Below are 114,002 nucleotides of genomic sequence, written 5' to 3' on the forward strand. Positions count from 1 at the left end.
CGGCGTGGTCAGCGAGATCATCCCGACCTTCAGCCGCAAGCCGCTGTTCGGCTACCAGGCGATGGTGTACGCGATCGCCGCGATCGCGTTCCTGAGCTTCATCGTCTGGGCGCACCACATGTTCACCGTGGGCATGCCGCTGGGCGGCGAGATCTACTTCATGTTCGCCACCATGCTGATCTCCATCCCCACCGGGGTGAAGGTGTTCAACTGGGTCAGCACCATGTGGCAGGGCTCGCTGACCTTCGAGGCGCCGATGCTGTGGGCGGTGTCGTTCGTCATCCTGTTCACCATCGGCGGCTTCTCCGGGCTGATGCTGGCGATCGTGCCGGCCGACTTCCAGTACCACGACACCTATTTCGTGGTCGCGCACTTCCACTACGTGCTGGTCACCGGCGCGGTGTTCGGGCTGATCGCCGCGGTCTATTACTGGTGGCCGAAATGGACCGGGCGCATGTACAGCGAGGCCTGGGGCAAGTTCCACTTCTGGTGGACGATGCTGTTCGTCAACCTGCTGTTCTTCCCGCAGCACTTCCTCGGCCTGGCCGGCATGCCGCGGCGCATTCCCGACTACAACGTGGTGTTCGCCGACTGGAACCTGGTCAGCTCGATCGGCGCGTTCGGCATGTTCGTCACCCCGTTCCTGATGGCCGGCATCCTGCTGGCGTCGCTGCGCAACGGCGCGCGCGCCGAGGCGCGGGCGTGGGAAGGCGCGCGCGGCCTGGAATGGACCGTGCCGTCGCCGGCACCGGCGCATACCTTCACCCTGCCGCCGGTGCTCAAGCCCGGCGACCTGGCCCACGACGACATCAGCCACTGATGACCGCGCAGACGCCGCTCGACGAAATGGCCCTGCGCCGCAAGCGCGCCGTGCGCACCGCGCTGGTGGTGGGCGCGGTCGCGGTGCTGATCTATGCCGGCTTCATCCTGTCCGGGGTGATCGGCCGATGAGCGCGCCGGCGCCGCGCGTGCACAGCAGCGCCGGGCTGTTCAAGCTGGTCGGCGTGGCGCTGGCGGTGTTCGTGCTGACCTTCTCGCTGGTGCCGCTGTACCGCATCGCCTGCGAAAAGGTGTTCGGCGTGCGCCTGGAGCGCGGCCCGGGCGAAGGCCCGCAGGCGGGCAAGCCGCTGCTCGGCAAGCGTACGGTCAAGGTCGAGTTCGACGGCGGGGTGAATTCCAAGCTGCCGTGGTCGTTCCATCCCGAGCAGCTGACCATGCAGGTGGTGCCCGGCGAACTCAACGAAGCGTTGTACTACGCGCACAACGACGGCGAACGCGCCATCGTCGGCAGCGCGGTGCCGTCGGTGGCGCCGGCGCGCGCCTCCGGCTACTTCACCAAGACCGAGTGCTTCTGCTTCACCGCGCAGACCCTGCAGGCCGGCGAGAAGCGCGACATGCCGGTGCGCTTCATCGTCGACCCGAACCTGCCCGGCGACATCACCACCATCACCCTGTCGTACACCTTCTACAAGAACGATGCGCTGAGCGCGGAACTGGGATCGCCGAAACTGGCCGGTTCCGTGCGCGCGGCCCCTTGACCTCACCCGGAACGCCCGCCATGGCCCAGCCCAGCACCGACGCCACTGCCTATTACGTGCCCAGCCACAGCCGCTGGCCGTTCATCGGCTCGATCGCGATGTTCGTGACCATGATCGGCGTGGCCAGTTGGCTCAACGACGCGGACTGGGGCAAGTGGACCTTCTTCATCGGCATCGCGATGCTGGTGGCGACCTTGTTCATGTGGTTCGGCGACGTGATCCGCGAATCGATCGCCGGCCACTACAACCGCCAGGTCGACGTGTCGTTCCGCATGGGCATGGTCTGGTTCATCTTTTCCGAAGTGATGTTCTTCGGCGCGTTCTTCGGCGCGCTGTTCTACACCCGCACCTTCATCCTGCCGTGGCTGGGCGGCTCCGGCGACGGGGTGATGACCAACGCGCTGCTGTGGGACGGCTATTCGGCGGCCTGGCCGACCAACGGCCCGGGCGCGATCGGCGGCCAGTTCCAGACCATCCCGGCGTGGGGCCTGCCGCTGATCAACACGCTGATCCTGCTCAGCTCCGGCGTGACCCTGACCATCGCCCATCACGCGCTGAAAGCCGGCCATCGCACGCGCCTGCTGGTGTTCCAGGGGCTGACCGTGCTGCTGGGCTGCGCCTTCCTGTACTTCCAGGCCGAGGAATACATCCACGCCTACAAGGAGCTCAACCTGACCCTGGGCTCGGGTATCTACGGCTCGACCTTCTTCATGCTCACCGGCTTCCACGGCGTGCACGTGCTGCTGGGCACGGTCATGCTGCTGGTGATGTGGCTGCGCTCGGCGCGCGGCCATTTCAGCCGCGACAACCACTTCGCCTTCGAAGCGGCGGCGTGGTACTGGCACTTCGTCGACGTGGTGTGGCTGGCGTTGTTCCTGTTCGTCTATGTACTTTGACGGCTGGGATTAGGGATTCGGGATTGGGGATTCGGCAAAGCAGGGCGCTGCTCTTGCGATTCCCTATTCCCGATTCTCCATTCCCGGCTAGGCCGCGTCAGCGGCCTAGCCCATGCGGCTTGATCACGCCGGTGTAGATGCCCAGGATCACCAGCAGGATCAGGCACACCGATAGGCCGATGCGCCAGGTCAGTGCGTTCACCGTGCGCTTGCTCTGGCCGCGGTCCACCAACAGGTAGTACAGGCCGGCGCCGAGGTTCCACAGAATGACCAGCAGGAACGCGACGATCAGCAGGGTTTTCAGCGAGTCGTTCATGGGCGTCTCGGTGCACGGTATCGCCGCATTATGACCCTCGCCGCGTCTTCGCGTGTCGCCGCGCGCGCGCGCATGCCGCTGTGGCTGGGCTGGAGCATCGCCTTGGCGGTGGCGCTGGGATTCTGCGCGCTGGGCCGCTGGCAATTGCTGCGCATGCACGAGAAACAGGCGCTGCTCGCGCAGGCCGCGCACATCCGCGACCGTCCGCAGGCCTTGGCCGCTGCGCTGCGCATGGCGTCGCCGACACAGCTGGCCTGGGTGCACGGCGCAGGCCGTTTCCTGCCCGGGCAGATCCTGCTCGACAACCAGCTGCGCGAGGGCCGCAGCGGGGTCAAGGTCTACCAGCCGTTCCTCGCCGATGACGCATCGGCGCCACTGTTGGTCGAACTGGGGTGGCTGCCGCTGCCGGCCGACCGCGCGTTGCCGAAGCCGGTGCCGTTGCAAGGGCGCTACACGCTGGTCGGCCTGCTCGGCCCGGCGCCTTCGCACGGACTGACCCTGGGGCCGGCGCTGGTCGCCGCACCGGCGCCGCAACTGTGGCTGGCGATGCGCATCGAGCCGACAGCGATCGGCCAGGCGCTCGGCCGCCGCGACATTTTGTCGCAGGTGCTGCGCCTGGATCCGGCCCTGCCGCTGGGCTACCCACGCGACCTGGACATGCTGCCGAACACGCTGCCACCCGAGCGCCACTTGGGTTACGCGGTGCAATGGTTCGGCCTGGCGCTGGCCGTGCTGATCACCGCGGGCCTGCTCAGCTGGCGCGCGCGCAAGGGGCGAGGCGGGCGCTGAGCACGCGCGCATGAGAAAATCCCCGGCATGAATGCTTCCCCCCCGGCTCCACGCCAGGCGACCGCGCGCGGCCGCTGGACGTTGATTGCGCTGTTCGCCCTGTTCTTCGGCTCGATGCTGGTCGCCGGCGCGCTGCGTTTTTCCGGCTGGCAACCGCCCGGTAGCCGCAACCACGGCGAGTTGCTGAAGCCGCCGGCCGACCTGCGCGCGCTGCAACCGCGGCTCGACGACGGCAGCGTCTACGCCTGGCAGCCGCAGCAGCGGCTGTGGCGCATCGCGCTGGCCCCGCCGCGCGACTGCACTACCGCCTGCGAGGCGCTGGCGCGCGATCTGGACAAGGTCTGGCAGCTGTTCGGCCACGACGCCGACCACGTGCAGATCCTGTGGATCGGCACGCCGCCGCCAGCGGTACGCGCGCTGCCGCAGGTGCGCGTGCTGCGTGCCGACGCGGCGTTGCTGGACGGTCTGCCGCGCGTGCACGATGCGGCCGGGGTGCCGGTCTACGTGATCGATCCGAACGGCTTCGTGGTGCTGCGCTACGCGCCGGGCTTCGACCCGGCCGGGCTGCGCGCGGACCTGGCGAAGCTGCTGAAACTCCTGTGAGCCGTCCCTCTATGAACCTGTTCGCGCCACCGGCGCTGTTTCGGCACTTCCACCGCATGGCCTGGCTGGCGGCGCTGTTCACCGCCAGCACGATCATGTTCGGTTCGTTCGTGCGCCTGTCCGATGCGGGCATGAGCTGCCCGGACTGGCCGACCTGCTATGGCCGGGTGACCTGGCCGCAGACCAGCGACGAGGCCAACACGCATGCGGCCAGCAAGATCCGCCCGCTGGAGACGCACAAGGCCTGGCGCGAGCAGGTGCACCGCTTCCTGGCCGGGGCGCTGGGCGTGGAAGTGCTGGTGCTGTCGCTGCTGGCCGCGCGCCGGCGGCGCCTGGGCATCGCCCAGATCGTCGGCGCCGCGCTGCTGGTGGCGTTGTCGATCCCGCTGTACATGTCCGGCTGGCCGTCGCTGGCGATGGCGCTGGCCGCTGCCGGCGAAGCGATCCTGTTGCTGGCGGCGCTGCGTTGGTCCAATAGCGACCTGGCGCGCGCGGCGGTGCTGACCCTGGCGGTGGTGATCTTCCAGGCGCTGCTCGGCATGTGGACGGTGACCCTGCTGCTCAAGCCGATCGTGGTGATGGGGCATCTGCTCGGCGGCCTGCTGATGTTCTCGCTGCTGGTGTGGATGGCCTGGCGCGCTACCCACCTGCCGATCACCCTGGCCGACGCGTCGCGGCTGAAGTGGCTGCTGCGCCTGGGCGTGATGCTGCTGGCGCTGCAGATCGCGCTCGGCGGCTGGGTCAGCGCCAACTACGCGGCGCTGGCCTGCGGCGGCGGCAGCTGGTCGGCCGACAACTTCCCGCGCTGCGTCAGTCAGTGGTGGCCGCCGCACGATTTCCGCGAAGGCTTCACCCTATGGCGCGGCATCGGCGTGGACTACGAAGGCGGCGTGCTCGACGGCGCGGCGCGCATCGCGATCCAGATGGCGCACCGGATGATGGCGCTGCTGGTGGCGGCCTACCTGCTGTGGCTGGGTTGGCGGCTGAGTCGCTCGCCGGGCATGCGCGGCTGGGCGGCAGCGTTGGCGCTGCTGCTGGTGGCGCAGGTCAGCCTGGGCATCCTCAACGTCAAGCTGGCGCTGCCGCTGCCGGTGGCGGTGCTGCACAACGCCGGCGCGGTGGCGCTGCTGTTCGTGCTGGTGTCGCTGCTGGCGCGGCTGCGGGCGCCGCAATGAGCGCGAAGGGCATCCACTGGCGCGACTACTGGGACCTGACCAAGCCCAAGGTGGTGGCGCTGATCGTGTTCACCGCACTGGTCGGCATGTGCCTGGCGGTTCCCGGCGTGCCGACCTGGGCGCAGGTGCGCACCGGCTTGATCGGCTTCTTCGGCATCTGGCTGGCGGCATCGGCCGCGGCGGCGATCAACCAGTTGCTGGACGCGCGCATCGACGCGCAGATGGCGCGCACCTCGTGGCGGCCGCTGGTGGTGGGCAAGGTGCTGCCGTGGCAGGTGCTGCTGTTCGCCACGGCGCTGACTGCGCTGTCGATGGCGATCCTGGTGATCTGGGTCAACACCATCACCGCGGTGCTGACCTTCGCCTCGCTGATCGGCTACGCGGTGATCTACACCGTGTTCCTCAAGCGCACCACGCCGCAGAACATCGTCATCGGCGGCCTGGCCGGCGCGGCGCCGCCGCTGCTGGGCTGGGCCGCGATCACCGGCATGCAGGGGCAGTGGGACTGGGCCTACGCCTCGCTGCTGGTGCTGATCATCTTCGTGTGGACGCCGCCGCACTTCTGGGCGCTGGCGATCTTCCGCCGCGCCGACTACGCCAAGGCATCGGTGCCGATGCTGCCGGTCACCCACGGCGTGGCGCACACGCGCAAGCAGATCCTGGTGTACACGCTGCTGCTGGTGGTGGCGACGCTGCTGCCGGCGGCGGTGGGCATGAGCGGTGTGTTCTACCTCGGCGGCGCGCTGGTGCTGAACGCGGTGTTCGTCTGGTACGCCTGGCGCATGCTCGACCCGCCGGACGAGATGTTCTCGATGCGCATGTTCGGCTATTCGATCGTGTACCTGATGGCGCTGTTCGCGTTCCTGCTGGTCGATCACTGGCTGCTGCCAGCACTGACGATGCCGATGCCGACGCCGACCAGCGCGTGAGCCGGCTGCGCCACGCCGGGCTGCTGGCGCTGACGCTGGCGGCGCTGCCGTTGCCGGCGTTGGCGTGGGACACGCCGGAACAGGCGATCGACGCCTACTTGGCCTTCGAGCTGGACGGCGGGCGGCTGCAGGCCTGGCCGTTCGCGCGCTACATCGTGGCCCCGCGCGGCTACGACGAACCGGGCTGGGACGTGTTGCACGCGGTGCGCGGCTGGCAGCGCGGCGCGGTGCGCTGCGACGACCCCGCGCGTTGCGAGGTCGTGGTGCTGTTCGAATACGCCGACACGCTGGCCCTGCCGGCGGCATGGCAACTGATGCCGCATCCGCACGGCGGCAGCGAGCGGGTGCCCTATACGCTGCAGCGGCAGCCCGCGCCGGACGGCTGGCGCGTGGCCTCCACGCTCGGCCCGCCGCGGGTCAGGCTGAAGGTGGTGGCGACGCTGTGGCCGGACGCTGCCGCCGACTGAGCCGCGCCGATCGACCGCGGCGCGCGGGCGCTGCCGCCGCAGCCGGTGCGGGCCGAAGCGGCATCCGATGATGCGATGCCTTCGTTCGATGGCGCCCGGCGCGGCGCGCACCGACTGGCAGGCGCGCGCGCCAGCTCGGACGCGTGCCGCGATGACCCGCGCGCTCAGCTCAGCCAGTGCTGGCAGCTGTCGCGGTCCTGGCTGCCGCAGCTTTGCTGCATCTTGTGCTGCAGGCGTGCGAGCACGGCGCTGCCGTCATGGCCCTTGCTCCAGCCTTGCAGGGCCTTGGCCAGGGTGTCGAAGCGCTGCCTGGTGCGCTGATGATAGCCGCCGGGCTGCCCGGCCAGTTCGCCGATGACCTGGCCGGCGGTGGCCTCGATCGCGGCCGCGTTGTCCGGCTGCAGCCGGATCAGGCCATCGACATAGAGCACGCCCCACTGCACCCGGGTGGCGGGGCCTTCGGCGCTCTCGTAGGCCTTCTTCAGCCAGTACAGCGCGGTCTGCTTGTCGCCGCGCGCCTCGGCCAGGCCGGCCAGTTCCGGCATGTAGTAGTACGGCGTCTTGCTGCGCCCCAACTCGGCCAGCAGCAGTTGTTCGGCGCCGGCGCTGTCGCCGGCATCGTCGAGCAGGCCGGCGGCATTGCTGATCGTGGACTGGCGTTCGTAGTCGGTCTTGGCCGCCTGTTCGGCCCACTGCACGCGCTGTTGCACCTTGGCGACCACCGCGGCCGGCAGCGGCGGATGCGGCGCGTCGCCGGTGTTGGCGGGCTGGCCCTGCGCCAGCCGCGCCAGCTGGATGTCGGCGTACGCGGTATCCAGGCGATCGCTGATCGGCAGGCTGCTGTCGGCGTAGACCTTGTCCAGCGCTCCGGTCAGCGCGTTGGACAGCGTGGCCCGTTCGCCGGCATCGGCGGCCGCGGCCTGGACCAGTTCGCGCGCCGAGTAGGTCAGGGTGCTGCGGTTGGCGCGGACCTCGGCCGGATCGGCCAGCACCGCCTGCAGTAGGCTGCGATCGGCGGCGCGGCGCTTGGCGTCCGTGGTGCCGGCCTTGTCCGGATCCCGTGCGGCCAGCGCCAGCAGCGCGAAGCGGCGCTGCAGCGCCGGCTGCGGCGCGGCGGCGGCCAGCTGCGCGAGCACGCCGGCGGCCTGCTCCGGCTTGACCAGCTGGCTCGCATCCACTGCCCAGCCGTATTCGCCGAGCAGGGTCCAATCGTCGGCGCTGAGCGTGGCCGGCGCGTGCAGCGCCTTCTGCAGCAACTGCGCCGACGTGGTGGTGCGGGTCGCGGCCACGCGCAAGGCCTCGGCCAGGCGCCCGGTGTCGCTGTCGCCGGCCAGGCGGGTGACCTCGCTGCGATCCGGGCGCAGCACGATGATGGTGGGGTAGCCCTTGATGCCGAAGCGTTCGCCCCAGGCCTGCGCGCCTTCCGAATCGCCGTCCAGATGCACCGCGACGAAGGCGCGGGTGCGGGCGATGAAGGCGGGGTCCTTGAACAGCGTGGCCTTGAGCCGGTTGCACGGCGGGCACCAGGCCGCGCCCCAGTACAGCAGCACCGGCTTGTTCTGCTCGCGCGCTTCGGCGAAGGCGTCGTCGACATCGCCCTCGCGCCAGGCGATGCCGGCGCTGTCGGGCGCCTTGGCCGGCGCGGCGGCCTGCGGCTTGGCGGGAGCGGGTGGCTTGTCGCAGCCGCCCAGCGCCAGCAGCGCGGCAAGGCTGGCGGACGTCATGACGGAAAGGCGGAGCATACGGCGCATATGTCGGTCACCGGGCGAAGAGGGGAGGGGCGGCAACAGCGCATGCCGTGCAGGCCATGGCGCCAATCTTGCACTCTACCTAGCCGATCGGGCCGCGGGTACCCGGCGGACATGCCGGTTGCGCATGTGCATATCCCGCGATTCAGCGGCGGCAGCCGCCGCGCGCTTGCGACACGGTACTGACGACGGCGCGTGGCGGGGCCGCCATCGCCCAGCGTTCCGGTTTCGCCACAGCGGATCGCCTCGATCGGCGTGCTGCGCATGCACGCAGGCGGCGGCCGCGCCTGCTCGGACAGGCAGCGCCGATCCATCGCTGTCGCGGGGTCGCTAGTCCCGTGTCGCCGTCTGCGTCTCGCGCGCATAGCGCTGCGCGACGAAGGCGCAGACGATCAGCTGGATCTGGTGATAGATCATCACCGGCAACACGATCGCGCCCAGGCTGCCGCTGGCGAACAGCACCTTGGCCATCGGCACGCCGGTGGCCAGGCTCTTCTTCGAGCCGCAGAACACGATCGGGATTTCGTCGCGGCGGCTGAAGCCCAGCCGCCGCGCGGCGAAGGTGATCAGCCCCATCGCCAGCGCCAGCAGCAGCGCGGCGACCAGCGCAACGCCGAGCAGCGCCGGCAGCGGGGTCTTGCGCCACAGGCCCTCGATCACCGCGGCGCTGAAGGCGGTGTACACCACCAGCAGGATCACCCCCTGGTCGGTGTAGCGCAGCACCGCGCGGCGCCGCTCGACCCAGGCGCCGATCCAGGGCCGTAGCAGGTGGCCGGCCACGAACGGCACCAGCAGCTGCAGCATGATCTTGCCCATCGCCTCCAGCGGGTTGGTCATCGCGCTCTGCGCGCCGGCGAGCAGGCCCATCAGTAGCGGGGTCAGGAACACCCCGAGCAGGCTCGACAGCGAGGCGCTGCACACCGCCGCCGGCACGTTGCCGCCGGCCATCGAGGTGAACGCGATCGACGACTGCACGGTGGACGGCAGCGCGCACAGGAACAGCACGCCGATGTACAGCTCCGGGGTCAGCAGCCAGTGCGACAGCGGCTTGAGCAGCAGTCCCAGCAGCGGGAACAGCAAGAAGGTGGCGGCGAGAATGGTCAGGTGCAGGCGCCAGTGCAGCGCGCCGGCGACGATCGCCTCGCGCGACAGGCGCGCGCCGTGCAGGAAGAACAACGCGGCGATGGCGATGTCGGTGACGTCGTCCATGATCGCCGCGGCCTGCCCGCGCACCGGCAACAGCGAGGCCAGCAGCACGGTGCCGAGCAGGGCCAGGGTGAACGGTTCGATGCGGAGTTTTTTCAGCAGGCTCATCGGCGGTGGAATCTCGGCGAAGGGTGCCGTCGGCAGGGGCGGCACGGGAAGCGCGATCGCGATACTGCGTGCGCAATTGCGCCGTGGTGCGGATGGCGCGCGATCCCGGCGGCAACGCAGGACGCGGTTGCGCCGTCTGTGGACCATCGTAGACCACGGTCGGCAGCGAGGGCCGCGTGCGAGCGCGCTGCGGATCGAATGCGCCGCGCCTGGTGCCGGTTGTCCACACGCGCAAGTTGCGCCAGCACGGCACGCATCCTTGTCGCTGGCAGACGCATCAGGTCAGCGCGCACCGGGCCGCAGCCTCAGCAGCTCGCGCAGTTCGTACTTGTCGGTCTCGTCCAGACCTTGCGCGCGCTGCTTGGCCTGCAGTTCCTCCAGCCGCTGCTGCAGGGTCTGCCGTTCCAGCTGTACCACCACGTCGTGCAGTTCCTGGCGCCAGCTGGCGGTCTCGCCGGGAATCTCCTGCACCGCCAGTTTCTGCAGCGCGGGCAGTTCCTCGCGTTCGTGGAAATGCTCGAGCAGGGCGCCGGTGGAGATGTCCGGGCGCGTGTGCACGATCTCCAGCAGTTCGATCATCAGTTCGATGCCGGGCAGGCGCAGGCCGGCGAACGGGTAGGGCGGGGGCAGGTCCAGCGCCAGCGCCGGCGTGTGCAGCAGGCGCACGATCGCCTCGCGCACCAGGCTGCGCTTTTGCGTCGGCCGTACCGATGCGCGCGGCGGCGGCTTGGCCAGCTGCGCGGCGGCGGGCGCGGGGCCGCCGATGCCGGTGATCTCGGCCAGGCGCTGGCGCATCAGGTCGCCGAACGCGCCATCGGGAATCTGCGCCAGCATCGGCCGCGCGCGCTCGGCCAGCCGCGCCTTGCCGTCGAGCGTGGCCAGGTTGACCTCGCGCGAGAGTTCGTCGAAGAAGAACTGCGACAGCGGCGTGGCCTGCTGCAGGCGCGCGGCGAAGCCGTCGGCGCCTTCCTTGCGCACGATGCTGTCCGGGTCCTCGCCGTCGGGCAGGAACAGGAAGAACGCCTGGCGCCCGTCCTTCATCCGCGGCAGCACCGATTCCAGCGCCTTCCAGCCGGCGCGGCGGCCGGCGGCGTCGCCGTCGAAGCAGAAGAACACGTCCGGCGCGTTGCGGAACAGCAGCTCGGCGTGGTCGGAGGTGGTCGCGGTGCCCAGCGTCGCCACCGCCTGGGTGACGCCGAACTGGAACAGCGAGACCACGTCCATGTAGCCCTCGACCACGATCAGCCGCTCGATCTTCTGGTTGGCCTGGCGCACCTGCCACAGGCCGTACAGCTCGCGGCCCTTGTGGAACAGCGCGGTCTCCGGCGAGTTCAGGTACTTGGGGCCGTCGTCCTTGTCCATGACCCGGCCGCCGAAGGCGATGACCCGGCCGCGGCGGTCGAAGATCGGGAACATGACCCGGTCGCGGAACTTGTCGTAGACGTGGCCGCGCTCGTTCTTGGAGAACAGCCCGGCGCGCTCGAGCAGCTTGTGGCGGCGCTCGTCGGTGCCCAGCGCGTCCTTCAGTGCGCTGTAGCCATCCGGCGCGTAGCCGATCTGGAAGCGCGCGCGGTTGTCGGCGTCCACGCCGCGGCCGTCGAGGTAGCTGCGCGCCTTGTCGCTGCTGTCGAGCTGGCGCTGGAAGAACTTGGTCGCCGCGTCCAGCGCCGAGTACAGGTCGCGATGGTCGTCGCCGGCGGCCTGCGCGGCGCCGCGCTGCTGCGCGTCGCGCGGCACTTCCATGCCGGCGCGCTTGGCCAGTTCGTCGACCGCGTCGAGGAATTCGAGGCGGTCGTAGTTCATCAGGAAGCTGATCGCGGTGCCGTGCGCGCCGCAGCCGAAGCAGTGGTAGAACTGCTTGGTCGGCGAGACCGTGAACGAAGCCGAGCGCTCGTCGTGGAACGGGCAGCGCGCCGCGTACTCCTTGCCCTGGCGCTTCAGCGGCACGCGCGTGCCGACCACCTCGACGATGTCGGTGCGGGCGAGCAGGTCGTCGATGAACGCGTCGGGGATGCGGGCCATGGGCGATAGGATGCCATGCGTCCGCGCCGCGGCCACGGATCGGGCCGCAAACCCTGGCGTTACGGTGCTACAGCTGCGGCGGAATCGCGGTGATCGCGCTGGCGTCGATCCCGGCCGCGGCAAGCTTGCGCCGCGAGCGCAGGCGTTCGTCGATCACCGCGGTGATCAGCGCGCCGATGAAGAACACCACGGTGGCGTAGTAGATCCACACCAGCAGGATCACCAGCGCACCCATCGAGCCGTAGGCGCTGCCCGGCGCGGCGGTGGCGATGTACACGCCGATCGCATAGCGGCCGGCCACGAACAGGCAGGCGGTGATGGCGCCGCCGATGAACGCCTGGCGCCATTCCACGCGCCGGTCCGGCAGGTAGTGGTAGAGCACGGCGAAGGCCAGGATGTAGATCGCCAGCGTGGAGGCGTAGCCCACCGCCGGCAGCAGCGAGGGCATGCGCGCGAACAGCACCTGCACCACGGTGGTCAGGATCATCGAGATCAGCAGCAGAAAGCCCAGCCCCAGCACCACGCCGAAGGAGAACACGCGCTTCTTCAGCCACGCCACGACGCCTTCCAGGCGCTGCTTGTCGGTGCGGAAGATCAGGTTCAGCGCGTTCTGCAGCTGCGCGAACACCGCGGTGGCGCCGACGAACAGCAGCAGCGTGCTCCACAGCCCGGCCAGCGAGCCGATGTTGGGCTGGTTCTTGGCGTTGTCGATGATGGTTTGCGCCACTTCGCGCGCGCCGTGCCCGGCCAGCTGCCCGATCTGTTCGATGAAGGCCTGCTGCGCCTGCGGGTACAGCGAGGCGGTCAGCCACAGCAGCAACACCAGCAGCGGCGCCAGCGACAGCAGCGCGTAGAACGACAGCGAGGCGGCCTGGGTCATCACGTCGATCTCGACGAAACGCCGCAGCAATGCCGCCGGCAGGCTCTGCTGCAGGCGTTCCAGGTGTTTTTGCAGGCGGGCGGGCGACAGCGACAGGGACATGGGAGCGGCGATCAGCCTTGCGACGGGCGCGGCATCGTGCGATGCCGGGCCCGCGTATGCGCGAAAGGTGTCGCAGGCTCGCCGGCGTTGTAGCAGCCGGCGGCCGAAAGGCGGGTGAAACCCGCCGCAGCGATCAGCCGGCCAGTTGCTGCTTGACCAGCACCGAGACCAGGCTCATGTCGGCCTTGCCGGCCAGCGCCGGCTTCAGCACGGCCATCAGCTTGCCCATGTCGGCCGCGCTGCTGGCGCCGGTCTGCGCGATCGCGGCCTGGATCGCGGCGACGATCTCCGCCTCGCCGAGCTTGGCCGGCAGGTAGCGCTCGATCACCACGATCTCCTCGCGCTCGATCGACGCCAGGTCCTCGCGGCCGGCCGCGGCGTACTGGCTCACCGAGTCCTTGCGCTGCTTGACCATCTTGTCCATCAGCGCCAGCACCGCGGCGTCGTCCACGTCCTTGCGCTCGTCCACTTCCTTCTGCTTGATCGCGGCGTTGATCAGCCGGATCACGCCCAGGCTGTGCGTGTCGCGGGCCTTCATCGCGGCCTTCATGTCGTCGATGAGCTGCTGCTTGAGGGTCATGAGGGGCTCCAGGGGAAAGGGAAGAAGGGATGGGCATTCTAGGCGCTGCGCCGTGCCAGTCCCGGCTTGGGCAGGGCGGGTACGGGGCAAGCGCAGGAGGGCGCGGGAATCGGTCCCGGTGCGGGGCAGACCGGCGGGTTGGGCCTCGGCGGGGCCTCACGGGGCACTGGCCGCAGATCTGGACCTTAATCCACGGCCACACAAAAAGCCGGCGACGCTTGCGCGTGCCGGCTTCGTGGGCTTACCGTAGCGGATGCCGAAACCGGCACAACCCGCTACCGCAAACCGCGATCCTCAGTACAGACGCTGGCGCTTGGTGACGTCGCGAGACGTACGGCGCAGCTGGCGCTTCACCGCGGCTGCGGCCTTGCGCTTGCGTTCCTGGGTCGGCTTTTCGTAGAACTCGCGCTTGCGGGTTTCGGCCAGCACGCCGGCCTTTTCGCAGGTGCGCTTGAAGCGACGGAGCGCAAACTCGAAGGGCTCGTTCTCGCGGACTTTGACGCTGGGCATGGAATCTCCGGGGACACAATGGTGACCGGGTCACGCCCGGCGAGCCGCACATTATAGCGACTGATTTCCTGGCTGCAAGCGGGACGTTTGCCTGCCGCCGATTCGGCCCCACAATGGCAGCCATGAGAGTCCTCGGCATCGAATCCAGCTGCGACGAAACCGGCGTCGCCGTTTACGACACCGCCCTGTCCGGCGCGGCCGCGCTGCGTGCGCACGGGCTGTACAGCCAGATCGCGCTGCACGCCGAATACGGCGGCGTGGTGCCGGAACTGGCCAGCCGCGACCACGTGCGCAAGCTGCTGCCGCTGATCCGCCAGACCCTGGCCGAGGCCGGGCTGCAGGTGCGCGACATCGACGGGGTCGCCTATACCGCCGGCCCGGGCCTGGTCGGCGCCCTGCTGGTCGGCGCCGGCGTCGCCCGCGCGCTGGCCTGGGCGCTGGAGGTGCCGGCGATCGGCGTCCACCATATGGAAGGCCATCTGCTGGCGCCGCTGATGGAGGATCCCGATCCGGTGCACGGCGTGCCGGCGCCGCCGTTCGTGGCGTTGCTGGTGTCCGGCGGGCATACCCAGCTGATCGCGGTGGAGGCGATCGGCCAGTACCGGCTGCTCGGCGAGACCCTGGACGACGCCGCCGGCGAGGCCTTCGACAAGACCGCCAAGATGATGGGCCTGCCGTATCCGGGCGGCCCGCAGCTGGCCGCGCTGGCTGCGCAGGGCACGCCGGGCCGTTATCGCTTCGCGCGGCCGATGACCGACCGGCCCGGGCTGGATTTCAGTTTCTCCGGACTCAAGACCCAGGTGCTGCTGGCCTGGCGCGGCAGCGACCAGAGCGAGAGCACCCTCGCCGACATCGCCCGCGGCTTCGAGGATGCGGTGGTGGACACGCTGGCGATCAAGTGCGAGCGCGCGCTGCAGGCGGCGGGCAGCGACACCATCGTGGTCGCCGGCGGAGTCGGCGCCAATGTGCGCCTGCGCGCCAGGCTGCAGGCGATGGCGCAGGCACGCGGCGGCCGCGCCTGCTTCCCGCGCCCGGCGCTGTGCACCGACAACGGCGCGATGATCGCCTTCGCCGGTGCGCTGCGCCTGCAGGCCGGCCAGTCCAGCGACGCGGCGGTGCGGGTGACGCCGCGCTGGGACATGGCGGCGCTGCCGCCGTTGGCGGCAGCGCGGGATTCGGGATTGGGGATTGGGGATTCGTAGAAGCGGCGCCGTGCGGCTCCGGCCTCTGCTTTCGCCTGTGCTTTTGCCTTTGCTCTTACCATTCCCGAATCCCCAATCTCGAATCCCGGCCCCCAATGGATAAAGTTTTCATCGAAGGTCTAGAAATCGACGCGCTGATCGGCATCTACGATTGGGAGCGGCGGATCCGCCAGACCTTGCGCTTCGATCTGGAGATGGGCTTCGACAACCGGGTGCCGGCGGCCAGCGACGACATCGCCGATACGCTCAACTACAAGGCGGTCAGCAAGCGCCTGGTGGAACTGGTCGAGCAGTCCGACTACGGCCTGGTGGAGACGCTGGCCGAGCGCTGCGCAGCGGCGGTGTTGGCCGAGTTCGACGTGCGCTGGCTGCGGCTGAAGTTGAGCAAGCCGGGGGCGGTGCGCGGCGCGCAGGCGGTGGGCGTGATCATCGAACGCAGCCGCGACGCCGGCTGAGCGCGCGCCGGCGCGGCATCGCCGCGGGCGCTTGACGCTCATTCCGGTTCCGGGCATGTTGCTGTGCAACGCAACACTCGGCCGATCGCGCCCGGTGGCGTAGACCGACGGGGCACGATGGACTGGAGCAAGTACCGCACGGCCACCTACGACGAGCTGATCCAGGCAGATGGTCAGCCGCGTCCCGCCGCCCGCCGGGTCATCGAATACCTGTCCAGCCTGTCCGGCCGCGAACTGTCCGAGCGCCAGCTCGCCGCCGATGTCGCCGCACGGGTCATGGGCATCACCTTCACCGTCTATTCCGATGGCCGCAACGTCGATCGCACGCTGCCGTTCGACCTGATCCCGCGGGTGATCCCGCTGCGCGAGTGGCAACGCACCGAGGCCGGGCTGAAGCAGCGCATGCGTGCGCTCAACCTGTTCATCGGCGATGTCTACGGCGCGCAGCGCATCGTCAAGGACAAGGTGTTCCCGGCGATGCTGCTGGAGCATTCGGTGAACTTCCGTCCGCAGTGCGTGGGCATCACCCCGGCGCTGGGGGTGTGGGCGCATATCTGCGGCTCGGACCTGGTGCGCGACGCCGACGGCACACTGTACGCGCTGGAAGACAACCTGCGCATTCCCAGCGGCGTGTCGTACATGCTGGAAAACCGCATGGTCGCCAAGCGCGTGTTTCCCGAACTGTTCGAGACCAGCGCGATCCTGCCGGTGGACGAATATCCGGCGCAGCTGTACGACACCCTGGCCGCGCTGTCGCCGCGTCCCGGCGACCAACCGGTGATCGCGCTGCTGACCCCGGGCATCTTCAACAGCGCCTATTTCGAGCACGCCTACCTGGCGCAGGCGATGGGCATCGAGCTGGTCGAGGGCGACGACCTGTTCGTCGCCGACGACGATTGCACCTACATGCGCACCATCTACGGGCCGCGCCGGGTCGATGTGATCTATCGCCGGGTCGACGACCTGTTCATCGATCCGGAAGTGTTCCACCCCGATTCGGTACTCGGCGTGCCCGGGCTGATCCGCAGCTGGCGCGCCGGCAAGGTGGCGCTGGCCAACGCGCCCGGCGCCGGCGTGGCCGACGACAAGGTGGTGTTCGCCTACGTGCCGAAGATGATCCGCTACTACCTGGACGAAGAGCCGATCCTGCCCAACGTGCCCAGTTACCTGTGCCACGACGACAAGGACCGCAAGTACGTGCTCGAGCACCTCGACGAACTGGTGGTGAAGCCAGCCAACGAATCCGGCGGCTACGGCATGCTGATCGGGCCACGCTCGACCAAGCGCCAGCGCGACGAGTTCCGCAAGCTGATCCAGGCCGATCCGCGCAACTACATGGCGCAGCCGACGCTGGGCCTGTCCACCGCGCCGATCGTGACCGAGGTCGGTCCGTCGGCGCGGCATCTGGACCTGCGCCCGTTCATCCTGTCGCGCGAGGACGTCTACGTCACCACCGGCGGGCTGACCCGGGTGGCGATGGAAGAGGGCTCGCTGGTGGTCAATTCCTCGCAGGGCGGCGGCGCCAAGGACACCTGGGTGGTGGACCTGGACGAGGAGACGGACTGATGCTGTCGCGGGTCGCCGACAACCTCTACTGGTTCAGCCGCTACGTGCGCCGCGCCGAGACTACCGCGCGGCTGGTCGGCGTGGGCAGCCTGCTGCAGCTGGACCTGCCGCGCTCGGTGCGTTTCGCCTGGCGGCCGATGATCGACACGGTCGGTGCCGGCGAGATCTTCAACGTCTGGTTCCCGAACGCCGGCGACGACGTCGGCGATGCCGACGTGGTGCGCTTCCTGCTGCTGGACGAGCGCAATCCGTCCTCGCTGCGCAGTTCGGCGCGGCAGGCGCGCGAACTGCTGCGCGGCATCCGCGACACGCTGCCGCAGGAAGTGTGGGAGGCGGTCAACGACCTGCACCTGTACATCGATGCCAACGGTGAGCGTAGCGTCGGCCGCCGCTACCGGATGGAATTCCTCGGCCACGTCACCGACGCCTGCCTGAAGGTGTCCGGCCTGCTCACCGCCAACGTCAGCCGCGACATCGGCTTCCAGTTCCTGCGCCTGGGCACGGCGATCGAACAGGCCGACATGACCACGCGTATCATCGATGCCGGCGCCTCGGGCCTGATCACCCCGCGCAAGGCCGACGATCTGGAGGCCTACCAGAACATGCAGTGGATGAGCGTGCTGCGCTCGCTGGCCGCCTACCAGATGTACCGGCGCCACGTGCGCCAGCGCGTCACCGGCGAGCATGCGCTGCGCTTCCTGCTGCAGAACAACGATTTCCCGCGCAGCGTGCATTTCTGCCTGACCCGCGCCCAGCACATCCTGCCGACCATGCCGCCGCGGCCGAACGTGGAGCGCGCGCTGATGCGGATCAACGGGCTGGTGCGCAATGCCGACCCGTCCTATCTGGCGCGGCACAATCCGGCCGAGTTCATGGACGAGATCCAGACCCACCTCGGCTACCTGCACAGCGCGATCGCAGAGGCCTACTTCAGCTCGTGAGCGGTGGGTGGCCGGCGCGGTGCCGGTCGCGTCGCGTTGCCGCCCGGGCTGCGCGTCGCAAGGTGGTTGAGACGCAATCCGGCATGGGCCGAGGGGGCTGAGCCGCTACGATCGCAGCCGCGCCCGCCGGGCGCGAGGCGCCTGTATCGGCCAGTGCGGATTGCGACGCGCGCGCCGCAAAACGGTTCAGCAGCGGGATGCGGGGGCGTATGGCGGCGTTGGCTGCCGGCGGCGGGGCAACCGTAGACAGTTCCCTGAATAGGCGGATCCGGCGCCGGGATTTGCTCTTTCGTCTGGCCGGAGAGCTAGAATTGACGGCTATGTAAACGTTTTCTCAAAGGACCCCATGGCTTCGGATCGTATCGAATCGCTCATCGCCCGCATGACCGTCGAAGAGAAGGTCGGCCAGCTCGGCGTCTTCGCCGACATGGTGCGCCCGTTCGCGCCGGACGTGAATCCGGAAGCGAACGTCAGCAATGCCGACGAGGTGCTGCAGCAGGTGCGCGCGGGCCTGGTCGGCTCGCTGTTCAACGGCGTGGGCGCCGAACTGGGGCGGCGGATCCAGCAGACCGCGCTGGAAGAGAGCCGCCTGGGCATTCCGGTGATCCTGGCCGCGGACGTGATCCATGGCATGCGTACCGTGTTCCCGATCCCGCTGGGCGAGGCCGCCAGCTTCGAGCCGGAGCTGGCCGAGCGCACCGCGCGCGCCACCGCGATCGAGGCCACCGCCGCCGGCATCCACTGGACCTATGCGCCGGCGGTGGACATCGCCCGCGACCAGCGCTGGGGCCGCGGCGCCGAGGGCGCCGGCGAGGACGTGGTGCTGGGCTGCGCGTTCGCCGCCGCGCGCGTGCGCGGCTTCCAGGGCCCGGACCTGCGCGCGCACGACGCGCTGCTGGCCACGCCCAAGCATTTCGCCGCCTACGGCGCGGTCGCCGCAGGCATGGAATACAACAGCGTGGACATCGCTCCGCAGACCCTGCGCGATGTGCACCTGCCGCCGTTCCAGGCCGCGTTCGGCGCCGGCGCGCTGAGCGTGATGACCTCGTTCAACGACATCAACGGCGTGCCGGCCAGCGCCAACCACGAACTGCTGACAGAGATCCTGCGCGGCGAATGGAAGTTCCCCGGCGTGGTGATCTCCGACTACACCGCCGACATGGAACTGATCGCGCACGGCTATGCGGCCGACGAGCGCGACGCGACCAAGAAGGCGTTCCTGGCCGGCATGGACATGAGCATGCAGAGCGGTTTCTACGCCGCGCACCTGCCGTCGCTGGTGGCCGACGGCGAAGTGCCGATGGCCGCGCTGGACGAAGCGGTGCGGCGGGTACTGGCGCTGAAGGAAACGATCGGCCTGTTCGACGATCCGTACCGCTCGCTGGATCCGCAGCGCGAGGCCGACCAGTCGCACATCGCCGCGCACGATGCGCTGTCGCGCGAGGCGGCGCGGCGCTCGATCGTGCTGCTGAAGAACGATGGCGACGTGCTGCCGCTGCGCAAGCGCGGACAGAGCATCGCGCTGATCGGGCCGTTCGTGCAGGACCGCGAGAACATCGAGGGCTGCTGGACCCTGTTCGGCGACAAGACCCGCTACGTGACCCTGGAAGCCGGCGTGCGCGCCGCGCTGGACGACGCCGACGCGCTGAACGTGGTGCCGGGCTGCGAACTGGAAGCGCCGCTGGACGGCGGCATCGACGCGGCGGTGGCCGCGGCGCGCGCCGCCGACGTGGTGGTGCTGGCGCTGGGCGAGCCGCAGCGCTACAGCGGCGAGGCGCAGTCGCGCACGCAGATCGTGTTGCCGCCGGCGCAGCAGGCGCTGGCCGAAGCGGTCGCCGCCACCGGCACGCCGCTGGTGGTGCTGCTGCGCAACGGCCGCGCGCTGGCGCTGCAGGGCGCGGTGCGCGACGCGGCGGCGATCGCGGTGACCTGGTACCTGGGCACGCAGACCGGCCCGGCCGTGGCCGACGTGCTGTTCGGCGACTACAACCCCTCGGCGCGATTGCCGGTCAGCTTCCCGCTCGACCCGGGCCAGCAGCCGTACTTCTACAACCACGCGCGCACCGGCCGGCCGGAACTGCCGACGATGAGCGAGTTCAAGGCGCGCTGGCGCGAGATCTCGAACGCGCCGCTGTATCCGTTCGGCCACGGCATCGGCTACACCCGCTTCGCTTACGGCGCGCCTCAGCTGGATCGCGTGCAGCTGGGCTGGGACGACACCCTGACCGTGACCACCCGCATCGACAACGTCGGCGAACGCGACGGCGAGGAAGTGGTGCAGCTGTACGTGCACGACCGCGTCGCCAGCCGGGTGCGCCCGGTGCGCGAACTGAAGGGCTTCCGCAAGGTGCGGCTGGCGCCGGGGCAGGGCATGGACGTGGTGTTCACCCTGGATCGCCGCAGCCTGGCCTTCAGCGGCCGCGATGGCCGGTTCGAAGCCGAGCCGGGGCTGTTCGACCTGTGGGTCTGCGCATCGTCGGCCAGCGGCGAGCCGGTCGGTTTCGAGCTGCTGCCGCAGGCCTGACAGCTGCGCGCAGGCGGCCGCGTCACGGTCGTCTGCGCGCACGTTTACTTTGCCCACCGTTGCGTCGCGCGCAGGCCGCTGTCTACGTCGCGCGAACGCCGCGCGTGACCGCGGCCACGGCTTGGCCATTGCATGCTTGCCGTCCACATCTGCTTTGCTAGGTTCGGCCTTCGACCCCATTCGATAGGTGCGCGGCATGCAACGTTCCCCCTTGGGTTTGGCCTGTGCGTTGGTGATGAGTCTGGCCGTGTCCGCCGCACATGCGGCGCCGGCCGCCAACAGCGCCGAACGGCGCAGCGACTGGCCGTTCTCGGCGACGCCGTTGGCCACCTTCAACGAACCGTGGGCGATGAGCTTCCTGCCCGATGGCAGCGCCCTGATCAGCGAGAAGCGCGGCACGCTCAAGCGCTTCGACCCGGCCAGCGGCCGCACCGGCACGGTCAGCGGCGTACCCTCGGTCGCCTACGGCGGCCAGGGCGGTTTCGGCGACGTGCTGCCGCATCCGGGCTTCGCGCAGAATGGCTGGGTGTATCTGAGCTATGCCGAGGCCGGCAGCGGCGACACCCGCGGCGCCGCGGTGGCGCGCGCCAAGCTGACCCTGGACGACACTGGCGGCGGCGCGCTGTCGGAGGTGAAGGTGATCTGGCGCCAGCAGCCCAAGGTGTCCGGCGAGGGCCATTACGGCCACCGCCTGGCGTTCGGGCCGGACGGCAAGCTGTGGATCAGTTCCAGCGAGCGGCAGAAGTTCGATCCGGCGCAGGACATGAGCGGCAACCTGGGCAAGATCGTGCGCCTCAACGACGACGGCAGCGTGCCGGCCGACAACCCGTTCGCGCGCCGCGGCGGCGTCGCCGCGCAGGTGTGGTCGCTGGGCCATCGCAATGTGCTCGGCCTGGCCTTCGACGCCAACGGCCAGCTGTGGGAACACGAGATGGGCCCGTCCGGCGGCGACGAACTGAACCTGATCCAGCTCGGCGCCAACTACGGCTATCCGATCGTCTCCAACGGCGACCATTACGACGGCCGGCCGATCCCCGACCATTCCACGCGCCCGGAATTCGCCGCGCCCAAGGTCAGCTGGACACCGGTGATCTCGCCGGCCGGTTTCGTGATCTACAGCGGCAGCACCTTCCCGCAGTGGCGCGGCAACGGCTTCATCGGCGGGCTGTCGTCGAAGTCGCTGGTACGGATCGAGTTCAACGGCGAAAACGCCCGCGAAGCGGCGCGCTACGACATGGGCAAGCGCATCCGCGAAGTGGAGCAGGGCCCGGACGGCGCGCTGTGGCTGCTGGAAGACGGCAGTGGCGGACGTTTGTTGAAGCTGCAGCCAGTGGAGAGCTGATGCACCAGAGCTGATGCAACGAGCCGAGCCTACGGGTGATACGTTGCAAGCGCCATTGAAATCGGCGCGGGGACGTGGCGCAACGCCGTGTCGGCGGGATGTGGCCGATATGCGCGGGAAATGGTTTGCGTTGCCACCGTCATCGGCGTTCTGTCGCGGCTGAAGCCGCTCCTACAAGATGGGCTGGCGGCCTCTGTAGGAGCGGCTTCAGCCGCGACCAAAACCGTCCTCACGAGGCGCTTGCCAAACGCCAAGGCCTACTGAAATCGCGCGCGGACCAAACCTGCGCCCATCAATGGCAGCGCAGCGATTCGGGAAGGTCCACCGAGTGATCGAAACGGCGATCCTTCCCGTCGCGACCACAAACTCAATCCTGACCCGCCCGCTCCCAGGCACGGCGCACCGCGTGGCGGGCCTTGCTCCAGCTCAGGGTCTGCGAACCCTTGGTACTGTCCCAGTTGCGGTGCAGTTCGGCCTCGACCTGTTCGTAGGCCAGATTGAAATTGCGTATGCGCGCCTCGTGTCCGGCGTGGTAGGCCGCCTCGTAGTCCTCGAAGCGTTCGCCGTCGCTGTAGTACGGCTCCTCGGCGAAACGCTCGCGCCAGTATTGCGACACCAGGCTGCGATCGTCGTCGTTGGGCGCGCGGCCGGGAATCTGATACGGAACGCTCATCGTCGTCTCCTGTGCAGTGTGGCTTCCGACGTTAGCGACGGCGCCGTTAATGCCATTCCAGCATCGCGTGATCGAGGCATGAAGCGTGCGGGCGCGGTCGATTCCGCTCGCCGCGCTGGCGCCGGCTACGCGGCGGGCCGCGGATGGATTACGATCCGGCAACTCCGCCTTGCCTGCCGCAGGATTCCATGGCCGCCACCGGTATCGCCTTGCTCACCCCGTACCTGGCCACCGCCGGCATCGGCTGGATGTACTACCGGCGCATCCGCCGCTATTTCGGCCGCCAGCCATGGCAACCGCGGCGGACCGTGGCGCGGATGCTGCTGCTGTCGCTGGCGGCGGCAGGATTGACCTATCTGGCGACGGTAGTGCCGCCGGTCCGTCTGGGCATGGCGCTGGGAGTCCTGGCCGGCGCGGCGCTTGGGGCCTTCGCCCTGCATCACACCCGCATCGACGTGGTCGAAGGCAGGCGCTATTACACGCCGAACCCCTGGATCGGCGCCGGACTCAGCGTGCTGCTGATCGGACGCCTGGCGTGGCGTTGGGCCAGCGGTGCGTTTTCCGGCGGCAGCGCGCAGTCGCTGCAGAACGCCAGCCCGCTGACCCTGGCGATCGCCTCGGTGCTGATCGCGTATTCGTTAGTGCACACCGGCGGCTTGCTGCTGCGCATGCGCGCGCTGGCGCCGACGCAAGCATCCTAGCGACGCGAATCCTGTGCCGCCTGCAACGCGCATGACGGCGTCATTGCGCGGCAGCGGCGGACTCGTAGGGCAGCGCGATCGTGCCGGCGCCACGCAGGGCGGCATCGGCGGCATCGAGTTGCGACGCTTCGCCCTCGACCACCACCAGGATGCGGCCGGCCTCGATTTCCTCTTCGAAGTTGCGCCGCACCGGATCCGGTACGGTGGCGCCGACCAGCGCCGATGACCAGCTGCCGACCAGTGCGCCGGCGATCGCCATCACCCCGGCGCCGGCCAGGGTGATGCCCAGCGGCGGCACCGCGATCGCCACCAGTCCGGCGAGCAGCCCGGCCGCGCCGCCGCCCAACGCACCGCGTGCGGCCGCGGGCAAGGTGTCGGTCTTGACGTCCTTGCGTTCGTCGGGGATCGCGTCCAGTTCGATGTCGCTACGCGCGATCAACGACAGGTCGTCGTTGTCGATGCCGGCGCCGCGCGCCGCCTGCAGGGCACGGGTGGCGGTGGCCAGATCGGGGGCGCTGTAGACGTGGCGTAGTTTCATCGCGGACTCCATCGCTGAGGCTGGCGCCCAGAGTCGAAGCGATGCGGTTACCCGCATGTGACAGCGGCGCAAGGCCGCGTGAAGGCCCTACGCCGCCACCTTGCGCGGGAAGCGGTAGAACAGCGCGCCGACCAGCAGCGCCACGCCGGCCGAGGCCAGGTTCTGCCAGCTGGCGCTGAGCAGCAGCGCCAGCGCCAGCAGCAACGCGGCCAGCGGGATCAGCGGGCCGCCCGGCAGGTGCAGCGCACCTGGCCGGTCGCGGTAGCGCCGTGCCAGCACCAGCACCGCCGCGGCCGTGCCGATGTAGGCGAACAGGCGGGTGACCATCGACAGCAGCGCCAACTGCACGAACGAACCGGACAACGCCAGCGCCAGCGACAGCACGCCCTGCAGCAGGATCGCCGCGGCCGGCGTGCGGAAGCGCGGATGCACCCGCGCCAGGAACGCCGGGCCGTAGCCGTCCTGGGCCAGCGCGAACAGGAAGCGCGGCCCCAGCATCACCGTGTTGCTGGTGGTGCCGAGGATGGAGATGGTGGCGCCGACGGTGAGGATCAGCGCCAGCGCCTCGCCGCCGAAGCCGCTGGCGGCATCGGCCAACGGCGTCGCCGACTGCGCCACGTTCGCCAGCGTGCCCTGCGCGACGGCCTGCACCGCGGCGTAGATCAGGGTGACGGTGACGATCATCGTGATCAGCGCGAACGGCACGTCTCGGCGCGGATTGCGGTATTCGCCAGCGGCGGCGGGGATGTTCTCGAAACCGGCGTAGGCGAACAGCAACAGCAGTGCCGCTTCGCCCATGTTGCCGAAGTCGCGCGGATCAGGCGCCTTGCCGGAGAACGCCCACGACCAGTCCACGTAGAACAGGCCGATCGCTACGAACAGCAGCAGCGGCACCAGCTTGCCGATCACCAGCGCCACGCCGGTGCGCGCGGCCGATTTCACCCCGATCACGTTGATCGCGGTGAGCAGGCCGAGCGAGCCGACCACGATCGCCAGGCGCGCGCCGCCGCCGGCCGCGGCCGGCCAGAAGCGCACCACCGCATCGGCCAGGCCGTTGCCGAGCGCGGCGGCGGAACTGATCCGGGTCAGCCAGATCATCCAGCCGATCTCGAAGCCGGCGAAGCGGCCGAACGCCTCGCGCGCATACAGGTAGCTGCCGCCGGGTTCGTCGAAATAGCTGGCCGCCTGCGCGTAGCACAGCACCAGCAATCCCACCGCCAGCCCGGCCAGCAGCACCGCCCACAGGCTCATCGGCCCGAGCAGCGCGGCGGTGGCGGCGGGCAGCAGATAGATGCCGCTGCCGATGACGTCGTTGATCGACAGGCCGACGATCTGCCAGCGGCTGACCGCGCGGACCAGGCTCGGTTCGGGTGCGTTGCTCATGGTGCCGGCTCCACGGCCGGCAGTGCCCAGGCGCCGCGCAGGCGTTCGTAGTCGTTGCGCGGCAGCAGCACGAACAGCGGCGCGGCATCCGGCCGCAGCCAGACCAGCAGGCGTTGCATGTCGGCCGGCTCCATCGCGGTGCAGCCGGCGGTAGCCTCGCCTGCGGCACGCCACAGGTGGGCGAAGATGCAGCTGCCGGCGCCGGGCCGCGCCTGCGGGTTGTGGCCGATCACGAAGCCTTCTTCGTAGCGGCGATCGCCGTCGTGGTGCAGGTCCAGGCGCATCGGCTCGGTCGAGCCGGCCACGGCGTCGGCGCCGACCCGCTCGGCGTCGACGATGCGGTTGTACAGCGGCGAATCGGGCACGTCGATGCAATAGCTGCTCTGCTGCATCGGCTGGTACGGCAGCGCGCTTTCGATACGTTGCGCATAACCGAACGCCTCGCCGATGGTGAAGATGCCGGCCGGGCTGCGGCCGTCGCCTTCGCGCTTCTGCGGGCCGTCGGCCTGCGCCGGATGCAGGCCCAGCCCCCAGGCGCTGCCGTTGCGGCCGAGCGCGACGTCGAAGCGCTGGCCTTGCGCGCGCCAGCCCTGCGCGGTGCGTTCGAACGCCTGCAGTTGCCCGCGCGGGCTGTCCCAGTCCGGCGCCACCACCAGCACCAGCTGGCGCGCCTGCTGCAGTGCCGGCGGCATGGTGTCGCCGGTGGCGGCCAGGCAGGTGCCGGTCACGGCGATGCACAGCAGTGCCATGGCGGCCAGACAGCTGCGGCGGACGCTGCCGGTCTGCGTCAGGGCGGACAACCATGGGAATTTCGGCATGCGCATCTCCGGTCGCGATTTGGCATCGAGCAGGGGCTTGGCCTGCTGCAGGTTCACCGCCAGCTGCCGCCTGCGGTCGGGGTTGGTTTGGTGCGTCGGCCCGACCGTGAAGTCGGGCAGATGCCGCAATGCTGCAAGGTACAACAGTTGTTCGATGTGCGGCGCGGGATCATGCACTTAGACCGTCCGTGCGGTGTCGGTAGACGCGGTGGATCGGTGCGCCGATGGTGTGGTGCGTTGGAAGTGCATCACGCAGCAGGCTTGGCCGGCTTGCTGCATAGCTTGATCGTGTGTCGTGGAGTGGAGTGGCGTGGCGTGGTGCGGCTGCCGTTGCTGTTGCCGTCGCTGTTGCTTTTTTGCTTTTGATCTTGATTTACCGGGTCCCTTACGCAGCGGCGAATAGGGCGGGAAAAACCCCGAAGGGGCGGCGCACAGGGATGTGCGCCGTTCGCGGCAGGGGCAGGATGCCCCTTCCGCGAATCCCGTCCTATTCGCGGACCCGGAGCGCGCAGCGCGGAGGGCGCGGAGGAGGGTGTGCTTTCTTTTGGTTACTTTTCTTTGCACAAGCAAAGAAAAGTAACTCGCCGCAGGCGAAAGCTTTTGCCTTTGCCTTTGCTTACGCGATGGCGATGGTGATGGTGATGGAGGAATCATTGTAGGAGCGGCTTCAGCCGCGACTGATCCTGTCAGGAAGGTGTCGCGGCTGAAGCCGCTCCTACAAAAGCAAATGCCCAAGCAAACAGAAAAGCAAAGGCTTCCGCCCTTGGCGGGTCACTTTTCTTTGCTCGTGCAAAGAAAAGTAACCAAAAGAAAGCACGCCCTGCCTTGCGCCCTCCGCGCTGCGCGCTACGGGTCCGCGGATGCACCGGGGATTCGCGGAAGGGGCATCCTGCCCCTGCCGCGAACGGCGCACATCCTTGTGCGCCGCCCTTCGGGTTTTTCCCCGGTCCATCCGCCGCTGCGGAAGGGAACCCGGTAAAAGCAACAGCAGAAGCAACAGCAGAGCAGAAGCACAGCAGAGCCAAGCCCAACCCCAAGCTCAAGCTCTAGCCAAGAGGAGCAGGGCAAAGCAGAAGCAGGGCAAAGCAGAACAAGGTGGCAACTGGGGTCGGCTTGGCGTTCCAGGTGACGCGTGCAGACGTCACGGTGGTCGTCAGCACCGATGCACACCGGCGTCGACCGCCGTATGTAGCGATGACAAGCGCGTTCGCGATGGAAGCAGTCGCATGCGCCAACCATGCGCATTGCAGCGCAGGCGCCAACGCGCTCAGATCACCCGCGCGGCGGCAGCAGTTCCAGACCGTGGATCTCGCGGATGCCCAGGCCCGGCGCGTCGCTGATCGTGATCTGCGATTCGTTGAAAATCACCCCGCCCTGTACCGGGTCGAACAGGCCCAGCGATGGGCCGTCCAGGTCCACCTTGGTGATGATGTCGGCCTTGGCTACTGCAAGGTGCACCGCCGCCGCCACGCTGATGCTCGACTCCAGCATGCAGCCGATCATGCACTCCACCCCGTACAGCGCCGCGATGTCGGCGATGCGGATCGCGTTGGACAGCCCGCCGGTCTTCATCAGCTTGATGTTGACGATGTCCGCGGCGCGGCGCTGGATCAGGTCGAACACCTGCGCCGGCCCGAACACGCTCTCGTCCGCCATCACCGGCGTGTTGACGCGCTCGGTCACGTACTTCAGCCCATCGATGTCCCAGGCCTTGACCGGCTGCTCCAGCAGCTCCAGCGCCACGCCGGCGTCTTCCAGCGTGCGCATCGCGTACACCGCCTGCTTCGGCGTCCAGCCCTGGTTGGCGTCCAGGCGCAGCGAGGCGCGGCCTTCGACCGCGGCGTGGATCGCCTTGACCCGCGCGATGTCCACGTCGATGTCCTTGCCGACCTTGATCTTCAGCGCCGCGAAGCCGCGCGCGAGCGCCGACAGCGCATCGGCCACCATCTTGTCGATGGCGTCCACGCTGATGGTGATGTCGGTGGTGATGGCCGGCTTGCCGCCGCCGAGCATCTTGTACAGCGGCGCGCCGTACAGCTGCGCCCACAGATCGTAGACCGCGATCTCCACCGCGGCCTTGGCGCTGCTGTTGCGCTCCAGCGCGCCCTGGATCCGCCCGGTGATCCGGTTGAGGTCGGCCACGTCCTCGCCGATCAGGCGCGGTGCGATGAAGCGGTCGATCGCCGCGATGATCGAACCATGGGTGTCGCCGGTGATCGGCGCCGTGGCCGGCGCTTCGCCATAGCCGATGTGGCCGCTGTCGGTATGCACAAGCACCACCACGTCTTCGACCGTCTCCACGGTCCGCAACGCGGTTTTGAACGGGGTCTTCAGCGGCACGCGCAGCATGCCCAGTTGGATGTCGGTGATCTTCATTCGGGGGCGATCGGGCGAACGCGTTGGATGCGGGTGATGCGGTCGATGAAGGGCGTGCCGTCGCCCAGCAGCATCGGCTCCAGCGGCGTCACCGAGACGCCGTTGAGGCGCACGCGCTGCAGTTGTCCGGACGCGTCGCGGTAGCCGGCGCCGGCCACGTCGTGGATCACCCAGGTGTGGCCGCGGTCGTGGCCGATCACCATCATCACGTGGCCGGGGATGTAGACCAGATCGCCGACCTGCAGCCGCGCCAGCGTTCGCTGCCGTTGCGCCAGCGGCGCGGCAGCGACGTAGGACACGCTGGCGAGACTGGGGCTGCGCGCCTGGTCGCCGGTATTGCGCGGCAAGGCGATGCCCAGGCTGCGGTAGACGTCGGAGACGAAGCCGCTGCAGTCGCGCGCGTCGTAGTCGTTGCCCCAGCCGTAGCGTTCGCCGAGGAACTTGAAGGCCTGCCGCAGCAGGTGGCGTTGCGTCGCCGCCAGCGGCGCGGCGGCGACGTCGGCACCGCGCGGCATCAGCGCGGGCGCCAGCCGCAGTCGGCCATCGTCGTCGCGCAAGGGCAGTTGCACCACGTAGGCCGCCAGCGGCGACTGGCCGTTGACCGCCTGTTGCGCCGGCCAATCCTGCAGCAGCGGCAAGCTGCTGCCCATGTCCAGCGACAGGTGCGACGCCGCGGGCAGTTCCGGGGTGAACGCGGTCAGCGCGCGCGTGCCGGTTACCACCAGCCGCGGCGTGCGCTGCGCGTAGTCCAGCACAGTGGCGCGATCGCCTTCGGCCACGCGTGCGCGTTCGATCCACGCCGCGTAGTTCGGCGCCAGCACGAACAGCCACTCGCCGTCGCGGCTGGCGTGCAGGATCGCCACCGCGGTGCCGGGATACAGCGCCGATTCCTGGAAACGATCGATGTCGTGGTCGTCGCGGGTGCTGAAAACGCGCTGCGGAGTCGGGAAGGTACGCAGATCGGCGCGGCGTACCACCAGCGCGTAACGTGGCGCGACCTGCGCGGGAATCGTGTCCAGGGCGAGCGTGGACTGCAGGGCGGTCAGCTGCGCGGCATCGAGCGTGGCGCCACTCACGTCGTAGAGCGTGCGCGTCGGCGGCGCCGACAGTGCCAGCACCTGCGCGCGTACCTGCGCTGCGCTGTACCGCTCGGGCAGCGCCTGCAGGTCGTGCATCGAGGCATCGTGGCGCAGCAGGTGCGCGTTGAAGGCCTGCACCTGCGCCGCTTCGAGCAGTGGGCGCTGCGCATCGGGCAGACGCGCGATCCAGTACTCCGCCTGCAGCTGGCTGGCTTGCAACTGGAACGGCGCCTCGCCGGCGACGCTGGCCGCGGCGATGGGCGCGCTGAATGCTGCGGCCAGTAACAGGCACAGGCCACGCATCGTATTCATCGGACCCCGGGCTGTGGAAAGAGTGCCGGACGGCTGCGCGCCGGCTTCCGAATAGTCTTTTCCTCGATGGGGCTTGTCAAGAATGCGCGATTGACATGCGATTTCGCACCGTGCTAAACCCAAAACGCAGGGGCGAGGAAGCGGTGGCGACAGGCGCCGTTCCCGTCAGCAGCGAGGCGGTAGCCTGGGGATCACGGGCGCACGTCGCAGGGGGGCGCTGTTGGGCATCCGCACCTGGGGAAAGTAGCGATTACAGAGAACGGTGCCGTGCTACGGCCGTGCGCCATGTTGTCCGCGTGGGTGCCCAGGGAAGGCGGCCGGCTGCCGGCCTGCGTCGACTTGGGGCGCCGTCGTCAGCGTCCGTCGTCGATTGCAGGAGAGAGCCGCATGCCCACCCAAGCCCAGCATTCCCATTGCCATTTCCGACCGTCCCGCCTCGCGCTCGCGCTGCTGGCCGGATGCGCACTGCCGCCGCTCGCCGCGGCGCAGGACGCCTCCATCGCCACGCGCGACCTGGACAAGGTCACCGTCACCGGTTCGCGCATCGCGCGTTCGCAGGTGGAAGGGCCGGCGCCGGTGACCGTCATCACCGCGCAGGACATCCAGAAGCAGGGCTTCAGCACGGTGTGGGAATCGCTCGGCACGCTGACCCAGTTCAGCGGCAGCGCCTTCAACGAAAGCGACCAGACCGGCAGTTCGCCCAACGGCCAGTACCTCAACCTGCGCGGCCTGGGGCCCGGCTACCAGTTGATCCTGCTCAACGGCAAGCGCATGGCGGACTATCCGCAGTCCTACAACGCCAACGGCACCGCGGTCAGCCTGGGCAGCATTCCGGCGGCGGCGGTGGAGCGCATCGAGGTGATGAGCGGCGGCGCCTCGGCGATCTATGGTTCCGACGCGGTGGCCGGCGTGGTCAACATCATCACCAAGCGCGATTTCAGCGGCGACACGTTGCGCCTGCGCGGCGGCCCCACCACGCGCGGCGGCGGCGACAGCGGCCAGCTGCAATGGAGCGGCGGGCGTACCGGCGATCGTTGGAGCCTGACCTACGCGTTCGAACGGCTGGACCGCGAAGCCATCGTCGCCAGCCAGCGCGACTTCCTGGATTCGTACGACGACCATCCCGGCAACAAGGCCGATCCGGCCAGCCCCAATGCCTCGATTTCCGGCGTCTATCTGCGCCGCGGCAACACCTATCTGTGGCCCAGCGGCGGCGCGCTGTCCACGTCGGCCGGCGCGCTGGACGCGGCGTGTGCGGCGACCAATCCGACATTCAGGCCGTACAAGACCGCCGACAGCCTGGCCGCGGCCAACCGCTGTGGCGCGTTCGGCTACTACGAAGGCCGCTCGGTGCAGAACGGCTACGGCAAGACCTCTGGGTATCTGTCCGGCAGTTTCGATTTCAGCGACGACGTCACCGGCTATGCGCAGGTGCTGGCCAACCGCTCCAAGGACGAAAGCTCCAGCCAGACCCACTATTACATCGGCGAGGGCGCGTTCACCGTCTACGATCCGGACCTGGGCCTGGTCACCGCGCAGCGCATCTTCCTGCCGTCGGAAGTGGGCGGGATCAAGAACATCGAGTACGACGAGAAATCCTGGAACCTCAACGCCGGCGTGCGCGGCAAGCTGTTCGACGGCCGCTTCGACTGGGATGCGAGCGTGTCGATGTCGCGCTACGACATCACCACACGGCGCCCGCGCTTCCTCACCAACGCGGTGCGCGACTACTACATGGGGCCGGTGCTCGGTTATCGGCCCGACGGCACCGAGATCCGCGAGTTCTACGCCGACAAGCTGTTCGCGCCGGGCAGCGCGGCGCTGTACGACCAGCTCACCACCGAGGTGGTGAGCCGCGGCGAATCCAGCACCGACCAGGCCCAGTTCGTGTTCAGCGGCGACCTGTTCGCGCTGCCGGCCGGCATGGTGCAGATCGCCACCGTGCTGGAGGCGGCGCGGCAGAAGTACGACCTCGCGCCGGATCCGCGCACCACCGTGGACTACACCGGCAGCGAGCGCATCTACAACCTGACCCAGACCCCGGGCGGCGGCCCGCGCGACCGCTACGCCGCGGGTCTGGAACTGCGCGTGCCGATCTTCAGCCGGCTCAGCGCGACGCTGGCCGCGCGTTACGACAAGTACGACGACATCACCGCGGTCGACGACGCGGCCACCTGGCAGGCGGGATTGGAGTGGCGGCCGTTCGACAGCCTGCTGCTGCGCGGCAGCCACGCCACCAGTTTCCGCGCGCCGGACCTGCTGTGGATCTACGCCGGCACCAGCGCCAACAATCCCACCGTCACCGACGAATACCTGTGCCGCCGCGACGGCCTGGATCCGCTGTCCGTCGCGTGTTCGAGCGCACACGAGTACCAGACCTTCTCCACCCAGTCGTCCAATCCGCTGCTGGAAGAGGAGAAGGGCAAGTCGACCACGCTGGGCTTCGTCTGGGACGTGCTGCCGACGCTGTCGCTGAGCGCGGACTACTACCGCATCGAATTGGAGGGTCGGGTCGAGTCGATCTCCAGCGAGACCTTGCTGGAGAACAACGCCAACTGTCTGCTCGGCAGCGACCGCGCCGGCAATGCGGTCGATACCGCGTCGACGGCCTGCCAGTTCTACATCCAGTCGGTGACCCGCAGCCCCGGCACCGACCTCACCGCCGAAGGCCAGATCACCGCGTTCGAGACCTTCCCGATCAACCAGTCGCTGATGCGGACCGACGGCGTGGACGCCAACCTGCGCTACAGCTTCGACCTCGGCGACTGGGGCGCGTTCGGGTTGCAGGCCGGCTATACCCGCGTCCTGAAGATGGAAGTGGCGCAGTTCGCCGGGGCCAAGCCGGTGGATGTGATGAACGACGTCGATTACCTGGCGTTCCGCACCCGCGCCAACTGGCGTGCGAACTGGAACATCGGCGACTGGTCGGCCAGCCTGTATGGCTACCGCTACGGCTCGCGTCCCAACTACGCCGAGAGCGGACGCGTGGCGCCGTACGTGATCTGGAACGCGGACATCGCCAAGCGGATCACCGACAAGGCCACGCTCGGCATCAGCGTGCTCAACGTGTTCGACAAGATCCATCCGCGCGACGACACCTACACCGCCTGGCCGTACTTCCCGCGCGTGTACAGTGCGATCGGGCGACAGCTGTACGCCAACTTCACCTACACCTTTTGAGGACGCGCGTGCGAGGCGAGGCTGCCACGCTGGAGACGACGAGACCGGGGACGCCATCGCGCAGCGCCGCAAGCGCGGGAAAAATGCGCGGGTGCTTGCTCGCCGTCTGCCTGGCATGGCCGGCCGTTGCGGCGGCTGCGCCCGGCGCCGCGGACGCCTCGCCTTCGCGCGCCGAGTTCGACCGCCTGTTCGAGCAGGCCTTGAACCGCTATCGGCTGCCGGGGCTGGCGGTCGGCGTGATCGAGAACGGCGAGGTGGTCTACGCGCGCAGTGCCGGCGAACTGCGTGCCGGCAGCGGCGAGCCCATCGATGGCGCGACGCTGTTCAAGATCGCCTCCAACAGCAAGGCGATGACCACCGCCTTGCTGGCGCGGCTGGTCGATGCCGGCAAGCTGCGCTGGGACGATCCGGTGACCCGGTATGTGCCGGAATTCCGCATGTACGATCCGTGGGTCACGCGCAACATCCAGGTGCGCGACCTGCTGATCCACAACAGCGGCCTGGGCCTGGGCGCGGGCGATCTGATGCTGTGGCCGGAACCCAACGCGTTCAGCCGCGCCGACATCATCGCCGGGCTGGCCTACCTCAAGCCGACCCACAGCTTCCGCGCGCACTACGCCTACGACAACCTGCTGTACGTGGTCGCCGGCGAAGTGGCCGCGCGCGCCGGCGGCAAGCCCTACGAGCAACTGTTGCGCGAGCAGGTGTTCGCGCCGCTGGGCATGCAGCGTTGCCAGGTCGGCGCCTGGGACCGCGATGCGGTAGGCAACGTCGCCCAGCCGCATATGCGCCAGGGCGAGGCCAACGTGGTGGTGCGCGCGGACCCGGCGCGAATCGCGGATACGCCGTCGATGGCGGCCGGCGGCGTGCGCTGCAGCCTCGACGACATGCTGGCCTGGATGCGTGCCTGGCTGTCGCCCGACACCGATGCTGCGCCCTGGCTGTCGCCGGCGCAGCGCCAGGCGCTGTGGACGCTGCACACGCCGATGCCGATCTCCGCGCAGATGCGCGACTGGGACGGCACGCGCCTGTACGGCTATGGCTACGGCTGGCGCCTCTCCGATGTGGACGGGCAGTGGCAGGTCGCGCATACCGGCACCCTGATGGGCATGTATTCGGGGCTGGTGCTGTTGCCGGATCGGCGCAGCGGCTTCGTCGTCCTCAGCAACGGCGAGGGCGGTGAGATGCGTACCGTGTTGAGCGAGGCGCTGCTCAAGCATTTCACCCGTCCCGGCGAGCGTGCGCTGGATGTAGTGCACTACGCCACGTTGCTCGAGCGCGCGCGTGCGCAGGCCGGCAAGGCGGCGCCTGCCGCGGTGGATACGTCTGCGCGCGTGCCGGTCGCCAGCGCCGCGTCGCGCGATCGGCAAGGCGTGTGGCGCGATCCATGGTTCGGCGAGGTCGTGCTATGCCCGCAGCAGGACGTGTTGCGCTTCCAGGCGCGCAAGTCGCCGCTGCTGCGCGGCCGGGTCATGCAGGCCGGCGCGCGCTGGCTGGTGGACTGGGACGACGCCAGCGTCGATGCCGAGCCTTGGCTGGACTTCGCTACCGGTGCCGACAGCGCGCAACGGATGAAACTGGCGCATGTCGATCCGGATGCGGATTTCAGTTACGACTATGCCGACCTGGAGTTCGTGCGGGTGGGGTCCTGTCCTGATCTTGTGGGAGGGACTTCAGTCCCGACGCTTCAGCGGTAAGGCCCGTCGGGACTGAAGTCCCTCCCACAACAACCATTTCGTTCACCAGGTTTCCAGATACTGCTGTTGCTTGCGCTTGCTGCTCACTGTCAGATACCCCGGAATCTTCTCCATGACCCGACGCTTTCCCACACCCGCATCGCCCCGCATCCGCTGGCTGGCACCGCTGGCGCTGGTCGCCCTGCTCGGTGCCTGCGCGCACGCGCCGCAGCGCAATCCGCTGGCCGAGTGGGTGCCGTCGCCGAACCAGGATCTGCGTCGGCCGATCCTGATCGTGATCCATTACACCGACCAGGACTCGGTGCAGCGCAGCCTGGACACGCTGCGTTCGCACAACAGCAAGGGCAAGGTCAGCGCGCACTACCTGATCGGTCGCGACGGCAAGCGTTATCAGTTGGTCAGCGACGAACGCCGCGCCTGGCATGGCGGCGCCGGGCGCTGGGGCACGATCACCGACATCAATTCCGCCTCGATCGGCATCGAACTGGACAACGACGGCAAGACCCCGTTCGCCCCCGCGCAGATCGACAGCCTGCTGCTGTTGCTGGAGGATCTGTGCACGCGGCTGCGCATCCCGCGCACGCAGGTGGTCGGGCACGAGGACTTCGCGCCCACGCGCAAGGTCGATCCGGGCCCGCTGTTTCCATGGAAGCGTCTGGCCGAAGCTGGTTTCGGCCGCTGGCCCGCCGCGGACACGCCGCCGGCGCCGCCCGGTTTCGACCCGTGGCAGGCGCTGGCGCTGATCGGCTATCCGCTCGACGACCGCGCGGCCACGCTGCGCGCCTTCCACCACCACTACCGCGGCAACGACGCCACCGCTTTCGATGCCGAGGACTTGCGCATCCTCCATGCCTTGACCCAGCCGGCGCAGGCGCGACCGCAGCCACAGCCGACCCCGGCGCTGGAACAGGACGTGCCGTAGCGCTGCCGGGTCGTCCGCCACCGCATGCGGGCGACCACGCCTGTGCCGCCGCATCGAGCTGGCGCGGGGCGTCCATTGGATGCAACGCGTTCTTGGTAGCATGAGCGCGCCAAGAACTCCAAAGGACGCAGTGATGAGGCTCGCAAAGACAGCCCTGTGGGCGGTAACGCTCGTGTTGATCGGCGGTTGCACGGACAAGCAACCCGCCGCCGCGCAGGCGGGCACTGCAGCGAGCGCGCCGGCCGCACCCGCCGCCGCGCAATCCGATCCGGTCGCGGTCGAGGTGCCGGCACCTGGTCGCGTGCTCGACGACATCTATGGAGAGAAGGGCGACGGCTCGGCGTCCTACACGATCGACAACAACGCCCTGGCCAGCTTCTGGTACGGCTATCGCTTCGACCTCGGCGGCAAGCACTACTACACCGGCTTCGCCAATGCGGGTCCGGAGAAATACGGCAAGTCCGAGGAAGAGAACACGCCGGATCCCGCGGTCGGCGTGAGCATCAGCCAGGCCACCTATGTGCTCGACAGCGTGGACGGCAAGCCGACCTGGACGTTGTTCCATGCGCAGCGCTGGGCCGGCGATTTTGGCGCTTCTGAGAAGGCCGATACGCTGGACCAGAAGCGCAAGCCGCAGAGCACCGAGACCAAGGACGGCCACCTGCTGCTGGCGCTGCCGACCACGCACTTCGCCGACGGCATCAGCAGCTCCGGCTTCGCCGTGTTCACCTTCGACCCGAACAAGAACGACCTTGGCGACTACAAGGGCTGGGTCTACTTGGGCACCGTGGCTACTGGCGAGGACAATGGCGCGGCCTGCGACGACCAGGGCACCATGAAGTGCGCGGCCAGTACCGGTACGCTGAGCTTCGAATCCGGCACCGGGCCGCTGCCGGGCCTGCACGTGGCCATGAGCGGCACCGCCATCGCCGGCCCCGGCAAGGTCCGCACGCTCGGCCCCGCCGACGTGGCGACCTATACGTACGACCAGGCCAAGGGCCAGTACACGCCGCCGCTGGATCGCTGAACAGCCGCCGACCGGCCCGCACCAGGGCCGGCCGGAGGTGGGCGCGGAGGGGCGTTGCCCGCTGGTCGCCGGCAATGGAACTGGGTAAGATGCCGGCACGGGGCCTGATGATCAGGCGAGTCATTCGCGAGCGGCAATGGATGCTGCACTCGCCCGAAATGCCGGAGTGGAACGCCGGCTTGCGGTTCGCCATGCGCGAATCGCCATCACCGCCCCTGCTTTGGGGCCGGATTGCAATCCACCGTTCTCTGTCCGAAGCCGCGCCTGCGAGGAGTTCTTCATCCACGTAGGTCGCGCTGTGTCTGCGATGCGCAAGCGGGCGGCATCCGGATACGGCGGCGTGGCGTGTCGGGATTTTCAGGAGTGTTTTTCGGCTTCTTCAACGAATACAGGATGTTCTGCACATGTCCAATGACAACAAGCTTGCCGTCGCCACCGAAGCGCCGCCCTATCCGGGCAGCGTGCTGTATCTGATCTACGGGATCGACGGCGATGGCGCCCTCTCGTACGAAATCGACAACGGCGCCGTGGCCAGCTTCTGGTGCGGCCAGCATTTCGATCTGGGCGGCAAGCACTACTACACCGGTTTCGCCTATGCAACGCGCGGCAGGTACGGCAACGATGACGAGGAAACCTTTCCCGGTCCGGACGAAAGCGTTTCGCTCAGCCAGGCCACCTTCGTCCTGACCAACCCCGGCAGCGAGCGGCCATGGATGGTCTTCCACGCACAGCGCTACGTCGGTGCCTTCGGCAGTTACGAGCGCGCCGATGCGGTCGACGAGAAGCGCAAGCCGCAGCAGCATGTGCTGGACAACGGCCACCTGCTGCTGGCGGTGCCGACGTCGAGCTTCGACAATGGCGTCACCAGTGCCGGCTTCGCGCTATTCACCTTCGACCCGAACAAGAACGAGCTGGGCGATTACCAGGGCTGGGTGTATCGGGGAACGGTCGCGGCCGGCGAGGACAACGAGGCCAGCAGCGACGAAGAGGGCGTCGTCCCCCACGTTTCCAGCGTCGGCACACTGAGCTTCAAACCGGTGCCGGGCGAACCGATGCCAGACGTGCAGGTGGTGCTGAGCGGTACCGCGATCGCCGGCCCCGGCCGGGCGCGCATGCTCGATGCATCCGATGCGGTGCTCTATGCGTACGACCAGGCGAGCGCACAGTACCTGCCCACGAATAACGCATGAACCCGCCAGCGCGCCGATCTGTGGATGGGCGCGCTGGCAGCAGCAACACAGCAGCACACGTAGTACCCGAACAGTTTTGTTGACCGCGCACTAACAAGCTCACGGACGAGCTCGGTTGACCTTGTCGGCGCACGCCGCCGTATATCAACCTCAAGGAGTAACACGAGATGGCACGCGATTACACGAAGGCCGAGAACCTCGACATCATCGAGCGTGAGGCCAAGGAACGCCACATTCCGGTCGACGATTTCATGCGTTTCGCCTATATCGAAACCGGCGGCAAGTTCAACGAGCAGGCCAGCCGCGGCCCGAACGGCGCCAAGGGCCTGTTCCAGTTCACCCCCGGCACTGCAGCGGCCTACGGCATCAGCGGCCGCGAGCTGGATGCAGTCGCCAATACCGATGCCGCGGCGCGCCTGTACCAGGACAACCAGCATTCGCTGACCCGGCAGCACGACAAGGACCACCGTCCGTACCTGTCCGGCAAGCCGCAGCCCGATGGCCTGGACATGTACATGGCGCACCAGCAGGGTGCTGGCGGCTACCGCTCGATCCAGACCGCGGTCGCCACCGGCAGCTTCGCGCGCGAAGACACGCGCTCGAACATCCTCAACAACGTGCCGCGCGAAAAGGATGCGGGCGGCGCCAAGCAGTTCGAGGCTTACACCGGGTCTTCGCTGGCCGAGTTCAAGAAGATGTCCGACCAGGACATGGCCAAGACCTTCCTGAAGTACTGGGACACCAAGTTCGACCACATCGCGATCCCGGAAAAGGGCATCAAGCCGATTACCGAGGGCCATGCCCCGCAGCCGGTCCCGCCGGGTCGCATGCAGCCGCATCCAGCCGCACATCCGGCCACGACTGCCGCGACTGCCAAGCAGGACGGCCACGACGGGATCAAGCTCACCGCCGCGTACGAGATGGGCATCAAGTACGACGACGTGAAGTACGCGATCAACATCAAGGGCCACAGGCTTTCCCACCCCGGCGTGGACGGCAAGCATCTCGAGCAGGGCTACATCGATTGCTCCGGCTGGGTGACCGAACTGCAGAACAAGACGATGCTGGAGATCAACAAGAAAGCTGGCCACGAGGTGTTCGGCCAAAAGGATCTGTTGACGCAAGGCATGGTCGGCTCCGGCGACATCGTCAAAAAGGCTTCGCTCAGTTCCGGCGTGCTGCTGCAGGGCCAGGACGTGTTCAAGCCCGGCGCGCTGAAGGAAGGCATGGTCATCGGCGTCGATGCCAGCCAGAAATCGGGGCATGACTACTGGAACGGCATCGACCACATCATGATGGTGGTGCGCGACCCGAAGAACGGCGAGCTGCTTGTCAGCCAATCCACCGGCAGCAAGGGCGTGAACACCATGCCGCTGGACGATTACCTGGCCGGCCACAAGAACGCCAAGCTGTTCGCGTCCGACCCGCTGGCCAAGGCGCGCGACCTGCTGCAGGACAGGCAGCAGACGCAGTCGCAGAATCACAGCCAAGGCCATGACGCGCGCACCTCGCTGAAGCCGGGCGAGCAGGGCCCCGACGTGAAGGCGATGCAGCAGAGCCTGATCGAGCACGGCATCAAGGACAACAGCGGCAAGTTGCTGACCGGCACCGGCTACTACGGCGACAAGACCAAGGAAGTGGTGGCCAACCTGCAGCGCGAGAAGGGCATCGAGCCGACCGGCATCGCCGACAAGGTCACCCTCGATGCGCTGAGCAAGCTGCAGACGCAGGGCAAGGCGGAGGCCAAGGCCAACCCGGCTGCAGCCGAAGCGCAGCGTGCCGACAATCCGCTGTTCACCCAGGCGCTGGAGAAGCTGCAGAAGCAGGGGCAGAACGGCGGTTTCAACAGTCGCGAGGAAATGCAGCGTGCGGCCGGGCAGGTGGCGTTCGAGGCCAAGGTCGGCGGCATGTCGCGCATCGACGATGTGGTCCACAGCACCGACGGCAAGGGCCTGATTGCGGTGGAGCGCAACCCGAACAACCCGCACGACGTGAACCGCGCCTACGTGGACAAGCAGCATGCCGCGACGGTGCCGCTGGAGCAGAGCCAGCAGCAGCTGGTCGCGGAAACCCAGCGGCAGGCGCAGGAGCAGACCCAGGATCAGCGCACCCAGACGCAGTCGCAGACACCGACGCGCTGATGCGTGTCGCCAGCATCGGTTGCCGCCGTCACGCGGATGGCAGCCGATGCCGGTTCGATCATCGATCGGCTGGCGTCCAGGCGCGCTCGCTGCTGCATGGCTTTCCTGCTTGGCGACGCACGCGGCATCGAGCAGGTGCCGCGTGCGAAGCGACCGATCGCGTCCGTCAAGTGGACGTTGCGCATGCAAGGCACTTTGCGGCTTGTCGAGACGCTGCCGCCAGCCTGTCTGCGTTGTTTGAACGGCCGTGTAGCGGTGTCGCCGCAATCCGACGATCCGATGGACACGGTTTCGACGATCGTTTAGAACTGCCCTCCCTTACACGCATCACCACAAGGCGAATTCCAAAGTGGCCACCGTCAAGGTTCTTCCTGTTTCCTGCCTGCTCGTGCTCTGCGGTCTGACCGCGGCGTGCAACGGCGGATCTTCCGCGCCGGCGCCGGCTGCGCAATCCGCCACCGCTGCGCCAGCGACCGCGCCGGTATCGCCCGCGAGCGACGCGCCTGCGTCGAATCCGCAAGCGCCGAGCGCGCCGTCCACCGAGGCGGATGCTGCCGCCGCACCATCGAAACCTTCAGGAGAAAACGTCGTGCTGCGACCTTCCTATGACGCATGTATCAGCGCCGCCGCAGGCGTGACCCCGACGATGCAGGACTGCATCGATACCGAATACGAATACCAGGATGGCCGCCTGAACACGGTCTACAAGGCGCTGATGGCCAAGCTGGGCGACGCGGAAAAGAACGCGCTGCGCGAGCAGCAACGCAAGTGGATCTCCGATCGCGACGAGCAGTGTTTCTACGATCCCGACAGCGGGCAGGCGGGGCGTGTGGATGCCGCCGAATGCCGTCTCGACATGACCGCCAAGCGCGCGGACGAACTGGAAGCGCGCTGATTCCTGCAGTGGTTTTTGCGATGCAATTTTTTAGACAAGGAGATGGACGATGAGCGACAAGGATTGGGAACTGGGTCAGACCTCGAAGCATTACGAAACCGGCGGACGCGGCTCGAGCACGGTGTCCTCCGGCATCGATGATCCGGGTGGCGTGTCCTACGGTTCCTACCAGATGACCTCGCAGGTCAAGACCAAGGAAGGCACGGTCATCGTGGGCGGGACGGTCGCGGCCTTCGTGAAGGACAGCAAGTACGCCGACGACTTCGCCGGCCTGAAGCCCGGCTCGGCCGACTTCAGCGCGAAGTGGAAGGAGCTGGCCAGGACCGACGACAGCTTCGCGCAGGAGCAGCACGACTACATCAAGCGCACGCACTACGACAAGCTGGTCGACCGGCTGCAGGACAAGGGCGTGGACCTGTCCGACCGCGGTCCGGCGGTGCAGGATGCGCTGTGGAGCACCGCGGTGCAGTACGGCCCCGGCAGCGACAAGAAGCCGGGCGGCTCGGGCGTGTTCCTGAATGGACTGGAAGAGAAGTTCGGCAAGGACTACGACCTGTCCAAGCTCTCCGACAAGGACATCGTCAGCGCGGTGCAGGATTACAAGGCCGACCACGTCAAGGGACTGTTCCCGCGGGTGGAGAAGCAGAGGACTCTGGATTCGCTGCAGAACCGCGCCGAGAACGAGAAGGCGGACCTGCTCAAGCTGGCCGACCAGGACAAGACGGTCACCCGGACCGGCGAGCAGCCGGCCAAGCATGAGCGTGCACCGCACGCGGACAAGTCGCACGGCGGCAACGGCCCGCATGCGGACAACGGCGACGGCGTGCTCAAGCGCAACGAGCAGGGCGCCGCGGTGAAGGACATGCAGGAGAAGCTGTCCAAGCTCGGTTACCTGGACGCGAAGGACGCCATCGGCACCTACGGTCCGAAGACCGAGGCGGCGGTGGAGAAATTCCAGCAGGACAACCGGCTCAAGGGCGTGGACGGCAAGGCCGGCCCGGAGACGCTCGCCTCCATCGACAAGAGCCTGCAGCGGGAGCAGGGCGTGGAGCAGTTGCGCCGCGACAATCCGATGTTCGACCAGGCGGTCAAGCAACTGGAGAAGCAGGGGCCGAACGGCGGCTTCGGCAGCCGCGAGGAGATGCAGCGCGCGGCCGGCCAGGTCGCGTTCGAGGCCAAGGTCAACGGCATGTCGCGCATCGACGATCTGGTGCACAGCACCGACGGCAAGGGCATGATCGCGGTGGAGCGCAACCCGAACAACCCGCACGACGTGAACCGCGCCTACGTGGACCGGCAGCAGGCCGCCACGGTGCCGCTGGAGCAGAGCCAGCAACAACTGGCGGCCGAAACCCAGCGCCAGACGCAGGCGCAGGAGCAGACCCAGGACCAGCAGCGTACCCAGTCGCAATCGGCACCGTCGCAAGGGCGTTGATCCCTATGGCGCCGGCGGTTGTCGCTGGCGCCAACTGCGTTGCAACAGGCGCCAGCCCGGGTTCACCGGGCTGGCGGCCAACGCCTCTCGTGCAGAGGCAACAGCCACGGCGTAGTCGCTCGTGGCTCGCGTAGGTATTCGATTTCGTTTGTCCCGCCATACAGCGCCGCGCATCGGCAGCGACCGCATGTGCGAGGCATTTTGCAGGAACGCTGCGCCAGCGGTGTCATCGTCTGTCTGCTGCTCGCAAGGAAGCAACGCTCGAGCGGCACAGCTGACGCAAACGCCAGCAATGCTCCAGCTCATCGCCCCGGCTGTTCGCCGCGCGTGCCCAGGCTGGCCGAGAGATGGTCGATCCACACGCGCAGTTTGGGCAGCACATGGCGGTGCGAAGGCCACAACATCCAGAACGTGCCTTCGACGACGTTGTAGTGCTCCAGCGCCGTCTGCAGCAGGCCCTGCCGCAGGGCGTCTTCCACCGCGAAATCGGGCAGGTAGGCGATGCCCATGCCGCCTATGGCCGCGCTCAGCGTGGCTTCGATGCTGCCCAGGGTCATGGTCGTGGGCACGCGCAGTTCGGCCAAGTCGGCACCCGCTTCGCTCAGGCGCCACTCCTGCAGCTTGCCGCTCGACGGATACCTGAAGCGCAGGCAGCGATGGGCCGCCAGGTCCTGCGGATGCGCGGGCATGCCGTGCTGGGCGAAGTACCGCGGCGAGCCGCACAGCTTGAAGCGGAAGGGGCACAGGCCGCGCGCCGACAGCCGCGAGTCCGCCAGCGTGCCGCTGCGGATCGCCATGTCGAAGCCTTCGTCGACGACGTCGACCAACCGGTCGCTGAAATCGATGTCGAGTTCCACCTGCGGATACGCCTGGACGAAGGCTGGCAATACCGGCATCAACAACCGGTGCCCCGCGGCGGGCACGCTGATGCGCAGGCGTCCGCGCGGCGCGCTCGCATTCTTGGAGAGCGCCGCCTGCGCATCTTCCAGGTCTTCCAGGATCCGGCGGCAGCGCTCGAAGAACTGCATGCCTTCCTCGGTGAGGCGATGCTGCGCGTGCTGCGATGGAACAGGCGCACGCCGAGCTTGGCCTCGAGCCGCGCGATGCTCTTGCCGATGGCCGAGGGCGACAGCCCCAGTACCCTGGACGCGGCGACGTAGCTGCGGGTCTCGGCTGCACGGACGAACGCGGTCAGCCCGCTCACATGGTCCATTTTTTCTCGGCCTCTGCGGAGATGGAATTGACGACAATTTGTCGTGTCTATCCGGAATCATGGCTTGTTTCAAGCCGATTGAAGCCATCCTATCTTTTGTCGATCCGTTTTGTGGATGCGCCCGACAAAGGATCCGATGTGAATTCTCCTGACCCCACGCACGCTGCCGACGCGAAGAAATGGCTGCTTCTCGGCGCGGTATTGCTCGCTGCCTTGTCCATGCCGCTGAGCTTCACCGGCCCGGCGGTGGCGCTGCCCGCCATCGGCCAAAGCCTGGGCGGCAGTCCCGTCGCCCTGAACTGGGTGACCAATGCCTTCATGCTGGGCTTCGGTGGTTGCCTGATGGCGGCCGGCGCGCTCGCCGACCAGTTCGGCCGCCGCCGCCTGTTCGTTCTGGGGATGGGCGGTTTCGCCGCCGCCTCGCTGGCCCTGGTCTTCGTGCCGGACATCGTCTGGCTCGATGCGCTGCGTGCCGTGCAGGGCGTGGCCGGCGCGGCGGCGTTTGCCGGTGGCGCGGCGGCACTGGCACAGCACTTCGACGGTCATGCGCGCACCCGGGCCTTCAGCCTGCTGGGCACCACCTCCGGCGTCGGCCTGGCGTTCGGGCCGGTGCTCGCCGGTTTCCTGATCGAGCGCCTGGGATGGCGTTCGGTCTTTTTGAGCGTCACCGTGCTGGCTGCGTTGGCGCTGCTCTGCGGCTGGCGCTGCATGCCCGAATCGCGCGACCCGGATGCGCAAGGGTTGGACTGGCTCGGCGCCCTCGGTTTCACCGCGGCGTTGACGCTGTTCACCTATGCGTTGCTGCAAGCGCCGGAGCACGGTTGGAGCGACCTCACGGTGGCCGGCCCGCTGGCCGCCGCGGCCGTGCTGCTGGCGGCCTTCGTGCTGATCGAGACCAGGGTGAAGCGGCCCATGCTGGACCTGTCCTTGTTCCGCTACCCGCGCTTCGTCGGCGTGCAGTTCCTGGCGGCGGCGCCGGCCTATTGCTACGTCGTGCTGCAGGTGCTGTTGCCGGCACGCTTCATCGGCATCGAGGGCTACAGCGCGATGGCGGCCGGACGCATGATGATCGCCCTGTCCGCACCGATGCTGATCGTGCCGATCCTGGCGGGCATGCTGACGCGCTGGCTGTCGGCCGGCCTGATCTCCGGCATCGGATTGTTGACCGCCGCCGGCGGCCTGGCGTGGCTGGCGCAGTGCACGCCGGGGCAACCTGCCGCGCAGTGGTTGGGACCGCTGCTGGTGATCGGCCTGGGCACCAGTCTGCCCTGGGGCCTGATGGATGGCTTGGCCGTGAGCGTGGTGCCTAAGGAACGCGCCGGCATGGCCATGGGTATCTTCAGCACCACGCGCGTGGCCGGCGAAGGCGTGGCGCTGGCCGTGGTAGCCGCCATGCTCGCCGGCCTGGTGCAGTCCCGCTTGCGCGGCGCGGACCTGGTGGATGGCGCGCAGGCCTTGCCCGAGGCCGCGCAGCGCCTGGCGATGGGCGACCTGGCGCATGCCGCGACCGTGTTGCTCGGTATCGATCAGGCCTTGCTGGTGCACGGCTACGGCGACGCCTTTCGCATCCTGCTTTACATCCTCAGCGCAATCACGGTGCTGTCGAGCGGCATGGTCTTCGGTTTGTTGACGCATCGCTCGGCCCAGGAAGCAGCGTCGGAGCATGCGCTGCAGCCGTGGCCCGACGCGGCTGCGAGTGACGCGTCGCCCGCGCGCAAGGCTATGGGCGAGCCGTCACCGCGCGCCGTGAAGCACAACGCCTGAGCGGCAAGCAGGCGATCGCCGCCATGCGTGCTTCGCGATCGAATCCAATGGCACAGGCGGGCCGTCGTGCGGCGCGATGGCCTATGCTGGGGCCATGTCGCATTTCGCCTCCGTTGTGCCGCATCCCGTGCCGCGTCAGCAGCGCCAGGCATTGCGCGCACGCCGTGTCGCGCTCGTGCTGCTCGCCGCATGTGCCGTCGCCGGGCCGGGCAGCGCGCTGAGCGCGGCGGTCACGCCGGCCGCGTCGCCGGCGACCACGCCCGCGCAAGCCGGGTTGGTGGACGTGCACGAGGTCGCGCCGGACATCACGATGGACATCCGCTATGCCGGCCACGACAACTTCACCGGCCGCCCGGTGCCCGGTTACGACGCGCCGAAGTGCTATCTGCTGGCCCCGGCTGCGCAAGCGCTGGCGCGCGTGCAGCACGCGTTGCGCGCCGAGGGCTACAGCCTGCAGGTGTTCGACTGCTACCGGCCGCAGCGCTCGGTGCGCGCCTTCGTGGCCTGGGCGGGCGACCTCGGCGACCAGCTCGCCAAGGCGCGTTATTACCCGCGCCTGGACAAGCGCGTGCTGCTCGGCGACTACATCGCCGAGACCTCCGGCCACAGCCGCGGCGCGACGCTGGACCTTGGCCTGCTCGACTGCCGCAGTGGCCATTGCGCGCCGCTGGACATGGGTACCGGCTTCGACTTCTTCGATCCGTTGGCGCACACCGACGCGGCAGGAATCGATGCGGCCCAACGCGCGAACCGCCAGCGCCTGCTGCGCGCGATGGCGGCGCAGGGCTTCGCCAACTACCCGCTAGAGTGGTGGCACTACACCTTCCAGCCCGAACCCAGCCCCGGCACCGCCTACGACGTGCCGGTACGCTAGGGCTTCCCGTATCGCTTCATAGGCCAAGCTCATGTCCGGCATGCAAAGCTTCATCGACCTGCAGTGCCCGTATTGCGGCGAATGGATCGACCTGGCGCTGGACCCGTCGGTCGAGACGCAGCAATACGTGGAGGATTGCCAGGTCTGTTGCCGGCCGATGCTGGTGACGGTGCGCTGGGACGAAGACGGTGCGCCGGTGGTGAGCGCCAGTGCCGAAAACGATGGCTGATGCGGTTCCTCTCGGTCGATTGCCGGGGGTAAGCGCGGACTCCTGGTGGCCTCGGGGAATGGTCACGGCAGAAGCCTTTGACATTGCGCTTTGCGAGGATGCCCGCATGCGTTGTGGGGATGGCGACGCTTAGTTAGGACCGCACGCAGGCAGCCACACCGCCTAGACTGGCGCTCTCCTCGCCACCAGGAAGCACCGCAATGAATCTCCCGCTGCACTTCGGCCTGCTGGGCTCGCTCGAAGCCGGGCTGATCGCGTTCGCGGTCGGGTTCCTCGTGTACGCGCTGTGGCACCGCCTGTGCCGCTGGCTGCAATGGTCCGAGGGCCATGCGCTGGGCTGGTCGTGCCTGATCGCGGTCGCTGTGTCGGCGGGGATCGATTGCTGGAACCTGTTCTACACCGGCATCGTGCGCCTGGAGTCGCCGTTGTACGCGCGGCTGGCGCTGGCCAGCATCCACGATCCGAACGAGTTGGGCTCGCGGGTGGTGCTGGAAGTGTCCGGTGCGCTTGCCGGTGTCGCCGCGGCCTGGGTCGCGTTCAGTTCGCGTTCAAGCGAAAAATCCGGCGACGAGGAACGCGAAATCGGGTGAAACACACGCTTTTTTTCCAAGTTCCGAACGTCTCGAACGAAGGCCTTACCGCACGCTCACCAAGCGCTAACCAAGCCGGTAACGCGTGTTCTCCCCGAGGTGGTTAATGAAGCGTTGCCTGCGGTTTTTCGCAAGGGAATGGATTCAGCCTGGCACGGGCACGGTGTAGCCATGCACCGGATTCAACCGGGCATGCCACAACCGAGAGAGCACAGGAGACCACCCATGAACATTCGCAACCGCACGCCGCTGATCGGGACCGCCGCCATTCTCGCCGCCGCACTGGCCATGCCGGCCTTCGCCCAGGATGCGCAGAGCGATGCCGCCACCCAGGCGCAGTCGCCCACCAGCGCGACCGGGCAGTCCGCGCAATCCGGCGCTTCGGGCGGCGGCCAGACCTGGGCCGACGTCGATACCGATAGCGACGGCGCCATCAGCAAGCAGGAAGCGCAGGTCAATGCTGGCCTCAGCCAGATCTTTGCGCAGGCCGATGCCGATCACAACGGCAAGTTGACCCCGGACGAATACAAGGCGTATGTCGCCAAACAGCAGCAGGGCGGCGCCGCCGGCAGCAACGGTCAGTAACGCCGACGACGGCAAGGCGCCGCGGTCGGTACGCGCATAGACGAGGACGCGTGCCGATCGCGGCGCGGAGACGACGTAACTGGCCTGATCGAACGTGAAAGATAGGTGTGAGGAAGGGCGGCCTGGTGCCGCCCTTCCGCTTTTGCACTGCAACCGAAACATCGGCACGGCCGGCATCGCTGCGGCCATAAGCGGCGCCGCAAGGAGTAGGGTGTCCATTCGCCGTTGGATGGGGCCGCCCATGAGTTCTTCACGCTATTCGCTGCGCCTGTGCCTGGCGTCGTCGTTGGCGGCTCTCGCCGCAACCGGCATGGCCGCGCCGCAGCAGGATCCTGCCGCACCCGTATTGCCCCTCCCTGTGCCGACACCCGCGCCCACCCCGGCGCCGGCCCCGCTGCCGCCATTGCCCGCGCCGCCGGCCTCGACCTTGCCGGTGCCGGCAGCGCCTGCCAGCGACGCCGGTGCTTCTGCGGGCGCACGCAGTTTCGCCGCACTGGACCTGGACCGCGACGGCCGCATCGACCGTACCGAAGCCGCCGCCGACCCGGTCCTGCGCGAAACCTTCGACACGTTCGACGCCGATGCCGACGGCGCGTTGTCGCGCGAGGAGTACGCGCACTATCAGCCCGGCCCCGGCGATCCTGCGGCGCAATAAGCGGCGCTGCTATGCTTGCGCGATGCCTACTCCTACCGCTCTGCGCTCCTCCGCCATCGCTCTGGTCGGCTTCGACGGCGACGACACGCTGTGGAAAAGCGAGGACTACTACCGCGACGCCGAAGCCGCGTTCGAAGCCATCCTCGGCCACTACCTGGACCTGCGCGACGTCGGCACCCAGCAGCATCTGCTGACGGTGGAGCGGCGCAATCTGAAAGTGTTCGGCTACGGCGCCAAGGGCATGACCCTGTCGATGATCGAGGCGGCGATCGAACTGACCGATGCCCGTATTTCCGCGCGCGATCTGCAGCGCATCGTCGAGATCGGTCGCGCCACGCTGCAGCATCCGGTGGAGGTCATCGCCGGCGTGCGCGAGGCGGTGGCGGCGATCGCCGCCGATTTCGAGGTGGTGCTGATCACCAAGGGCGATCTGTTTCACCAGGAGGCGAAGATCGCGCAATCCGGACTCGGTGCGCTGTTCCCGCGCATCGAGATCGTGTCGGAAAAGGATCCCAAGACCTACGCCAAGGTGCTGGCTGAATTCGGCATCGGTGCCGAGCGCTTCGTGATGATCGGCAACTCGCTGCGCTCGGACGTGGAGCCGGTGATCGCGCTCGGCGGTTGGGGCATCCATACGCCCTATGCCACCACCTGGGCGCACGAGGCCGAGCATGGCGTGTCCGCCGACGAACCGCGTCTGCGCGAGGTGGCCACGGCGGCCGAGTGGCCGCAGGCGGTAGCCGACCTGAACCGGCATGCGGCGGCGCAGGGTGTTTTGCCGCTGGGGTGAGGGCGCTTGCGGTGCCGGTTCCCTAGGCATCGATCGCCGCGCCGCCAGTGCGTGCAGCGAGTACGAAAGCAGACGCTGGTAGCGGCAGTACGTGAGCGCGCGCTTCGCGTTCGCCGGTACGCCGCGGGAGCGGCCCGAGCGGAGTGACCGCGTGCCATCGGTGCCGATTCTCCATCCGGCGCGCACTTGCGCTGAGCGTAAGCCGAGCGTGTCTGCCATGTCGGGTGGATGCGGCGCGTTGCGGGCCTTCGTGGAGACCGTACCAACAGCGCCACCCTGACAGTCATGCCGGCATCCGGCAGAATCGACACATGCCGTCTCGCCTGCGCTCCCTCTGCCTGATCCTGCCGCTGGCGCTATGCATGGCGAGCGCCGCAATGGCCCAGGACACAGCGGCGCCGAGCGCTGCTGCGGCGGATGCCGCCGTGCCCGGCAGCGGCGATGCCTGGATCGACCGCCAACTGCTGGACATCGACCGCTATGCCGCGCGCTATCCGGACAGCTTCCTGGACGAGGTGGCGCGCTATGCGCAGTTGCCGCGGGGCTATGCCGAGGCGCTGTTGCGCGAGCGCCGCTGGCCGCCGCGCGACATCTACTTCGCCTGCTTCCTGGCCAAGGCGGCGGGACTGCCGTACCGCGAGGTGGTGCGTGCGCGGGCCGGCGCCGGCCCCGACGCCAGCTGGGCGGACGTAGCGAACGCGTTGCAGGTCGAGCCAGGTTCGCTGACCTACCGTGCGCTGCGCCACGCGATCGTCGCCAGCTACGACCACTGGGACCGGCCGATCGCGCTGGATGCGCTGTTGCGCCGCCAACTCGGCGACCGCGCGCAGCGCGACCAAGCGGCGGTGCAGTAGACGCGGCCGACGCCTTACAGAAAGCGGTCGGCGGCGCGCGGCCGATGCGGAGGCTCCGCTCGAATGCCCGCAGTGCTGGGCCAATCCGGCGAAACCCCTGTGGGAGCGACTTCAAGGCACCTCTAATAACCTCGATTCCCAGAATTGCACGCTAGGCACATCAATCGCTTGCGAACGCTTAGGCCGAGCTTTTCGGGTTATTAGAAGTGCCCTTCAGTCGCGACGCGTCGGCGTACCAAGCCTAAGCCGACAGCCGCGAAAACCGGTAAGCGCCGCCGCTGCGCTTGTCGCGACTGAAGGGCACTTCTAACCTCGATTCCGAGACTGCACGCCAGGCACATCAATCACTGCGAATGCTTGGGCGAGCTTTTGGGGCTTGCAGGTACCCTGAAGTCGCTCCCATATGGGGCCTGCGGTCCGCTTGCAAGCCGCTACAGCCGGGCGCCTGGCGGCAAGCGTCTAGCAGCAAGCGCTGTTCCTGCTGCTGACCGCCGCCGGCTCAGCCACCCAGCCAGCACCCTTCCACGCCGGCTGCGCTCGCGTTCCCCCTCATGGCGGCGATCCACGCGTACGACTGGCCGCGCCGTCGCCACGGCGCGAGAATAGGCGTTCTGCCGGACCTGGTGCCCGGCGCTACCGCCGCTCCGGACCGTCCGATGACCACTGCTTTCGTTTCGCCCGATGCCATCCGCAGTCTGTTCGCGCAGGCCATGTCCGATATGTACCGCACCGAGGTGCCGCTGTACGGCACGCTGATGGAGCTGGTGGCGCAGGTCAACGCGGCGACCCTGGCCGCCGATCCGGCGCTGGACGCGCAGCTGCAGCGCAACGACGAGCGCGCGCGGCTGGACCAGGAGCGGCACGGCGCGATCCGTGTCGGCAGCGCCGAGGAACTGGCCACGCTGCGGCGGTTGTTCGCGGTGATGGGCATGCATCCGGTCGGTTACTACGACCTGTCGGTGGCCGGGGTGCCGGTGCATTCCACCGCGTTCCGTCCGCTCGACGCGGCGGCGCTGGCGCGCAATCCGTTCCGCGTGTTCACCTCACTGCTGCGGCTGGAACTGATCGAAGACCCGGCGCTACGCGAGCAGGCTGCGCAGATCCTCGCGCAGCGAGGCATCTTCACCGAGGGCGCGCTGCAGCTGATCGAGCGCTGCGAGCGCGACGGTGGCCTGGGCGAGGCCGACGCGCAGCGCTTCGTCGCCGAGGCGCTGGAGACCTTCCGCTGGCACGGCGATGCTACCGTGACGCTGCCGACGCATCGCGCGTTGAGCGATGCGCACAAGCTGATCGCCGACGTGGTCAGTTTCCACGGCCCGCATATCAACCACCTGACCCCGCGCACGCTGGACATCGATGCGGCGCAGGCGGAAATGCTGCGCCGGGGCATCGACGCCAAGGCGGTGATCGAGGGTCCGCCGCGCCGGCGCTGCCCGATCCTGCTGCGCCAGACCAGCTTCAAGGCGCTGGAGGAGACGGTGCGCTTCCCGGCTGGCGACGGTGCTGCCGAGGCCGGCACCCACACCGCGCGCTTCGGCGAGATCGAGCAGCGCGGTCTGGCCCTGACCCCGAAGGGCCGCGCGCTGTACGACGCCTTGCTGGAGCGCGCGCGCGCCGCCGACGGCAGCGCCGGCGGCGACTACGCCACGCGCCTGCAGGCCGCGTTCGCCCAGTTTCCCGACGACTACGCCACGCTGCGCCGCGAAGGCCTGGGCTATTTCCGCTATGCGCTGACCGAGGCCGGCCGCGCCGCTGGGGCCGCCGGCCTGGCCGGCAGGCCCGCCGAGTCGCTGATCGCCGATGGCCTGGCCAGCGCCGACCCGATCGTCTACGAGGACTTCCTGCCGGTCAGCGCCGCGGGCATCTTCCAGTCCAACCTGGGCGGCGGCGAACAGCGCGCCTATGCCGCGCATGCCAACCGCGCCGCGTTCGAGCAGGCACTGGGCGCGGCGGTGCACGACGAATTCGCGATCTACGCCGGCATCGAGCGCACCTCGCTGGAAGCGCTGCAGGGCTGAGCCACCGAAAGCCCCTCTCCCGCCGGGAGAGGGGTTGGGGTGAGGGTCCGGCGCGAAGCGTCTCTCGGAGTTTGGGTGCACGAGGCTGCGCCCGTACCCTCATCCGCCCCTGCGGGCCACCTTCTCCCGAGGGGAGAAGGAATAGCCTAAGCCCCTCTCCCTTCGGGAGAGGGGTTGGGGTGAGGGTCCGGCGCGAAGCGTCTCTCGGAGTTTGGGTGCGCGAGGCTTCGCCCGTACCCTCATCCGCCCCTGCGGGGCACCTTCTCCCGGTGGGAGAAGGGAGCAGCCGTAGCCCCTCTCCCCTCGGGAGAGGGGTTGGGGTGAGGGTCCGGCGCGAAGCGTCTCGCGGAGTTTGGGCGCACGAGGCTGCGCCCGTACCCTCATCCACCCCTGCGGGGCACCTTCTCCCGAGGGGAGAAGGCACCAAGCGCCGCGGCCGACTTGACTAGTGCGATGCAGCCGCTTGCGGGGCGGTGCGCGCCTGGCGCCGCTCGCGCTTGCGTGCCCGCCGCGCGCGCCAGCGCTCGCGCAGGCACGAGAAGATCACGTACAGCGCCGGGGTGCTGAGCAGGGTCAGGCTCTGCGAGATCAGCAGGCCGCCGATCATCGCGATGCCCAGCGGGCGGCGCAGCTCCGAGCCTTCGCCCAGGCCCACCGCCAGCGGCACCGCCGCCAGGATCGCCACCATCGTGGTCATCATGATCGGGCGGAAGCGCACCACGCAGGCCTCGCGCACCGCCTCCAGCGGCGACTTGCCGTGCTGGCGCTCGGCGACCAGCGCGAAGTCGATCATCATGATCGCGTTCTTCTTGACGATGCCGATCAGCAGCACCAGCGCGATCATCGAGATCACAGACAATTCGGTGCCGGTGAGCCACAGCGCCAGCAGCGCGCCCATGCCCGCGGCCGGCAGCGTGGACAGGATCGTCACCGGGTGCACCAGGCTCTCGTACAGCATGCCCAGCACGATGTAGACCACCACGATCGCCGCCAGCACCAGGATCAGCATCGAGTTCGGCTGCAGCGCCACGCCGAAGCCGCCGCCGTCGGCGATGCGGATGTCGCCGGGCATGCGCAGGCCGGCGACGGTGGCGGCGATGATCGCATCGCCCTCGCCGGTGCTCACCCCGGGCGCCAGGTTGTAGCTCAGGTCCATCGTCGTGTACTGATTCTGATGGGTGATCTGCGGCGGCGCCAGGCCCGGCACCTGGTGTGCAACTGCGGTGAGCGGCACCATCGCGCCGCTGCGCGTGGGCACGTAGATCCGGTCCAGCGCCGCCGGCGTGGCGGTCTGCTCGGGCAGCGCGTTGACCACCACGCTGTACTGGTTGAGGTCCGAATAGATCGTGGAGATCTGGCGCTGGCCGAACGCGCCGTACAGCGCGCCGTCGATCGCGCCGATCGACACGCCCAGGCGCGCGGCCTGCGCGCGGTCGATGACGATGTTCTGGCGCAGGCCGGCGGTGTCCACGTCGGTGCCGACGTCGCGCAGCTTAGGGTTCTGTTTCAGTGCCGCCTGCAGCTTGGGCAGCCATTCCTGCAACTGGGTGTTGTCGTTGCCCTGCAGCGAGACGCGGTATTGCGCGCCCTGGCTGGTGCCGCCGCCGCCGTCGCTGGGCAGATCCTGGATCGCGCGCAGGCGCAGTTGCAGGTCCGGGTAGCGGTCGGCCTTGGCGCTGAGCCGCGTCAGCACTTGCGCGGTGGTCTCGGTGCGGCCCTCGTCGCGGCGCTTGAGTTCGATGTTGAAGCTGGCGCTGGAGCCCTGACGACTGCTGCCCAGGCGCGCGCCGACGATCTTCACCGCCGGATCGGACATCAGCATGTCGGTGATGCGGCGCTGGCGCTTGACCATGTCGGCGAAGGACACGGTGGCGCTGGAACTGGCGCGGCCCCAGATCAGGCCGGTGTCCTGCGCCGGGAACGAGCCCTTCTTCACCGCGCCGGCCAGGAACACGGTGGCGGCGATCAGCAGCAGCGGGGTCAGCGCCAGCAGCAGCGCGTGGCGCAGCGAGAAGTCCAGCGCCACGGTGTACACGCGCAGCATGCCGGCGTGCACGCGCTCCAGCCACGCGCCGAAGCGGCTCGGCCGTTCCGGTTCGGCATGCGCGGACAGGAAGCGGCTGCACAGCGCCGGGGTCAGGGTCAGCGAGACCACCGCCGAGACGCAGATCGCCGCGACCAGGGTCACGGTGAACTCGCGGAAGAACGTGCCGATCATGCCGCTGGCGAACAGGATCGGGATGAACACCGCCACCAGCGAGGCGGTGATCGAGACGATGGTGAAGCCGATCTCGCGTGCGCCGGCCAGCGCCGCGTCCAGCCGCGACATGCCTTCGTCGAGGTGGCGCATGATGTTCTCGATCACCACGATCGCGTCGTCCACGACGAAGCCGATCGCGATCACCAACGCCAGCAGGCTCAGGTTGTTCAGGGTGAAGCCCATGACGTACATCGCCAGCGCCGCGCCGGCCAGCGACAGCGGCACGGTGGCCGCGGCGATCAGCGTCGGCGCCAGCCGGCGCAGGAACAGCGCCATGGTCAGTACCACCATCGCCAGGCTGATCAGCAGCGTGGCCTGGACCTCGTTCAACGAGGCGCGGATGGTCGGGGTGCGGTCGAAGTAGGCGGACATCTTGGTGCCCGGCTGCAGGTAGCCGCGCAGCATTGGGATCTGCGCCTTGACCCGGTCCACCGTCTCCACGATGTTGGCGCCGGCGCGGGTGAACACATACATCACCACCGCCGGCTTGCCGCCGAACCAGGCCGCCTGGTAGGCGTCCTGCTGGCCGTCGTAGACGTTGGCGATGTCGCGCAGGCGCACGGTGCGGCCGTTCTGCTGCGAGATCACCACCTGGCCGAAGTCGGCGGCCTTGGCCACCGAATCGTTGGCCACGATCGCGGTGGTGGAACTGCCGTCGCTGAGGAAGCCGGTGGGCGAGGTCACGTTGGCCGCGCGCACCGCATTGCGCAGGTCGTCCGGGGTCAGCCCCATCGCGTTGAGCGCGCGCAGGTTCACGTCCACCCGCACCGCCGGGGTCGAGGCGCCGCCGATGTCGACCGAGGCCACGCCGCTGATCTGGCGGATGCGTTGCGCCAGCAGCGAGTCGGCGACGTTGTACAGCTCGTCGGCCGATTGGGTGTCGGAGGTCAGCGCGATGGCGATGACCGGGTCGTCGTTGGGATTGGCCTTCTGGTAGCGCGGCGTGGACAGGCCCGAGGGCAGGTCCGCCTGCGCGGAATTGATCGCGGTCTGCACGTCCTGCGCCGCCGAATCGATGTTGCGGTCGCTCTGGAACATCATGAACACCTGGCTGTTCCCCTCCGAACTGGAGGAACGCATGGTGTCGATGCCGGGGATCTGGCCCAGGTGCCGTTCCAGCGGCGCGGTGACCGTGGACGCCATCGTCGAGGCATCGGCACCGGCCTGGCTGGCCTGCACGAAGATCACCGGGATCGAGATGTTCGGCAGCGCCGCCACGCCCAGGCGCAGGTAGCACATCATGCCGATCACGAACAGGCCGATGGCCAGCAGCGTGGTGCCGATCGGGCGGCGGATGAAGGGGCCGGAGATGTTCATGGGGCCGGGATTGGGGAGTGGGGATTGGGGATTCGGAAAGCGGCGCGCTTGCACGCTCCTTGCTTGCGCAAGTCGTCAGGCGTTCGAGGGGACCGCAGGCCGCAGACGCCCTGCGATTCCCGATTCCCGTTTCCCCATTCCCGGCAACTCATACCGTCCGCCCCGCCGCCACTGCCGCGTCGCGCCGCGCCGCGCGGCGTTCGCGGTAGGCGCGCATCCGCTCGGAGGCGCGCTCCATGTACAGGTAGATCACCGGGGTGGTGTACAGGGTGACCAGCTGCGACAGCAGCAGGCCGCCGACGATGGCGATACCCAGCGGGCGCCGCAGTTCCGAGCCGATGCCGTCGCCCAGCGCCAGCGGCAGCGCGCCGAGCATCGCCGCGGCGGTGGTCATCATGATCGGGCGGAAGCGCAGCAGGCAGGCGCGGCGGATCGCATCGTGGGCGTTGGCGCCCTCGCGGCGTGCGTCGATCGCGAAGTCGATCATCATGATCGCGTTCTTCTTGACGATGCCGATCAGCAGCACGATGCCGACGATGCCGTCCACCGACAGGCTCAGCCCGCACAGCATCAACGCCAGCAGCGCGCCGACGCCGGCCGGCGGCAGCGTGGAGATGATCGTCAGCGGATGGATATAGCTCTCGTAGAGCACGCCGAGCACGATGTAGATCAACACCACCGAGGCCAGCAGCAGCCACACGATGTCGGTCTGGCTGCCGGTGTATTCGGCGGCCTTGCCGATGAATTCGGCATGCAGCTGCGGCGGCAGCTGCAACTGCTCGTTGGTTTCCTCGATCGCCGCCACCGCCTGCGACAGCGAATAGCCCGGCGCCAGGTTGAACGAAACGGTGATCGCCGGCAGCTGCTGCTGGTGGCTGACCACCAGCGGCGTGGTCGCGACCCTGGCCTCGGCCACCGCGGCCAGCGGCACGGTGCCGCCGCTGCCGACGGCGATGCCGGTGTTCTGGTTGCCGATGCCGGTGGCGGTGGACGAGTTGCTGGAGGTGGTCTGGCCGAAGCTGGTGGCGTTGCTGGCGGTCAGCGCGCCGCTGCCGTTGCTGGTCACCGCCAGCTGGTGCAGCAGCGCGGTGCTGTTGCGGAACTGCGGCGCCACTTCCAGCACCACGCGGTACTGGTTGAGCTGGGTGAAGATGGTGGAGATCTGGCGCTGGCCGAAGGCGTCGTACAGGGTGTCGTCGATGGTCTGCATCGGCACGCCCAGCGCGCTGGCCTTGTCGCGGTCGACGGTCAGCTCCAGCGCACGGCCCTGGTTGGCCAGGTTGTTGTCCACGTCGGCCAGTTCCGGGCGCTTGCGCAGCGCCTCGGTCAGGCGCGCGGCCTGGGTCGCCAGTTCGGCGCTATCCACGTCCGACAGCGAGTACTGGTATTCGGTTGCCGCCACGCGCGTGTCCAGGGTCACGTCCTGCACCGGCTTCAGGTACAGCGCCACGCCAGGCAAACCGGCCACCGCCTTCTGCAGCCGCGGCAGCACCTCCTCCAGGCTGTCGCGGTCGCCGCGAGTCTTCAGCACGATGCTCAGCTGGCCCTGGTTGAGGGTGGGATTCATCGAGCCGGCGCCGATGAAGGCGGCCACGCCGGTCACCGCCGGATCCCGGCGCAGCGCCTCGGCCACCGCCTGGGTGCGCTGCTGCATCTGCGGGAACGCCACGTTCTGGTCGGCCTGGACCACGCCGGTGATCAGCCCGGTGTCCTGCTCGGGCAGCAGGCCCTTGGGGATCACCACGTACAGCACCACGGTCAGCACCATCGTCGCCAGCGCGATCGCCAGGGTCAGCGGCTGGTGGGCGAGCACCCAGTCCAGCGAGCGCTCGTACAGCGCCACGGTGCGCGTCCACACGGTGGTCTTGCCGGCCGCGGCCGCGCGCTCGTGCGCGTCCTCGCCTTCGGGCAGCGCGTCGGGCTTGAGCAGGTAGGCGCACATCATCGGCGTCAGCGTCAGCGACACCAGCATCGAGATCGTCACCGCGATCGACAGCACCCAGGCGAACTCGTGGAACAGGCGCCCGGTGACGCCCGGCATCAGCAGCAGCGGCAGGAACACCGCCACCAGCGACACGGTCAGCGACAGCACGGTGAAGCCGATCTGCTTGGCGCCGATCTCCGCCGCCTCCGGTCCGCTCTTGCCCTGTTCGATGTAGCGCACGATGTTCTCGATCATCACGATCGCATCGTCGACCACGAAGCCGGTGGCCACCACCAGCGCCATCAGCGACAGGTTGTCCAGCGACATGTCGGCGAAGGCCATCACCGCGAAGGTGCCAGCCAGCGACAGCGGCACCGCCACCGACGGGATGATCGTGGCCCACAGGCGGCGCAGGAACACGAAGATCACCGCGACCACCAGGCCGATGGTCAGGATCAGGGTGAACTTGACCTCGTGCACCGAGGCGCGGATGGTTTCGGTGCGGTCGGAGAACACGTCCAGGTGCACGCCGCTGGGCAGCACCGCCTGCAGTTGCGGCAGGATCGTGCGGATCTGTTCCACCGTCTGCACGATGTTGGCGCCGGGCTGGCGGCGGATCTCCAGCAGCACCGCCGGCTTGCCGTCGGCCCAGGCCGCGAGCTGGTCGTTCTCCACCCCGTCCACCACCTGCGCCACGTCCGACAGCCGCACCGGCGCACCGTTCTTGTAGCTGATGACGGTGTCGCGGTAGTCGGCGGCGCTGGACAGCTGGTCGTTGGTGCCGATGCTGTAGGACTGGGTCTTGCCGTTGAGCGAGCCCTTCGGCGCGTTGACGTTGGTCTCGGTCAGCGCGCTGCGCAGCGCCTCCATGGTCAGGCCCATGTTCGACAGCTGCGCCGGATTGACCTGGATGCGCACGGCCGGGCGCACGTTGCCGGCGATCGACACCAGGCCCACGCCGGGCACCTGCGACAGGCGCTGCGCCAGGATCGAGTCGGCGTAGTTGTTGACGTCGCGCAGCGGCAGCGTCTCGGAGCTGAGCTTGAGGGTGATGATCGCCGCATCGGCCGGGTTCACCCGGTTGTAGACCGGCTGGTAGGGTAGCGACGAGGGCAGGGTGGACTGGCGGATCGCCGCCTGCACGTCCTGCGCGGCGATGTCGATGTCGCGGTCCATCGCGAACTGCAGGATGATCGTGGACAGGCCCGCCGACGAGTCGGAGGTCATCATCTGCAACCCGGAAATCTGCCCCAGCTGCCGCTCCAGCGGCGTGGTCACCAGCGAGGCCATGGTGCTGGCGTTGGCGCCGGGGTACTGGGTGGTCACCACCAGGCTCGGCGAGTCGATCTCCGGCAGGGCCGACACCGGCAGCTGCCGGTAGCCGAGGATGCCGAGCAACAGCACGCCTGCCATCAGCAAGGTGGTGGCGATCGGGCGGCGGATGAAGATCGTCGAAAAGCCCACAGGAATATCCTTGCTGGTGAGGTCCCGAACCCGGACGGACCGGGGCCGGGGAAAGCCGTTGCGTCAGTCGGCGAGTGACATCTGGTCGAACAGGTTGGTCGGATCGGGGTTCGGCGCGAGCGTGACGACGTTGCCCTGGAACCCGTATCCGTGCGGCCCCCATTGCCCGTAGACGTCGGTGCTCGAGGCGATGACGGTGCGGCTCTGCAGCGCGTCGAGCGGCGGACCGGCGACGAAGCCCTGCTGGTCGATCAGCAACGTCTGCAGGCTCTGCGCAAGCGGGTCTTGGGAGGCGATGACGACATTGGTCATGATGGGATTCCTCTTGAGGGTGACGGGCGGGGAGCGCGTGCTCCGCCCGTCATCCAGACGCGCCGCAACCGCGGTGCGAGCCGCGTGCCGCGCGTGCCGATGCCGGCCTGCTCAGCGCGGTCCGCCGCCGCGCCGGCCGCCGCCGCCGTCCTTGCGCTGCTGCTTGCTCTCGGCCGCCTTCAGCTCGGCCTCGCTCGGCTGCGGTGGCGCCTCGCCCGGCTTCAGCGGCGCGACCTTGCTGCCCGGCTTGAGCCGGAACTGGCCCTCGGTGACCACCCGCTCGCCGGCCTTCAGGCCCTGCGCCAGCTGCACCTGGCTGTCGCCGACTTCCGCGCCCTGCTTCACCGTCTGCATCTTGACCGTGTTGTCGCCCTGCACCACATACACGTAGTCGCCGTCGGGGCCGCGCTGCACCGCCTGGGTCGGCACCACCACGCCGTTGTCCAGCGTGCGCAGGGTCAGCCGCACGTTGACGAACTGGCCCGGCCACAGCGCGTTGCCGGGGTTGGGGAACACCGCGCGGACCTTGAAGGTGCCGGTGTCGCTGCTGATCTGGTTGTCGACCACGTCGACCTGACCGTCGCCGGCGATCACGTGCGCGTCGCTGCGGTCCAGCGCCGCCACCGTCAGCGGTCCGGCCGCCTGCGCCTCGCGCAGGCCCTGCAGCTCGCGCTCGGCCAGGTTGAAGACCACGTAGATCGGATGGATCTGGGTGATGGTGACGATGCTGCTGCTGGTGCTGACGATGTTGCCCACGTCCACGCCGCGCAGGCCGGTGATGCCGTCGATCGGGGCGAGGATGCGGGTGTACTGCAGTTGCACCTGCGCCGCGCGCATCGATGCGTCGTTAGCGGCGACCGCGGCCTCGTACTGCGCCACCTGGTTGCGCTGCGTGTCCAGGTCGGTCTTGGCCACGTACTGGCGGTAGGCCGGCGAATCGGAACGCTGGAAGGTGGAGCGGGCGGTGGCCAGCAACGCCTGGTTCTGGCGCTTGCTCGCCGCCGCCTCGTCGTAGCTGGCCTGCAGCGAGCGCGGGTCGATCTGCGCCAGCACGTCACCCTTCTTCACTTCCTGGCCTTCGCGGAAGTTCAGGCTCATCAGCTGCCCGCTCACCTGCGGGTTGACCGTGACCGTGGCCAGCGCGGTCACCGTGCCGGTGGAGGTGGCGTAGATCGGTACCGCCTGGCTGCTGGCGGCGACCACCGTCACCGGGATCGGCGTGCTCGTGCTGTCGTCGCCATCGCCGCCCGCTGCCGCGCCGCCGCGGCCATGGCCGTGTCCGCTGCGCAGGAAGTGCGCGCCCACCAGCACCACGGCCACCGCTGCGACGATCAGCAGCGCAATCTTCCAGAAACGCGACATCCGGGGGGAACTCCTGTGGCGAGGCGGGGTAGGGGACCCTCCCGCAGTGGCTGGTGCGACAAGCGGTGAAGCATATCGCCAGCGCGTTGCGATTGGACCATGACTTAAGGGAGGGGGACGCGTGCCTGCGGCCATTGGCGCTGGTAGCGGCAACGCACCGGCGGCGGATCGGTTGACACGGATTCCTAAGGGTTTTTTCGCCGCGGCGGCGCGTTGGCCGGTGCCGGCCTGCCGCGAATGCAATACATTGACTGAACGCCTTGCAAAAACCGATCGGAGATTCCCCATGCCGCGCCTGTCCCGCCTGCTGTCCGCTCTGCTGCTCGCCGTCCCCGCGCTGGCCTGCGCCCAGTCCGCCGAACGCCCGGAAGTGGCGGCCGCGGCAGCCAAGCTGCAGGCCAAGGTGGTCGAGTGGCGGCGCGACTTCCACCAGCACCCCGAACTGTCCAACCGCGAAGAGCGCACTTCTGCCAAGGTCGCCGAGCGGCTGCGCGCGCTGGGCCTGAAGCCGCAGACCGGGATCGCCCACCACGGCGTGGTGGCGATCATCAAGGGCGCCCTGCCGGGGCCGAAGATCGCCCTGCGCGCGGACATGGACGCGCTGCCGGTGACCGAGCAGACCGGCCTGGCGTTCGCCTCCAAGGCCACCGGCGAGTACCGCGGCGAGACGGTCGGGGTCATGCACGCCTGCGGCCACGACGCCCACACCAGCATCCTGCTGGGCGTGGCCGAAGCGCTGGTGGCGATGCGCGCGCAGCTGCCGGGCGAGGTGATGCTGGTGTTCCAGCCCTCCGAGGAAGGCGCGCCGGGCAACGAGGAGGGCGGCGCCTCGCTGATGCTGAAGGAAGGCCTGTTCCGCGACTTCAAGCCCGACGCGATGTTCGGTCTGCACGTGTTCTCCAGCGTGCAGGCGGGCAAGATCGCGGTGCGCGGCGGCCCGCTGATGGCCGCTTCGGACCGCTTCAGCATCAAGGTGATGGGCCGCCAGACCCACGGCTCGGCGCCGTGGAACGGGATCGACCCGATCGTCGCCAGCGCCGACCTGATCGGCGCGGCGCAGACCGTGGTCAGCCGCCGCGCCAACATTTCTAGGCAGCCGGCGGTGCTCAGCTTCGGCGCGATCAAGGGCGGCATCCGCTACAACATCATTCCCGACGACGTGGAGATGGTCGGCACCATCCGCACCTTCGACGAAGGCATGCGCCAGCAGATCTTCGCCGACCTGAAGACCGTCGCCGAGCACACCGCCGCCGCGCACGGCGCCAGGGCCGAGGCGCACGTGCCCGACCAGGACGGCAACCCGGCCACGGTCAACGACCCGGCGCTGACCGCGAAGATGCTGCCCAGCCTGCAGGCGGTGGTCGGTGCCGACAACGTCTACGAGCCGCCGCTGCAGATGGGCGCGGAAGATTTCTCGTTCTACGCGCAGCAGGTGCCGTCGATGTTCTTCTTCGTCGGCGCCACCGGCCCCGGCATCGATCCGGCGACCGCGCCGAGCAACCACTCGCCGCAGTTCCTGCTCGACGAATCCGCACTGGACGTGGGCCTGCGCGCGCTGCTGCAGGTGTCCTTGGACTATCTGGGTGTGAAGCGGTGATTCGGGATTGGGGATTGGGGATTCGTCAAAGCGGTTGCCAGGTGCGGAGATAGCGCCGCACGCCCTCGCATTTCTGGATCCGGATGGATTGGCCAAGCCGCAGCTCGCGCAGTGCGCTTTTACCAATCCCGAATCCCAACTCCCCAATCCCGGCATCTGTATACCTGCCAGCCAGACCGCCCCCGCTAGACTGGCCGGCATGAACACCCCCCAGGATTCCAGTCTCGGCCGCGAGGTCGCGTATCCCTCTCAGTACGATCCCGCGCTGCTGTTCCCGATCCCCCGCGCCGGCGGCCGCGCCGAGATCGGCCTGGACGCCGCGCCGCTGCCGTTCTTCGGCCTCGACCGCTGGCATGCCTACGAACTGGGCTGGCTGGACGCGCAGGGCAAGCCCTGCGTGGCCACCGCCACTTTGCAGGTGCCGTGCACCTCGCCGCAGCTGATCGAATCCAAGTCGCTCAAGCTCTATCTCAACTCGCTCAACGCGATGCGCTTCAACAGCGCCGAAGCGGTGCGTGCCTGCATCGTCACCGACCTGTCGGCGCGCGCCGGCGCCGACGTGACCATGGAGTTCGGCCTGCCGCCGGTGGACCCGCTGGGCGAGGGCGACTCGCTGGACGCGCTGGACATCGCCATCGACTGCTACGGACCGCCACGCCCGCAGTTCCTGCTCGCCGCGGCCGACGACATCGTCGAGGAGACGCTGAGCAGCGAATTGCTCAAGTCCAATTGCCCGGTCACCGGCCAGCCGGACTGGGCCACGCTGTGCGTGCGCTATCGCGGCGGCCGCATCGACCGCGAAGGCCTGCTGCGCTACCTGATCAGCTTCCGCGAGCATGCCGGCTTCCACGAGCAGTGCGTGGAGCAGATCTTCCACGACCTGATGACGCGTTGCCGCCCGCAGTCGCTGCAGGTCGAGGCGCGCTACACCCGCCGCGGCGGCCTGGACATCAATCCCTGGCGGGCCACGCCCGACGTGGCCGAGCCGATCGCCTTCCACCGCGATCCGCGCCAGTAGCGCGCGGCTGAATCGGACCAACGCCGTTCACGGCTGCGCGATCCGCTTTTAACAAATCCTGTGCAACCGTGGCCGCATCCCATCCACGCACGGAGCCACATGCGATGAACAGCGACAAGCGCGCCGATTTTTCGGCAGTCACCGCCAAAGTGGATACCACTGCGGACATCACGCCGAAGGCGGATTTCTCCGCAGTGCAGGCGCACGTGGACACCACCGCCGAACAGGTGCAGCAGGTCTACGTGGTCAAATCGGGCGATTCGTTGTCCAAGATCGCCAAGCTGCACTACGGCGACGGCAACGCCTGGACCCGCATCTTCGAAGCCAACCGCGACGTGCTCGACGACCCGGACAAGATCTATCCGGGGCAGACGCTGAAGCTGCCCGCTCGCGCCTGACCCGCAGCGCACCGCAAATCGTGCGCGATCCATCATTCCATCCAAGGAGCACCACCTCATGAAGATCCATTCGAAGACATTGACCTCTCCGCTACTGCTGGCGCTGGTCGGCGCGCTGGCCCTGGCCGGTTGCAAGAAGCAGGAACAGAGCCAGACCGCCACGCCCGATCCGACCTCCTCCGCCCCGACCGAGGCGATGCCGGGTCCGGCAGAGACGGCGCCCGCCGCGGCCAATGCCGGCACGGTGACGGTCGCATCGGTGACCGTGGGCAACACCGCTGGCGCCGACAAGACGGTGGCGCCGCTGACCACGCTGAGCAGCAAGGACACCATCATCGTTTCGGTGAAGACCGAGGGTTCCTCCACCAATACCACTATCGGCGCCAAGCTGCTGTTCCAGGACGGCCAGACCGCCGGCGAACAAAGCGCGACGCTGACCACGGCCGGTGCGGAAACCACCAATGTCTCCTTCACCAACGCCAAGGGCTGGCCGGCCGGCAAGTACAAGGCCGAGGTCACCGTGAACGGCCAGCCGGCGGGTACGGCGCAGGAATTCGAAGTCAAGTAATGCGCATCGCGTCCCGCTAAGAACACCGCAGTCACGGATCGCGCCAGCCGACTCTCTCCCGGCCGGCGCGGCACGCTGGGCGCAGTCGCGAGACTGCGCCCTTTTTTATTGGCGAACCTGCACCCTGGCGCATGCGACGCGCATATCGCGAATGGGTGCATCGCGCAGTGCCGCGCAAGCCGCGCTGCATGCGTCGGCGTCCACCATGCGCTGGCGCATGGCATCTCCGCGTCGCTCTACCGATGGCAGCGGCATGCGCCGCAGCGAAGCGTGTTGCTGCGTGTTCCATACGCATGCGCAGGGAAAGCGCGCCGCCTTGTGCCGCAAGCGATGGCGAAATTTGTCCTGCGAGCCAACACAAGCCATTGCCGCTGCGCCATGCCGCGCACGGCGCCAGCGCATGCGTTGGTGCGGCGGCGGCGATCTCCACCGTTCCATGCAAACGCTTTCTCCGGCCCGCAGAAAACGCGACAATCGGCGGCCGTCATGCCATCGCCGTCGCAGGGTTTCCCTTCGTCGCAAGCGCTGCACTCCGCACGCCGTCCGCGCCGTGCCACCCGCAAGCTTGTTCGCGGCAACGTGTCCTTCCCGAATCGCAAGAGAGCCTACGTCACTCATGTCGAATACGCCCAAGATCCTGTACACGCTCACCGACGAAGCCCCGTACCTGGCGACGCAGTCGCTGTTGCCGATCGTCGCCGCCTTCGCCGGCACCGCCGGCATCGCCGTGGAAACCCGCGACATCTCGCTGGCCGGCCGCTTGATCTCGCAGTTCCCCGAATACCTGCGCGAGGATCAGCGCATCGCCGACGACCTGGCCGAACTGGGCCAGCTGGCGACCACGCCGGAAGCCAACATCATCAAGCTGCCCAACATCAGCGCCTCGGTGCCGCAGCTCAAGGCCGCGATCAAGGAACTGCAGCAGCAGGGCTACGCGCTGCCGGACTATCTGGACGAGCCGCAGGACGACAAGCAGAAAGAAGCCAAGGCGCGCTACGACCGGGTCAAGGGCAGTGCGGTCAATCCGGTGCTGCGCGAGGGCAACTCCGATCGCCGCGCGCCGCTGTCGGTGAAGAACTACGCGCGCAAGCATCCGCACCGCATGGGCGCGTGGAGCGCCGATTCCACCTCGCACGTGGCGCACATGGACGCTGGCGATTTCTACGGCAGCGAGCGTTCGGCGCTGATCGCGCAGGCCGGCAGCGTCAAGATCGAACTGGTCGGCAAGGACGGCACGGTCAGCGTGCTGAAGGAAAAGACTGCGGTGCAGGCCGGCGAGATCATCGACGCGGCGGTGATGAGCAAGCGCGCGCTGGCCAGCTTCGTGCAGGCGCAGATCGCCGACGCCAAGCAGCAGGGCGTGCTGTTCTCGCTGCACCTGAAGGCGACGATGATGAAGGTCTCCGACCCGATCATGTTCGGCGTGGTGGTTGGCGCGTTCTACCAGGACGTGCTGGACAAGCACGCCGAGGCGCTGAAGCAGGTCGGCTTCGATCCGAACAACGGCATCGGCGACCTGTACGCGCGCATCGCCACCCTGCCGGACGCGCAGCGCACGCAGATCGAAGCCGATCTGCAGGCCGTGTACGCGCAGCGCCCGGCGCTTGCGATGGTCAATTCCGACAAGGGCATCACCAACCTGCACGTGCCCAGCGACGTGATCGTCGATGCGTCGATGCCGGCGATGATCCGCGACTCGGGCAAGATGTGGAACGCCGAGGGCAAGCTGCAGGACACCAAGGCGCTGATCCCGGACCGCTGCTACGCCGGCGTGTACCAGGCGGTGATCGAGGACTGCAAGCGTCATGGCGCGTTCGACCCGGCGACGATGGGCAGCGTGCCCAACGTCGGCCTGATGGCGCAGAAGGCCGAGGAATACGGTTCGCACGACAAGACCTTCCAGATCGCCGCCGACGGCACGGTGCGGGTCAGCGACAGCGACGGCAACGTGCTGCTGGAGCATGCGGTCGAAGCCGGCGACATCTGGCGCATGTGCCAGGTCAAGGACGCACCGATCCAGGACTGGGTCAAGCTGGCGGTCAGCCGCGCGCGCCTGAGCGGCACCCCGGCGGTGTTCTGGCTGGACCCGCAGCGCGCGCACGATGCGCTGATGATCCAGAAGGTGGAGCGCTACCTGCAGGACCACGACACCAAGGGCCTGGACATCCGCATCCTGCCGCCGGTGGAAGCGACCGCGTTCTCGCTGCAGCGTATCCGCAAGGGCGAGGACACCATCTCGGTCACCGGCAACGTGCTGCGCGACTACCTCACCGACCTGTTCCCGATCATGGAGCTGGGCACCAGCGCCAAGATGCTGTCGGTCGTGCCGCTGATGGCCGGCGGTGGCCTGTTCGAGACCGGTGCCGGCGGTTCGGCGCCCAAGCATGTGCAGCAGTTCGTCGAAGAGAACTACCTGCGCTGGGATTCGCTGGGCGAGTTCCTGGCCCTGGCCGCGTCGCTGGAGCATCTGGGCCAGCGCCACCAGAACGCGACGATCGGCGTGCTGGCCAAGACCCTGGACCAGGCCAACGGCCAGTTCCTGGACAACGACAAGTCGCCCTCGCGCAAGGTCGGCGAACTCGACAACCGCGGCAGCCATTTCTACCTGGCCCTGTACTGGGCGCAGGCGCTGGCCGCGCAGGACGAGGACGCGGCGCTGAAGGCGCGCTTCGCACCGCTGGCCAAGCAACTGGCCGAGCACGAGGCGGCCATCGTCGCCGAGCTCAACGGCGTGCAGGGCAAGCCGGTCGACATCCAGGGCTATTACCGCCCGAACCTGGAGCGGGTCAGCCAGGCGATGCGGCCGAGCGCGACGTTCAACGCCGCGCTGGCGACGCTGACGGCCTGACGCGACGCACGCCACGGGGGCAGGCCATTGCCCGCCTGTCCCCGCCGGTGGCGGTGCGTCGAGCGCTGCGCAATCCCGAAAAACATCCTGCGTGCTTGTCGAGACGCGGCGTCCTGGAACGTCGTGATTGGGTAACGTTGGCCGAGCGTGGCCACGCACCGAAGGAGCGCGGGATGAGAAAGATCGTGGTGGGAGCGTTCGTCAGCCTCGATGGCGTCATGCAGGCCCCAGGCGGGCCGGACGAGGATCCGATCGGCGGTTTCAGGCACGGCGGCTGGGCCGCCCCGTATTTCGACCCGACGTTGGAAGGCTCGGTAGGCGAGATGTTCGCCAGGCCCTTCGACCTGCTGCTCGGGCGGAAGACCTACGACATCTTCGCCGCGCATTGGCCGTATGTGGGCGCGGACGATCCGATCGGCCCGATGTTCGACCGGATCAACAAGTACGTCGCGACCCGCAACCCGGTGCTGGACCTCGCCTGGCAGAACAGCCACGCGCTGCGTCCCGACGCGGTCGCCGCGGTCCGGCAACTGAAGCGCGAGGACGGTCCGGACCTGCTGACCCAGGGTTCGACCGACTTCCTGAAGACGCTGTTCGACAACGACCTGGTCGACGAGCTCAACGTGTCGTTGTTCCCGCTCGTGCTCGGCACCGGCAAGCGGCTGTTCGGCGGCTTCTTCCACGGCGCCTTCCGGCTGGTCGCGTCGACGGCGTCCGCGTCGGGCGTCGTCGTCAACAGGTACGTTCGTGCCGGCGACATCGTCACCGGCTCGTTCGAATTCGAGCAGCCCACCGATGCCGAACTGGAACGCCGCCGCCGGTTGACCTGAGGCGGTTGGTCGAGCGGCCGCGCGCGGCTGCAGTGGCGTGGCGCGACTGGCCGGCGCTGCACGCTGCCATGCGTGTGCAGCGCGGCGCAGACGTGCGCCTGCGGCGGGTCAGCGAAACGGCGTGAGCGCGGTCAGCGCCCGCAGCAGCGCCGAACGATCACGCTTGCGCGCTGCCGGGGTCGGGGTTGGCTCGCCGGGCGTGGCCTGCGCTGGGCCGGCGGCAGGCGCCTGCGCTGCGGAGTCGGGTCCTTCCGATCTGGGGGGCGTTGCCGCCAACGAACGCGCCAACTCGGCGTTGGCGATGTGCCCATGGTGGAACAACAGATCGCTGTAGAGGCTCATCGTCGTGCTCCTGGCTTGAGTGGAATCGACGATAGGCGCAAGCTGAGCCTTGAAAAAGCGAGCATTCCGCAAGTCAGACTTGAATTGGATTCAACATGGCACGTCCGCCACTGCACGCTCTGCAAGGGTTCGTCAGCGTCGCCCGGCTCGGCAATCTGTCGCGCGCGGCCGCCGCGATGCACCTCACCGTCAGTGCGCTGAGCCATCAGATGCGCGCGCTGGAGCAGCGCCTGGGCTATCGGCTGCTCGACCGGCATGCGCGCGGGGTGACGCTGACCGCCGACGGGCGGCGCCTGCTCGAACGCATCGGCCCGCACCTGGATGCGATCGGCGAGGCGCTGCAGCCGTTCGCCGCGCGCCGCGACGACGTGCTGACGATCAGCCTGACCCCGTCGATGGCATCGGCCTGGCTGGTGCCGCGCCTGGGCGATTTCCTGGCGCGGCATCCGCAGATCGAGATCAATCTGCTGTCCGACCAGCGCCTGGTCGATTTCGAGCGGCAGCCGCAGGTCGACGCGGCATTGCGGATCGGCAACGGACAATGGCCGGGCCTGGCGGTCGAGGCCTTGTTCGACGAATGGCTGGTGCCGATGGCCAGTCCGGCGCTGATCGCGCGGATGGACGCGCGCAAGCGCACGCCGCTGGCGCAGTGGCCGCTGATCGGCGACCCGGACGGCGAATGGGAGCGTTGGTTCGCCGCCGCCGGCGAAACCGCGCCGACGCGCTATGTGGCGGTATTCGACGATTCCGAGTCGCACCATCGCGCGGCGCTGGATGGCGTCGGCGTGGCCCTGGGCCGCGTCACCCGCGCGCGGCTGATGCTCGACGCCGGCCAGCTGGTGTCGCTGTCGCCGCACCGGGTGAAGGCGACGTGGTCGCACTACCTGGTGTATCCGCAGCGCTCGGCCGCGCATGGCGGTTTCCTGGCATTCCGCGACTGGCTGCGCGCACAGGCCGACGAGCACCGGCAGCATACGCAGGCACCGCCCGCGCCGCCTGCGTCCAAACGCCGCCGCGCCCGCAGGTAGACTGCGGCCATGACCGACACGCCCGCTCCGCCCGTGCCCGCCGAACCCCGCGCCGATGCCGTGGCGCGCAGCATCCGCGACGCGTTCGAGGACTACCACGCGCGCTTCGCGCAGATCAGCCGCCGCGCCCGCCGCCGCTTCGAGAGCCGCGACTGGAACGCCGCGCGCAACGACGCGGTCGAGCGCATCGCGCTGTACGACCAGTGCATCGGCGAATGCATGCTGCGCCTGCGTACGCTGCTGCTCGGCCAGGCCCACGACCGCACGCTGTGGGCGCAGGTCCGCGACAGCTACGCCGCGCAACTGCATGGGCTGATCGACCAGGAACTGTACAAGACCTTCTACAACACGCTGACCCGGCGCTTCTTCCGTACCCAGGGCGTGGATACGCGGATCGAGTTCGTGGCATTGGACATCGAGCCGACCGACGCGATCACCCATCCGGTGGCACGGCACAACTACGTGGTCTCCGAGACGCGGCCGGTGGATGCGTTCGTGCGCGTGCTCGGCGACTACCCGTTCGACGTGCCGTACGCGCATCGCACGCGCTGCGCCGCGGCCATCGCGGTGCGCCTGCAGGACGACCTGACGCACTGGGGCGAACATCCGGTACGCGGCATCGAATTGCTGGAGACGGTGTTCTACCGCGAGCGCCGCGCCTACCTGGTCGGCCGCGTGTTCGGCGAGCACCGTTTTTCGCCCTGCGTGATCGCGCTGGTCAACGATGCCGACGGCCTGCGCGCCGAAGCGGTGCTGACCAAGCGTAACGACGTGGCGCAGCTGTTCGGCATCTCGCGCAGCTACTTCCAGGCCGATCTGGCCACCGTCGGCGATGCGGTGGTGTTCCTGCGCAGCCTGCTGCCGCACAAGCCGATCGACGAGCTGTACACCATGCTCGGCCGCGCCAAGCAGGGCAAGACCGAGCGCTTCCGCACCTTCTTCCGCCACTTCCAGGCCCAGCCCAACGAGCAGCTGGTGCACGCCGACGGCACCCCGGGCATGGTCATGGCGGTGTTCACCCTGCCGAGCTACCCGCTGGTGTTCAAGCTGATCCGCGACCGCTTCGCCTATCCGAAGACGATGAGCCGCGAACAGGTCGAGGACAAGTACGCGCTGGTGTTCAACCTGGACCGGGTCGGCCGCCTGCTCGACGCGCAGCCCTACCGCTCGCTGCGTTTCCCGCGCGCGCGCTTCGCCCCGGCGCTGCTCGCCGAACTGCTGCAGGGTTGCGCGCGCAGCCTGCGCGAGGACGGCGACGACCTGATCTTCGAGTTGTGCTACGTGCAGCGGCGGCTGCGCCCGCTGAACCTGTATCTGCGCGAGCAGACCGCCGAGGCGGCGCGCGAGGCGGCGCTGGACTACGCGCAGGCGATCAAGGACATGGCGCGCAACAACATCTTCCCTGGCGACATGCTGCTGAAGAACTTCGGCGTGTCGCGGCAGGGGCGCGCGGTGTTCTACGACTACGACGAACTGTGCCTGGTCACCGACTGCACCTTCCGCGACTGGCCACAGCCGCGCAACGAAGAGGAAGCCATGTCCGCCGAACCCTGGTTCCACGTCGCCGCGCGCGACGTGTTCCCGGAGCGCTTCGCGCTGTTCATGGGGTTGCCGGCCGCCTCGCTGGAGGCGGTCAAGCGCGCGCATGGCGAACTGTTCGACCCGCAATGGTGGCGCGAGCTGCAGGCGCGGCTGCGCGAGGACGACTATCCGGACGCGCCGCCGTATCCGGAGTCGCTGCGCCTGGCCTGACCTGCCGGCCTGACTTGTCTGCGTAAGCCGGCTGCGTTGTAATCGGGGTCTCATCCATGCAAGGACGGCGCGATGCCCCGCAATTCAAACATCTCGATGTGGCGTTGGGGCGGCCTGCTGTTGGCGTTGCTCGCCGCCACCGCGTTCGCCACCGGCGCCGGGCCGGGCGCGGTGCGCAAGCAGGTCGAAAACAGCCTGCTGGTCACCGGCAAGATCGACATCGAGCCCGACGGCGCGGTCTCGGCGCTGGCGATCGATCGGGAAGACAAGCTGCCCGAGGGCGTGATCCGCTTCGTGCGCGATTCGGTGAAACAGTGGAAATTCGAACCGGCGCTGCGCAACGGCAAGCCGGTGCCGGCGCGCGCGCCGATGACGCTGCGCATCGTGGCCAAGCGCCAGGAGGGCGACAGCTATCAGGTGGAGATCCGCCATGCCAGCTTCGCCACCTACGATCCCAAGGATCCGCGCGCGGTGACGTCGCTGAAGATGGCGCCGCCGTCCTATCCGGAAGCGGCGTACCGGGTTGGCGCGTCGGGCGCGGCGTACCTGGTGCTCAAGGTGGCGCGCGACGGCAGCGTCGCCGATGCCGCGGTCGAGCAGGTCAACCTGCGCATCGTCGGCTCGGAGAGCGAGATGAAGAAGCTGCGCGGGATATTCGCTCAGAGCGCACTGGCGGCGGCGCGCAGGTGGACGTTCCGCCCGCCGACCGAAGGCCAGGACGTGTCGGCGCCGTACTGGCAGGTGCGCGTTCCGGTCGACTATGCGCTTCGCGACCAGCCCAGCGAAGGCTCGGACAGCAGCTACGGGCGCTGGATCAGCTATGTCCCCGGTCCGCGCGCGCGGGCGCCCTGGGACACCGGCAAGGACGCATCGGGTTTCTCGCCCGACACGCTGCCGGCCGGCGGCGTGTACATGGTCGACAGCAACGGCCCGCACCTGCTGACGCCGCTGCAGCAGGGCGGCTGAACGCGCCGGGCGGCGCTCCCGGCACCGGTGTCCGATTTCGATGGACGATGCCCCGCGTTGCGGGGCGTTTTCCTGCAGCGCCGAGGCTTACCTGGTCGTCGCAGCGATCGCGCGATGGCGAGTGCTGGCATACAGCACCGCGACCAGGATCCCTGCCAGCACCAGCGATGCGCCGACGGTGCCCAGATCCAGTCCGCCCTTTGCTGTCGGCTTGGTCAGCAGGTCACCGAGCGTGGCGCCGAACGGTCGGGTCAGCACGAACGCGGCCCAGAACAGCACCACGCGGTCGATGCGGGTGAACGCGTAGGCCAGCGCGATCGCAGCCAGCGCCGCTCCGATCAGCGACGCGCCGCCGAGGAAGCCCAGCCCCGAATCGTCGGCGAGGTAGTCGCCCAGCGCGGTGCCGAGGGTGTTGGAGAACAGGATCGCCACCCAATAGAAGACTTCCGCGCGGCCGCCATCGATCCGGTCGACCGACAGGCTGCGTTCGCTCAGCCACCATGCGCCGAGGGTCAATGCCAGGCAGCTGCTCAGGATCAGCGCGCCCTGCGCGTAACCCAGTCCCAGGCTGCGGTCCATGTAGTCCGACATCGTGGTGCCGGCGGTGCTGGTGGTCAGGATCACCCACCAATACAGCCACGGCCGGAAACCGCGCGTGCGCAATTGCGCCCACAGCGACAGCGCGAACACGCCGAACAGCACGGCGCTGCTCAGCGCATAGCCGACGTCCAGGGTCATCGACAGCAGGTCGCCGCCGGTCTCGCCCAGCGTGGTGGCGCAGATCTTCATCATCCAGAATCCCAGGGTGACCGGTGCGACCTTGGCGACAGTGGCGTTCATCGATGCGGCACGGGTGAGGGGACACGGCCAGCATCGCCAGCGGCATGTCGAAAACCGGTCGGATTGAGCGAGGCGATAACGCCGCGGCCACCGCTCGCGCATCTAGTAGTCCCGCACAAACGCAAACGCCCCGCCGAAGCGGGGCGCCTGGGTCGAGCCAGCGCCGGACTCAGCGCTTCATCGAACCGAAGAACTCGTCGTTGGACTTGGTGTTCTTCATCTTGTCCAGCAGGAACTCCATCGCCGCGATCTCGTCCATCGGATGCAGCAGCTTGCGCAGGATCCAGATCTTCTGCAGCAGCTCCGGCTCGATCAGCAGGTCTTCGCGACGGGTACCGGAGCGGTTGATGTCGATCGCCGGGTACACGCGCTTTTCGGCGATACGGCGGTTCAGGTGCACTTCGCTGTTGCCGGTGCCCTTGAACTCTTCGTAGATCACCTCGTCCATCTTGCTGCCGGTTTCCACCAGCGCCGTGGCGATGATGGTCAGCGAACCGCCTTCCTCGACGTTGCGCGCCGCGCCGAAGAAACGCTTCGGGCGGTGCAGCGCATTGGCGTCCACGCCGCCGCTGAGCACCTTGCCGGAGGACGGCACCACGTTGTTGTAGGCGCGGGCCAGGCGGGTGATCGAGTCGAGCAGGATCACCACGTCCTTCTTGTGCTCGACCAGGCGCTTGGCGCGCTCGATCACCATCTCGGCGACCTGCACGTGGCGCGCGGCCGGCTCGTCGAAGGTGGAGGAGATGACCTCGCCGCGCACGGTGCGCTGCATTTCGGTCACTTCTTCCGGCCGCTCGTCGATCAGCAGCACGATCATGTGCACGTCGGGATGGTTGGTGGTAATAGCCGTAGCCACCTGCTGCATCAGCATGGTCTTGCCGGCCTTGGGCGGGGACACGATCAGCGCGCGCTGGCCCTTGCCCTGCGGCGCCATCAGATCGAGGATGCGCCCGGAGATGTCTTCCGAGGAACCGTTGCCGCGTTCCAGGGTGAAGCGCTTGCGCGGGAACAGCGCGGTCAGGTTCTCGAACAGCACCTTGTTCTTGCTCGCTTCCAGCGGCTCGCCGTTGATCGTGTCGACGATCGACAGCGCGAAGTAGCGTTCGCCGTCCTTCGGGAAGCGGATGCGGCCGGACAGGTGGTCGCCGGTACGCAGGTTGAAGCGGCGGATCTGGCTGGGCGAGATGTAGGTGTCGTCCGGGCCGGCCAGGTAGCTGGCCTCGGCCGCGCGCAGGAAGCCGAAGCCGTCCGGCAGGATTTCCAGCACGCCGTCGGCAGCGACGCCTTCGCCGTGGCGGGTCAGCACCTTCAGCAGCGCGAAGATCACGTCCTGCTTGCGCGCGCGGGCCACGCCGTCCTGGATGTTGAGCTGCTCGGCGATGTCCAGCAGCTTCTGCGCCGGCATCCGCTTCAGGTCGCTCAGCGAGTAGATCGGGAAACCTTCCGGCACGTTGGCGTGCGGGCGCGGCACGAACACTTCGTTGGCGCCGGTGTCGCTGGGCAGGCCGTTGTCCGGATACCGCTCGCGGCCACCGCCATTGCCTCCGCCGCCATTGCCGCCGCCACCACCGCCACCGCCACCACCGCGATCGCGGCGATTGCGGAAGCGGTCGCGGCGATTGCCCTGCTGGTTGTTCTGGTTGTTCTGGTTCTGCGGATTCTGGTTGTTGAAGCGCGGGTTGCCGCCTTCGCGCGGCTCGCCGCCGTCGTTCTGGTTGCCGCCGCCCTGGCCCTGGGCATCGCCGCCGGAGGCGGGAGCGGGCTGGGACTGGGGCTGCTGCGACGGCGCCTGCGCGTGTTCCTGCGGCGCGGCACGTTCCTGGCGTTCCTGGCGTTCTTGCGGCGCCGGACGCGGCGCGTCGGACTGGGCCGGCGCCTGGTTCAGCGGCAGGTTCGGCTGCGCCGGTGCGCCGTGCTCGGCTCCGCCGTCAGCGCCGCTCACGGCCTTGCTGACACGCGGCTTGCGCGCGCGCTTCTCGGCGGGGGCGTCGACGCTCCCGGGTTCGGTGATGGTGTTATCGGACAAGTGGTGATTCCTCGCTATGAGTGCGAGCGCCCAGCGTGGGGGCAAACGGGTTGGGAAGGGGTCTAGAAGAGAATCTTCCAGAGGGGGTGCGGTGCGCGAATGCCACCGGATGCGCCGACACTATCATCGCCGCGCAACCACGGCAAGCAGGCGTTACCGGGCGATTCAGCCGGCCGGCAGCGACGCTGCAGGCCGGTACAACAGCGGCCGCTCCGCTCCGGAGCGACCCGCGACAGACTCAGGCCGCGGCGCCGCCCAGGGTCTTGTCGATCATCTGGGTCAGCTGGCCCTTGCCGACCGCGCCGATCTGGGTGGCCTGGACCTTGCCATCCTTGAACAGCAGCAGCATCGGGATCGAGCGCACGTGGTACTTGATCGCGGTGGCACGGTTCTCGTCCACATTGACCTTGGCCACCTTGAGCTTGCCGTCGTAGGCGTCGGCCAGGTCGTCCAGCACCGGGGCGATCATCTTGCACGGGCCGCACCACTCCGCCCAGAAGTCCACCAGGACCGGCTCGCCGGATTGCAGCACGGCGGTATCGAAATCGGCGTCGCCGACGTGTAGGACCTTATCGCTCACTAGGGGTATCTCCTGGGCCAATGCGACTGGCCGGACCGGGTGGCCGCCGCATTGCGGTAAACTGGGGCATTGCGCGGCGAAATCAAGGGATTCCCCCTGTCGCGCGACCCGGCATGGAAGTAGCCAGTGTGCGACGCTGCCGGGGCCGATGCAAGCCGCGACCTTACGCTTCGGGCGGGGTGGCCTGACGAAGATGGAATGATGAGCGACAAACCGCTGACCGATGTGACTTTTTCCGCGTTCGAGCTGCAACCGGCGCTGCTGGCCGGCCTCGAAGGCGCCGGCTTCACCCGCTGCACACCGATCCAGGCGCTGACCCTGCCGGTGGCCCTGCCGGGCCGCGACGTGGCCGGCCAGGCCCAGACCGGCACCGGCAAGACCCTGGCGTTCCTGGTGACGGTGATGAACCGCCTGCTCAGCCGCCCGGCGCTGGCCGACCGCAAGCCCGAGGATCCGCGCGCGCTGATCCTGGCCCCGACCCGCGAACTGGCGATCCAGATCCACAAGGATGCCGTGAAGTTCGGCGCCGACCTGGGCCTGCGCTTCGCGCTGGTCTACGGCGGGGTGGACTACGACAAGCAGCGCGAGCTGCTGCAGCAGGGCGTGGACGTGATCATCGCCACCCCGGGGCGGCTGATCGACTACGTCAAGCAGCATAAAGTGGTGTCGCTGCACGCCTGCGAGATCTGCGTGCTCGACGAAGCCGACCGCATGTTCGACCTGGGCTTCATCAAGGACATCCGCTTCCTGCTGCGGCGCATGCCCGAGCGCGGCACCCGGCAGACCCTGCTGTTCTCGGCCACGCTCAGCCACCGCGTGCTGGAACTGGCCTACGAGCACATGAACGAGCCGGAAAAGCTCGTGGTCGAGACCGAGAGCATCACCGCCGCGCGCGTGCGCCAGCGCATCTACTTCCCCTCCGACGAGGAGAAGCTGACCCTGCTGCTGGGTCTGCTATCGCGCAGCGAGGGCGCGCGCACCATGGTGTTCGTCAACACCAAGGCCTTCGTCGAGCGCGTGGCGCGTTCGCTGGAGCGCAACGGCTACCGGGTCGGCGTGCTGTCCGGCGACGTGCCGCAGAAGAAGCGCGAGACCCTGCTCAACCGCTTCCAGAAGGGCCAGCTGGAGATCCTGGTCGCCACCGACGTGGCCGCGCGCGGCCTGCACATCGATGGCGTCAAGTACGTCTACAACTACGACCTGCCGTTCGACGCCGAGGACTACGTGCACCGCATCGGCCGCACCGCGCGGCTGGGCGAGGAAGGCGACGCGATCAGCTTCGCCTGCGAGCGCTATGCGATGAGCCTGCCGGACATCGAGGCCTACATCGAGCAGAAGATCCCGGTCGAGCCGGTCACCGCCGAACTGCTGGTGGCGATGCCGCGCACCCCGCGCGCGGTGGTCGAGGGCGAAGCGGTCGAGGTCGACGCGGATGCCGACGAGAGCATCGGCGACATCTTCCGTGAGGCGCGTGCGCAGCGCGAGGCCGACGAGCAGCGGCGCGGCGGCGGCAGCAGCCGCGGCAAGCCCGGCGGCGGCCGCAGCGGTCCTGGCGGCGGCGCTGGCCGCAGTGGCGAAGCGCGCGGTGCCGATGGCAAGCCGCGACGTCCGCGCACCCCGCGCCCGGCCGAGGGCGATGCCGCGGCGACGACGGTCACGGCGGCACCCGTCGCTGCTGAAGCCGAAGCCGTCGCGGCTCCGGTCGCCGCACCCGTGCCGAAGCCGGTGCGCGCGGCTGCCGATGGCGCAGCCGCCGTCGATGGCGAGCGTCCGCCGCGCAAGCGCCGTCGCCGCCGTGGCGGCCGTCCGCTCGAGGGTGCCGAAGGCGCGGCAGCGTCGGTGCCGACCGACGCGCCGGCCAAGCCGGTGCAGGTCAGGGCCGCGCGCCAGGGCGAGCGCGCCGCGGCGCCGGCCGCCGCGGCCAACGATTCGTTCCTGACCCGCCTCGGCCGCAAGCTGCGTTCGCTGGTCTCCAGCTCCTGATGAACCGGTCCTCCACCGTTCGCGGCGTGCGCACGGTGGACGAAAACCCGGGCCGCTCCGGCATAATCGCCGGATGAGCGTTCTGCGGTTCGACAATGTCAGCAAACAGTACGCCGGTGGCCACGAGGCGCTGGTGGACGTCAGCTTCCAGGTGGAGGAGGGCGAGATGCTGTTCGTCACCGGCCATTCCGGGGCGGGCAAGAGCACCTTGCTCAAGTTGATCCATCTCAGCGAGCGTCCGTCGCGCGGTGCGGTGCTGTTCGGCGAGCGCAACCTGCTGAAGGTGCGCGGGCGGCGCGTGCCGCTGCACCGGCGCGAGGTCGGCGTCGTGTACCAGGACCACCGCTTGCTGATGGACCGCAGCATCGCCGAGAACGTGGCGCTGCCGCTGATCCTGCGCGGCACCCGCCGCGCCGAGATCGGCAAGCGCGTGCGCTCGGTACTGGAACGGATGGGACTGGGCCATCGCGAGAAGGCGCTGCCATCGCAGCTGTCGGCCGGCGAGCAGCAACGCGTAGGCATCGCCCGGGCGATGGTCGCCGAGCCGCGCCTGCTGGTCGCCGACGAGCCGACCGGCAACCTCGACCCAACCCTGGCCGCCGAGATCATGCAGCTGTTCGCCGAATTGCCGGCGCGCGGCACCAGCGTGCTGGTGGTCAGCCACGACCTGGCGCTGCTCAAGCAGATGCGCAAGCGCGTGCTGATCCTGGACCACGGCCGCCTGGCCGACGACATCTCTCCGCAGGACCTGGCCGAATGAGCGCACGCAATGCCGCCGGCGGCGCCGCGCCCTCGCGCCTGGGCGTGTGGTGGGACCACCACCTGCACAGCATCGTCTACAGCCTCGGCCGGGCCATGCGCAAGCCGTGGGCGACGTTGCTGACGATGGCGGTGATGGCCCTGGCCCTGGCGTTGCCGCTGGGGCTGTCGATCGCGCTGGACAACCTCAAGCAGTTCGCCGGCAGCGTGCAGCAGTCGCGCGATATCAATGTGTTCCTGAAGACCGACATCGATGCCGCCGCGGCCAACGCGCTGGCCGCGACCCTGCGCGGCCGTGCCGATGTCGCCGCGGTGACGCTGCGCACGCCCGAGCAGGGCATGGCCGAGCTGCGCGACAGCGCCGGGCTCGGGGAGGCGCTGGACGCGCTCGACGACAACCCGCTGCCGACGCTGCTGATCGTCACTCCGGCCGCGGCCGACGACGCGCAGCTGGCGGCCTCGCTGAGTGCGCTGCCGCAGGCGGACCTGGTCCAGCACGACGCACTGTGGCGCAAGCGCCTGGATGGCTGGCTGCGCTTCGGCGAGCGCCTGGTGCAGGTGCTGTCGGTGCTGCTCGGTGCCGGCGCGGCGCTGGTGGTCGGCAACACCGTGCGCCTGGACATCCAGTCGCGGCGCGAGGAAATCGGCGTGCTGCAGTTGCTCGGCGCCAGCGACGGTTTCATCCGCCGCCCGTTCCTGTACCTGGGCGCCTGGTACGGCTTCGGCGCCGGGGTGCTGGCGCTGGGCCTGATCGCCGCTTCCGGGCTGGCGCTGGGGCCACCGCTGGCGGAACTGGCCGACAGCTACGGCAGCCATTTCGCGCTGCACGGACTGGACGCCTTGCATTCGGGGTTCGTGTTGCTCGGCACCCTGTTGCTGGGCTGGCTCGGCGCCTGGCTGGTGACCGGCCACTTCCTGCGCCAGACGCGTCCCACCGATACCTGAGGCGCGCATGTCCCGGCACGAGCTCAAGCACCTGATCAGCGACGCCCCGCGGGTGATGGTCGTGGACGGCTCCAAGCTGGTGCGCAAGCTGATCGCCGATGTGCTGCACCGCGAACTGCCGGACGTGGAAGTGGTCGGCTGCGCCAGCATCGCCGAGGCGCGCGCCGCGCTGGAGGCCGGCCCGGTGAATCTGGTCACCACCTCGCTGGCGTTGCCCGACGGCGACGGCCTGGCTCTGGCGCGCAGCGTGCGCGAGGCCGCCGGCCAGGCCTACGTGCCGGTGATCGTGGTCTCCGGCGATGCGCAGCAGCACCTGGTCGAACGCCGCTTCACCGAATACGTCACCGACTATTTCGACAAGGCGCTGGGCCACGAGGCGCTGGCGACCTTCATCCGCGGCTACGTGCAACCGCAGCCGGTGGTCGGCGCCACCATCCTCTACGTCGAGGACAGCCGGGTGGTGGCCGAGGCGACCAAGCGCATGCTCGAGCGCCAGGAACTGCACGTGGTGCACGTGCTGACCGCCGAGGACGCGTTCGCGCTGCTCACCGCCGAATCGCTGGGCCGCACCACCCGCCGCATCGACCTGGTGCTGACCGACGTCACCCTGAAGGGCGAACTCAACGGCCGCGACGTGGTGCAGCGCATCCGCATCGACTTCGCCTACGGCAAGCGGCGCATGCCGGTGCTGGTGATGACCGGCGACAGCAATCCGCACAACCAGTCCGAACTGCTGCGCGCCGGCGCCAACGATCTGGTGCAGAAGCCGATCGAGGAGCGCCTGCTGGTTACCAAGGTGCTGTTCCAGCTGCGCCTGGCCAAGCTCAGCGACAATGCCGTGACCTTCTGACCGATCTGCCGAACCTGCATGAGTAGCGAAGACGACACCCGAATCCAGCTCGAACCCTCGTGGAAGGCGAAGGTCGGCGACTGGCTGCTGCGCCCGGAGATGCGTGAACTGGCCGCGTTCCTGCGCCAGCGCAAGGCCGCCGGCGCACACGTGTTCCCGCCCGGCCGGCAGATCTTCGCCGCGTTCGACGCGACCCCGTTCGACCAGGTCGAGGTGGTGATCCTGGGCCAGGATCCTTACCACGGCTACGGCCAGGCGCATGGGCTGTGCTTCTCGGTGCTGCCCGGGGTGCCGGTGCCGCCGTCGCTGCTGAACATCTACAAGGAGATCGAGGACGACCTGGGCATCCGCCGTCCCGATCACGGCTGTCTGTTGCCGTGGGCGCAGCGCGGCGTGCTGCTGCTCAACGCGGTGCTGACGGTCGAGGAAGGCCGCGCCGGTGCGCACCAGGGCAAGGGCTGGGAGGGCTTCACCGACCATGTGGTGGAGACCTTGAACCGCGAGCGCGAAGGCCTGGTGTTCCTGCTGTGGGGCAGCTATGCCCAGGCCAAGGGCAAGGTCATCGACACCCGCCGCCACCGCGTGCTGAAGGCACCGCATCCCTCGCCGCTATCCGCGCACCGCGGCTTTCTGGGCTGCAAGCATTTCTCCGCGGCCAACGAGTACCTGCGCCGCCGCGGCGCCGCGCCGATCGACTGGAGCCTGCCGCCGCGCGCGGCGCTGGACGCGGCCTTGGCCGGCGGCTGAACCGTGGTTCGACGGCGTCGCCGGGAGCGCGCCGCGTGTACGCAAATTTCGCAGGCTGGGTGCTAGTTTTGGCGCTCGTAACCGGTTACGCCCGTCTTCCCCAGCGTTCCAGTGGCTTCTGTCACAGTCTGTTTCCTGATTCGAATGTTCCATAAACAGAACGCAGGAACTTTTTACTGTACCCAGCAGTCTAGTTAGTTGACTGCTAAGATGAGCCCTATGAGCCAGACCATACCTGCCACCGCGCTGGTGGCCAACAACCTCCCGATCCCCAGTCCGCTCGGTTCGCTGGATGCCTATATCGGCGCCGTGCACCAGATCCCGGTGCTGACGTCCGAAGAGGAACGCGCGCTGGCGGTGCGCTACCGCGACCAGGAAGACCTGGATGCGGCACGCGAACTGGTCCATTCCCATCTGCGCTTCGTGGTTCACGTCGCCCGCGGCTACAACGGCTACGGCCTGCCGCTGGGCGACCTGATCCAGGAAGGCAACATCGGCCTGATGAAGGCGGTCAAGCGCTTCGACCCGGAAATGGGCGTGCGCCTGGTCAGCTTCGCGGTGCACTGGATCCGTGCCGAGATGCACGAGTACATCCTGAAGAACTGGCGCATCGTCAAGGTCGCCACGACCAAGGCGCAGCGCAAGCTGTTCTTCAACCTGCGCAAGTCCAAGACCCGCCTGGGCTGGATGAACGCGGCGGAAGTGACCGCGGTCGCCAAGGACCTCAACGTGTCCGAGCGCGAGGTGCTGGAGATGGAGTCGCGCCTGTCCGGTCGCGACATCGGTTTCGATGCGCCGTCCGACGACGACGACGACCACGCGCCGCCGTCGCCGGCCGCTTATCTGATGGCCGCCGAGGAAGATCCCTCGCAGGCCTACGAGCGCGCCGACAGCGAGGACAACCAGCTGCAGCTGCTGCGCGAAGGCCTGGCCGAACTGGATGCGCGTTCGCGCGACATCATCAAGCGCCGCTGGCTGGATGCCGACAGCAAGATCACGCTGCAGGAGCTGGCCGACGAGTACGGCGTGTCCGCCGAGCGCATCCGCCAGATCGAAGCCAACGCGCTGAAGAAGATGAAGGCGCTGTTCGTGGCGTAAGAGTTGTGCGCGGTTGCGGACGATCGATCCGCCAAGCAAAAAGGCCCGGTTCTCCGGGCCTTTTTTCGTTGCGCCAAAGGTGTGCAGAGCCGCTGTGCGGACGCGCGTTGCGGGTCACGGCTCCGGCGGCGGCCGCGCCACCGGCAGGTGCCAGCCGTAGCGGATCGCCATGAAGCGCAGGCCGAAGCACAGCGTGGCGCCGATCGCCAATCCCCACGGCTGCGGCAGGTGCAGCGCGTGCGCCGCGGCGACCACGCCACCGCCGAGCAAGGCCGCCACCGCGTACAGCTCGGCCTGCAGCACCACCGGCGTGCGCGCCACCAGCAGGTCGCGGACGATGCCGCCGCCGATGCCGCTGAGCATGCCGAGCAGGGTCGCGCTGAGCGGACCCAGGCCGAACGCCAGCGCCTTGCTGGTGCCGTACACCGCGAACAGCGCCAGGCCGAGCGCGTCGAAGAGTTGCACCGGGTTGCGCAGGCGCTCGACCGTGTTGTGGCTGTAGAAGGTCAGCAGTCCGGCCAGGCAGGCGACGCCGAGGTAGCGCGCATCGCCGAGCGCGGCCGGCGGGGTGGCGCCGATCAGCACGTCGCGGGCGATGCCGCCGGAGACCGCGGCCGCGCATGACAGCACCAGCACGCCGAACAGGTCCAGGCGGTGGCGCACGCCGACGGTGGCGCCGCTGATCGCGAACACGAAGGTGCCGAGCAGGTCGAGCAGGAACAAGAAGGTCGCCAAGACGGCACTGTGCAGCGGCAAAGGGCGGCTAGGATCGCAGCCCCGCCGCGGGGTGTCACGCGGCCGGCGGCGGCTTGGGCTCGGCCGGCTCGGGCGCGGTAGCGCGCGTGTCGTCGCCGAGGATGATGCGCGCCGCGCGCTGGTAGCTCCAGTACGCCCAGGCCCAGTTGAGCAGCACCACCAGGCGGTTGCGGAAGCCGATCAGGAAGAACACGTGCGCCGCCAGCCAGAACCACCAGGCCAGCAGGCCGGACAGCTGCAGGCGGCCCAGGTGCACGATCGCGGCCATGCGCCCGATGGTGGCCAGGTTGCCATAGTCGGCATAGCGGAACGGCGCGTCGCCGGCTTCGCCGCGCAGCCGTTTCGCCAGGTTTTCGGCGACATGCCGGCCCATCTGCTTGGCCGCCGGCGCCACCCCCGGCACCGGCTTGCCGTCGGCCTGCTGCAGGGCGGCCAGATCGCCGGCGACGAAGACTTCCGGATGCCCGGGAATGCTCAGATCCGGCTGCACCTGCACGCGGCCGCTGCGGTCCAGCGGCACGTCCAGGGTCCGCGCCAGCGGCGAGGCGGCCACGCCAGCGGCCCAGACCACGGTGCGCGCTGGCACGAAGGTGCTGCCCAGCCGATAGCCGCTGGCGTCGATGTCGGCCACCGGCACGCCGGTCTGCACTTCCACGCCGAGTTTTTCAAGTTGCCGTTGCGCCTTGGCCGACAACCGTTCCGGGAACGAGGCCAGCACGCGCGGGCCGGCTTCGATCAGCCGCACCCTGGCCTCGGCGGGATCGATGCGGCGGAATTCGTGCTTGAGCGTATGCCGCGCGATCTCGGCCAGGGTGCCGGCCAGCTCCACCCCGGTCGGGCCGCCGCCGACGATGGCGAAGCTGAGCCAGGCCGCGCGCGCGGCGGGGTCGCTCTCGGCTTCGGCGCGCTCGAACGCCAGCAGCAGGTGGCGGCGCAGGTGCAGCGCGTCGTCCAGGGTCTTCAGGCCGGGCGCGTGCCTGGCCCATTCGTCGTGGCCGAAGTAGGCATGGGTGGCGCCGGTGGCGACCAGCAGGTAGTCGTAATCCAGCGTCTCGCCGCCGGCCAGCTGCACCTGCCGCGCCTGCTTGTCCAGGCGCACCACTTCGCCCAGGCGCACGGCCACGTTGTCCTGTTTGCGCAGGATCTGCCGCAGCGGCGCGGCGATGTCCGGCGACGACAAGCCGGCGGTGGCCACCTGGTACAGCAGCGGCTGGAACAGGTGGTGGTTGCGGCGGTCGATCAGGGTGATGCGCAGCGGCGCCTTGGCCAGCGCGCGCGTGGCCCACAGCCCGGCGAAACCGCCGCCGACCACGATCAGGTGCGGTACGGGCGGGTTAGCCATACGGGACTCCAGAGGGATGCGAAGACGAGGCGCGAGCGGCTGTCGGAACGCTGGCGACGGCCGCGGACGCTGCAGCCACGCGGTGCGGCGCAGCGCCGTGATGCACGTAGCGGCCGAGGCGCCGTGCAGGAACTGGGGGCTGGAACGGCATGGCCCTATAGTAGCGCGATGGCGGGCGCAGGCAGGGATGCGGAGGGCGCGTGGGAATGCGAGCGACAACAACGGATCGGCCTCTTGTTTCGCCCGCCGCGGCGACGCCGTCGCGGCTGGGCGGCCTGCTGTTCGCGCTGAAGACCCGCGTGCTGCAACTGCGCCGCGCGCTGCGCGATCTGCGCGGCAGACCGCGACGGCATCGCCGCGATGCGGGACTGCCGATCGCCGCGGCGGCGGTGTCCGAATCGGTCACCGCGTTATGGCCCGAGTCGGAAGAGACTTCGCCGCTGCTGGTCGCCGGCAAGATCCACAACCTGCGCGTGGCCGCGCGTGCGCTGCACGGGATCGAAGTACCGGCCGGGGCGGTTTTCAGTTTCTGGCGACAGTTGGGCCGGGCCACGCGTCGGCGCGGTTTCGCCGCCGGGCGCGAACTGCGCGAAGGCTGCCTGGTGCCGTCGATCGGCGGCGGCCTGTGCCAACTGTCCAATGCGATCTACGACGCGGCGTTGCGTCAGGGCCTGCAGATCGTCGAGCGGCATCGGCATACGCAGGTGATCGCCGGTTCGCTGGCCGAGCGCGATCGCGACGCGGTGGTGTTCTGGAACTACGTGGATCTGCGCCTGCGCGCCGATTCGGCGTGGCGCCTGGAAGTGTGGCTGGATGGCGATGACCTGCACGTGCGCATCCTCGGCGGTGCACCGGCCGTCGCCGCGCTGCCGTTGCTGCCGCTGCGGCGCACGCCGGCCGCGACCGCGGCGAACGACTGCACGCGCTGCGGCCGCGAGGAATGCCATCGGCATGTGCCGGCGAGCGCGCAGGGCATCCGCCGCACCTGGCTGGTGGACGAGGACTGGCCGGAATTCGCCGACGACCGCCGGCGCCGCATGCAGCCGGGCGATCGGGTGCTGGCGCTACGCCGAAGCAGCGTCGCCGCGGTGCAGGCAGCACTGCTGCAACGCTGGTGGCTGCGCCGCGGGCTGCCGTTGCCGCAGGTGCGGCAGCGCGCGCAGCGCATCCGCCTGCGCGCGCTGCAACGGCGGCTCGGCGCGCAGGATGTCGAGCTGGTGGTGCCGCAGAGCCTGTTGCCGGGCCTGTGGCTGGCCGGCGAACTGCAGGGCCGGCGCTGGGACGTGTGCATGACCGCGCTGCCGATGCAGGTGCTGCAGGCGCGCCTGGACGTGGCCGCGCAGCGCCATCCCGACAGCGCCACGCTGCGCGATTTCCGCGCCGATCCGCTGCTGATCGAGGCCGAACGCGCTGCACTGGCGCAGGCGCGGCACTGGATCACTCCGCATCGCGAGTTGCTGGCCTTGGCCGGTAGCCGCGGCATCGCCCTGCAGTGGCAGCGGCCGTTGCTGCCTGATGCTGCACAACCCAGCAGCGATGGCGCTGCCGCACAGGTGCTGCTGGCGGCGTCGTCGCTGGCGCGCAAGGGCGCGTTCGAATTGCGCGAGGCGTTGCGCGGTTTGCCGGTGCAGTTGCTGTTGCCGCCGGGCGCGCAGGAGACGCCGCAGTTCTGGAGCGGTTTCGACGTGCGCCGGGTCGCATCGATGGCCGCGGGCGTGCAGGAGGCCGCAGTGGTGGTGTTGCCGGCGTGGATCGAGCAACAGCCGCGCGGTGCGCTGTTGGCGCTGGCGCTGGGCAAGCCGGTGATCGCCACCGCGGCCTGCGGTCTGGGCGCAGACGATGGCGCGTGGCGTTGCGTGGAAGCTGGCGATGCGGCCGCGCTGCGCACGCAACTGGTCGACGTGCTGGGCTTGCCGGGCTGAGAAAGCGCGTCGCGAGCGACGCGCTCGGGTCAGTACAGATCCTGCGGATCCACATCCAGCGACCAGCGCACCCGCCGCGCCTGCGGCAGCGCATAGATCGCCGGCACTGCTGCGTCCAGCACCGCATGCAACGCGCGCCGCGTCGGCGCCGACAGCAGCAGTTGGGTGCGCTGGAAACCGGCGCGGCGCGGCATCGGCGCCGGCATCGGCCCGAAGCGTTGCACCTCGGCGTGCTCCGGCAGCAGCGCGCGCACCGCGCTGAGGAAGGCGTTGGCGTGTTCGACCTGCTTGGCCTCGGCGCGCAGCAGCGCCAGATACGCGAACGGCGGGAAGCCGGCCGCTTCGCGCTGCGCCAGTTCGGCCTCGGCGAAGGCGTGGTAGCCGCCGTGCACCAGGGTCTCCAGCAGCGCATGGCCGGGATGGTGGGTCTGCAGCCACACCTCGCCTGGGCGTGCGGCGCGGCCGGCGCGGCCGGCGACCTGGATCAGCTGCTGCGCCAGCTTCTCGCTGGCGCGGAAGTCGGCCGAGAACAGGCCTTCGTCGATGCCCACCACCACCACCCGGGTCAGCTGCGGCAGGTCGTGGCCCTTGGCCAGGATCTGCGTGCCGACCAGGATGCCGGGCTGCGTGCCGAGCGTGGCCAGTTGCGTCTCCAGCGCGTCGCGGCGCTGGGTGGTGCCGCGATCGATGCGCAGCACGGGAACGTCGGGGAAGGCCTGCAGCAGGCGCTCTTCCAGGCGCTCGGTGCCGATGCCCTGCGGCTGCAGCGCCAGGCTGCCGCAATCCGGGCAGGCCAGCGGCGCCGGCTGGCGCGCGCCGCAGTGGTGGCATTGCAGGCGCCGGCCGCCGGCATGCACGGTCATCGGCGTGGCGTGCAGCGGGGTGCTGCAGCGCTGGCACGGCGCGGTCCAGCCGCAGTCGTGGCACAGCAGCACCGGCGCGTAGCCGCGGCGGTTCTTGAACACCAGCACCTGGCCGCCGTCGGCCAGCGCGCTGCCGATGCCGGCCAGCACCTCCGGCGACAGGCCGTCCTGCAGCGGCCGCTTGCGCACGTCGAGCACGCGCACCGTCGGCGGCCGCGCCTCGCCGGCGCGGCGGGTCAGGCGCAGGTGCGCGTAGCGGCCGCTGGCGGCGTTGTGCAGGCTTTCCAGCGACGGCGTGGCGCTGCCCAGCAGCACCGGCACGTCCAGCGCCTTGCCGCGCACCAGGGCGAAATCGCGGGCGTGATAGCGGATGCCGTCCTGCTGCTTGTAGCTGCCGTCGTGCTCCTCGTCGATCACGATCAGCCCGGCCTGCGGCAGCGGCACGAACACCGCCGAGCGGGTGCCGACCACCACCCGCGCCTCGCCGCGCCAGGCCGCGGCCCAGACCCGCGCGCGCTCGTTGTCGGTGAGTCCGGAATGCAGCGCGTGCACCGGCATGCCCAGGCGCGCGCGGAACCGCGCCAGGGTCTGCGGGGTCAGGCCGATCTCCGGCACCAGCACCAGCGCCTGGCGGCCGCGCGCCAGGCAGGCGGCGATGGCCTGCAGGTAGACCTCGGTCTTGCCGCTGCCGGTGACCCCGTCGAGCAGGAACGGGGCGAAGCCCGGGGCGGCGACGACGGCGTCGATCGCGGCCTGCTGTTCGTCGTTCGGGGTGGGGCCGGGCTGCGGCTGCGGCGCCGCGGTGCTGGCCGGGACCGCAATGCGTTCGGCGAAGTCGCGCTTGGCCAGGCTGCGCGCGGCGCTGCGCCAGTCGTCCATGGCCTGGTCCAGGCGGTCCTCGTCCAGCGGCCCGGCCCGCAGCAATTCGGCGAAGCGGTGCGGGCGGGTGCCGGGGCGGGCGCGGTGGCTGGCGCCGGCCTCGGTCAGGCGCCAGGCCCAGGCGTGGGTGTCGGGCAGCGCCTCGCCGCGGCGCAGGGTCACCGGCAACGCGGTCGCCAGCACCTCGCCCAGCGGCGCATGGCTGTAGCGAGCCAGCCAGTGCAGCGAGTCGGCCAGCTCGCCGTGCAGCAGCGGTACCGGGTCCAGCCAGGCCAGCGCCGCGCGCAGGCCCTCGCTGTCCTCGACCTGGCCGAGCGCGGCGACCACCCCGCTCAGCTCGCGATTGCCGAACGGCACCCGCAGGCGGCGCCCGATGTCGCCAGCGCCGACGGACTCGCCAGGCGGCGGCAGGTAGTCGAACAGCTGCGGCAGCGGCAGCGGCAGGGCGACGCGGAGGGTGGCGGCAGGGGATGGCATCGGCCCTAGTTTAGCGGCCGCGGGACAGGGGCCAGTGCCCCCTCGGCGATGGTTGGCGAGGGGCGCCAGTTGCAAGCGATAGCTGCTCGCAAAGTGATAAACAAGTCGTAAATAGCTGCCCCGCTTGGAGAATCGATTTTATCCACACCCGCTGTGGATAAAGCTGTGCATGAAAGGGATGCTCCACGCCGTGAAGACGGATTCACAAGCCTCTGCCACAACTTGGACAAAAAAGCGCCACTCGGATAAATCCAATAAATAACAACAACTTGGCCGTGAAACATGGCTGCAACATGATTTTGCGGGGGCTTGACAGGAGGCGCCGCCCGGACCTTGAGGGCGCTGTGCACAACCCGCCGCCGTGATCCGCCCGGCTGGCGCCTGAAGCAGCCGATCGGCGCGCCGTTGTCAAGCGCGCGGCGCGGCGGCGGCATCGCTATCATCGCGCCGATGATGGAGTTCCGATGACCGCCGCGCCCCCTTCCGACGGCGCGGTCGCACCGCCCGCCCTGGCCGCCTTCCTGCGCGGCATCGAACGCCGTGCCGCGGTGCTGGCCGAGTTGCAGAGCGGCAGTGTCGAGCGCGGCGCGCCGGCGCTGGCCGCGGCGATGCGCGCGTTCCGCAGCCATGCCGCGACCCTGCCGATGGCCGACTGGCCGCTGCGCTTCTGGAAGCTGCTCGCCGCGGTGCCGTCGCTGCGTCAGGTCGCCACCGCGGCCGGCAGCGGCTGGCCCACGCCGCTGGCGCACCTGGGTGAGTTGGGCGCGGCCGACCGCCTGGCGCTGCTGCTGCGGATCGTGGCCGGGCTGGACGAGCCGACCGCGGCGCGGGTCCTGAACCAATCCACCGAGGACTACCAGCAGGCGCTGGCGCGGGCCTGCCCGCGCGATGCCGGCGGGCGTCCGGACGCCGCCGGCTGGCGCGCGCTGGCCGATGCCGCCCAGCAGCACCTGCGCGAACTGCCGTCGCAGCGGCTGCAGGCGCTGGCGCAACTGCGCGATGCGGCCATCGCTGGCGCGGCGCCCACGCCCGCGGCGACGCCGGCGGCGCCTGCGGCGGCCCGTCCGCGCCGTGCCGGCGGCGGGCGCGGGCTGACCCGGCCACGGCTGGCGGCCGCAGTGATCGTGCTGGTGGTTCTGGCCCTGCTGGGGACGCTGTGGTGGGGAAGGACGCCGCCGCGGCCTGCGGCGACAGACGCCGGCTCGAGCCTGGCGCTGGGCGATACCGGGCCGGTGCAGGTGGAGGAACTGCCGGCCGAGTCGGATGCGCCCACCGCGCCGCCGTTGCCGGCGGCAGCGCCGGCGCCGCTGCCGGAACCGGCGGTCTACGACCTGGACTTCTTCGCGTGGTACGCGGCGGGCGCGCCGCCGGCACGGATCGAGCGCAGCGCGCCGAGTGCGGAGGACCTCGCCGACGCCGCCGCCGCCCAGTCCGCCACCGGCAGCGCCGCCCCGGCGGCGCCCGCCGCGGCCGCCGATCCGCCGCCGGCGCTGACCCCGGCGCAGTTGCGCGAGCGCCAGGCCGCCTGGGAGGCGCTGGACGCCACGGTGCAGGCGCGCCTGCGCCAGGTGGCTAGCGCCTTCGCCGGCTTGCCGGTAGAGCAGCAGCACACGCTGCGCGCGCAATTCGCCGCACTGGATGCGCTGGAGCGCCACGGCTGGTTGCTGGGTCCGGAACTGGGCAGCGAGTACTGGGCGTTGCAGCCGCTGTTCGGCTATGTGCCCGACGCGCAGCGTGCGGCGCTGCTGGGCCTGTTGCGCACGTTGCCGGCCGAGCAGCGCGAGCACCTGGCGCTGTTGTCGCAGCGCACCCCGCCGCAGGACCGCGCGACGCTGCGCCGCGAGTTGCTGGCGCAGGGCGCGGACACGCGCGCGGCCTGGTTGCGCCAACGCGCCGCGCGCTGAGCGGCGCCGGAGCACGGCAGGACACATTCTGCCGCTCTCCGCTCTCCGCTCTCCGCTCTCCGAATCCCGGCTTTCCACAGCCGAATGGCTGGTCATCCCGAATCCCGGCCTTCCACAGCCGAATGGCTGGTCATCCCGAATTCCCCAATCGGTTAAACTGCGGCCCCTCCGCCACCCGGCGCCGGCGCTTTCCTGCGCGGCCGCAGTCGGCGGGATCGCCAGAGTCTTGCAATGTCTTCGTCCTCCACCCCGGCGTCGGTCCGGGGCCGCGAACTGCGCACCACCGCGCAGCTCGCCCTGCCGCTGGTCCTGGGGCATATCTCCGCCGGCCTGATCAGCTTCGTCGACAACGTGATCGCCGGGCACCACGGCACCCGCACGCTGGCCTCGGTGACGGTCGGCACCGCGCTGCTGTGGCTGCCGATGATGATTCCGATCGGCACCCTGATCGCGTTGACCGCGTCGGTGTCGCAGCTCGACGGCGGCAAGCGCCACGCGCAGATCGGGCCGATGTTCCGCCAGGCGCTGTGGTTGTCGCTGGGCCTGGGCGTGCTGATGTTCGCGTTCCTGAGCGTGATGCCGATGGCGCTGCCGCAACTGGGCATCGCCGCGGAAATCGTGCCCGGCGCGCGCGATTTCCTGCACGCGATCCGCTGGGGCGTGCCGGCGATGGTGCTGTACTTCTGCATGCGTTATCTCAGCGAGGGCATGCACTGGACGCTGCCGACGATGCTGCTCGGTTTCGGCGGGCTGCTGGTGCTGGCGCCGCTGGGCTATGTGCTGACCTTCGGCCTGTTCGGGCTGCGCGAGCGCGGCGCCGGCGGGCTGGGCATCGCCTCGGCGATCATGATGTGGCTGCAGGCGCTGTGTTTCGCCATCTACCTGGCGCGCTCCAGGCGCTTCGCGCCGCTGCGCCTGTTCGCGACCTTCGAGGCGCCGGACCTGCGCGCGATCGGCGGGTTGCTGAAGACCGGGCTGCCGATCGGCATCACCATCCTGATGGAGGGCGGGCTGTTCATCGTCACCGCGCTGCTGATCGCGCGGCTGGGCGAAGTGCCGGCGGCTGCGCACCAGATCGCGATCAACGTGGCGCAGCTGTGCTTCATGGTGCCGATGGGCGTGGCCGAGGCGACCACGGTGCGGGTGGGGCGCGCCGCCGGCGGCGGCGATGCAGTCGGCGTGCGCGGCGCGGCCTGGGCCGGCTATACGATCGTGCTCGGCACCCAGGCGCTGTCGGCGCTGGTGCTGCTGTTCGGCCACGACGCCATCGTCGGCGTCTACACCCGCGACATCGCGGTGGCCGGGCTGGCCTCCACGCTGCTGCTGTACGCGGCCGCGTTCCAGTTCCCCGACGGGGTGCAGGTGCTGTCGGCCGGCGCGCTGCGCGGGCTCAAGGACACCCGCGTGCCGATGCTGCTCGCGCTGTGCTCCTACTGGGGCCTGGGCATGCCGCTCGGCGCCGGGCTCGGCCTGTGGCTGGGCTGGGGACCGCAGGGCATGTGGATCGGGCTGATCCTGGGCCTGACCGCGGCCGCGGTGATGATGGCCGCGCGCTTCCGGCTCAGCAGCGGGCGCCTGCTCGCCGCCGCGGCTGCCTGACCCCCTGACTTCAGGCGCATGTGCGGCGCCGGCACAGCCGGTATGCTGCACGCGCGCAAGACGCTTTCCTTCCGGAGTTTTCCATGAACCAACCCGTGCGTCGCAGCCCCATCGCCAGCTTCTTCGTCGGCCTATGGGATGTGATGAACTTTACCCGTCGGCTGATCCTGAACCTGGTGTTCTTCGGCTTCCTGCTGCTGCTCCTGCTGGCGATCGTGTTCGCGATGGCGCGCGGGGATGGCGCCAAGACGCTGCGCGACCGCACCACGCTGCTGATCGCGCCGGAAGGCACCCTGGTCGAGCAGTTCAGCGCCGATCCGGTCAGCCGTGCGCTGACCAAGGCGATGGGCGACAAGGGCGCCGAGGAGATCCAGCTGCGCGACCTGATCCGCGCGCTGGAAGCGGCCAAGACCGATCCGAAGATCGAGCGCGTGGCGCTGCGCCTGGACAAGCTGCAGCCGAGCGGCTTCGCCTCGATGCGCGAGGTGTCCGCGGCGCTGCAGGACCTGCGCGCCTCCGGCAAGCAAGTCGTGGCCTACAGCGACAGCCTGAGCCAGGCGCAGTACCTGCTGGCCGCGCAGGCCAACGAGGTCTACCTGGACCCGATGGGTTCGGTGGTGCTGGAAGGCCTGGGCCGCTACCGCCAGTACTTCCGCGAAGGCCTGCAGGACAAGCTCGGCGTGGACGTGCACCTGTTCAAGGTCGGCGAGTTCAAGTCCGCGGCCGAGCCGTACGTGCTCGATGCGGCGTCGCCAGCGTCGAAGGAAGCCGATCTGTTCTGGATGAACGACGTGTGGCAGCGCTACGTGGCCGACATCGCCAAGGCGCGCAAGCTGGCGCCCGAGCAGATCTCCGCCGGCATCGACACGATGCCCGAGGGCATCGCCGCGGCCGGCGGCGACATGGCCAAGTTCGCGCTGCAGCAGAAGCTGGTGGATGGCCTGAAGACCCGCGAGGAAGTCGAGGAACTGCTGACCAAGCGCGGCGTCGCCGACGACGATGCCGACACCGGCTTCCGCAACGTCAATCTGGATGCCTACCTGCAGCAGCTGGATTTGCGCCGTTCGCCGGTGGATTCGCGGCCGCAGGTGGCGGTGGTGGTCGCTGCGGGCGAGATCAGCGGCGGCGAGCAGCCGGCCGGGCGCATCGGCGGCGAGTCGACCGCGGCGCTGCTGCGCGACGCGCGCGACGACGATGCGGTCAAGGCGGTGGTGCTGCGCGTGGATTCGCCGGGCGGCGAAGTGTTCGCCTCCGAGCAGATCCGCCGTGAGGTGGTGGCGCTGAAGGCGGCCGGCAAGCCGGTGGTGGTGTCGATGGGCGACCTGGCCGCATCCGGCGGTTACTGGATCAGCATGAACGCCGATCGCATCTACGCCGACCCGTCGACGATCACCGGCTCGATCGGCATCTTCGGCATGATCCCGAACCTGACCCGCAGTCTGGACAAGATCGGCGTGCATACCGACGGCGTCGGCACCACCCGTTTCGCCGGTGCGTTCGACGTCACCCGGCCGATGGATCCGGTGGTGGGGCAGGTGATCCAGTCGGTGATCAACAAGGGCTATGCCGACTTCACCGGCAAGGTCGCGCAGGCGCGCAACAAGCCGGTCGAGGCGATCGACCAGGTCGCGCGCGGCCGCGTGTGGAGCGGTGCGCAGGCCAAGGAACGCGGCCTGGTGGACGCGTTCGGCGGCTTCAAGGATGCGGTGGCCGATGCCGCCGCGCGGGCCAAGCTGGGCGATCGCGACAAGTACCGCGTGCGTTACATCGAGAAGCCGGCCACGCCGTTCGCGCAGTTCGTCAACGGTTTCGCCGGCAGCCGCATGGGCGCGTGGATGCTGGGCGATTCGGCACTGGCGCACGCCATGCTGGCGCGCAGCATGCCGGAGCTGGATACCCAGCTGCGCTTCGTGCAGGACGCGACCGACAAGCGCGACGGCACGCCGGTCAAGGCGCTGGCCTACTGCTTCTGCGGTTTCTGATGCAGGCCTGATGCAGGCGCGTCCGCCACTGGCGGGCGCGCTGCAAGCAACGACGAACGCCGGCCGATGCCGGCGTTTTTTATTTCCCGGTGGCGGCGTCGATCGCGGCGTTCTGCGCAGCCGCGGCCTGCTCGGTGCCGGCCGCCGCCTGCTTGGCGCGGTCCAGCGGCTGCGCGATCGCCGTGCGCAGCGCGCCGGCTTGCGGTTCGGGCGGTTTGTCCGGCGGTTTCGGCGGTGCCGGTTTGCAGGCGGCCAGCGCAGCCAGCAGCGAGAGTGCCAACGTCATCAAGCGCAGTGAACCCGTCATGGCAGCGACCTCGTTGAGCGTGGGCGTTATCCTACGCCCACCCCGGTGCAGACAGGCAAGGCGATGCAGCAACGTTGGCGGCTGGACGGACAGACCGCATTGATCACCGGCGCCAGCGCCGGCATCGGCCTGGCGATCGCGCGCGAGCTGCTCGGCTTCGGCGCCGAGCTGATGCTGGTGGCGCGCGACATCGATGCGCTGGAAGCGGCGCGCGACGAACTGGCCGATGTCTATCCAGAGCGGCGCATCCTGGCGTTGGCCGCGGACGTGGCCGACGACGAGGACCGGCGCGAGATCCTGGACTGGGTCGAGGACCACGCCGACGGCCTGCATCTGCTGATCAACAACGCCGGCGGCAACGTCAGCAAGGCCGCGGTGGACTACACCGAGGACGAGTGGCGCGGCATCTTCGAGACCAATCTGTTTTCGGCGTTCGAGCTGTCGCGCTATGCGCATCCGTTGCTGGCGCAGCACGCGTCCGCGGCGATCGTCAACGTCGGCAGCGTGTCCGGGCTGACCCACGTGCGCAGCGGCGCGCCCTACGGCATGACCAAGGCCGCGCTGCACCAGCTGACCCGCAACCTGGCCGCCGAATGGGCCGAGGACGGGATCCGGGTCAATGCGGTGGCGCCCTGGTACATCCGCACCCGCCGCACCTCCGGGCCGTTGTCGGATCCGGACTACTACGAGCAGGTGATCGAGCGTACGCCGATGCGCCGGATCGGCGAGCCGGAGGAAGTGGCGGCCGCGGTCGGCTTCCTGTGCCTGCCGGCGGCCAGCTACATCACCGGCGAATGCATCGCGGTGGATGGCGGGTTTCTGCGTTACGGGTTCTAACGCGCCGGTAGACTGCGAGCGCCGGTCAAACCTGTAGGAGCGGCTTCAGCCGCGACAGGCATTGTCAGCAAGGCGTCGCGGCTGAAGCCGCTCTTACAAGGCAGCGTAAGATCGAACATCCGCGGCGCATGCCCTAATCCGGCGCGCCGCAGCTGCTCGCCTGCAGCAGTTGCTGGCGACGCAGGAATTCCTGGCGCAACTGCTCGGCGTGTTCGGAGGTGGCGAAACGCCAGTGCGTCTCGGCTTCGGCCACATAGCTTTGCCAGGCCTCGCAGGCGCCGGCTTCGGGCAGCGCCTCGCAGCGGTCGCGCAGCACTTCGCAGGCGCTGCCGCCGGTCCTGTCGGGGCTGCCGTCCAGGCCCATGGTGCGCAACGGCACGCAGCGCGGCGTCGGCTCGGCGGTTTCGCCGATGTAGCGTTGCTGCTCGTAGGTGGTGCAGGCATACAGCGTGGGCGGCGGCAGGCGCGGCGGGGTTTCTGCCGGCGCTTGCGGCGGCGCTGGATCCGGCGTGGCGGCGACAGCGGCCGGTGCGGGGGCCGGCGGTATCGGCGCGGCGGCTGCAGCTGGCGCGGCCGCCGGCACCTGCGCGCGGCCGACGCCCTGCATGAGCTTCTTTTCCTGGCGCATGCCCTTGGGGCACGGCTGGTTCTGCACGGTCAGATTGTCGTGCGCATCGGTGCATCGATACAACACCACTTGTTCGGCCTGCGCGGCGCCGGCGCAGGCCAGAAGCGCGGCGAGGCAGGCGCCACCCCGCATCAGCTGCTGCCGCAGTCGCGGTCGAGCCGTGCGTCGATGCCGCGTTGTTCGGTTTCCAGCGCGCGGCGCTCGCTCTGCAGGGCGCTGTTGTAGCGGCGGATCAGTTCCCAGCGGCGGTCGGTCAGGCGTGCGCACACTTCCTGCGGCGGCAACGCATTGCAGGTGTCGCGGATCATGGTGCTGCCGGCCGGCACCACCACGCCGACGCCGGGATACACCGGCGGCGGGCGCGGGCGGCCGCCATTGCCGCCGCCATGACCGTGGCGATAGCCGTCGCCGTAGCCGCCGGTATAGCCGATGGTCCACAGCGGCACCCAGCGTGGATTGCCTTCGTTGTCGTCGCTGGTATAGCGCTGGCCTTCGCTGGTGACGCATTCGTACATCGGCTGCGGCGGTTGCACGGTGACGATGCGGATCTCGCGCTGCGGCAGCGGCGCCGGCGCTGCCGCAGCGCGCGCCGGATCGGTGCTGAGCGTGGTGGTCGGGCGCGGCGGCGGATCGCGCGGGCGTTGCATGTCCAGCACCTGCTGCTGGCGCGCGTTCTCGCAGGGCGCGTTCTGCAGGCTGACCGCGCCGTTGCTGCCGATGCAGCGGTAGATGCGCACCGACCCCTGCCCGCCATCGCTGCTGGTGGTCCGCGTGCTTTGCGCCCAGGCGGCGCCGGCCAACGGCAACAGCGCGGTCAGGAGCAGGGCGGGGCGGGCGAGGCTGGGCATGCGCGCATCTTGCGCGCCTTCGCCGGCCAGGGAAAGTGAAGGGCGGGCGGGGATCGGCGACGCGCTCAGGCGCGCAGGATCTCGCCGCTGACGGCGTCGCGGATCGGGGTGGGCTGGGCTAGGCCGCCGGTCTCGCCGCCGACCACGCCGTCGAGCGCAGCCAGCAAGTGCGGATCGAGTTCGGCGCGCTGCCGCGCCGGCGGCTCGCCGCCGCGGTTGGCGCTGGTCGAGACCAGCGCGCCGCCCCAGGCGCGGCACAGCGCGGCCACCTGCGGATGCGCGCTGATCCGCACCGCGATGCTGCGGTGCGCGCCGGTGACCCAGGGCGGCGCCTGCGCCGCGGCCGGCAGCACCCAAGTATGCGCCCCGGGCCAGCTGGCCAGCACCGCGGCCAGGCGCTCCGGCGGCAGCGCCGCCAGGTCCAGCAGCGGGCGCAGCGGCTCCAGTTCGGCGGCGACCACGATCAGGCCTTTCTCCACCGGGCGCTGCTTGATCTGCAGCAGGCGCGTCACCGCGGCCTGGTCGTACGGATCGCAGCCCAGGCCCCAGACCGCTTCGGTCGGGTAGGCGATGACACCGCCCTGGTGCAGGACGGCGACGGCTTGGCTGAGCGATAGATCGGTCATGCGTGGATGATGCGGCAGGCTGTTGTTGGGGGGCAACGGTTGGGGGCCGGGATGACCAGCCGTTCGGCTGTGGAAAGCGGGGATTGGGGATTCGGGATTGGCAAGAGCGACGTGCGCTTTGCTGCCGGTTCGGCGTTCGATTGCTGTCGGGCGGCGTGGGCGGTGCACAGGCTGCGGCGGCTACGGTTGTTTCAGTCTCTGTGGCGCTATTTGCGGAGAGACCGGCGGAGCTCGATTGCAACTGGCGCGATCGGATCGCTTGGCGCGATGGATGGCCATTGCGGCCATCCGGCGCCGCTCCTGCGGATGTCGCATCCGCAGGAGCGTTGGTGGTGGATCAGGCGGGCTTGGCCACGGCCTTCTTGACCACTTTCTTGGCCGCCTTCTTTGCGGTCTTCTTCGCGGCCTTCTTCGCGGCCTTCTTGACCGCCTTCTTCGCCGCGGGCTTGGCCGGGGCGTCGGCCGCGGCCTTCTTGGCTGCGCTCTTCTTCGGCGCCGCTTCCTTCTTCGCCGCGGCCTTCTTCGCGCCGAAGCCGCGGCGTGCCGGCTTGCCGGTCTCTTCCAGCAGCTTCTGCACTTCTTCCAGGGTCAGCGTGGCCGGCTCGCGGTCCTTGGGGATCTTGCCGTTGAGCTTGCCGTCGCTGATGTACGGGCCGAAGCGGCCGTTGAGCACCTGGATGTCGCTGCCTTCGTATTCCTTGATGATGCGGTTGCGCGCGATCTCTTCCTTCTCTTCGATCAGGAACACCGCGCGCGCCAGGTCGATGGTGTACGGATCGTCTTCCTTCTTCAGCGAGGCATAGACGCTGCCGCGCTTGGCGAACGGCCCGAAGCGGCCGATGCCGACGCTGACGTCCTCGCCCTTGTCCTCGCCCAGCGCGCGCGGCATCAGGAACAGCTCCAGCGCGTCTTCCAGGGTGATGGTGTGCATGCTCTGGCCCGGCCGCAGCGAGGCGAACTTGGGCTTGTCCTCGGCGTCCTCGGCGGTGCTGCCGATCGCCGCGTACGGCCCGAACCGGCCCAGGCGCACGCTGACCGGCTTGCCGGTCTTGGGGTCGGTGCCGAGTTCGCGCGCGCCGGTGGCCTCGGAGCGGTCCACCGATTCCTTCTTCTCCTCGACCAGTTCCTTGAACGGGCCCCAGAACTTCTCCATCAGCGGCCGCCATTCCTCCTCGCCGCGCGACACCGCGTCCAGCTCGTCCTCGAGCTTGGCGGTGAAGTCGTAGTCGACGTAGCGGGTGAAGTGGCCGGACAGGAACTTGCTGACCGCGCGACCGACGTCGGAGGGGCGGAAACGGCGCGCGTCCAGCTCCACGTACTTGCGGAACAGCAGGGTCTGGATGATCGAGGCATAGGTCGACGGGCGGCCGATGCCGTATTCCTCGAGGGTCTTGACCAGCGAGGCTTCCGAGTAGCGCGGCGGCGGCTCGGTGAAGTGCTGGTCGGCATGGATGCGGTCGAGCGGGATGCGGTCGCCGGGCTTCATCGCCGGCAGCTTGCGGCCCTCGTCCTCGTCCTCTGCGGCCTTCTGGTCCTTGCCTTCTTCGTACACGGCCAAAAAGCCCGGGTCGATCACCGTGGTGCCGCTGGCGCGGAAGCTGTGCTCGTTGCCCGCAGCCAGTTCCACGGTGACGGTGTTCATCGTCGCCGGCACCATCTGGCAGGCCACCGCGCGCTTCCAGATCAGCTCGTACAGGCGGCGGCCGTCGTCGTCCAGGTACTTGGCCATCTGCGTCGGCGTACGCAGCGCGGCGGTCGGGCGGATCGCCTCGTGCGCTTCCTGCGCGTTCTTGGACTTAGTCTGGTACATGTTCGGCTTGTCCGGCAGCGCGCCGGTGCCGAAGTCGCGCGCGATCACGTCGCGGATCTCGGCCAGCGCGTCCTGCGACAGGTTCACCGAGTCGGTACGCATGTAGCTGATCAGGCCGACCGTGCCCTCGTCGCCCAGGGTCACGCCTTCGTACAGCTTCTGCGCCACGCGCATGGTGCGGCTGGTGGTGAAGCCGAGCTTGCGCGAGGCTTCCTGCTGCAGCGTGGAGGTGGTGAACGGCGGCGCCGGGCGGCGCTTGCGCTCCTTGCTGGCCACGTCGGTGACGTGCAGCGCGCCCTGCGCGGCCTTCTGCAGGCGCATCCGCGCCGCTTCGGCGGTGTCGCCATCGGTGATGGTGAACTGCTCGAACTTCTGCCCGTCGAGCTTGACCAGCTTGGCCGCGAACGGCTGCGAGGGGTGCAGGCAGTCGGCGCCGATGCTCCAGTATTCGCGGGCGACGAAGGCTTCGATCTCTTCCTCGCGCTCGACGATCATGCGCAGCGCCGGCGACTGCACGCGGCCGGCGGACAGGCCGCGCTGCACCTTGCGCCACAGCACCGGCGACAGGTTGAAGCCGACCAGGTAGTCCAGCGCGCGCCGCGCCTGCTGCGCATCGACCAGGTCCACGGCGATCTGCCGCGGGTTGGCCATCGCTTCCTTGATCGCGCGCGGGGTGATTTCGGTGAACACCACCCGGTGCAGCGGCTTGTCCTTGAGCAGCCCGCGCTCTTTGAGGATCTCCGCGATGTGCCAGCTGATCGCCTCGCCCTCGCGATCGGGGTCGGTCGCCAGATAGATGTCTTCGGCGACCTTGGCGGCCTTGGCGATGGCCTCGACGTGCTTCTCGTTCTTCTCGATCAGCGCGTAGCGCATCGCGAAGCCGTCGTCCGGATCCACCGCGCCCTCTTTCGGGATCAGGTCGCGCACGTGCCCATACGAGGCCAGGACGTGGAAGTCCTTGCCGAGGTATTTGTTGATCGTCTTGGCCTTGGCGGGCGATTCGACGATGAGCAGGTGCTTGGACATGATGGGGTGGGCTTCGAATGGGCGGGGCGGGCGCCCTGGGGGCGGTAGGGTGGCGCAATTGCTCCGGTTAGTGAAGCGTTGCGGTGGTTCAGAGCGGCCGACGCCCGGGGCAGGTACCCCGGGCGTTCAGCTGCGTCTCTTTTTATTAGTGGACATGTCCGGCGGCGGCTGTCAAGCGCGGCCGTCCGGCCAGGTCTCCGGCATGGGGCTGCGCCGGCTTCCGTCGTCGGGCCCCGGTTCCAGGCCCCGAGTCCCGGCGGTCAGTGCCAGCCGCTGCTGGCGGCCAGGCCGATCGCCAGGATCACCAGCAGCACGATCCCGACCATCAGCACGCCGAACAGCGACAGGATCACCACGGTGACCGTGCCCAGTTTGTGCTGCTGCCACTCCGGGTGGTCGGTGTAGGCCCATTTGTCCACCACCAGGGTGTCGCAGATCATGTCGTGCAGGGCCTGCTTGCGCTCGGTGAAGGCGGCCATCAGGAAGCCGATGAAGATGGTCAGGCTGCTCAGCAGGAAGCCGAAATAGCGGCCGATGCCGCGGCCGACGCTGATCCGGCTGCCGTCGGTGCGCACCACCTTGATGCCGACCGCCATCTTGCCCAGCGTGGCCTGCTTGGTCGAGGCATGGAACAGGCCGAAGTACAGCGCCGACATGCCCAGCGGCACCAGGTACACCAGCACCAGCATGACGATGCCGCCGGGCGTGCTGAAGTCGGGGCTGCCGCCCAGGCTGCTGAAGCCGAAGAAGCCCAGCATCAGCACCAGCTGGATCAGCTGCGAGACGATGCCGACCAGCATGCCGTCGATCAGATAGGCGGCGGTGCGTTTCCAGAAGCCGGCCTGCACCACCTCGCCGCCGGCGACGAAGCGCGGTTCCTCGCCGAGCGTGGCGGCGGGCGCGGCATAGGGCGAATGCGTTGCGGCGTCGGATTCCGGCGCGGCCCAGGCCGCGGGCAATGCCTGCGCGGGCGGCGCCGGCGCCGCCTCGACGGCGTCGTTCGGCGCGATCGCCGCCGGCGCCTGGGTCAGGCCCAGTTCGTCGACGAAGTCGGCCAGCGGATGCCATTCGCTGAGGCCGTCGCGCCACACCAGCGTGGTCAGGCCGACGTCGCCGCGCTGGAAGCGCTGCTGCAGGTCGTCGGCGGGCATCGGTCCATGACGCTGCTGCGCGGCGTCGGCGTAGTACCACTCACTCATTCCTGTTCCCCAGGGTTGCGATCGAAAAATCCGTTTCCGCTCAACCGCCGCGGCAATGCGCGGGCAGGTAGCGGTCGTCCAGCTCGGAACTGCATTTCCAGGCCGAAGCCCGCTCATCGTAGTCCAGCCACAGCGCCTTGCCATCCAGCTTGGCATCCCCGGGCGCGAGCAGGGTGGCTTCCAGGCCGCAATGGCCGTTGTCGAAACGGCCGATCCGCACCTGCGCGACGAATTCGCTGGCGTAGCTGGCTGCGGTGCCGAAGCCGGGGTCGCCGTTGACCGGGCAGCGCCCCTGCTGCATGGCGAAGCCGGAGATCTTGGACTTCAGCGGGGTGACGCTGCCGATCGCCAGCGTGGCCTTGGTGCGCAGCGTGTAGTCCTGATACGCGGGCAAGGCGATGGCGGCGAGAATCCCGATCATCGCCAGCAGCACCGCGCCGCCCACGACCGCGACGATCGCGCCGATGCCGCAGCCGGACAGGCCGTTGCGCGGAGCCGCGGCGGGCATGGTCGGGGTTGCGCTCGCCGCTGCTGGCAGCGGGGGCGGCGGCGGCGGGGCTGTCGCTGACAGGCCGAGTTCGTCGGCGAGCGCGTGCAGCGGCCGCCACTCCGGCATGCCTTCGCGCCAGACCAGGGTGTTGCGCTCCAGCAATCCGTCGCGCAGGCGTTCCAGCAACGTGGCGGTGCTCAGCGGGCCATGCCGCTGGCGTGCCGCGTCGGCGTAGTACCAGGCGCTCAGGGCCGGTTCCTCGTGCATCCGTGCATGGCCCGTCAGTGCCTCAGTGCACCGGCTCCGGCTCGTCGACGAACATCTGCGTTTCCATCCACGCGTAGGCCGCCTCGGCGCCGGGCTGGTTGAACAGCACCATCAGCACCACCCATTTCAGGTCGTCCAGGTCCAGTTCGTCCTGGTCCAGCGCCATCGCCCGGTCCAGCACCAGCTCGCGCTGGTCGCTGTCGAGGATGCCGTGCTGTTCCAGGAACAGCAGGAAGCCGCGGCATTCCACGTCGAGCTTGTCCAGCTCCGGGCCGTGGTAGATGCGGATCGGACCGTCGATGCGCGGCTGCGGCACGGCCGGCCGCTGGTCGGCCAGGGCATCGAGCCAGTCGAACGCTTTGCTGATTTCGGTGGGGCTGAAGCCAGCCTGGATCAGGCCATTCTGGAGGGAGTCGCGATCGCGGACCGGGTCCGCATCCTCGCTGAAATAGTGTTCGAACAGGTACAGCAGGACATCCAGAATGCTCTCTTTCATTGCCCCTCGGCCTGCGTCGCTAGACGCTGTGGAGGTGAAGAAACTAGGGTTTGCGGGTGTAACGACCTCGTTCGACCGCCACGTAGCCATCCAGTTCCATGGCCAGCAGCATGGAGGAGGCCGCCGCGGCCGTCAATCCGGTGCGGGCGATCACTGAATCCATACAGGTAGGGTCGTGGCCCAGCGCCTGCCACAAGCGCTGGTAGTCGGGATCGGGAAAGGACGGCGTGGCGCCGGGGTCGTCGGCGATCTTCTCAGTGGGGGCGCACAGGCGCCCACGCAAGGCATCGGCCAGTTCCGCGGCCAGCGGCGCGACCCCGGCCAGCACTTCCTCGGCGCTCTCGACCAGCCCGGCGCCGTCGCGGATCAGGCGGTGGCAGCCGCGCGCCAGCGGGTTGTGGATCGAGCCGGGCAGCGCGAACACCTCGCGCCCGGCCTCGGCTGCCAGCCGTGCGGTGATCAGCGCGCCGGAGCGGGTGGCGGCCTCGATCACCAGGGTGGCCAGAGTCAGCCCGGCGATGATCCGGTTGCGGGCGGGGAAGTGACTGGGCCGCGCCGGGGTGCCGGGCGGATGCTCGCTGACCACCGCGCCGCGCGCGGCGATGCGCTCGCGCAGGGCGGCATGCTGGCGCGGGTAGGCCAGGTCCGCGCCGGTGCCGACCACCGCCACGGTCAGCCCGTCCTGGCGCGACAGCGCCGCCGCATGCGCGGCGGCATCGACCCCGGCGGCCATGCCGCTGGTCACCGCCAGCCCGGACGTGGCCAGCGCCAGGGCGAAGCGATACGCATTGTCGCGGCCGCCCGCGCTGGGCGCGCGGCTGCCGACCACCGCCACCGCCGGATGCCACAGCGCCGCCGGGTCGCCTTCCAGGTACAGCGCCAGCGGTGGGTTGGGGCTGCGCAGCAGCAGCGCCGGGTAGTCGGGATCGTGGCAGCCGAGCAGGTGCCGGCGCGGCTGCGCCAGCCAGGCCAGCGCGGCGTCCATTGCGGCGCGGTCGGGCTGCCGCAGTGCCGCGCTCTGCGCCGGATCCAGCCCCGCCGCCTGCCACGCGGCCGCGCCGGCGGCCAGCGCGGCGGCAGGACTGCCGTGTCGCTCGAGCAGGCGCCTGCGTGGGGCGCTGGCGCCGCCGGCCAGCGACAGCGCCAGCAATGCGGGGTCGGGGGTGGAAAGTGTGTGGTCGGGTAGGGCGGACATGGGCCCCAGGCTAGGCCGCAAACGCAGACGGCGCCCTCGGGCGCCGTCTGTTGCGGATGTAGGACTTGCCCGCGTGTGCGGGTCAGCGCGCGTCCGGGTGCTTCACGTCGTAGCCGATCCGGGTCGGCTTGACGCCGTCCATCACCAGCGCGTAGCTGACCTTGTCGAAGGTGCGGAACACCATCGCGTGCGCGGCGTATTCGTCGGGCAAGGCCACCGAGCCGCGGCCGCCGGTGAAGCCGTCGTCGGCGCGCGAGGTGTTCGGGCGATGCACGCGGTCGTTGACCCGGGTGCCGTGACGCCACAGCGACACCACGGTGCCGTTGTCGATGCCCTCGCGGCTGCCGCCGGAGATCGCGATCACGTCGCGCGGACCGGCGGCGCTGAACGCGTCGGCCACCGCCAGCACCCGCAGCCCGGCCTCGAGCGCCTGCGCCGAGGGCGGATGCGGCACGAACTGCAGGTCGTAGGGCTGCGCCTGGACCGCGATCAGGCGGTCGCCGGCGCGCACTTCGCGGGCGCTGTCCTGCAGCAGCAGGGTGGTAGCCTGGCTGTCGTCGGCGGAAACGCGGGTGACGGTGCCGATATTGACCTGGGCCAGTTCATAGCCCAGCGTTTCGCGGCGCTTGTTGTCCGGCGCCACGAAGGTCTGCCACAGGTTGCCGGTGCCCGGGGTGCTGCGGCCCTCGTTGTTCAGGTCGTCGCTGAGCCTGGGCAGTTCGTAGCGCACGGTCGGCCGCACCACCGCGTAGCGCTGCCCGACCTGCGCCTCACTGAGACCGGTCGCGTAGACCACCTGGCCGATGGTGGCGCGCAGCCGGTTGTCCTCGAAGCCCACCACGTAGGGCAGCTCGTCGATGCTGTCGGCCACGCGCAGGTTCTTCAGGAACGGCTCGACGTCGGACAGCGGGATCGCGTCGATCGGCGCGTCCTGGCGCGGACCCTGCTTGACCGTGGCGCGGGCCACGCGGTCCAGGTAGGCCAGGCTGAGCACGTCGCCGGGATAGATCAGATGCGGGTTCTGCACCTGCGGGTTGGCCTGCCAGATTTCCGGCCACAGCCACGGCTTGCCGAGGAAACGCCCGGCGATGTCCCACAGCGTGTCGCCCTTGCGCACCACGTAGGTGTCAGGGTGTTCGGCAGCCATGCTCGCGGAAGCGGCATAGGTCGCCACGGTAAGCATCGCCACGGCGACGACCGTACGGAGTCGATTGAACATGAGTGCGGAGCCTGATTCCCCAACAGGTCCGCGCACTATAGTCCAGAACCCTGGGCGCGGCGCAAGCGTTGCCGCCAGAACGGGGTAGAATTGTCATGTCTTGCCGAATTATCCGGCGCCCCCAACTGGGTACCGCTATGGCCCTGCTTCCCATCCTCGAATTCCCCGATCCCCGCCTGCGCACCAAGGCGGTGCCGGTCGACCCTGCCGAAGTGACCGCGCCGGCGTTCCAGCGCCTGCTCGACGACATGTTCGAAACCATGTACGAAGCCCCCGGCATCGGCCTGGCCGCGAGCCAGGTGGACGTGCACAAGCGCTTCATGGTCATCGACGTCAGCGAGGAGAAGAACGCCCCGCAGGTGTTCATCAACCCGCAGATCGTGCAGCGCGACGGCGAGCAGGTGTACCAGGAAGGCTGCCTGTCGGTGCCCGGCATCTATGCCGACGTGACCCGCGCCGACGCCATCGTCGTGCGCTACCTGGACCGCCACGGCCAGCCGCAGGAACTGTCCGCCGACGGCGTGCTGGCGGTCTGCGTGCAGCACGAGATGGACCACCTGGACGGCAAGCTGTTCGTCGACTACCTCTCCCCGCTCAAGCGCGAGATGGTGCGCAAGAAGCTGGCCAAGGCGCGCAAGCACGTGGCTTGAAGGCCGGGATTCGGGATTCGGGAGTGGGGATTCGTCAGAGCGAATCGGGTCCCTTCCGGTCGCCGAGTCCTGCCGTTGCGAATCCCTAATCCCCACTCCCGAATCCCCGCCCAATGAAAATCGTCTTCGCCGGTACGCCGGACTTCGCCGTGCCGTCGTTGCGCGCGGCCGCGCAGCGCCATGAAGTGGTCGCGGTCTACACCCAGCCGGACCGGCCCGCCGGGCGCGGCCGCGGGCTGACGCCGTCGCCGGTGAAGCTGGAGGCGGTCGCGCGTGGCATCCCGGTGCTGCAGCCTGACACCCTACGCTCGCCGGAAGCGCTGCAGAGCCTGCGCGCATTGCAGCCGGACCTGATGGTGGTGGTGGCCTACGGCCTGATCCTGCCCAAGGCGGTGTTGGCGATCCCGACCCATGGCTGCTGGAACGTGCACGCCTCGCTGCTGCCGCGCTGGCGCGGCGCCGCGCCGATCCAGCGCGCGATCGAGGCCGGCGACAGCGAGACCGGGGTGTGCCTGATGCAGATGGAAGCGGGCCTGGACACCGGCCCGGTGCTGATGTCGCAGCGCACCCCGATCGGCGACAGCGAGACCGGCGGGCAGCTGCACGACCGGCTGGCCGTGCTCGGCGCGCAGGTGCTGGCCGACGGCCTGGGCCTGCTGCGCGCCGGCATCCGCCCGGTGTCGCAGCCGCAGCCGGACGCCGGCGTCACCTACGCGCACAAGCTGGACAAGGCGCAGGCGCGGCTGGACTGGCAGCAGCCGGCGGCGCAGCTGGCGCTGCGGGTGCGCGCGTTCAATCCGTGGCCGATCACCGAAGCGGTGCTGGCCGGCGAGCGCGTGCGCATCCATGGCGCGGTGGCGCTGGAGCTGGCGCATGCGCAGCCGCCGGGCACGGTGCTGGCCGCCTCCAAGCAAGGCATCGACATCGCCTGCGGCCAGGGCGCGTTGCGCCTGCGCGTGCTGCAGCGCGAAGGCGGCAAGGCGATCACCGCCGCCGACTACCTCAACGCCCGGCGCGACCTGCCGGTGCTGGCCTGAACCGGCGCGACCGCCCATGACGCAGACGCCTGCCGCGCCGCCTGCCGCCGCGCCGTCGCCGGGCGTCGCGCCGCGCGTCGCCGCCGCCCGCGTGCTGAGCGCGGTGATCGACCGCGGCCGTTCGCTGAAGGCCGAACTGGCCACCGCGCTGCCGGCGCTGCCCGATCCGCGCGACCGCGCCCTGGTCGAGGCGATCTGCTTCGCGGTGCTGCGCCGGCGCCCGGCCTACGAGGCGGCGTTGCGGCTGTGGCTGCAGAAGCAGCTGCCGCAGCGCGACGCCGAACTGCGCGCGCTGCTGATGGCCGGCTTCGCCCAGCTCGACGTGCTCGGCCTGGCGCCGCACGCGGCGCTGTCGGCGACGGTGGAAGCGGCGCGCGCGCTGGACCGGCCGCGCCAGGCCGGCATGGTCAACGCCCTGCTGCGCCGCGCGCTGCGCGACGGGTTGCCGGCGGTGGCCGCCGATGCCGGCTGGCCGCTGTGGCTGCGCGATGCACTGCACGCCGACTGGCCGCAACAGGCCGAGGCGATCTTCGCCGCCAGCCAGCAGGCGGCGCCGCTGTGGCTGCGGGTGAACCGCCAGCGCAGCACGCGCGACGCCTATCTGCAGCGGCTGGCCGACGCCGGCATCGGTGCCCAGGCGGTGCCGGACCTGGCCGATGCGATCCGCCTGGCCGAGTCGGTGGCGATGAGCGCCTTGCCCGGCTTTGCCGAGGGCTGGGTATCGGTGCAGGACGGCTCGGCGCAGCAGGTCGCCGACGTGCTGGCGCCGGCGCCGGGCGCGCGCGTGCTCGATGCCTGCGCCGCGCCTGGCGGCAAGTCCGCGCACCTGCTCGAACGCGATCCGACGCTGCGCCTGACCGCGCTGGACGTGGACGCGCGGCGCCTGGCGCGGGTGCGCGACACCTTCGAACGCACCGGTGCCGGCGCGCAGGCGCTGCTGCAGGCGGCCGATGCGGCGCAGCCGGACAGCTGGTGGGACGGCGAGGCGTTCGATGCGGTGCTGCTCGACGCGCCGTGCTCGGCCACCGGCATCGTGCGCCGCCAGCCGGATGTGCTGCTGCACCGGCGGCGCGAGGATGTGGTCGCGCTGCAGGCGCTGCAGGCGCGGCTGCTGGACGCTGGCTGGCAGGTGCTGCGGCCGGGCGGGGTGCTGGTCTACGCCACCTGTTCGCTGCTGAAGGACGAGAACGAACGCCAGTTGCAGGCGTTCCTGGCGCGGACCGCCGATGCCGCGGCCGAGGATCCCGGCGCGGCCTGCGGCCACGCGTCCAGCGGCGGCCGCCAGCGCCTGCCCGGCGAGCAGGACCGCGACGGGTTCTTCTATGCGCGGCTGCGCAAGACGGCGTGAACCCACCCCGGTATCATCCTGCCCCATGCTGAAGACCCGCGCGTCCCGAGAATTCTGGTTGCTGGCCCTGCTCGCGCTGCTGGTGCTCGGCGCCGGCCTGGGCCTGCGCGATCCGCACCCGGCCGACGAGCCGCGCTTCGCGCTGGTCGCCAAGCAGATGGTGGACAGCGGCAACTGGCTGTTCCCGCACCGCGGCACCGAGCTGTACTCGGACAAGCCGCCGATGCTGATGTGGCTGCAGGCGTCGTTCTACACCGTGTTCGGCAACTGGCGGGTGGCGTTCCTGCTGCCGTCGCTGCTGGCCGGGCTGGGCACGCTGGCCTGCGTCTACGATCTGGGCCGGCGCCTGTGGACGCGCCGGGTCGGCATGTATGCGGCGTATGCGCTGCTGTTCGCGTTCCACTTCACCTACCAGGCGAAGAAGGCGCAGATCGATCCGCTGGTGGTGTTCTACATCATCCTGGCCAACTACGGCCTGTTGCGCCACCTGCTGCGCGGACCCGACTGGCGGATGTGGGCGCTGGGCTGGTTCGCCGCCGGCCTGGGCACGATCACCAAGGGCGTGGGCGCGCTGGCGCTGCTGATGCTGCTGCCGGCCGCGGCGGCATCGCTGGCGCAGTGGCGCGGGGTCAGGATCGGTGCGCGCAATCCGCGCTTCTGGCTGGGGCCGCTGGCATTCCTGGGCGCGGTGTCGATCTGGCTGGTGCCGATGGTGACCACGGCGCTGTCGGCGCACCAGCCCGAATACCGCGCCTACCTCGACGACATCCTGTTCCGGCAGACCGCCGGGCGCTACGCCAGGTCCTGGGACCACCCGCACGGGCCGTTCTACTTCTTCGGGGTGATGCCGAGCATGTGGCTGCCGCTGCTGCTGGCGCTGCCGTGGGCGATCCCGGCCTGGGCGCGGCGCCTGCGCCGGCGCGATCCGCGCTACCTGCTGCCGCTGGCGTGGTGGGCGCTGATCGTGCTGTTCTTCTCCATTCCCACCGGAAAGCGCGACGTCTACATCCTGCCGGCGCTGCCGATGCTGTGCCTGGCGATGGCGCCGCTGATCCCGGGACTGCTGCGCAAGACCGGGGTCAAGCGGCTGCTGGTGGCGTTCACCGTGGTGCTGACCGTGGCGTTGGGCGGCGTCGGCGCGGCGATCCTGGCCGGGCACGGGTTCCGCGCGCAGATGATGGAGCAGCGCGGCGTCGATCTGCAGACCGTGCAGGCGCTGGCCTGGATCCTGTTGGCGCTCGGCCTGTGGGGCGTGGCCAGCCTGGCGGTGTTCGCGCGGCGGCGTCCGGAACTGGCCATGGTGTCCACGCTGAGCATGCTGTGGGTGCTGGTGGGGCTGCTGGTGTACCCGCTGATCAACACGTCCAGCTCCGCACGCGGGGTGATGGAGGCGGCCGGCCGCCGCATCGGGCCGGACGCGGAACTGGGCCTGGTGGCCTGGAAGGAACAGAACCTGCTGATGGCCGACCGCGCCGCGACCACCTTCGGTTTCGTGGTGCCGTGGGACGAACAGTTGCGCCGCGGCGTGGCTTGGCAGGCGCAGGCGCCGCAGCGGCGTTGGCTGCTGGTGCAGGAGGCGGCGATGCTCGGCTGCATCGATCGCCGCGCCAGCACCCTGGCCGGGGTGTCCAACCGACGCAACTGGTGGCTGGTGCCGGCCGCCGCCGTGCACGGCCGATGCACGGTCACCACCGGCGACCGCGACCGCTTGCGCGAGCAGGACAAGGACCGCTTCGAGTGAGCCGCGGCCGCGCCCGCTCCGGTCTCGACCTCGGCGCCGTGCGGACGGGAGCTGTGGCATGCCGATGCGCCTGATCCGGGTCATCAGCCGCGACAACGGCGGCGGCCTGAGCCGCGACCTGCAGGTGGTCGCCGAGGCGCTGCGCAACAGCGGCCGCTATCGGGTGGAGGTGCTCGGCTTCGGCACCGTGCGCTTCGCCAACCACCTGCGCGAACTGCGCCTGGCCCTGCGCAGCCTGGTGCGCGGCCGCGCCGACCTGCAGATTTTCCTGGAACGGGTCTATCCGCGCTGCCTGGGCGCCGGCCGGCGCAACGTGCTGGTGCCCAATCCCGAGTGGTTCCGCCGCAAGTGGCTGCGCTGGCTGCCGCGTTTCCAGCGGGTCTTGTGCAAGACCTGGCAGGCCGAGCAGCTTTTTTCCGCGCAGGGTCCGGCGACTACCTTCATCGGTTTCTGCAGCGACGACTGCTACCGCCCGGAGGTGCCGCGCGAGCGCGCCTGCCTGCATGTGGCCGGGCGCAGCTCGGCCAAGGGCACCGCGGTGTTGCTGCAGACCTGGGCACGGCACCCGGAATGGCCGCGGCTGACGGTGGTGCAGAGCGCGAAGAAATCGCGCCCGATCGAGGCCGAGAACATCGATTACCTGACCGGTTACCTGGACCAGCATGAGCTGCGCCGGCTGCAGAACGCGCATCGCTTCCACCTGTGCCCGTCCGAGGTCGAGGGCTTCGGCCACTACATCATGGAAGCGTTGAGCGTCGGCGCGGTGGTGATCACCACCAACGGCGCGCCGATGAACGAACTGGTGACTGCCGAGCGCGGTGTACTGATCGAGCCGGTCGGCGAGCGCGAGGACAATTTCGGCGTGCGCTACCGGATCGATGTGGCCGGCATCGAGCGGGCCATGGTGCAGGCGCTGGCCCTGGCGCCGATGCAATGCGATGCGCTGGGCACTGCCGCGCGCACGTTCTTCGAATCGCGCCAGCACGAGTTCGGCGAGCGCCTGCAGGCGGTGGTGGCCGATCTGCTCGGCGATGCGCCGCCGCCGGCCACGTTGGCGCCGGCCGGGACCGGCCGCGTGCAGGTCAGGTCGGGTTAGGGGTCGCGCTTGGATCATCGCCCCCCATCCGTCTTTCCGTCCGTTCTTTCCTAGATGACCGAAGAAGCCACATCGCACCGCGCCGCGACGCCGCTGGCCGCGTTCCCGTCCCATCGCCACACGCTGGCTGAGTGGGGCGCCGCGCTGGGCATGCTGTGCCTGCCGGCGCTGGTGGTCAGCATCCCCGGCGGATTGCTGCCGTTCGGCCTGCTGCTGTTGGCGAGCAGCCTGCTGGCGCTGGACCGCCTGCGCCGTGCCGCCTGCGAGCTGCAGCCTTCGCTGCGCTGGCTGACCGTGCTGGCGCTGCTGGTGATCGGGCTGTCGCTGTTCTCGTTGCTGCACTTCGGCCAGGCGCTGAAGGATATCGACAACCGCACCCGGTTCCTGGTGCTGCCGTGGACCGCGTTGTGGGTCTACGCGCTGCGTCCGCCACGGCAGTTGCTGTGGTGGGGCGCGCTGCTGGGCATCTTCGCCACCCTGGCGCTGGCGATCGCGCAGGTGCTGCAGGGCCAGCCGCGTGCCGAGGGCTGGACCAACGCGATCGTGTTCGCCGACGTGGTGCTGGTGCTGATGATGGTGGCGGTGTTCTGCCGGCCGCATGGGCGCTGGCCGTGGACCATCGTCGCGATCGTCGCCGGCTGCGCGACCATCCTGCTCAGCGGCAGCCGCGGCGTCTGGTTGGGCGTGCTGCTGCTGCTGGTGGCCATCGCATTGTGCGTACGCTGGCGCAGCGGCCGCGCGCGGCTGGTGATCCTGGGCGTGCTCGCCGTGCTGGCGGCGACCCTGGTGCTGAGCGTGCCAGCACTGACCCGGCAGACCCGCCTGGCCGAACTGCATCATGACGTGCAGCGCTACGAGCGCGGCGACAGCGATTCCTCGGCCGGGGCGCGCATCGAACGGCTGCAGGTGGCGGCGGCGACCTTCGTCGAGCATCCGCTGGTCGGAGTCGGCGTGGGCCGCTTCGACAATGCGATGCTGCGCCTGCCCGATTGCCGTAGCAAGACCTGGGTGGAGCGCTGCCATCTGGGCCATGCGCACAACGACCTGGCCGAATGGAGCGCGACCCAGGGCCTGCCCGGCACCGTGCTGATCCTGCTGGTCTACGGCGTGCCGCTATGGCTGCTGCTGCGCCTGTACCGGCGGCGGCCGAATCGCGAGTTTCATGGCCCGGCCGCGGCCGGAATCATGGTGGTGGCCGGCTACATCCTGTGCGGCATGACCCAGTCGATGTTCGCGCATCAGGTCACCACCGGCTTCTACGTATCCCTGGTCGGCGTGCTGATCGGGCTGGCGGCCTGCGATGCGCAGGCGCCGCGGGTGCGCGCCGACGCCGCTGAAGGCGCTGCCGGAAGCCGGTAGACTGCCGATCCCGCACCGCCGAGCGGCGCGGCGCCGAGCGCGCCACGACCGCAGGGTGCACCGCTCCCCGGATACCGAGCGCCATGGCCGACGCCGCCGCGACCACCTTGCCGCTCAGCCTGGTGGTGATGACCTACAACGAAGCGGCCAACATCGCGCGCTGCCTGGACAGCGTGCCGTTCGCCGCCGACAAGCTGGTGGTGGACTGCGGCAGCACCGACGCCACCGCAGAGATCGCCCGCGCGCACGGCGCGCGCGTGGTCGAGCAGGCCTGGCTCGGCTTCGGCGCGCAGCGCAACTTCGCCTCCACCCAGGCCGCGCACGACTGGATCCTGGTGCTGGACGCGGACGAATTCCTGTCCGACGCGCTGCGCGCCGAATGCCTGGCACGGCTGCCGCAACTCCTGGCCGAGGATCGGCTGGACGCGGTGTGGCTGCGCCGCAGCACCTGGTACATGGGCGCGCCGATGCGCTGGTACCGGCCAATGGTCGGCGAGCGCCTGGCGCGGCTGTACCACCGCGGCCGCGCGCGCTGGAGCGATGCGCGGGTGCACGAATCGCTGCGCTTCGACGGCGCCAGCGCCGAGTTCGCGCCGCCGTTCAACCACCTGCACAACCCAACCCTGGTGCACAAGCAGCTCAAGGTGCTGCGCTACGCCGAACTGAAGGCGCTCGGCTGGCGCGACAAGCGCAAGCCGGTGAGAATGTGGCAGAGCCCGTTCGTGTTCGCTGGCGCCTTCCTCAAGGATTACCTGCTGCGCCTGGCGGTGCTCGATGGCTGGCGCGGCTTCGTGGTAGCGCAGACCGCGGCCAGCTACGCGCTGTACAAGCGCATGCGCTACTACGAGATGCAGGTCAACCCGGCCTCGGTGGAACAGGCGCGGGCGCAGCTGCAACGGCACGATCTGGAGCATTGATGAGCAAGCACTATCTGCTGTACGGATCCGAACGCTATGCGCTGGCGATATTGCGTCCGCTGCAGGCCGCGATCCGCGCGCGCGGCGACGAGGCGGCGTGGTTCTTCGACGGCCCCGGCGCCGCCGATCTGAGCGCCGACGAGCGCCACCTGGCCACGGTCGAAGAGGTGCTGGCGTGGAATCCGTACGCGGTGATCACCTCCAGCAACGCGGTGCCGCACTTCTTCCCCGGAGTGAAGGTCGAGACCTTCCACGGCTTCGACGCCGGCAAGCCCCGGCACATCTACGTGCGCGGCTTCTTCGACCTGTACTGCACCACCGGCCCGCGCGACACCGCTGCGTTCGGCGCGCTGGCGCGCAGGCTCGGCCACTTCGCGGTGAAGGAAACCGGCTTCCCCAAGATCGACCCGTTCATGCGCGAGATCGGCGCCGAGCTGGCGCCGGTGCGGCAACCGCCGGTGATCCTGTACCACTCCACGTTCTCGCCGTCGTGGAGCGCGGCCGGCATCCTCTACGACGAGGTCAAGCGGCTGTCGCGCAGCGGCGAGTGGCGCTGGATCGTGACCTTCCACCCGAAGATGGATCCGGAGATGGTGGCGCGCTACCGCGCGCTCGAGAACGAGTACCTGCGCTTCGCCGACAACGACAACATCCTGGAGCTGTTCCCGCAGGTGGACCTGATGTGCTCGGACACCTCCTCGGCGCTCAACGAGTTCCTGCTCACCTACAAGCCGGTGGTGACGTTCAAGAACCGGCGCCCAGGGCCGCAGCTGATCGACATCGACGACCCGGCGCAGTTCGAGCCGGCGATCCGCCGCGCGCTGGCGCGGCCGCCGGAGCTGATGGCGGCGATCCGCGACTTCGCCGACGGCCTGCATCCCTATCGCGATGGGCAGTCCAGCGAGCGCGTGCTGCGCGCGATCGACGACTTCGTCGCCGAGGGCGCGCGCAATCCCAAACGCAAGCCGTGGAATTTCTGGCGCAAGCTGAAGATCCGCCGACGCATCGGCTACTGGGGCCGCGGCGCGCGTTGAGCCATCGCGTGGCTGGGCGCGGCGCTTGCCGCTACCAGCGCAGCCGGCGCTGTGCCAACACGTGATTCAGTTGCAGATACAGCGCCTGCGCTTCGGCCTCGGGCACCAGGCGCACCCGCAACGGCGGTTCGCCATGGCGGGCGCCGGCGGTATCCAGCCATAGGGTGGCGGTGCCGCAATAGCGGTCCAGCGGCGAGCGGGTCAGCTGCAGCGTCTGCAGCTTGTCGATCTCGGCCAGCCGCCACCAGCGTGTCCACCAGCCGCCGCGCACTGCCACGTAGCGCGCGTCGAGCGCATAGCCCATGCGTTGTGCCTGGCGCCAGGCCTTGAACGCCGACCACGGCAACCACAGCAGCGACAGCGCGGCCCAGGCGCCGAACGGCCGCCACAGGCCGGCGCACAGCAGCGGTACCAGGCACAGCGCCGGCAGGCATAGCCGCCACCAGCAGCGCGTGGCGATCCCGTGCCATTGCGGCGGCGGCCAGGCGATCTGCGG

At 69.3% G+C, this 114,002-nt stretch carries 97 protein-coding genes and 2 pseudogenes (2 of these 99 running past the window's edge); 62 read left to right on the plus strand and 37 right to left on the minus strand.

Going from position 1 to position 114,002, the window contains the following annotated elements; all coding sequences use genetic code 11:
• The 4 genes in view from ctaD to HEP74_RS02520 are tightly spaced (at most 20 nt apart) and all read left to right on the plus strand, a layout consistent with a single transcriptional unit that may run on beyond the window.
• Positions 1-820, plus strand: partial view of a cytochrome c oxidase subunit I gene (gene ctaD, locus HEP74_RS02510; protein ID WP_185815048.1) — the 3' portion only. The gene continues 791 nt to the left of window position 1, outside the view; only the last 820 of its 1,611 coding nucleotides appear in the window; its start codon lies beyond the left edge, outside the window; it ends in the stop codon at positions 818-820.
• A complete protein-coding gene (locus HEP74_RS21855) occupies positions 820-951 on the plus strand; it encodes a hypothetical protein (RefSeq protein WP_255427859.1) in 132 nt (43 codons plus the stop codon). The genes ctaD and HEP74_RS21855 overlap by 1 nt, the downstream gene beginning before the upstream one ends.
• Positions 948-1,538 (plus strand): cytochrome c oxidase assembly protein, encoded by a 591-nt coding sequence (locus HEP74_RS02515; RefSeq protein WP_185815049.1) that lies wholly within the window; start codon positions 948-950, stop codon positions 1,536-1,538. Before HEP74_RS21855 ends, HEP74_RS02515 begins: the two co-directional genes overlap by 4 nt.
• Positions 1,539-1,558: 20 nt before the next feature.
• The gene (locus HEP74_RS02520) at positions 1,559-2,434 is read left to right on the plus strand and encodes a cytochrome c oxidase subunit 3 (RefSeq protein WP_185815050.1); all 876 of its coding nucleotides are present in this window, start codon (positions 1,559-1,561) and stop codon (positions 2,432-2,434) included.
• Positions 2,435-2,531: 97 nt separating this feature from the next.
• On the opposite strand, the gene HEP74_RS02525 is transcribed toward HEP74_RS02520, so the two are convergent.
• Positions 2,532-2,750, minus strand: a complete 219-nt coding sequence (locus HEP74_RS02525) for a twin transmembrane helix small protein (RefSeq protein WP_003480622.1) — start codon at positions 2,748-2,750, stop codon at positions 2,532-2,534.
• Between the two features lie 30 nt (positions 2,751-2,780).
• Here HEP74_RS02525 and HEP74_RS02530 point away from each other — a divergent pair, with 30 nt between their 5' ends.
• Genes HEP74_RS02530 through HEP74_RS02550 form a run of 5 tightly spaced genes read left to right on the plus strand, consistent with a single transcriptional unit; the run spans position 2,781 to position 6,713 of the window.
• Positions 2,781-3,539 carry an SURF1 family protein gene (locus HEP74_RS02530; protein WP_185815051.1) on the plus strand — a complete coding sequence of 253 codons (759 nt, stop codon included), beginning with the start codon at positions 2,781-2,783 and terminating at the stop codon, positions 3,537-3,539.
• 27 nt (positions 3,540-3,566) lie between these two features.
• On the plus strand, positions 3,567-4,142 hold the full coding sequence (locus HEP74_RS02535; RefSeq protein ID WP_185815052.1) for a redox-active disulfide-containing membrane protein: 576 nt from the start codon (positions 3,567-3,569) through the stop codon (positions 4,140-4,142).
• Positions 4,143-4,153: 11 nt separating this feature from the next.
• On the plus strand, positions 4,154-5,317 hold the full coding sequence (locus HEP74_RS02540) for a COX15/CtaA family protein (protein WP_185816462.1): 1,164 nt from the start codon (positions 4,154-4,156) through the stop codon (positions 5,315-5,317).
• On the plus strand, positions 5,314-6,246 hold the full coding sequence (cyoE, locus tag HEP74_RS02545; protein ID WP_185815053.1) for a heme o synthase: 933 nt from the start codon (positions 5,314-5,316) through the stop codon (positions 6,244-6,246). Before HEP74_RS02540 ends, cyoE begins: the two co-directional genes overlap by 4 nt.
• Positions 6,243-6,713, plus strand: a complete 471-nt coding sequence (locus tag HEP74_RS02550) for a hypothetical protein (RefSeq protein ID WP_185815054.1) — start codon at positions 6,243-6,245, stop codon at positions 6,711-6,713. The genes cyoE and HEP74_RS02550 overlap by 4 nt, the downstream gene beginning before the upstream one ends.
• A 164-nt stretch (positions 6,714-6,877) precedes the next feature.
• Here HEP74_RS02550 and HEP74_RS02555 read toward each other — a convergent pair whose 3' ends face one another.
• From HEP74_RS02555 to rpsU, 6 genes are all read right to left on the minus strand, one after another.
• The gene (locus tag HEP74_RS02555) at positions 6,878-8,464 is read right to left on the minus strand and encodes a thioredoxin family protein (RefSeq protein ID WP_185815055.1); all 1,587 of its coding nucleotides are present in this window, start codon (positions 8,462-8,464) and stop codon (positions 6,878-6,880) included.
• A 327-nt stretch (positions 8,465-8,791) separates the two neighbouring features.
• Positions 8,792-9,775, minus strand: a complete 984-nt coding sequence (locus HEP74_RS02560; RefSeq protein WP_185815056.1) for a bile acid:sodium symporter family protein — start codon at positions 9,773-9,775, stop codon at positions 8,792-8,794.
• 282 nt (positions 9,776-10,057) lie between these two features.
• On the minus strand, positions 10,058-11,797 hold the full coding sequence (gene dnaG, locus HEP74_RS02565; protein ID WP_185815057.1) for a DNA primase: 1,740 nt from the start codon (positions 11,795-11,797) through the stop codon (positions 10,058-10,060).
• Positions 11,798-11,864: 67 nt separating this feature from the next.
• Positions 11,865-12,779: a YihY/virulence factor BrkB family protein gene (locus HEP74_RS02570; RefSeq protein WP_185815058.1), complete on the minus strand. Its 915-nt coding sequence runs from the start codon at positions 12,777-12,779 to the stop codon at positions 11,865-11,867.
• Between the two features lie 133 nt (positions 12,780-12,912).
• Entirely contained in the window at positions 12,913-13,359 is a 447-nt protein-coding gene (locus HEP74_RS02575) for a GatB/YqeY domain-containing protein (RefSeq protein ID WP_185815059.1), read from the minus strand.
• Positions 13,360-13,653: 294 nt separating this feature from the next.
• Positions 13,654-13,869, minus strand: a complete 216-nt coding sequence (gene rpsU / locus HEP74_RS02580; protein WP_003465342.1) for a 30S ribosomal protein S21 — start codon at positions 13,867-13,869, stop codon at positions 13,654-13,656.
• A gap of 122 nt (positions 13,870-13,991) precedes the next feature.
• Between rpsU and tsaD the strand changes: the two genes are divergently transcribed.
• From tsaD to HEP74_RS02610, 6 genes are all read left to right on the plus strand, one after another.
• On the plus strand, positions 13,992-15,071 hold the full coding sequence (tsaD, locus tag HEP74_RS02585) for a tRNA (adenosine(37)-N6)-threonylcarbamoyltransferase complex transferase subunit TsaD (RefSeq protein WP_185815060.1): 1,080 nt from the start codon (positions 13,992-13,994) through the stop codon (positions 15,069-15,071).
• Between the two features lie 95 nt (positions 15,072-15,166).
• On the plus strand, positions 15,167-15,526 hold the full coding sequence (gene folB, locus HEP74_RS02590) for a dihydroneopterin aldolase (protein ID WP_185815061.1): 360 nt from the start codon (positions 15,167-15,169) through the stop codon (positions 15,524-15,526).
• Positions 15,527-15,643: 117 nt separating this feature from the next.
• Entirely contained in the window at positions 15,644-17,092 is a 1,449-nt protein-coding gene (locus HEP74_RS02595; protein ID WP_185815062.1) for a circularly permuted type 2 ATP-grasp protein, read from the plus strand.
• Positions 17,092-18,033, plus strand: coding sequence for an alpha-E domain-containing protein (locus HEP74_RS02600; protein WP_185815063.1), 942 nt, complete (start codon positions 17,092-17,094; stop codon positions 18,031-18,033). Before HEP74_RS02595 ends, HEP74_RS02600 begins: the two co-directional genes overlap by 1 nt.
• A 346-nt stretch (positions 18,034-18,379) precedes the next feature.
• Positions 18,380-20,557, plus strand: coding sequence for a glycoside hydrolase family 3 N-terminal domain-containing protein (locus HEP74_RS02605; protein ID WP_185815064.1), 2,178 nt, complete (start codon positions 18,380-18,382; stop codon positions 20,555-20,557).
• 196 nt (positions 20,558-20,753) lie between these two features.
• The gene (locus tag HEP74_RS02610) at positions 20,754-21,899 is read left to right on the plus strand and encodes a PQQ-dependent sugar dehydrogenase (protein ID WP_185815065.1); all 1,146 of its coding nucleotides are present in this window, start codon (positions 20,754-20,756) and stop codon (positions 21,897-21,899) included.
• Positions 21,900-22,266: 367 nt separating this feature from the next.
• Here HEP74_RS02610 and HEP74_RS02615 read toward each other — a convergent pair whose 3' ends face one another.
• Positions 22,267-22,572, minus strand: a complete 306-nt coding sequence (locus HEP74_RS02615; RefSeq protein WP_185815066.1) for a hypothetical protein — start codon at positions 22,570-22,572, stop codon at positions 22,267-22,269.
• 188 nt (positions 22,573-22,760) lie between these two features.
• Here HEP74_RS02615 and HEP74_RS02620 point away from each other — a divergent pair, with 188 nt between their 5' ends.
• The gene (locus tag HEP74_RS02620; protein WP_185815067.1) at positions 22,761-23,273 is read left to right on the plus strand and encodes a CcdC protein domain-containing protein; all 513 of its coding nucleotides are present in this window, start codon (positions 22,761-22,763) and stop codon (positions 23,271-23,273) included.
• Between the two features lie 40 nt (positions 23,274-23,313).
• Here the strand turns inward: HEP74_RS02620 and HEP74_RS02625 are convergent, their stop codons facing one another.
• From HEP74_RS02625 to HEP74_RS02645, 5 genes are all read right to left on the minus strand, one after another.
• Complete coding sequence (locus HEP74_RS02625; protein ID WP_185815068.1) at positions 23,314-23,811, minus strand: hypothetical protein; 498 nt, start codon at positions 23,809-23,811, stop codon at positions 23,314-23,316.
• 87 nt (positions 23,812-23,898) lie between these two features.
• Positions 23,899-25,194 carry an APC family permease gene (locus HEP74_RS02630; protein WP_185815069.1) on the minus strand — a complete coding sequence of 432 codons (1,296 nt, stop codon included), beginning with the start codon at positions 25,192-25,194 and terminating at the stop codon, positions 23,899-23,901.
• Positions 25,191-25,886 (minus strand): L,D-transpeptidase family protein, encoded by a 696-nt coding sequence (locus tag HEP74_RS02635; RefSeq protein ID WP_255427941.1) that lies wholly within the window; start codon positions 25,884-25,886, stop codon positions 25,191-25,193. Before HEP74_RS02635 ends, HEP74_RS02630 begins: the two co-directional genes overlap by 4 nt.
• A 1,398-nt stretch (positions 25,887-27,284) precedes the next feature.
• A complete protein-coding gene (locus HEP74_RS02640; protein WP_185815070.1) occupies positions 27,285-28,388 on the minus strand; it encodes a dipeptide epimerase in 1,104 nt (367 codons plus the stop codon).
• Positions 28,385-29,779, minus strand: a complete 1,395-nt coding sequence (locus tag HEP74_RS02645; protein WP_185815071.1) for a C40 family peptidase — start codon at positions 29,777-29,779, stop codon at positions 28,385-28,387. The genes HEP74_RS02640 and HEP74_RS02645 overlap by 4 nt, the downstream gene beginning before the upstream one ends.
• A 387-nt stretch (positions 29,780-30,166) precedes the next feature.
• Here HEP74_RS02645 and HEP74_RS02650 point away from each other — a divergent pair, with 387 nt between their 5' ends.
• From HEP74_RS02650 to HEP74_RS02690, 9 genes are all read left to right on the plus strand, one after another.
• Positions 30,167-32,959 (plus strand): TonB-dependent receptor plug domain-containing protein, encoded by a 2,793-nt coding sequence (locus HEP74_RS02650; RefSeq protein ID WP_185815072.1) that lies wholly within the window; start codon positions 30,167-30,169, stop codon positions 32,957-32,959.
• Between the two features lie 83 nt (positions 32,960-33,042).
• Positions 33,043-34,656, plus strand: a complete 1,614-nt coding sequence (locus HEP74_RS02655) for a serine hydrolase (RefSeq protein WP_185815073.1) — start codon at positions 33,043-33,045, stop codon at positions 34,654-34,656.
• Positions 34,657-34,768: 112 nt separating this feature from the next.
• A complete protein-coding gene (locus HEP74_RS02660) occupies positions 34,769-35,578 on the plus strand; it encodes an N-acetylmuramoyl-L-alanine amidase (RefSeq protein ID WP_185815074.1) in 810 nt (269 codons plus the stop codon).
• Positions 35,579-35,711: 133 nt separating this feature from the next.
• Positions 35,712-36,605, plus strand: coding sequence for a hypothetical protein (locus tag HEP74_RS02665; protein ID WP_185815075.1), 894 nt, complete (start codon positions 35,712-35,714; stop codon positions 36,603-36,605).
• A gap of 404 nt (positions 36,606-37,009) precedes the next feature.
• Complete coding sequence (locus tag HEP74_RS02670) at positions 37,010-37,795, plus strand: hypothetical protein (protein WP_185815076.1); 786 nt, start codon at positions 37,010-37,012, stop codon at positions 37,793-37,795.
• A gap of 167 nt (positions 37,796-37,962) precedes the next feature.
• The gene (locus HEP74_RS02675) at positions 37,963-39,936 is read left to right on the plus strand and encodes a peptidoglycan-binding protein (protein WP_185815077.1); all 1,974 of its coding nucleotides are present in this window, start codon (positions 37,963-37,965) and stop codon (positions 39,934-39,936) included.
• Positions 39,937-39,972: 36 nt separating this feature from the next.
• A complete protein-coding gene (locus HEP74_RS02680) occupies positions 39,973-40,242 on the plus strand; it encodes a hypothetical protein (protein ID WP_185815078.1) in 270 nt (89 codons plus the stop codon).
• 43 nt (positions 40,243-40,285) lie between these two features.
• Positions 40,286-40,831, plus strand: a complete 546-nt coding sequence (locus HEP74_RS21860; RefSeq protein ID WP_255427860.1) for a lysozyme inhibitor LprI family protein — start codon at positions 40,286-40,288, stop codon at positions 40,829-40,831.
• Between the two features lie 49 nt (positions 40,832-40,880).
• Positions 40,881-42,266, plus strand: coding sequence for a peptidoglycan-binding domain-containing protein (locus tag HEP74_RS02690; RefSeq protein ID WP_185815079.1), 1,386 nt, complete (start codon positions 40,881-40,883; stop codon positions 42,264-42,266).
• Between the two features lie 302 nt (positions 42,267-42,568).
• Here HEP74_RS02690 and HEP74_RS02695 read toward each other — a convergent pair whose 3' ends face one another.
• Both HEP74_RS02695 and HEP74_RS22035 read right to left on the minus strand, forming a co-directional pair.
• The gene (locus HEP74_RS02695; RefSeq protein WP_343203497.1) at positions 42,569-43,294 is read right to left on the minus strand and encodes a LysR substrate-binding domain-containing protein; all 726 of its coding nucleotides are present in this window, start codon (positions 43,292-43,294) and stop codon (positions 42,569-42,571) included.
• Between the two features lie 77 nt (positions 43,295-43,371).
• Positions 43,372-43,479, minus strand: a pseudogene (locus HEP74_RS22035) (LysR family transcriptional regulator); the annotation flags it as partial.
• Here HEP74_RS22035 and HEP74_RS02700 point away from each other — a divergent pair.
• The 9 genes from HEP74_RS02700 (at position 43,471) to hglS (ending at position 51,838) form a co-directional block, all read left to right on the plus strand.
• Positions 43,471-45,243: an MFS transporter gene (locus tag HEP74_RS02700; RefSeq protein WP_221893154.1), complete on the plus strand. Its 1,773-nt coding sequence runs from the start codon at positions 43,471-43,473 to the stop codon at positions 45,241-45,243. The pseudogene HEP74_RS22035 and the gene HEP74_RS02700 sit on opposite strands and share 9 nt — an antisense overlap.
• Positions 45,244-45,394: 151 nt before the next feature.
• Positions 45,395-46,117: a M15 family metallopeptidase gene (locus HEP74_RS02705; RefSeq protein ID WP_255427861.1), complete on the plus strand. Its 723-nt coding sequence runs from the start codon at positions 45,395-45,397 to the stop codon at positions 46,115-46,117.
• Between the two features lie 31 nt (positions 46,118-46,148).
• The gene (locus tag HEP74_RS02710; protein ID WP_185815081.1) at positions 46,149-46,346 is read left to right on the plus strand and encodes a CPXCG motif-containing cysteine-rich protein; all 198 of its coding nucleotides are present in this window, start codon (positions 46,149-46,151) and stop codon (positions 46,344-46,346) included.
• A 200-nt stretch (positions 46,347-46,546) separates the two neighbouring features.
• Positions 46,547-46,936, plus strand: a complete 390-nt coding sequence (locus HEP74_RS02715) for a hypothetical protein (protein ID WP_185815082.1) — start codon at positions 46,547-46,549, stop codon at positions 46,934-46,936.
• Positions 46,937-47,161: 225 nt separating this feature from the next.
• Entirely contained in the window at positions 47,162-47,521 is a 360-nt protein-coding gene (locus HEP74_RS02720; RefSeq protein WP_185815083.1) for an EF-hand domain-containing protein, read from the plus strand.
• Between the two features lie 274 nt (positions 47,522-47,795).
• On the plus strand, positions 47,796-48,176 hold the full coding sequence (locus HEP74_RS02725) for an EF-hand domain-containing protein (protein ID WP_524540783.1): 381 nt from the start codon (positions 47,796-47,798) through the stop codon (positions 48,174-48,176).
• 22 nt (positions 48,177-48,198) lie between these two features.
• Positions 48,199-48,966, plus strand: a complete 768-nt coding sequence (locus HEP74_RS02730; RefSeq protein WP_185815085.1) for an HAD family hydrolase — start codon at positions 48,199-48,201, stop codon at positions 48,964-48,966.
• 311 nt (positions 48,967-49,277) lie between these two features.
• Positions 49,278-49,820, plus strand: a complete 543-nt coding sequence (locus HEP74_RS02735) for a hypothetical protein (protein WP_185815086.1) — start codon at positions 49,278-49,280, stop codon at positions 49,818-49,820.
• Positions 49,821-50,476: 656 nt separating this feature from the next.
• Positions 50,477-51,838 (plus strand): 2-oxoadipate dioxygenase/decarboxylase HglS, encoded by a 1,362-nt coding sequence (hglS, locus tag HEP74_RS02740; RefSeq protein WP_185815087.1) that lies wholly within the window; start codon positions 50,477-50,479, stop codon positions 51,836-51,838.
• A 445-nt stretch (positions 51,839-52,283) separates the two neighbouring features.
• Here hglS and HEP74_RS02745 read toward each other — a convergent pair whose 3' ends face one another.
• The 4 genes from HEP74_RS02745 to HEP74_RS02760 all read right to left on the minus strand — a co-directional run bounded on the left by HEP74_RS02745 (position 52,284) and on the right by HEP74_RS02760 (position 60,477).
• Complete coding sequence (locus HEP74_RS02745) at positions 52,284-55,415, minus strand: efflux RND transporter permease subunit (RefSeq protein ID WP_185815088.1); 3,132 nt, start codon at positions 55,413-55,415, stop codon at positions 52,284-52,286.
• A 148-nt stretch (positions 55,416-55,563) separates the two neighbouring features.
• Complete coding sequence (locus HEP74_RS02750) at positions 55,564-58,803, minus strand: efflux RND transporter permease subunit (protein WP_185815089.1); 3,240 nt, start codon at positions 58,801-58,803, stop codon at positions 55,564-55,566.
• A 63-nt stretch (positions 58,804-58,866) separates the two neighbouring features.
• Positions 58,867-59,115, minus strand: a complete 249-nt coding sequence (locus tag HEP74_RS02755; RefSeq protein ID WP_185815090.1) for a hypothetical protein — start codon at positions 59,113-59,115, stop codon at positions 58,867-58,869.
• Between the two features lie 111 nt (positions 59,116-59,226).
• Positions 59,227-60,477, minus strand: coding sequence for an efflux RND transporter periplasmic adaptor subunit (locus tag HEP74_RS02760; RefSeq protein ID WP_185815091.1), 1,251 nt, complete (start codon positions 60,475-60,477; stop codon positions 59,227-59,229).
• A gap of 286 nt (positions 60,478-60,763) precedes the next feature.
• Here HEP74_RS02760 and HEP74_RS02765 point away from each other — a divergent pair, with 286 nt between their 5' ends.
• The 6 genes from HEP74_RS02765 to HEP74_RS02790 all read left to right on the plus strand — a co-directional run bounded on the left by HEP74_RS02765 (position 60,764) and on the right by HEP74_RS02790 (position 67,736).
• Positions 60,764-62,074, plus strand: coding sequence for a M20 family metallopeptidase (locus HEP74_RS02765; RefSeq protein WP_185815092.1), 1,311 nt, complete (start codon positions 60,764-60,766; stop codon positions 62,072-62,074).
• A 199-nt stretch (positions 62,075-62,273) separates the two neighbouring features.
• Entirely contained in the window at positions 62,274-63,092 is an 819-nt protein-coding gene (gene queF / locus HEP74_RS02770) for an NADPH-dependent 7-cyano-7-deazaguanine reductase QueF (protein ID WP_185815093.1), read from the plus strand.
• Between the two features lie 104 nt (positions 63,093-63,196).
• Positions 63,197-63,490, plus strand: a complete 294-nt coding sequence (locus HEP74_RS02775; RefSeq protein ID WP_047324480.1) for a LysM peptidoglycan-binding domain-containing protein — start codon at positions 63,197-63,199, stop codon at positions 63,488-63,490.
• Positions 63,491-63,548: 58 nt separating this feature from the next.
• Positions 63,549-64,058: a hypothetical protein gene (locus HEP74_RS02780; RefSeq protein ID WP_185815094.1), complete on the plus strand. Its 510-nt coding sequence runs from the start codon at positions 63,549-63,551 to the stop codon at positions 64,056-64,058.
• 616 nt (positions 64,059-64,674) lie between these two features.
• Entirely contained in the window at positions 64,675-66,906 is a 2,232-nt protein-coding gene (locus HEP74_RS02785; protein WP_185815095.1) for an NADP-dependent isocitrate dehydrogenase, read from the plus strand.
• Between the two features lie 173 nt (positions 66,907-67,079).
• Positions 67,080-67,736, plus strand: a complete 657-nt coding sequence (locus HEP74_RS02790) for a dihydrofolate reductase family protein (protein WP_185815096.1) — start codon at positions 67,080-67,082, stop codon at positions 67,734-67,736.
• Between the two features lie 108 nt (positions 67,737-67,844).
• On the opposite strand, the gene HEP74_RS02795 is transcribed toward HEP74_RS02790, so the two are convergent.
• Entirely contained in the window at positions 67,845-68,078 is a 234-nt protein-coding gene (locus tag HEP74_RS02795) for a hypothetical protein (protein ID WP_185815097.1), read from the minus strand.
• A gap of 95 nt (positions 68,079-68,173) precedes the next feature.
• Here HEP74_RS02795 and HEP74_RS02800 point away from each other — a divergent pair, with 95 nt between their 5' ends.
• From HEP74_RS02800 to HEP74_RS02810, 3 genes are all read left to right on the plus strand, one after another.
• Positions 68,174-69,106, plus strand: coding sequence for a LysR substrate-binding domain-containing protein (locus HEP74_RS02800; RefSeq protein WP_185815098.1), 933 nt, complete (start codon positions 68,174-68,176; stop codon positions 69,104-69,106).
• 9 nt (positions 69,107-69,115) lie between these two features.
• Positions 69,116-70,858 (plus strand): bifunctional isocitrate dehydrogenase kinase/phosphatase, encoded by a 1,743-nt coding sequence (gene aceK, locus HEP74_RS02805; RefSeq protein ID WP_185815099.1) that lies wholly within the window; start codon positions 69,116-69,118, stop codon positions 70,856-70,858.
• 72 nt (positions 70,859-70,930) lie between these two features.
• The gene (locus HEP74_RS02810; RefSeq protein ID WP_185815100.1) at positions 70,931-71,824 is read left to right on the plus strand and encodes an energy transducer TonB; all 894 of its coding nucleotides are present in this window, start codon (positions 70,931-70,933) and stop codon (positions 71,822-71,824) included.
• A gap of 87 nt (positions 71,825-71,911) precedes the next feature.
• Here the strand turns inward: HEP74_RS02810 and HEP74_RS02815 are convergent, their stop codons facing one another.
• From HEP74_RS02815 to trxA, 3 genes are all read right to left on the minus strand, one after another.
• Positions 71,912-72,664 carry a COG4705 family protein gene (locus tag HEP74_RS02815; protein WP_185815101.1) on the minus strand — a complete coding sequence of 251 codons (753 nt, stop codon included), beginning with the start codon at positions 72,662-72,664 and terminating at the stop codon, positions 71,912-71,914.
• Positions 72,665-72,833: 169 nt separating this feature from the next.
• Positions 72,834-74,690, minus strand: a complete 1,857-nt coding sequence (gene rho / locus HEP74_RS02820) for a transcription termination factor Rho (protein WP_185815102.1) — start codon at positions 74,688-74,690, stop codon at positions 72,834-72,836.
• Between the two features lie 238 nt (positions 74,691-74,928).
• Complete coding sequence (gene trxA, locus HEP74_RS02825; protein ID WP_009605950.1) at positions 74,929-75,270, minus strand: thioredoxin TrxA; 342 nt, start codon at positions 75,268-75,270, stop codon at positions 74,929-74,931.
• 201 nt (positions 75,271-75,471) lie between these two features.
• Here trxA and rhlB point away from each other — a divergent pair, with 201 nt between their 5' ends.
• The 6 genes from rhlB to rpoH all read left to right on the plus strand — a co-directional run bounded on the left by rhlB (position 75,472) and on the right by rpoH (position 81,652).
• On the plus strand, positions 75,472-77,253 hold the full coding sequence (rhlB, locus tag HEP74_RS02830) for an ATP-dependent RNA helicase RhlB (protein WP_185815103.1): 1,782 nt from the start codon (positions 75,472-75,474) through the stop codon (positions 77,251-77,253).
• A 73-nt stretch (positions 77,254-77,326) separates the two neighbouring features.
• Positions 77,327-78,013 (plus strand): cell division ATP-binding protein FtsE, encoded by a 687-nt coding sequence (gene ftsE / locus HEP74_RS02835; RefSeq protein ID WP_047324490.1) that lies wholly within the window; start codon positions 77,327-77,329, stop codon positions 78,011-78,013.
• Complete coding sequence (ftsX, locus tag HEP74_RS02840) at positions 78,010-78,957, plus strand: permease-like cell division protein FtsX (RefSeq protein ID WP_185815104.1); 948 nt, start codon at positions 78,010-78,012, stop codon at positions 78,955-78,957. The genes ftsE and ftsX overlap by 4 nt, the downstream gene beginning before the upstream one ends.
• Before the next feature lie 7 nt (positions 78,958-78,964).
• Positions 78,965-79,807, plus strand: a complete 843-nt coding sequence (locus tag HEP74_RS02845) for a response regulator (RefSeq protein ID WP_064542860.1) — start codon at positions 78,965-78,967, stop codon at positions 79,805-79,807.
• 18 nt (positions 79,808-79,825) lie between these two features.
• Entirely contained in the window at positions 79,826-80,554 is a 729-nt protein-coding gene (gene ung / locus HEP74_RS02850) for a uracil-DNA glycosylase (protein ID WP_185815105.1), read from the plus strand.
• A 219-nt stretch (positions 80,555-80,773) separates the two neighbouring features.
• Positions 80,774-81,652, plus strand: a complete 879-nt coding sequence (gene rpoH, locus HEP74_RS02855; RefSeq protein WP_003469114.1) for an RNA polymerase sigma factor RpoH — start codon at positions 80,774-80,776, stop codon at positions 81,650-81,652.
• A 114-nt stretch (positions 81,653-81,766) separates the two neighbouring features.
• Here the strand turns inward: rpoH and HEP74_RS02860 are convergent, their stop codons facing one another.
• Positions 81,767-82,387 carry a trimeric intracellular cation channel family protein gene (locus HEP74_RS02860; RefSeq protein WP_053837051.1) on the minus strand — a complete coding sequence of 207 codons (621 nt, stop codon included), beginning with the start codon at positions 82,385-82,387 and terminating at the stop codon, positions 81,767-81,769.
• A 55-nt stretch (positions 82,388-82,442) separates the two neighbouring features.
• Positions 82,443-83,750: an NAD(P)/FAD-dependent oxidoreductase gene (locus HEP74_RS02865; protein ID WP_185815106.1), complete on the minus strand. Its 1,308-nt coding sequence runs from the start codon at positions 83,748-83,750 to the stop codon at positions 82,443-82,445.
• Between the two features lie 206 nt (positions 83,751-83,956).
• Between HEP74_RS02865 and HEP74_RS02870 the strand changes: the two genes are divergently transcribed.
• Entirely contained in the window at positions 83,957-85,672 is a 1,716-nt protein-coding gene (locus tag HEP74_RS02870; RefSeq protein WP_185815107.1) for a VanW family protein, read from the plus strand.
• Between the two features lie 29 nt (positions 85,673-85,701).
• On the opposite strand, the gene HEP74_RS02875 is transcribed toward HEP74_RS02870, so the two are convergent.
• Positions 85,702-87,891 carry a primosomal protein N' gene (locus tag HEP74_RS02875; protein ID WP_185815108.1) on the minus strand — a complete coding sequence of 730 codons (2,190 nt, stop codon included), beginning with the start codon at positions 87,889-87,891 and terminating at the stop codon, positions 85,702-85,704.
• A 464-nt stretch (positions 87,892-88,355) separates the two neighbouring features.
• Between HEP74_RS02875 and HEP74_RS21865 the strand changes: the two are divergent.
• The 3 genes and pseudogenes from HEP74_RS21865 to sppA form a co-directional block, all read left to right on the plus strand.
• Positions 88,356-89,321: pseudogene (locus HEP74_RS21865) on the plus strand (hypothetical protein); the annotation flags it as partial.
• A gap of 705 nt (positions 89,322-90,026) precedes the next feature.
• Entirely contained in the window at positions 90,027-91,394 is a 1,368-nt protein-coding gene (locus HEP74_RS02885) for an MATE family efflux transporter (protein ID WP_185815109.1), read from the plus strand.
• An 83-nt stretch (positions 91,395-91,477) separates the two neighbouring features.
• Positions 91,478-93,376: a signal peptide peptidase SppA gene (gene sppA, locus HEP74_RS02890; RefSeq protein WP_185815110.1), complete on the plus strand. Its 1,899-nt coding sequence runs from the start codon at positions 91,478-91,480 to the stop codon at positions 93,374-93,376.
• A gap of 79 nt (positions 93,377-93,455) precedes the next feature.
• Here sppA and HEP74_RS02895 read toward each other — a convergent pair whose 3' ends face one another.
• A complete protein-coding gene (locus HEP74_RS02895) occupies positions 93,456-93,683 on the minus strand; it encodes a hypothetical protein (RefSeq protein ID WP_185815111.1) in 228 nt (75 codons plus the stop codon).
• A 63-nt stretch (positions 93,684-93,746) separates the two neighbouring features.
• On the opposite strand from HEP74_RS02895, the gene HEP74_RS02900 reads away from it, so the two are divergent.
• Positions 93,747-94,520 (plus strand): SDR family oxidoreductase, encoded by a 774-nt coding sequence (locus HEP74_RS02900; protein WP_185815112.1) that lies wholly within the window; start codon positions 93,747-93,749, stop codon positions 94,518-94,520.
• Positions 94,521-94,653: 133 nt separating this feature from the next.
• Here HEP74_RS02900 and HEP74_RS02905 read toward each other — a convergent pair whose 3' ends face one another.
• The 9 genes from HEP74_RS02905 to HEP74_RS02945 form a co-directional block, all read right to left on the minus strand.
• Positions 94,654-95,214: a DUF4124 domain-containing protein gene (locus HEP74_RS02905; protein WP_255427863.1), complete on the minus strand. Its 561-nt coding sequence runs from the start codon at positions 95,212-95,214 to the stop codon at positions 94,654-94,656.
• Positions 95,215-95,279: 65 nt separating this feature from the next.
• On the minus strand, positions 95,280-95,996 hold the full coding sequence (locus HEP74_RS02910) for a DUF4124 domain-containing protein (RefSeq protein WP_185815114.1): 717 nt from the start codon (positions 95,994-95,996) through the stop codon (positions 95,280-95,282).
• A 65-nt stretch (positions 95,997-96,061) separates the two neighbouring features.
• Positions 96,062-96,622, minus strand: coding sequence for an L-threonylcarbamoyladenylate synthase type 1 TsaC (gene tsaC / locus HEP74_RS02915; RefSeq protein ID WP_185815115.1), 561 nt, complete (start codon positions 96,620-96,622; stop codon positions 96,062-96,064).
• Between the two features lie 337 nt (positions 96,623-96,959).
• Positions 96,960-99,458 (minus strand): DNA topoisomerase I, encoded by a 2,499-nt coding sequence (locus HEP74_RS02920; protein WP_185815116.1) that lies wholly within the window; start codon positions 99,456-99,458, stop codon positions 96,960-96,962.
• Between the two features lie 260 nt (positions 99,459-99,718).
• Positions 99,719-100,657 carry an RDD family protein gene (locus HEP74_RS02925; protein WP_185815117.1) on the minus strand — a complete coding sequence of 313 codons (939 nt, stop codon included), beginning with the start codon at positions 100,655-100,657 and terminating at the stop codon, positions 99,719-99,721.
• Positions 100,658-100,697: 40 nt separating this feature from the next.
• Complete coding sequence (locus tag HEP74_RS02930; RefSeq protein ID WP_524540761.1) at positions 100,698-101,414, minus strand: GYF domain-containing protein; 717 nt, start codon at positions 101,412-101,414, stop codon at positions 100,698-100,700.
• Positions 101,415-101,436: 22 nt separating this feature from the next.
• The gene (locus tag HEP74_RS02935; protein WP_003470396.1) at positions 101,437-101,910 is read right to left on the minus strand and encodes a DUF494 family protein; all 474 of its coding nucleotides are present in this window, start codon (positions 101,908-101,910) and stop codon (positions 101,437-101,439) included.
• Positions 101,911-101,953: 43 nt separating this feature from the next.
• Complete coding sequence (gene dprA, locus HEP74_RS02940; RefSeq protein WP_185815118.1) at positions 101,954-103,105, minus strand: DNA-processing protein DprA; 1,152 nt, start codon at positions 103,103-103,105, stop codon at positions 101,954-101,956.
• An 82-nt stretch (positions 103,106-103,187) separates the two neighbouring features.
• Complete coding sequence (locus tag HEP74_RS02945; RefSeq protein WP_185815119.1) at positions 103,188-104,324, minus strand: LysM peptidoglycan-binding domain-containing protein; 1,137 nt, start codon at positions 104,322-104,324, stop codon at positions 103,188-103,190.
• Between the two features lie 137 nt (positions 104,325-104,461).
• Here HEP74_RS02945 and def point away from each other — a divergent pair, with 137 nt between their 5' ends.
• The 8 genes from def to HEP74_RS02985 all read left to right on the plus strand — a co-directional run bounded on the left by def (position 104,462) and on the right by HEP74_RS02985 (position 113,506).
• Positions 104,462-104,974, plus strand: coding sequence for a peptide deformylase (def, locus tag HEP74_RS02950; RefSeq protein ID WP_185815120.1), 513 nt, complete (start codon positions 104,462-104,464; stop codon positions 104,972-104,974).
• A gap of 113 nt (positions 104,975-105,087) precedes the next feature.
• Positions 105,088-106,011 carry a methionyl-tRNA formyltransferase gene (fmt, locus tag HEP74_RS02955; protein WP_185815121.1) on the plus strand — a complete coding sequence of 308 codons (924 nt, stop codon included), beginning with the start codon at positions 105,088-105,090 and terminating at the stop codon, positions 106,009-106,011.
• Between the two features lie 16 nt (positions 106,012-106,027).
• Positions 106,028-107,359 (plus strand): 16S rRNA (cytosine(967)-C(5))-methyltransferase RsmB, encoded by a 1,332-nt coding sequence (gene rsmB / locus HEP74_RS02960; RefSeq protein ID WP_185815122.1) that lies wholly within the window; start codon positions 106,028-106,030, stop codon positions 107,357-107,359.
• A gap of 25 nt (positions 107,360-107,384) precedes the next feature.
• Positions 107,385-109,100: an ArnT family glycosyltransferase gene (locus HEP74_RS02965; RefSeq protein ID WP_185815123.1), complete on the plus strand. Its 1,716-nt coding sequence runs from the start codon at positions 107,385-107,387 to the stop codon at positions 109,098-109,100.
• A 58-nt stretch (positions 109,101-109,158) separates the two neighbouring features.
• Entirely contained in the window at positions 109,159-110,196 is a 1,038-nt protein-coding gene (locus tag HEP74_RS02970; protein WP_185815124.1) for a glycosyltransferase, read from the plus strand.
• A gap of 54 nt (positions 110,197-110,250) precedes the next feature.
• A complete protein-coding gene (locus HEP74_RS02975) occupies positions 110,251-111,555 on the plus strand; it encodes an O-antigen ligase family protein (protein ID WP_185815125.1) in 1,305 nt (434 codons plus the stop codon).
• An 83-nt stretch (positions 111,556-111,638) separates the two neighbouring features.
• Complete coding sequence (locus tag HEP74_RS02980; RefSeq protein ID WP_185815126.1) at positions 111,639-112,472, plus strand: glycosyltransferase family 2 protein; 834 nt, start codon at positions 111,639-111,641, stop codon at positions 112,470-112,472.
• Complete coding sequence (locus HEP74_RS02985; protein WP_185815127.1) at positions 112,472-113,506, plus strand: CDP-glycerol glycerophosphotransferase family protein; 1,035 nt, start codon at positions 112,472-112,474, stop codon at positions 113,504-113,506. The genes HEP74_RS02980 and HEP74_RS02985 overlap by 1 nt, the downstream gene beginning before the upstream one ends.
• 31 nt (positions 113,507-113,537) lie before the next feature.
• On the opposite strand, the gene HEP74_RS02990 is transcribed toward HEP74_RS02985, so the two are convergent.
• Positions 113,538-114,002 carry the 3' portion of a PH domain-containing protein gene (locus HEP74_RS02990; protein ID WP_185815128.1) on the minus strand. Its footprint extends 1,050 nt past the window's final position, so 465 of the gene's 1,515 nt are visible here — the last part of the coding sequence; its start codon lies beyond the right edge, outside the window; it ends in the stop codon at positions 113,538-113,540.

This window comes from Xanthomonas sp. SS (assembly GCF_014236835.1).
Lineage (GTDB): Bacteria > Pseudomonadota > Gammaproteobacteria > Xanthomonadales > Xanthomonadaceae > Xanthomonas_A.

Coding starts and splice junctions, on each gene's coding strand:
- HEP74_RS02640 (WP_185815070.1), bottom strand. CDS start 28,388: ATGAAGATCACCGACATCCAACTGGGCATGCTGCGCGTGCCGCTGAAG.
- HEP74_RS02785 (WP_185815095.1), top strand. CDS start 64,675: ATGTCGAATACGCCCAAGATCCTGTACACGCTCACCGACGAAGCCCCG.
- HEP74_RS02700 (WP_221893154.1), top strand. CDS start 43,471: ATGGTCCATTTTTTCTCGGCCTCTGCGGAGATGGAATTGACGACAATT.
- HEP74_RS02760 (WP_185815091.1), bottom strand. CDS start 60,477: ATGTCGCGTTTCTGGAAGATTGCGCTGCTGATCGTCGCAGCGGTGGCC.
- HEP74_RS02930 (WP_524540761.1), bottom strand. CDS start 101,414: ATGCACGAGGAACCGGCCCTGAGCGCCTGGTACTACGCCGACGCGGCA.
- rhlB (WP_185815103.1), top strand. CDS start 75,472: ATGAGCGACAAACCGCTGACCGATGTGACTTTTTCCGCGTTCGAGCTG.
- HEP74_RS02775 (WP_047324480.1), top strand. CDS start 63,197: ATGAACAGCGACAAGCGCGCCGATTTTTCGGCAGTCACCGCCAAAGTG.
- HEP74_RS02615 (WP_185815066.1), bottom strand. CDS start 22,572: ATGAGCGTTCCGTATCAGATTCCCGGCCGCGCGCCCAACGACGACGAT.
- HEP74_RS02800 (WP_185815098.1), top strand. CDS start 68,174: ATGGCACGTCCGCCACTGCACGCTCTGCAAGGGTTCGTCAGCGTCGCC.
- HEP74_RS02650 (WP_185815072.1), top strand. CDS start 30,167: ATGCCCACCCAAGCCCAGCATTCCCATTGCCATTTCCGACCGTCCCGC.
- ftsX (WP_185815104.1), top strand. CDS start 78,010: ATGAGCGCACGCAATGCCGCCGGCGGCGCCGCGCCCTCGCGCCTGGGC.
- HEP74_RS02765 (WP_185815092.1), top strand. CDS start 60,764: ATGCCGCGCCTGTCCCGCCTGCTGTCCGCTCTGCTGCTCGCCGTCCCC.
- tsaC (WP_185815115.1), bottom strand. CDS start 96,622: ATGACCGATCTATCGCTCAGCCAAGCCGTCGCCGTCCTGCACCAGGGC.
- dprA (WP_185815118.1), bottom strand. CDS start 103,105: ATGTCCGCCCTACCCGACCACACACTTTCCACCCCCGACCCCGCATTG.
- HEP74_RS02625 (WP_185815068.1), bottom strand. CDS start 23,811: ATGAAACTACGCCACGTCTACAGCGCCCCCGATCTGGCCACCGCCACC.
- hglS (WP_185815087.1), top strand. CDS start 50,477: ATGACCACTGCTTTCGTTTCGCCCGATGCCATCCGCAGTCTGTTCGCG.
- HEP74_RS02595 (WP_185815062.1), top strand. CDS start 15,644: ATGGACTGGAGCAAGTACCGCACGGCCACCTACGACGAGCTGATCCAG.
- HEP74_RS02710 (WP_185815081.1), top strand. CDS start 46,149: ATGTCCGGCATGCAAAGCTTCATCGACCTGCAGTGCCCGTATTGCGGC.
- HEP74_RS02695 (WP_343203497.1), bottom strand. CDS start 43,294: ATGCAGTTCTTCGAGCGCTGCCGCCGGATCCTGGAAGACCTGGAAGAT.
- HEP74_RS02985 (WP_185815127.1), top strand. CDS start 112,472: ATGAGCAAGCACTATCTGCTGTACGGATCCGAACGCTATGCGCTGGCG.
- queF (WP_185815093.1), top strand. CDS start 62,274: ATGAACACCCCCCAGGATTCCAGTCTCGGCCGCGAGGTCGCGTATCCC.
- tsaD (WP_185815060.1), top strand. CDS start 13,992: ATGAGAGTCCTCGGCATCGAATCCAGCTGCGACGAAACCGGCGTCGCC.
- ftsE (WP_047324490.1), top strand. CDS start 77,327: ATGAGCGTTCTGCGGTTCGACAATGTCAGCAAACAGTACGCCGGTGGC.
- HEP74_RS02925 (WP_185815117.1), bottom strand. CDS start 100,657: ATGAGTGAGTGGTACTACGCCGACGCCGCGCAGCAGCGTCATGGACCG.
- folB (WP_185815061.1), top strand. CDS start 15,167: ATGGATAAAGTTTTCATCGAAGGTCTAGAAATCGACGCGCTGATCGGC.
- HEP74_RS02810 (WP_185815100.1), top strand. CDS start 70,931: ATGCCCCGCAATTCAAACATCTCGATGTGGCGTTGGGGCGGCCTGCTG.
- HEP74_RS02670 (WP_185815076.1), top strand. CDS start 37,010: ATGTCCAATGACAACAAGCTTGCCGTCGCCACCGAAGCGCCGCCCTAT.
- HEP74_RS02790 (WP_185815096.1), top strand. CDS start 67,080: ATGAGAAAGATCGTGGTGGGAGCGTTCGTCAGCCTCGATGGCGTCATG.
- HEP74_RS02645 (WP_185815071.1), bottom strand. CDS start 29,779: ATGAATACGATGCGTGGCCTGTGCCTGTTACTGGCCGCAGCATTCAGC.
- HEP74_RS02620 (WP_185815067.1), top strand. CDS start 22,761: ATGGCCGCCACCGGTATCGCCTTGCTCACCCCGTACCTGGCCACCGCC.
- HEP74_RS02660 (WP_185815074.1), top strand. CDS start 34,769: ATGACCCGACGCTTTCCCACACCCGCATCGCCCCGCATCCGCTGGCTG.
- HEP74_RS02970 (WP_185815124.1), top strand. CDS start 109,159: ATGCCGATGCGCCTGATCCGGGTCATCAGCCGCGACAACGGCGGCGGC.
- aceK (WP_185815099.1), top strand. CDS start 69,116: ATGACCGACACGCCCGCTCCGCCCGTGCCCGCCGAACCCCGCGCCGAT.
- HEP74_RS02600 (WP_185815063.1), top strand. CDS start 17,092: ATGCTGTCGCGGGTCGCCGACAACCTCTACTGGTTCAGCCGCTACGTG.
- HEP74_RS02535 (WP_185815052.1), top strand. CDS start 3,567: ATGAATGCTTCCCCCCCGGCTCCACGCCAGGCGACCGCGCGCGGCCGC.
- HEP74_RS02605 (WP_185815064.1), top strand. CDS start 18,380: ATGGCTTCGGATCGTATCGAATCGCTCATCGCCCGCATGACCGTCGAA.
- HEP74_RS02920 (WP_185815116.1), bottom strand. CDS start 99,458: ATGTCCAAGCACCTGCTCATCGTCGAATCGCCCGCCAAGGCCAAGACG.
- HEP74_RS02935 (WP_003470396.1), bottom strand. CDS start 101,910: ATGAAAGAGAGCATTCTGGATGTCCTGCTGTACCTGTTCGAACACTAT.
- HEP74_RS02945 (WP_185815119.1), bottom strand. CDS start 104,324: ATGTTCAATCGACTCCGTACGGTCGTCGCCGTGGCGATGCTTACCGTG.
- def (WP_185815120.1), top strand. CDS start 104,462: ATGGCCCTGCTTCCCATCCTCGAATTCCCCGATCCCCGCCTGCGCACC.
- HEP74_RS02720 (WP_185815083.1), top strand. CDS start 47,162: ATGAACATTCGCAACCGCACGCCGCTGATCGGGACCGCCGCCATTCTC.
- HEP74_RS02875 (WP_185815108.1), bottom strand. CDS start 87,891: ATGCCATCCCCTGCCGCCACCCTCCGCGTCGCCCTGCCGCTGCCGCTG.
- HEP74_RS02735 (WP_185815086.1), top strand. CDS start 49,278: ATGCCGTCTCGCCTGCGCTCCCTCTGCCTGATCCTGCCGCTGGCGCTA.
- HEP74_RS02730 (WP_185815085.1), top strand. CDS start 48,199: ATGCCTACTCCTACCGCTCTGCGCTCCTCCGCCATCGCTCTGGTCGGC.
- HEP74_RS02755 (WP_185815090.1), bottom strand. CDS start 59,115: ATGACCAATGTCGTCATCGCCTCCCAAGACCCGCTTGCGCAGAGCCTG.
- HEP74_RS02560 (WP_185815056.1), bottom strand. CDS start 9,775: ATGAGCCTGCTGAAAAAACTCCGCATCGAACCGTTCACCCTGGCCCTG.
- rpsU (WP_003465342.1), bottom strand. CDS start 13,869: ATGCCCAGCGTCAAAGTCCGCGAGAACGAGCCCTTCGAGTTTGCGCTC.
- HEP74_RS02675 (WP_185815077.1), top strand. CDS start 37,963: ATGGCACGCGATTACACGAAGGCCGAGAACCTCGACATCATCGAGCGT.
- rsmB (WP_185815122.1), top strand. CDS start 106,028: ATGACGCAGACGCCTGCCGCGCCGCCTGCCGCCGCGCCGTCGCCGGGC.
- HEP74_RS02515 (WP_185815049.1), top strand. CDS start 948: ATGAGCGCGCCGGCGCCGCGCGTGCACAGCAGCGCCGGGCTGTTCAAG.
- HEP74_RS02680 (WP_185815078.1), top strand. CDS start 39,973: ATGGCAGCCGATGCCGGTTCGATCATCGATCGGCTGGCGTCCAGGCGC.
- HEP74_RS02780 (WP_185815094.1), top strand. CDS start 63,549: ATGAAGATCCATTCGAAGACATTGACCTCTCCGCTACTGCTGGCGCTG.
- HEP74_RS02665 (WP_185815075.1), top strand. CDS start 35,712: ATGAGGCTCGCAAAGACAGCCCTGTGGGCGGTAACGCTCGTGTTGATC.
- HEP74_RS02980 (WP_185815126.1), top strand. CDS start 111,639: ATGGCCGACGCCGCCGCGACCACCTTGCCGCTCAGCCTGGTGGTGATG.
- HEP74_RS02815 (WP_185815101.1), bottom strand. CDS start 72,664: ATGAACGCCACTGTCGCCAAGGTCGCACCGGTCACCCTGGGATTCTGG.
- HEP74_RS02575 (WP_185815059.1), bottom strand. CDS start 13,359: ATGACCCTCAAGCAGCAGCTCATCGACGACATGAAGGCCGCGATGAAG.
- HEP74_RS02895 (WP_185815111.1), bottom strand. CDS start 93,683: ATGACGGGTTCACTGCGCTTGATGACGTTGGCACTCTCGCTGCTGGCT.
- ung (WP_185815105.1), top strand. CDS start 79,826: ATGAGTAGCGAAGACGACACCCGAATCCAGCTCGAACCCTCGTGGAAG.
- HEP74_RS02610 (WP_185815065.1), top strand. CDS start 20,754: ATGCAACGTTCCCCCTTGGGTTTGGCCTGTGCGTTGGTGATGAGTCTG.
- HEP74_RS02520 (WP_185815050.1), top strand. CDS start 1,559: ATGGCCCAGCCCAGCACCGACGCCACTGCCTATTACGTGCCCAGCCAC.
- HEP74_RS02885 (WP_185815109.1), top strand. CDS start 90,027: ATGTCTTCGTCCTCCACCCCGGCGTCGGTCCGGGGCCGCGAACTGCGC.
- HEP74_RS02910 (WP_185815114.1), bottom strand. CDS start 95,996: ATGCCCAGCCTCGCCCGCCCCGCCCTGCTCCTGACCGCGCTGTTGCCG.
- HEP74_RS02870 (WP_185815107.1), top strand. CDS start 83,957: ATGCGAGCGACAACAACGGATCGGCCTCTTGTTTCGCCCGCCGCGGCG.
- HEP74_RS02690 (WP_185815079.1), top strand. CDS start 40,881: ATGAGCGACAAGGATTGGGAACTGGGTCAGACCTCGAAGCATTACGAA.
- HEP74_RS02570 (WP_185815058.1), bottom strand. CDS start 12,779: ATGTCCCTGTCGCTGTCGCCCGCCCGCCTGCAAAAACACCTGGAACGC.
- HEP74_RS02965 (WP_185815123.1), top strand. CDS start 107,385: ATGCTGAAGACCCGCGCGTCCCGAGAATTCTGGTTGCTGGCCCTGCTC.
- HEP74_RS02635 (WP_255427941.1), bottom strand. CDS start 25,886: ATGCCGCCGGCACTGCAGCAGGCGCGCCAGCTGGTGCTGGTGGTGGCG.
- HEP74_RS02630 (WP_185815069.1), bottom strand. CDS start 25,194: ATGAGCAACGCACCCGAACCGAGCCTGGTCCGCGCGGTCAGCCGCTGG.
- fmt (WP_185815121.1), top strand. CDS start 105,088: ATGAAAATCGTCTTCGCCGGTACGCCGGACTTCGCCGTGCCGTCGTTG.
- dnaG (WP_185815057.1), bottom strand. CDS start 11,797: ATGGCCCGCATCCCCGACGCGTTCATCGACGACCTGCTCGCCCGCACC.
- HEP74_RS02745 (WP_185815088.1), bottom strand. CDS start 55,415: ATGAACATCTCCGGCCCCTTCATCCGCCGCCCGATCGGCACCACGCTG.
- HEP74_RS02975 (WP_185815125.1), top strand. CDS start 110,251: ATGACCGAAGAAGCCACATCGCACCGCGCCGCGACGCCGCTGGCCGCG.
- HEP74_RS02525 (WP_003480622.1), bottom strand. CDS start 2,750: ATGAACGACTCGCTGAAAACCCTGCTGATCGTCGCGTTCCTGCTGGTC.
- sppA (WP_185815110.1), top strand. CDS start 91,478: ATGAACCAACCCGTGCGTCGCAGCCCCATCGCCAGCTTCTTCGTCGGC.
- HEP74_RS02865 (WP_185815106.1), bottom strand. CDS start 83,750: ATGGCTAACCCGCCCGTACCGCACCTGATCGTGGTCGGCGGCGGTTTC.
- HEP74_RS02715 (WP_185815082.1), top strand. CDS start 46,547: ATGAATCTCCCGCTGCACTTCGGCCTGCTGGGCTCGCTCGAAGCCGGG.
- HEP74_RS02530 (WP_185815051.1), top strand. CDS start 2,781: ATGACCCTCGCCGCGTCTTCGCGTGTCGCCGCGCGCGCGCGCATGCCG.
- HEP74_RS02540 (WP_185816462.1), top strand. CDS start 4,154: ATGAACCTGTTCGCGCCACCGGCGCTGTTTCGGCACTTCCACCGCATG.
- HEP74_RS02555 (WP_185815055.1), bottom strand. CDS start 8,464: ATGCGCCGTATGCTCCGCCTTTCCGTCATGACGTCCGCCAGCCTTGCC.
- cyoE (WP_185815053.1), top strand. CDS start 5,314: ATGAGCGCGAAGGGCATCCACTGGCGCGACTACTGGGACCTGACCAAG.
- HEP74_RS02795 (WP_185815097.1), bottom strand. CDS start 68,078: ATGAGCCTCTACAGCGATCTGTTGTTCCACCATGGGCACATCGCCAAC.
- HEP74_RS02655 (WP_185815073.1), top strand. CDS start 33,043: ATGCGCGGGTGCTTGCTCGCCGTCTGCCTGGCATGGCCGGCCGTTGCG.
- rpoH (WP_003469114.1), top strand. CDS start 80,774: ATGAGCCAGACCATACCTGCCACCGCGCTGGTGGCCAACAACCTCCCG.
- HEP74_RS02845 (WP_064542860.1), top strand. CDS start 78,965: ATGTCCCGGCACGAGCTCAAGCACCTGATCAGCGACGCCCCGCGGGTG.
- HEP74_RS02900 (WP_185815112.1), top strand. CDS start 93,747: ATGCAGCAACGTTGGCGGCTGGACGGACAGACCGCATTGATCACCGGC.
- HEP74_RS21855 (WP_255427859.1), top strand. CDS start 820: ATGACCGCGCAGACGCCGCTCGACGAAATGGCCCTGCGCCGCAAGCGC.